This window comes from Pseudomonas parafulva, assembly GCF_000800255.1.
GTDB lineage: Bacteria > Pseudomonadota > Gammaproteobacteria > Pseudomonadales > Pseudomonadaceae > Aquipseudomonas > Aquipseudomonas boreofloridensis.
Map to the genome: position 1 here is coordinate 2,398,571 of NZ_CP009747.1, position 115,343 is coordinate 2,513,913.

Below are 115,343 nucleotides of genomic sequence, written 5' to 3' on the forward strand. Positions count from 1 at the left end.
TTGATGGTCCTTAGGTCTAGGTTTACAGGTCGTTGGCTTTTCACGGCTTTTTTCACACTGAAGAGCCCCTAGGGAACAGGGCAAAGTTGTTGGTAAGTGTACTGGTCAGGTACCCACCACCGGAGAGAACACGACACCCAGCAGGGCGGGCTGGAAAGCCCCTGGGAGTCGGCTGCCGAGTATAGACAGTTAGGCTGCTTATGACAACGTGAGGGGCTAGCCCGAATAGCGCATTGCCTTTAGTGAACAAAAGGCGTAAATGGCCGGCAATTTCGTGAAAATCATGGGCTTGGAGAGGGTTTCAACCAGCCTTTAGGCAAATTGACATCTGAATTTATCCCTCTATAGTGGTGCGGGCCCTGCGTGGGGGGTCTGACTGATGATTTCAAGCATTAATAGGAGGCCACATGGCTGACAAAAAAGCGCAGTTGGTCATCGAGGGCGCAGCCCCCGTAGAGCTGCCCATTTTAACCGGCACCGTTGGTCCCGATGTCATCGACGTCCGCGGGTTGGGGGCATCCGGTCACTTCACCTTCGATCCGGGCTTCATGGCCACCGCCTCGTGCGAATCCAAGATCACCTACATCGACGGCGACAAGGGCGTACTGCTGCACCGCGGCTACCCCATCGAACAGCTCGCCGAGCAGTCGGACTACCTGGAAACCTGTTACCTGCTGCTCAACGGCGAACTGCCGAACGCCGAGCAGAAGGCCAAGTTCGTCAGCAACGTCAAGAACCACACCATGGTTCACGAACAGCTGAAAACCTTCTTCAACGGCTTCCGCCGCGACGCGCACCCCATGGCCGTCATGTGCGGCGTGGTCGGCGCCCTCTCGGCCTTCTACCACGACTCGCTGGACATCAATAACCCCCAGCACCGCGAGATCTCGGCCGTGCGCCTGGTGGCGAAGATGCCGACCCTGGCCGCGATGGTCTACAAGTACTCCATGGGCCAACCCATGATGTACCCGCGCAACGACCTGTCGTACGCAGAGAACTTCCTGCACATGATGTTCAACACCCCGTGCGAGATCAAACCGATCAGCCCGGTGCTGGCCAAGGCGATGGACCGGATCTTCATCCTCCACGCGGACCACGAGCAGAATGCGTCCACCTCTACAGTACGCCTGGCAGGCTCCTCGGGCGCCAACCCGTTCGCCTGTATCGCCGCCGGCATCGCAGCGCTGTGGGGCCCTGCCCACGGTGGTGCGAACGAAGCCGTATTGACCATGCTCGATGAAATTGGCGATGTCTCGAACATCGATGCCTTCATCGCCAAGGCCAAGGACAAGAACGATCCGTTCAAGCTGATGGGCTTTGGTCACCGCGTCTACAAGAACCGCGACCCGCGCGCCACCGTAATGAAGCAGACCTGCGACGAAGTGCTGCGCGAACTGGGCATCAAAGACGATCCGCAACTCGAACTGGCCATGCGCCTGGAAGAGATTGCCCTGACCGATCCGTACTTCATCGAGCGCTCGCTGTACCCGAACGTCGACTTCTACTCGGGGATCATCCTCAAGGCGATCGGCATTCCAACCAGCATGTTCACCGTGATCTTCGCCCTGGCCCGTACCGTAGGCTGGATCTCGCACTGGAAAGAAATGCTGTCCGGCCCGTACAAGATCGGCCGTCCGCGCCAGCTGTACACCGGCGAACCGCAGCGTGACCTGACCGCACTGAAAGATCGCAAGTAAACGATCACTGCGCGTCGAACGAAAAGCCCCGGCAACTTGCCGGGGCTTTTCGTTTCTACTGACCGACCCAATCCAACGAAACCCTTCCTGCTGATGTGTCGCCAACGGACACGAGACGATCCGAGCGCACGTCAGAACGTGCGAACTCACACAGCCTCAGCAGGACAAACTAATGACTATCGAAAAAAGCCTGGCATTCATCGATCAGATTCCCGCCCCACGCGTGCGTCGTAACGCGGTCGATACCCCGGATGCCCCCACTCCAGAGAATACGGACGCCAAGGCCGGCGTAGTCCAATCGCAGTTGATTGCCTTCACCTCGAACCTGGATACCCCTTTCAAAGAGGCCGTCAAGTATTCGACACAGCTTGCGCAACGCGCGGCCGATCAAAAATTCAATCACATCGAACAGCGCATGCAATGGTATGAGGTGTACAACGAAGCACTCCAACATTTGGGCTGGATTGGCTCGGACAACAAGCTGACCCGCTACAAAGGCAGCAAACTCGAAGTCACCATGGAAAATGTGGCGATTGAACTGATCAAACTCGCGGCCGGCCCGAATGCTGCGCTCATTGCTGACCTCACCAGCGCCACCATCAATGCCCTCAAAGGCGACAGCGAAGTACTAAGCAAACTCCAGAAGTCTTCAAGTTCAGGCGCATCGGGTGCCTTCGACATATTGCCCGTCATGCAGAAGGATGACGACGTGGTGATGTACAGCCACGCCATGGTGTTCGAGCACAAGGAAGACAGTGGGGGCTTTTGGTTCTGGAGCTGGACCTCGAGCAATGTCAGCCTGGAACATTGCGCCAATGAGTGGACATTGAACTACTCGCACTACAAGAGCGTGGAAAGCCAAGTCAAGGAAAAGCTCGGTGAGAGCACGAGCAAATTCTTCGACTCACTGAATTTCTGACGGTTTAATAGGACGACCTCATGGACGACGAATCTAGCAATCTCTATCGAGTAGCCCAGGCGATCGTGTCCATCCCCTGCTCGATCAGCGCTATCGACCGACAGGACATACTGGACACCCTTTTGCTGGCACAACTCTCTGCCAGCCGCCAACATGACGCGTTCGATGCTCCAGACAAATGGGCGGTCACGTGCCTGGCCAGCCTGAATAACCTTCATTGGAGCATGACCTCGTTTCTGAACAGAACAGAGACACTCACCGATACCTTCAGCATCAAATCGTTGGCAGAAAATACTACCAGCGCAGACTTACTGGAGCGCTTGTCGGTAGAGGCGAGGCTGCGGATGTTTGCCTATACCAACCGAGAGCGCAGCGACCTCTCTCAGAAGAGAGTGGCAACCGTTCGGATCGTCGCGCCGGACCGTTTCGATTTGAAGAGCTTGCACTTCGATTGCGCGCAATCGCCTGAAGACAACTGGATAACTCAGCAGCACTACGCCACCACCCATCGTCCTGTCTCCGTCAAGGTGAGAGAAGCCACATTTACACGGACAGCAGACTACGACGATGTCCGAATGAGGGTCATAAAGGCCCTGGGTACGCAGCGCGTGAAGGAGATTGAACCGCTTTGATCAATGGAGCACCCGCCCCACGCGATGGGGCGGATTGCTCTTCGATCAGCGCGCTTGAGCCCGCTCGCGCAACGCCTTGAGCGTATTGAACGGCGCCTCGACCACGAACTTGTTGGCCAGCCATGACGGCACGCTGCCGCCCGGCTCCGTGTGCACCTGATAGGTCACCTCGGTACTGTCCCCCTTGGGCACCAGCTTCCAGAAGCCTTCCACTTGGGCCACTCGCACGAACCCCTTCTCTTCCGGCAGGTACTTGGGCTCACCTTCGAGTTTGCGCATCAGGCTGCCGTCCGCTTCCTGCACGGTGGTCACATGAAGGATCGAGTCACGCGGCGTCACCGGCCACGGCGTATTGAACTGCGTATAGGTCCAGCTCTGGTCGCCCTCATGCTTGAGCAGCTTTTGTGACTTGCATTCATGCACCCACGCGCAAGAGCTCGCCACATCCTCCTGCAGCGCCTTGATCTTGGCCAATGGCGCCTTGATGACGGTGACCCCACGATAGGCCTTGTACTTCGAGCCAGCCACTTCGCTGAGGGACACCTGAATGCCCTCCTCGTCCTTGGCCACTTGCCAGTTCTCCGCCCAGGCTACCGGCGCCAGGAGAACGCCCATGCCACACAGCAAAACAACGCGCTTGATCGATCTCATCATCTTGTTCCTTTTGTCGAAGAGCCCAATGTCACGCCGCCGTTATTCGCTCCAGCCAGCCGATGATCCTGATCGCCTCGTCGCGATCACTCCCACAGATGTCCACCTCAGCCTTGAATCCGGCACAGACTTTCGGCCGCTCGGGCTTGCCAAACAAAGCACAGAGGTTATCCAAGGACAAATGCAAGCAGCGCTCGCCTGCCGGCTTGCCATGCGGCATTCCGGGTATCGACGAGCTGATGGACGGGGCGATGCAACAGGCACCGCAGCCCTCACGGCATTTCATGACAACTGCACTCCCTGGAGCAGAACGGGACGGACATCCCTGGATACTAACCGCTCAAACATACGTTTGAAATTGCCGACTCGATGAAATCCGCCGTGACTCGACAGTCAGTTACGGAATTCGAATTCGATGGCAGCGCCCTCCACGTCACGACGGCTGTCGTTACGTAACTGAAGCTGCATCTCATTGCTGATCAGCCTGCCATTGAGCTGGAACGGGCTGTCATCACCGGCAGACTTGTCGGGGAACATGGCCGGCAACAGCGCCTTTCGGGGGGCAGGTGTAGACCTTACATCCGGCTTGAGATTTCTCACCATATCGCTCGGCAAACTGAGGTCGAGCTTAGGATTGGGCAGCGGCTGGGTGGCAGCCTTACCGACGGACTTGCTCTTGGCCGCCTTGCGCTTGGCCTTGGCTGCCGATTTGCTCGGCGTCTTCGCCGGCTTCTTCGCGACCGGCTTGGCAGCCTGCTTGACTGCAGGCTTGGCAGCGGCACCACCCGTCTTAGCCGACGCGGCCTCACTCGCAGCTGGCGCCTGCGCAGCATGCACCGCAGTGCCGGGCCACAAGGGGCACGCTAGACACAACAGCAGTGCAGAAAGACGGAAGGCAGTCATAGCGATCGAAGGCATGGCATCAAAATGCCTATGCTCCCCGTTAAACGCGCATATGACAAGCTAGAAAATGGCCATAGACGATTCTCGACACAACTGCTGGGCCAACAGCCCCAACGTCATGACTGCACGCTCGGCTTCCCTGTTCCAGGGAATCCCGCAGTTCAAGCGAATGCAGTGGTTGAACTGCTCGGTGTTGCTGAAGATGAGCCCGGGCGCGATGCTGATGCCCTGCTCCAGCGCCCGCACATGCAGCTCCTGGGTATTGACCCGCCCCGGAAGACTGACCCACAGAATGAATCCACCTGTGGGCCGAGTCATCTGTGTGCCCTCAGGGAAATGCTGCTGTACCGCCAACTGATAGGCGCTGAGGTTCTTGCGGTATTCCTGGCGGATGAAGCGTAGGTGGCGGTCGTAACCACCATTTTCCAGGTAGGCCGCCACGCCCATCTGCGTGACACTGCAGGCCGAATGGGTGGTGAAGGTCTGCAGTCGCTGGATCTCATCCTGATAGCGTCCCGGAATCATCCAGCCGACGCGCACACCGGGCGATAGCGTCTTGGAAAAGCTCGAGCAGTAGATCACCCGATCCAGTCGGTCAAAGGCCTTGAGGGCCTTGGTCCGGCCCTGTTCGAACATCAGCTCACCATAGATATCGTCTTCGACGATCTGAATATCGAAGTCCGAAGCCAGGCGCAACAACTGCTTTTGACGCTCCTCGGGCATGGTGCCGCCCAGCGGGTTGCTCAGGCGTGGCGTGAGCACCAGCGCCTTGATCGACCACTGGTTGGCGGCCAGTTGCAAGGCCTCCAGACTGATGCCGGTGGACGGGTCACTGGGGATCTCGATGACCTTCAGACCCAGCAGGTCAGCCAATTGCAGCAGGCCGTAATAGGTCGGCGATTCGGCAGCGATCAGGTCGCCGGGACGGGTCAACACGCGCAGCGACATCTGCAGCGCGTCCACGCAGCCATGGGTGACGATGACCTCGCGCGGGTCGACCAGCACCCCGGCATCGCGCATACGGATGGCGATCTGCCGACGCAGCGGCTCGAACCCTGGGCTGAACATATAGCTGAAGGCGCGCGGGCTGTGGAAGCGAGTGACCTTGGCGATCTGCTGATGCAGTGCGCGCACGGGCAGGTAGTCCACGTGAGGGACCGCTGCGCCGAAGGGAAACACGCCGTCGCGGCGCGCTTCGGTCAACACCTGCTGGATGATACTGGCCCGCGTGACCAGCCCTGGACGCTCGACCCGCGCGATGTCGGGGGTCGGCGCAGTCAAGGCGGGCGTCTGGTGGACATAATAGCCGGACTGCGGCCGAGCGCGAATCAGCCCTTGGTCCTCGAGATTGGCATAGGCCTGCAACACCGTGGCGTGACTGACGTTGAGCTGTGCGCTCATCTTGCGCACCGACGGCACCCGCTCACCTGGCTGGTAGACACCGCGGCGGATGTCCTCGGCCAGTTGCTGGGCGATACGCTGGTACAACAGCAGATTGGTCATGGTGATTCTCGAGACGCGGACAGATTCGTTGTTTTTGTGCCACTCACAGTCCAGACAGAATACCGGAACAGTTGCAAAGTGTACTGGGACAGATCAGAGGATAGTCGCCGTTACAGTTGCGTGATAGCCAAAACAACCCGTTGCCGCGTCAACCGCCTCAGCGTGGCGGCGCAAGTCTGCCCTTGTCGTCGGAAAAGACGATCTCGACCCGGCGATTCTGCGCCCTGCCCCGCTCCGACGCGTTGACCTCTACCGGATACTGATCGCCGTAGCCCTGGACCTCGATGCGCTTCTCATCGATGCCCAGGTCGACCAGCATGTCCGCTACCGACTGGGCGCGATCGCGCGACAGCTTCAGGTTGTCTTCCGGCGTTCCGGTGCTGTCGGTATAACCCTCGATGCGCACCACGCGTCGCGGGTTGAGCTGGAGGAACTGCACCAGCTTGAGCACGGTGCGGCTGGCCGAACTCTTCAACTGCGCTTCGCCGGTGTCGAACAGCACGTCCGACAGGGTCATGACCAGACCGCGCTCGCCCTGCTCGGAGGCCAGTGCGGCGATCTGCGATTCGACCCATTTACCCTGCTGCTGGACACTGTCCAGTTTCGCCTCGCGCAACGCCAGTTGCAGACGCTGACGCTCCAAATCGAGTTTGGCCAGACGCTCCTGATTCAGCGCCAGGTTGGCATGCTCGCGGGCGATTTCGCTGTAGCGCTGGCTGAGATAAGCATAATGGCGTACGTCACTGCCGGTGCCCACATAACCTGCCAGACGCTCGGCCCGCGCCAGCGATTCACCGGCGCGAATCACATCGCGCGGCGCACTGCGCAATACATCGGAGTCATCCTTGACCTTCTGCAAGGCGGTGGACGCATCGACCAACGCGGACTCACTGCGCTGGCTCGCGCAGCCCTGGAGGCCGACAAACGCCAGTAATACCAAGGTGGCAAAAGGCTTGAGGGTGCGATTCATGGCTGCACCTCCAGTTGTTTGCGCAGGCGCTTGACGCGCGCGTCAACCACCTTCAATTGCTCGGCGCTCTTTTCCGTCAGCACCTGGGCTTCGGCCAGGCGCGCATCCAACTCGGCCTGTTCGGCGCGCATGCGGGCGTCGCGAAAGTCCTGGCTGGTCATGTTGGATCTGGCCCGCGCCAGCTTGTCTTCCGCCAGCTTGAAGGTGTCGACCTGGTCGGTAGCGCCAACCGCCCTGGCCTGCTCAAGGGCTTGTTCGGACAGGCGCATCTGCTCATTGGGGGCCGGGTCGTTGGCACAACCGGCGAGGCCGACGACGGCCAGGGCCAGGATCAGGGGTTGGGTTCTCACGCAATCTTCCTACTGTTTGGGGGCGTCAGCGGTCATCTGCATCTGCGCCTTCCAGCGCTCCACGTTCTGTTGCAGCACCGCCTCGGAGGCACCAGAGACCGGCAATTCTGTCAGCTTTTTCGCCAATTGCCCACGCAACCAGGCGTCATTGCAGGCCGAGTTGTGGGACACGGCCAAGTACAGCCCAGGTCGGTCCACCACCAGGTCCCGAGCGATGAGGTCACTACCCAACCCCAGACTCTGGATCATGGCCATGCCCGAATAGCGCCCGGCCAGCACGTAATCCACTTGGCCCAACACCAGCTTCTGCAAGGCTTGAGTCAGGTTCTGCGAGGGCACCAGCTTGAGCTGAGCCTTGGCGAAGGCCTCGAAGGCCGGGGTCAGCCGAGCCTTCTCCGACACGCTGCCCTGGTAGCGGGCAAGGTCAGCTGGGCCGTCCAGCGTCACGGTTGCGTCATGACGGGTCCAGACCAGGTATTCGTTGAGTTGCAGTGGCGGATGAATGTAGTCCAGTGCGGTCAGCTGAGCGACCTGCATGGGCGTATCCAGCAGCACGTCCATGCGCCCGCTGCGAACCTCTTCGAGCGCCTGATCCCGGCGTCCGGCGCTCAGTACTTCGACCTTCACGCCAAGCTCGCCTGCCACCTGGCGCAACAGGTCGACGTTGGCGCCGATCAAATGCCTGGGGTCTTTCGGGTCTTGCCAGGAGTAAGGCGGCGCGTCCGGGCTACCGGTCGCCACCAGCTTCTCGCATTTGCCAGCCGCCATCGCCTGCGAAGCCGTCACGGCCATGATGCACATCAGCCAGCGGCCGGATTTGCCCAACTTCATTGCCCTCTCCTTGACCACACCGCACGGACCCACCATGAAAAAAGCCCGACCCTCAAAGCGAGGGCCGGGCTTCTTTATAAGTGAAGCGTCTGGATCAGACCAGCTTTTCCAGCTCCGGCACCGCCTCGAAGAGATCGGCGACCAGACCGTAGTCGGCCACTTGGAAGATCGGTGCTTCCTCGTCCTTGTTGATGGCGACGATCACCTTGGAGTCTTTCATCCCCGCCAGGTGCTGGATCGCGCCGGAGATACCGACGGCGATGTACAACTGCGGTGCGACGATCTTGCCGGTCTGACCGACCTGCATGTCGTTGGGCACAAAGCCCGCATCCACTGCAGCGCGCGAGGCGCCGACCGCGGCACCGAGCTTGTCGGCCAGGGTATACAGGTGCTTGAAGTTGTCACCATTGCCCATGCCACGACCGCCGGAGACGACGATCTTGGCTGCAGTCAGCTCCGGACGGTCGGATTTGGCCAACTCCTCGCCCACGAACGACGACTTGCCTGCGTCGTGAGCGGCCGCGACCGACTCCACAGCCGCCGAACCACCTTCTGCGGCCACGGCATCGAAGCCGGTGGTGCGCACGGTGATGACCTTGACCGCAGCGCTCGATTGCACGGTGGCGATGGCGTTACCCGCGTAGATCGGGCGCTTGAAGGTATCGGCGGACTCGACCGCGATGATCTCGGAGATCTGGTCGACGTCCAGCAGTGCAGCGACGCGCGGCAGGATGTTCTTGCCATTGGTGGTGGCCGGGGCCAGCACGTGGGTGTAGCCGCTGGCCAGTTCCTGGATCAGGGGCGCGACGTTTTCTGGCAAGGCGTGGGCGTAGGCGGCATTGTCGGCCACCAGGACCTTGGCCACGCCAGCGATCTTGGCAGCAGCTTCGGCAATGCCGGCCACATTCTGACCTGCGACCAGCACGTGCACATCGCCACCGATCTTGGCCGCAGCAGCGACCGTGTTCAGGGTGGCAGGCGCCAGTGCGGCGTTTTCGTGTTCAGCGACAACCAGGATAGTCATTTCAGATTACCTTCGCTTCGTTCTTCAGCTTCTCGACCAGTTCGGCCACCGACTTGACCTTGACGCCTGCACTGCGGGCAGCCGGGGCTTCGACCTTGATGGTCTTGGTGGTGGAGGCAGTGGATACGCCCAGCGCGTCCGGCGTGACGGTCTCCAGCGGCTTCTTCTTGGCCTTCATGATATTGGGCAGCGACGCGTAGCGTGGCTCATTCAGACGCAGGTCGGTGGTGACGATCGCCGGCAGCGCCAGCGCGACGGCCTGCAGGCCGCCATCAATCTCGCGGGTGACGTTGAGCTTGTCGCCAGCCACTTCGACCTTGGAGGCGAAGGTGCCCTGGGCGTAGCCCGTCAGCGCAGCGAGCATCTGGCCGGTCTGATTGTTGTCGCTGTCGATTGCCTGTTTGCCAAGGATGACCAGTTGCGGCTGTTCCTTGTCGACGATGGCCTTGAGCGCCTTGGCCACGGCCAGAGAGTTGAGCTCTTCGCCGGTCTCGACCAGGATGGCGCGATCAGCGCCCAGGGCCAGGGCCGTACGCAGTTGCTCCTGGGCGGCGGTCGGGCCGACGGCGACGGCGACGATCTCGGTCGCTACGCCCTTCTCTTTCAGACGCACGGCTTCTTCAACGGCGATTTCGCAGAAGGGGTTCATGGACATCTTGACGTTTGCAAGGTCGACGCCGGAGTTGTCCGCCTTGACGCGAACCTTGACGTTGTAGTCGACCACTCGTTTGACAGCTACAAGAACCTTCATGGATTCCTCGTTACTCTCCGGTGAAAAGAATGTCGCCTGGGGCGTGCCCGGCGAATGCGCGTGGGTACAAGGACACCTCTGAAAACGTTCCGAGGGCGAGGAAATTTGCCGTGACTGCTGAGTCTCGTGGCGACCCGGAAGGCAAAACCCTCGGGTCATTTCCTGTCGTGCCGTGTAGACTTCACTACACGACGGGTTTTGGCCGGAAAACCCTGCTCCACGCCTGGCTTTTAGAGGTGCACCTGCGCCCGACGATCAGCCTACGGCGAGCGTAAAACCGCTCGTATCTTGACCGTAACACCCAATCGGGTCAATACGGCAAATCGGCCAGCCTCCAGCCGCACACCTGTGATTTTACTGGGCTGCGGCATATTCAAACAAACGTTTGTATTGGACCCGCCAAGTGGTGTAGATATAATGCGCGGCCAAGACAATACGGTGTAGTCCGCCTCTGGCACGGCTACCGCTGCCCCCACCGTGAGCGGGCATTCGAGACACCCATAAGACAAAGCAAACGCGACGAGCCTTGAGTAGGAGAAAACCTGTGGAACGCGAATACATGGAATTCGACGTGGTCATCGTCGGCGCAGGTCCCGCGGGCCTGTCCGCCGCCTGCCGCCTCAAGCAGAAGGCCGCCGAAGCCGGTAACGAGATCAGCGTCTGCGTGGTCGAGAAAGGCTCGGAAGTGGGCGCCCACATCCTCTCTGGCGCGGTGTTCGAGCCCCGTGCGCTGAATGAGTTGTTCCCCGACTGGAAAGCCCTCGGCGCGCCGCTGAACACCGAAGTCAAACGCGACGACATCTATGTGCTCAAAGACGCGGGCAGCTCGGTCAAGGTGCCCGACCTGTTCGTGCCCAAGACCATGCACAACCAGGGCAACTACATCATCTCGCTGGGCAACCTGTGCCGCTGGCTGGCGCAACAGGCCGAAAACCTCGGCGTGGAAATCTATCCAGGCTTCGCCGCCCAGGAAGCGCTGTTCGACGACGCCGGTGTGGTGCGCGGCATCGTCACGGGCGATCTGGGCGTGGACCGTGAGGGCAACCCCAAGGAAGGCCTGTACACGCCGGGCATGGAACTGCGCGCCAAGTACACCCTGTTCGCCGAGGGCTGCCGCGGACACATCGGCAAGCAACTGATCAAGCGTTTCAACCTGGACAGCGAAGCCGATGTGCAGCACTACGGCATCGGCATCAAGGAAATCTGGGAGATCGACCCGAGCAAGCACGAGCAGGGTCTGGTGGTGCACACCGCCGGCTGGCCGCTGGACGTGGTCAGCGCGGAAAACACCGGCGGCTCTTTCCTCTATCACCTGGAGAACAACCAGGTGGTGGTCGGCCTGATCGTCGACCTCTCCTACGCCAACCCCTACCTGTCGCCGTTCGACGAATTCCAGCGCCTGAAACACCATCCGGTGATCAGCCAATACCTCGAAGGCGGCAAGCGCATCAGCTACGGCGCGCGCGCCATCTGCAAAGGCGGCCTGAACTCGCTGCCCAAGATGGTGTTCAACGGCGGCGCACTGATCGGCTGCGACCTGGGCACGCTGAACTTCGCCAAGATCAAAGGCAGCCACACCGCGATGAAGTCCGGCATGCTCGCCGCCGACGCGGTGGCCGAAGCCCTGCTGGCCGGTCGCGAAGGCGGCGACACCCTCGATCGCTATGTCGAGACGTTCAAGGCCAGCTGGCTGTATGAGGAACTGTACGCCAGCCGTAACTTCGGCCCGGCCATGCACAAGTTCGGCCCGCTGTTCGGCGCCGCGTTCAACTACATCGATCAGAACTGGTTCGCGGGCAAGCTGCCTTTCACCTTGCGCGATACCAAGCCGGACTACGCTTGCATGAAACTTGCGGCCGACTCCACCCGCATCGACTATCCGAAACCTGACGGCAAACTCAGCTTCGACAAACTCAGCTCGGTCTTCCTCTCCAGCACCAACCATGAAGAGGAACAGCCCTGCCACCTGAAACTGACCGATCCAAATGTGCCGATCGCCACCAACCTGCCACTGTACGACGAGCCCGCCCAGCGCTATTGCCCGGCAGGCGTGTACGAGGTGGTCACCCAGGAAGACGGCAGCAAGCGCTTCCAGATCAACGCGCAGAACTGCGTGCACTGCAAGACTTGCGACATCAAGGATCCGTCACAGAACATCACCTGGGTCACCCCCGAAGGTGCTGGCGGGCCGAACTACCCCAACATGTAAATTCGCCTCCAAGCAAAAGCCCCCAGACAGCGATGTCTGGGGGCTTTTGCTTGGAGCGCTGAAAAGTCCTGCGCAACAGACCGACATTCAGGACAGTACGACCGCTTCCTGCTCGACCATCGCCCAACCACCCCGCCCATCCAGCTCCAGACGGTGGCTGTGAAAGCTCGCCAAGGTACTGCGGTGACCGACGCTGACCAGCAGTGTTTCCGGCATTTCGCGACGCAGCATCGAGTACAGGGCATGTTCGAGCCCCTCGTCCATCGCCGAGGTGGACTCATCGAGAAACACCACGTGCGGCTGATTGAACAACACCCGCGCGAAGGCCAGACGTTGCTGCTCACCGATCGACAGAATGCGCGACCACTCTCGGCTTTCCTCCAGCCGCTCGGCCAGATGCGCCAGGCTCACATGACGCAGCACCTGCTGCATTTTCGCGTCCTGCTCCGGGCTCGAGGGCGCTGGATAGGCGATGGCAGCGCGCAGATCGCCGAGCGGCAGATACGGTCGCTGCGATAAGAATAGCGCCAAGTGCCCAAGCGGCCGTCCGACCTGACCTTCGGCATAGGGCCAGAGGCCAGCCAGCGCTCGCAGCAGCGTGGTCTTGCCGCTGCCCGATGGGCCCTTGATCAGCAGCGCCTGTCCAGCCTGCAGGTGCAGGTCAAGGTCGGCAATCAAGCGCTGACCGTCAGGGCGACACACCTGCAACCCTTCGATGGCCAACGCACGCGATAACTCGCGAGTCGTGAGTTGCGGCAACGCCACGGCCTGGCAGTTGGCATCGACGAAGCCGGTGAGTCGGTCCAGGGTGGCACGGTAGCTGGCGAAGGTATCGTAGGACTCACGGAAGAACGACAGCGAATCCTGTACCTGTCCGAACGCCTGCGCGGTCTGCATCACATCACCGAGCTTGATGGCCCCACTGAAGAAACGTGGGGCCTGGAGGATGAACGGAAACACCACCGCCACTTGCCCGACGCCGAGGTTGAAACCATTGAACTTCAGCGTCCGCCAGACCAAGGCCCAGACATTGCCGATGAGTGCGAAGAAGCGACCCAGCAGGGTTCCGCGCTCGACCTGGGCACCTTGATAAAAGGCCACGTTCTCGGCGTTTTCACGCAGGCGCATCAGTGCATAACGAAAGTTCGCCGTGAGTTTCTCGTTGAGAAAGTTCAGCCGGATCAATGGCTGGCCAAGACGGAAGGCGATCCAGGTGGCAATCAGCACATAGAGGTAGACCGCGAACACCATCGCCCGCGGCACCTCGACACCCGCGACCGCAAGCGGTGCCGACAGCCCCCAGAGAATACTGGTGAACGCCACCAGTGATACCAGCGCGCCGACCGCCCCCAGCGCCAGCGACACCGAGCCAGATACGAAGGCACTGATGTCCAGCTCGATACGCTGGTCCGGGTTATCCACGGATTGCTCGAGGAACTGCCCACGATAGTAGGCATCCCCCTGCATCCAGTCGGCCGTCAGGCGTTCGGTCAGCCAGACGCGCCAGTGGATGTTGAACGATTGCGTGACGTAGTAGCTGAACAGCGCGCGTGCCACATGAATGCTCGCCAGCACGGCGAATACGCCCAGCAAATACCAGAAGGCGCTCTGATCCAGGCTCTGCAAAGCGTCGTAGAAGCCGTTGTACCAGAACGAGAACAGCACGTTCATGCGCACCGCAAACAGCGTCAGCAACAGCAACAGCGCGAACATCGACAATGGCCGCCAACTGCGCCTGAAATTGAAATAAGCACCCGCCAATTGCCAGAACTGCTGGCCCCAGCGGGTAAAACGCACCGCCAGCACGGCGGCGCCGATGAACGCGACGACAGTGATCGAAAAGGCGATTGCCAGCCAGCTCAGGCTCTGTTGCAGGGCCTGGTGCCAGTTCATGTCCATAGGAAAAGTCCGCGGCGAGAATTTACCCGAGCCTAGCACCGGGCGCGCCGAGGGAAGATGACGGAGGTTTCATGTTCGAGGGGAGCCGCCCTGTCAGCGATCAGGGCGGCTCTGTACCGACTAGCTCAACGCTTCGCGCACTTTCGAATCCAGCCCCTCCCCCGCATGGGCCTCGATCCACTCACTCAACTGGCGACGCATCGCCGGGGTCCAGAAGCTCTGCAGGTGCTGCCTCACCCCCTGCACGGCCAAGGTGCGATCCGGCTCACTGTCGAAGTAATGGGCGATTTGGTTGGCCATCTTGACCAGGCTGTCATTGCTCATCGACGCACCTCGGCTTTCTCCTGCCCCTCGGCCTGACGCCGCTCCTTGAGCAGGCGCTGTTGTTCGTCACTGAAATGCTGGTAGCGCTTCTGCCACTCCGACGGCTGGAACACGCGCACCACCTCGACCGCAGTGACCTTGTACTCCGGACAGTTGGTCGCCCAGTCGGAGTTGTCGGTGGTGATCACGTTGGCGCCGGACTCGGGGAAGTGGAAGGTGGTGTAGACCACCCCCGGTGCGACCCGCGCACTCACCCGAGCGCGCAGGACACTCTGGCCGGCACGGCTGCCCACGCCCACCCAGTCGCCGTCACTGATGCCACGGCTTTCCGCATCGCTGGCGTGGATTTCCAGGCGGTCCTCGTCATGCCAGGCGACGTTGTGGGTACGCCGAGTCTGCGCCCCGACGTTGTACTGGCTGAGAATACGGCCGGTGGTCAGCAACAGCGGATAGCGCGCGTTGACCTTTTCGTCGGTCGGTACGTAGCCGGTGAGCATGAAACGGCCCTTGCCACGCACGAACTGATCGATGTGCATGGTCGCCGTGCCCTCGGGCGCCGCGTCGTTGCAGGGCCACTGCAGGCTGCCGCGGCTTTCGATCTCGGCGTAGCTGACGCCATGGAAGCTGGGCGTCAGACGGGCGATTTCATCCATGATCTCGGAAGGATGACGGTAGTCCATGCGATAACCCAAGGCGTTGGCCAGGGCCACAGTGGCTTCCCAGTCGGCCTTGCCGGCCATCGGCTCCATCACTTTGCGCACCCGTGAGATGCGGCGCTCGGCGTTGGTGAAGGTGCCGTCCTTTTCCAGGAACGAACTGCCCGGCAGGAATACATGGGCGAACTTGGCGGTTTCGTTGAGGAAGATGTCCTGCACCACCACGCACTCCATGGCCATCAGGGCGGCAGTGACGTGCTGGGTGTTCGGGTCGCTCTGGGCGATGTCCTCGCCCTGGCAGTACAGTGCCTTGAAGCTGCCATCGAGCGCGGCTTCGAACATGTTGGGGATGCGCAGGCCCGGATCGGGCTGCAGGGTCACGCCCCAGGCCTGCTCGAACTCGGCGCGCACGGTCTCGTTGGAAATGTGCCGATAACCTGGCAACTCGTGGGGGAACGAGCCCATGTCGCAGGAGCCTTGCACGTTGTTCTGGCCGCGCAGCGGGTTGACCCCGACGCCTTCGCGGCCGATGTTGCCGGTGGCCATCGCCAGATTGGCGATGCCCATCACGGCGGTGCTGCCCTGGCTGTGCTCGGTGACCCCAAGGCCGTAGTAGATCGCCGCGTTACCGGCTTCGGCGTACAACCGGGCCGCCGCACGGATCTGCTCGGCGGGCACACCGCAGACCGGGCCCAGCACTTCGGGCGCGTTCTCCGGCAAGCCGACGAATTCGCGCCAGCGAGCGAAGTCCGCGCCTTCGCAGCGCGCCTCGATGAACGCCTGATCGAGCAGGCCTTCGCTGACCAAGGTGTGGGCCAGGGCGTTGAGCATGGCCACGTTGGTGCCTGGACGCAGTTGCAGGTGCAACTCGGCGCGGGCATGGGGCGAATCGACCAGGTCGATGCGGCGTGGATCGACGACGATCAACTTGGCGCCCTGGCGCAGCCGACGCTTGAGCTGGGAGCCGAACACCGGGTGGGCATCGGTAGGATTGGCACCGATCACCAGGATCACGTCCGCTTGCATCACCGAATCGAAGCTTTGGGTACCGGCCGACTCGCCCAGGGTCTGCTTCAGGCCATAGCCGGTCGGCGAATGGCAGACCCGAGCGCAGGTGTCGACGTTGTTATTGCCGAAGGCAGCACGCACCAGTTTCTGCACCAGATACGCTTCCTCGTTGGTGCAACGGCTGGAGGTGATGCCGCCAATCGAATCGCGCCCATACTTGAGCTGGATGCGCCGGAACTCGCTGGCCGCGTAGCTCAGCGCTTCCTCCCAGCTGACTTCCTGCCAGGGATCTTCCAGGCGCTTGCGAATCATTGGCTGGGTGATGCGGTCCGGATGGGTGGCGTAGCCCCAGGCGAAACGACCCTTGACGCAGGCGTGGCCATGGTTGGCGCCGCCATTCTTGTCCGGCACCATGCGCACCAACTGATTGCCCTTCATTTCCGCCCGGAATGAGCAGCCGACGCCGCAATACGCGCAGGTGGTGATCACCGCGCGCTCCGGCTGACCGATCTGCACCAGGCTCTTTTCGGTCAGCGTCGCGGTCGGGCAGGCCTGGACGCAGGCACCGCACGACACGCACTCCGAAGACAGGAAGTTGTCGCCACCGGCCGCCGCCACCCGCGATTCGAAGCCACGGCCGCTGATGGTCAGCGCGAAGGTGCCTTGAATGTCTTCACAGGCGCGCACGCAGCGGCTGCAGACGATGCACTTGCTCGGCTCGTAGTCGAAGTACGGGTTGGAAACGTCCTTCGCCTCGGTCAGGTGATTGGCGCCCTCGTAGCCATAACGCACCTCGCGCAGGCCTACCTGGCCGGCGACGGTCTGCAGCTCGCAGTTGCCGTTGGCCGAGCAGGTCAGGCAGTCCAGCGGGTGATCGGAGATGTACAGCTCCATGACATTGCGCCGCAGGTCGGCCAGGCGCGGGGTCTGGGTGCGCACCACCATGCCGTCGCTGACCGGCGTGGTGCACGAAGCCGGGTAGCCGCGCATGCCGTCGATCTCGACCATGCACATGCGGCACGAGCCGAAGGCTTCCAGGGTATCGGTGGCGCACAGTTTGGGAATGCTGGTGCCCAACAGCGCCGCCGCGCGCATCACCGACGTACCGGCCGGCACGCTGATGGCACGGCCGTCGATGTTCAGGCTGACCTGCACCTCGCTGTCACGGGCAGGCGTGCCCAGGTCCATGTCGCTGTTGGCGGGGTCGAAGTAGTTGATCATTGCGCGGCCTCCGGGCTGGCCAGACCGAAATCGGCAGGAAAATGCTTGAGGGCGCTGGCGACGGGATAGGCGGTCATGCCGCCCATGGCGCACAGCGAGCCGTATTGCAGGGTGTCGCACAGGTCACGCAGCAGGTGCGCCTGGTCTTCACGGGCAGCCGAATCGCTGCTGGCGATCAACCGGTCGACCACTTCCATGCCGCGGGTCGAACCAATCCGGCACGGGGTGCACTTGCCGCAGGATTCTTCGGCGCAGAACTGCAGGGCGAAGCGCGCCATGCTGGCCATGTTCAGGGTGTCGTCGGCTACCACCACGCCGCCGTGGCCGATCATCGCTCCCATGGCAGCAAAGGCCTCGTAGTCCAGCGGCGTATCGAACTGCGACGGCGGCACCCAGGCGCCCAGCGGCCCACCGATCTGCGCGGCTTTCAACGGTCGGCCGCTGGCGGTGCCGCCGCCGTAGCCCTCGACCAGCTCGCGCAGGGTCAGGCCGAAGGCGCGCTCCACCAAACCGCCATGACGGACGTTGCCCGCCAGCTGGAAGGGCAAGGTACCCAGCGAACGGCCCATGCCAAAGTCGCGGTAGAACGCCGCGCCCTTGGCCAGGATGATCGGCACCGAAGCCAGGGTGAGCACGTTGTGCACCAGCGTTGGCTGGCCGAACAAGCCCTCCAGTGCCGGCAACGGCGGCTTGGCGCGAACGATGCCACGCTTGCCCTCGATCGACTCCAGCAGTGCGGTCTCCTCACCGCAGATATAGGCACCGGCACCGACCCGTACCTCTAGCTCGAAGGCCACGCCGCTGCCGTTGACGTCCAGGTACCCCGCCTCGCGGGCCAGGATCACGGCCTCATTGAGCGCAGCGATGGCATCCGGGTACTCCGAGCGCACGTAGATATAGCCCTTGCTGGCACCGACGGCCAGGCCCGCGATGATCATGCCTTCGATCAGCAGGAAGGGGTCGCCTTCCATCAGCATGCGGTCGGCGAAGGTGCCCGAGTCGCCCTCGTCGGCGTTGCAGACGATGTATTTCTGCGCCGCCGGCGCCTGGCGCACGGTGCGCCACTTGATGCCGGCCGGAAACGCCGCCCCGCCCCGCCCCCGTAGCCCCGAGTCGAGCACGGCGGCGACCACCGCGTCACCGTCCAGCAACGCCGCTTGGCGCAGGCCCTCGAAACCGCCATGGGCCGTGTAGTCGTCCAGCGACAACGGCCGGGTGATGCCGGCGCGAGCGAACAGCAGGCGTTGCTGGGTCTTCAGGTAAGGGATCTGCTCGACCGGGCCGAGCGCCAGCGCATGGGTGGCGTCGCCGGTCAACGCGTCCAGCAGGCCTGGCACGTCCTCGGCACCTACCGGTCCGAAGCCCAGGCGGCCTTGCGGGCTGTCCACCTCCAGCAGCGGCTCCAGCCAGTACAAGCCACGCGAACTGGTGCGGCGGATCTGCAGCGGCAGTTGCCGGCGTGCCGCTTCGCTCTCCAGGGCCTCGGCCACCTGGTCGGCGCCCACGGCGCGGGCCAGCGAATCACAGGGAAGGTGCAAGGTGATCATGCGCCTGCCTCCGTCATGCAGCCCTGGACCAGCGCGCGCAGGCGCTCAGGGGTGAGTCGGGCGTGCACCTGACCGTCCAGCTCCAGCGCCGGTGAACAGGCGCAGGCACCCAGGCAGTACACCGGGCGCAGGCTAAGCGCGCCATCGGCGCTGGTGCCGTGGTCGTCCAGACCGAGCTGCTCGCGCAACTGTGCGGCCAGGGCCTCGGCGCCCCGGCTCTGGCACGACTCGGCGCGGCACAGGCGCAAGGTGTGGCGCGCCGGCGGCGAGGTGCGGAAATCGTGGTAGAAGCTGATCACCCCACGCACCTCGGCCAGACTGAGGTTCAAGGCGTGGGCGATCTCGGGAACGGCGGCGTCGGGCACGTAGCCCAAACCGTGCTGGATGGCATGGAGGATCGGCAGCAACGCGCCCGGCACCTCCTTGTGGCTGTCCAGTACGCGGTGAATCAAGGGCAGGTCAAGCGTCTCATCAGGCATGCAGCGGACCTCGGCAACCCGGCGTCGTCGCTCCATGCAGACAGACGTCCGGCGGTGTTCTGCTGTGGCGTGCCGGGCCTGTCACGGTCACAAGATCACGGCCGCCCTCCTCGTCCGTGCCGGTGCGTCTGTGCACACCTGGTCTGCGGACATCCTGATAAGCATGGCACCGATAAGGCGAACAGGTTGCGCGCAAACGACGGAGCACGTCTTGAAAGCGACATGCGGGTTCCGACATGCGGGTATCCGACATGCGGGTATCAGATAGTCAAGTTGTCGAGCTAGCGCTCAGTCCAGCACCACGTGGGGCACGAAACGCGAACTGTCCTTGGTGATCAAGGTATCGTCCTCGCGGATGCCGATGCCGGACGCCCGGTCACCGATGACCCATGAGCCGATCAGCGTGTAGCTGTCGCCGAATCTGGGCAGCGGCGCAAAGCGCTGGAGAATGTAGGGCGCGTCATCGTAAGGACCGTCCTCGAACACCCGCTGATCGTCATCGGTGCGGATATCGACGTTCGCCCCTTCGCGGGAGAAGTACGGCTTGCGCACCCAGCCCTTGGGTACTGGTTGCAGAGGGTCTGGGTCCAGATAGGCTGGCAGCAGGTTCGGGTGCCCCGGATGCCACTCCCACAACAGCGGCAGCAGGCCCTTGTTGGACAGCAGCGACTTCCACGCCGGCTCCACGAACTGCGTGCCACTGGCCTGGATCGCCGGACCGAAAGGCTCATGGAAGATGTGCTCCCAGGCATGCAGCTTGAACAGGCGCGCGATCGGCTCGCCACGCAGATCGACGAAACGCCCACGCGCGTCCAGGCCGATGTCTTGCAGATCGATGTGCCGCGTGGCGATGCCCGCGTGTTCGGCCATGCGCCGCAGAAAATCGGTGGTGCCCCGGTCTTCCACGGATCCGGCGATGGTCGAGAAATGGAAGATGCCCTGGCGGTCGAAGGTCGAGAACGCCTGCACCAAGTCTTCGGCGATGCGGTTGAACTGGGTGGCGTGCGGCGCCAGCACCCCGCGCTGGATCTGCTCTTCCAGCCAGATCAACTGAAACGCGGCCGCCTCGTACAGCGAGGTGGGTGTGTCGTAGTTGGCTTCGATCAACTTGGCCGGCGCACGGCCGTCGTAACTGAAATCGAAGCGGCCGTACAGGTGCGGATCACGCGAACGCCATGACTGGCGCACCAGATCGAAGTACGCCGGCGGGATCGCCAGGCGCGTCAGCAGCGCTTCGCTGTCGACGATCCGCGCCACGGCGTCCAGGCACAACGCGTGCAATGCGTGAGTCGGCGCCTGCAGGTCGCGCACAACCTGCGCTTCGCTGAACTGATAGTAGGCGCGCTCGTCCCAGTAGCGCTCACCGTCGAAGGTATGAAAGGCGAACCCCTCGCGCTCGGCGGTGGCGCGCCAGTCTGGACGTTCGGCCAGGGCGATGCGGCGCATGCTCAGCCGCCGAAGAAGCTGAACGACTTGCCGCCCCAACCACCGCGGGCCAGCGCCGCGCTGCCGAAGCCGCTGCGGGTGATCACCGAAGATGCCACCTGGCGACGGCTGGAGGACGTGTAGTCATCGTTTCTGGCGGTAGAGCCACCGCCACCGCTGTAGCCACCGCCGCCCGAATATCCGCTGCTGGCTGCCTGCGCCTCGTCCTTGCGTTGCCGCACCACGTCGCGACGAAAATCGTCAGGCCCGGTGCCATAGCGATACAGGGGCTGTGCGCTGTAACGGCGGCTGTCCGGCGCGACGACCTTGCTCAGCAGCATCCCGGCGATCACCCCCGTGGCCGCGCGCCCCAGGCCGCTGGTCTGGGCGTGCAAGCTCGGGTCGTTGTTGGCGGCATCGAGCTGCGCCTGGCTGACTTCGCCGGTGGTCTGCAAGGCGAAACCGTCCAACTGCGGCTGGTAATGGGTCAGGTCGTATGTTTCGCAGCCGCCGGGGCTGTACACGGCCTCGCACTCGGCTTTGCTGGCATACCTCGGGCCATTTTTCTGCTGTTCGAGCCGGGCCTGTTGAGAGGCCTGTTCGCAGTCGCGACGCGGTACGTTGTCGGCGACGCACGCCTCGACGTCCGCGTAGTCGACACGCTGACTGACCTCGTAGGTGTCCTCGCCCCATCCGCACGCGGTCAGGGTCAGCGGCAACGAGCCGGCCAGCACCAGCTTGAGAGAACTGCGTTTCATGTCCGGTTCCTCCTGGCTCAGACCGACGGGGTCATGCACGCCGAGTTGAGCAGGCCGACGCTGATGGCCACGGCGGCGGCGTAGATCGCGGCAGCCATTTCGCCTTTGGCGATGCGCGCGGCCAGGCCCTTGAGCACCCAACTGGCGATGGAGAAGGCCAGCAGTTGCACCACGGCGCCGATCACCACCCAGATCACCACATCGAGCAGGCCGATGCTGTAGGTGATGATGTTGCTGGCCGGTAGCGAAAAGCCGATCAGCGCGCCGCCCAGGGCGACGGCGGCGGCGCTGTTGTTGTCGCGGATCAGGGCGAACTCGCGGTGCGGAGTCAGGCGCGTGTAGATGAACTGGAACAGCCAGAACAGCACCAGGGCCAGGCCGATGTACAGGGTGAAGGCAATGAACGCCTGGGCGTTGATTGAGTGGCGCAGGGCTTCGAGCATGCGAGTTCCTTGTCAGGTGACGTTAAAGTCCGTGGGGTACAGGGTAATGCCCAGTGAAGTGCTGAGGCAGACGCTGCCCGCCGCATCCTCCTCCACTGAAAACAGCAGAAATTCCCGGCGCTCGGGCAGGCCCGTATCGCGCGCGTAGAGCATCGACAGGTGACGCACCAGGTAGCGGGCCTCCGGGTTGCTGACCCGTTCGGTCAAGGGCACCAGTCGGGCCTGGCCGGGATCGGTGCCCCATTGGCGAGCGAAGATCTCGCCGTCATGCACCACGTGTGCAAGGCCGACGGTCGATGAGGCACCCGCCAGGCGCTTGAACGCCTCATCGTCGGCGATCGGCTGCACGCTGTGGTAACCGAACAGCACGATGTCGCCGGCCTGCGACGCACGCGGGCCGTTCATCACCACTTGCAGCCAGTAGTCCTCGTCGTCCAGGTAGACGCGCGCCAGACGCATCGACGCGTCGAGCGGCACTTCGCCCACCGCCCACACCGGCTGTGGCCCTGGGGGCAGCAACAGATGGGCGTGACCGGACAGCCGTGGGCCCAGGGCAGGATCGAGGGTCAGCGTGGCGCCGCTGGCCAGGCCGAACGGCAGCTGCGCGAGCGCAACGCTCCCGGTCTCCCGGCGTGGCGCCTGGAAACCGAGCACACGTTTCAGCCAACCCATGGCAGGATTCGGCGAACAGTGGAGGGACAAAGCAGCATCGAGACTCCCTGGCGCTGCGGTGATCTCTGGGGCGCGCCACGATACTGCTTTTCCCTCGACACGCCAATGCCACAACGCCTCAGAAAGTGTAGGCGACGCCCGCCTGCACTGTACGCGGTGCACCAGGATAGACGTAGTTGTTCCACGCGGCTTCGTCATAGCCTTTGTTGAACAGGTTCTTCACGTCCAGGTTCAGGCGCACGTGCTCGTTGACCTTGTAGTAGCTGAGCAGGTCGACCACGCTGTAGCGGTCCATGGTGTACGTGACGTTCTCGGTCTGGCCCTTGCGATCGTCCACGTATTTCACCCCGAAGCCCAACCCCAGCCCCTTGGCGAAGCCGTCCTGGAACTCATAGGTGTTGATCAGGCTGAAGCTGTTGCGCGGAATGTTGGCCAGACGCGTGCCGGTGGCCAGACGGTTGTCCTTGGTGACCTCGGCATCGACATAGGCGTAGCCACCGATGACTTTCCATGCCGGGGTGATGTTGCCGGTCACGTTCAGGTCCAGGCCACGGCTGCGGACTTCGCCGGCGGCCAGGTTGTTGGCGGGGTTGGCCGGGTCCAGGGTCAGCACGTTTTCCTTGACGATGTGATACAGCGCCGCGTCCACGCTCAGTTGGCGCTCCAGCGCCTCCCATTTGACGCCCACTTCATAGGACTTGCCCTTCTCTGGATCGAAGCCACCGCCACCGGCCGGTGTGCCGGTGTTGGGCTTGAACGAGCGCGCGGTGTTGGCGTACACCGCTACGGTGTCGGTCAGGTCGTACATCAGGCCGAAGCGTGGGGTGACGCTGTTTTCGGCCTTGGTGAAGTCGCCGGCGTTGTTCAGCTTGTTGTCGTAGTCGTGCTCGAAGCGCTCGAAACGCACAGCGGCCAGGGCCTTGAGGCGCTCGGTCAGGGTCACTTGATCCTGGATGAAGGCGGCCCAGGTCTGCAGGTTCTCTTTATCCCAGGTGGTGACGCGAGTCAGCGCGGGGCGCGGCTGGCCGAGGACGGGATTGTAGAGATCGATCGGATAGGTGCCGCGGGCCGCCGACGAGCGCTGAATGATCGAGTTGTAGTCGTAGTTCTCGTACTCGATGCCAGTCAGCAAGGTGTGACTGAAGCTACCCGTGTCGAAGTGACCGGTGAGGTTGAGCTGCCAGTCGCGATCGGTCCACTCCAGCTTGCGGTAGTTGAAGTTGCGCTGCAGCGTGTGGCCGTCGGCTGGGGCGCCGTTGGCCTCCACGGCGTTGCCCTCGAGCGAGCCGTCGAGGAACTGGAAACCGCCGCCCAGGGTCCAGCTATCGTTGAGCTGATGCTCGAAGCGCACCTGGGCCATATTGTTGTCGTTGTGCAGCAGGTTGTCGCTGCCCTTCTCCCACAGGTAGGTGTCGCGCGACAGGCTGCCGGTCTGGGTCGGGTAGCGCGGCAGGCCACGGTCCAGCGGATGATTGTTGCGCATGAAATCACCTTCGAAGGTGATCTTGGTGCTGTCGTTGACCTGCCAGTTGAGCACCGGCGCCACGTCATAGCGTTCGCCACGCACATCGTCGCGGAAACTGTCGCCGCCCTCGCCCAGCAGGTTCAGGCGGTAGGCCAGCGACCCGTCCTGGTTCAGCGGGCCGCTGGCATCCAGCGTGGCACGGTGCATGCCCTGGTCATCGAACTGGCTGCCGAGGGTGATCTTGCGCTCGGCCAGCGGCTGCTTGCTGACCACATTGAAGGTGCCGCCTGGGTCACCGCGGCCGTACAGCGCGGTGTTCGGCCCGCGAATCACCTCCAGGCGCTCGATGGTGTTGGCGTCGGGGGCGTTGGGGTAGCCGCGGTTGATCGGGAAGCCGTTGCGATAGAACTCGCCGGTGGTGAAGCCACGCACGGTGAACGTCGTCAGGCCCTGGCCACCGAAGTTGTTGGCCCGGCCTACGCCGCCCGCGTAGTCCAGCGCATCCTGCAGGCGCGTGGCGCCAATATCGTCCAGCACATCCTTGGGCACCACGCTGATCGACTGCGGCGTTTCGTGCAGCGAGGTGTCGGTCCGCGTGGCCGAGGCCGAGCGGCTGGCTCGATAGCCCTGTACCGGACCGTCGGCGCGCTCGTAGTCGCCAGCGTCGGCGTTGATGTTGACGGCGTCGAGTTCGACGTTACCAGTGGCAGACGGGAGTTCGGCAGCCAGCGCCAGGGGCGCAGCGGCGTTGAGCAGGCACAGCGAGACGATCATGCGACGCATCGATGGGGGTTCCAGACGAGACGATAAATGACAGGTGGGTGCAAAAGCGGCGAGATGCTATATGCAAATACTTCTTAGTTGCAAATATTTACATACACGCTTCGCCATGATCGTTTCTCAAGCCACCTTCGATGCTCGTCTCAGCGCGCATAGACCTTCCACAGCTGATCCAGACGTGTTGTATACGACGGGCTCATCAAGTCTCTGCGCATCGCCCACTCGGGCGCCAGGGGCACGCTGGCCGTCCTCAGGGTGCCTCGGCCGAATCGTCCATTGATCGCATCCACCACGCCCATCAGACGGCCATCTGCCTCAGGCTGCGCCAGCGTGAACAGATCGTCGGTGACCTCACCCGGCCGACACAAGTCCAGCAGCAGGACTTCGGCCTTGCTGTAGCGGTAGCCCTCGCGGTAGATCCGTTGCAACGCCTCGGTCGCCGAGCGCGTGAGCAGCAAGGTGTCGTTAGTGGCATAGGGCAACTGCACCAGTGCCCCTTGAGCATGGTGCCGTTCGCCCGTATTGAACATGCCGGTACGAATGCTGACCCGCAGTTGCCGGCACAACGATCCCTGGCGTCGCAGCTTTTCCGCTGCCCGGCCGGTGTAGGTGGCCACCGCCTGGCGAATGGGTTCGAGTTCGGTCTGGCGGGTACCGAACATACGGCTGCAGCAGATTTCCTGCTTGGGCGGTTCGGCGTCCTCCAGCGCCAGGCACGAAATACCACGCAACTCCCGAGCGGTCTTCTCGATCATCACGCTGAACGTGTCGCGCAAAGTCGGCGCGTCGGCCCGGGCCAGGTCCATCGCGGTGTGGATGCCCATGCCTTGCAGGTGCAAGGCCATGCGTTTGCCAATACCCCAGACCTCTCTGACATCGGTGTTGCGCAGCACCCAGTCGCGCTTGAAGTCCTCGGTGATGTCGACCACCCCGCCCGTCTGCCCCAGCAGACGCTTGGCCGTATGATTGGCCAGCTTGGCCAGGGTCTTGGTCCGGGCGATACCGACGCCCACCGGGATCGCCGTGCCCTTCATCACCTTCGAACGCACGGCCCGGCCGAAGGTGGTCAGATCACCCGGGACACCGCTCAGGTCGGCAAAGCATTCGTCGATCGAGTAGACCTCCACCGCCGGCACCTGTGACTCGATCAACGACATGACCCGCTCACTCATGTCGCCATACAGCGCGTAGTTCGAGGAAAACGCCACGACCCCGTGGCGGCGCAGCTTTTCCCGTGCCTGGAAATACGGCTCGCCCATCCTCACGAAGGGCTTGGCATCGTAAGACCGGGCGATCACGCAACCGTCGTTGTTGCTCAGCACCACGATCGGCACCCGCGCAAGGTCAGGCCGGAACACACGTTCGCAACTGGCATAGAAGCAGTTGCAGTCGATCAACGCGAACACCTGATCACTGCGCATGATCACGCACGCTGTAACGCACCACACCCCAGACCACCAACTCGTCGCTTTCCAGCACGTGCCGAGGCGGGTAAGCCGGATTTTCCGATTGCAGTATCACCATGCCTTCACGACGGAACAGGCGCTTGCACACCGGCTCGGTATTGAACGCGGCAATGACGATGTCGCCATGCTCGGCCTCTCGGCCACGGTCGACGATGACGATATCGCCGGAAAAAATCCCCGCGCCGCGCATGCTGTCGCCCTCCACTTGCACCAGATAGACATGCGGTGCGCGCAGGTCGAACAACTGATCCAGCGAGATGTGCCGCTCCAAGTGATCGTCTGCCGGCGATGGGAAACCAGCGGGCACCCGAAAGGCGTAGCGTGGATGCAGGTCGGGTCCGCCGGTCGGCGTACCCAGGAAGGTGATGGTCATGGTGTCGAACTCAGGGCAGACTGTATGCATATACAGTTAACTAGCCAGCAGCATGTCGGTCAATCGCAGGCCGACAAACGTAGAGGTCACCCATGTGCGGACGTTATTCGATCTATGAATCCATGGATCACTACCTCAAGCAGTTGTCATTGGACCTGGTGGTGATCAATGGCTACGACGACGAGCGAATCCATCGCTACAACGTCGCCCCGCGCAGCCGTGCGCCGATCATCCGTCCGGTGGACGACGGCGTGCAGGTGGACGACCTGCCCTGGGGCTGGGTGCCACGTTGGGCTCGCGACAGAGGCCCCGTGCCGATCAACGCCCGCGCCGAAACCCTCGGCAATGGCCGATTTTTCAGCAGGCTGTGGCCAGGCGGACGGGCCTTGGCGCCGGCCAGCGGCTGGTATGAATGGTCGGTGGCCGTACACGATGCCCGCAGCAAGCAGCCCTGGTACGTAAAGGCCGCCGAGGGTGAGCCGTTGTTCTTCGCCGCACTGGCCGAAGCCCCAGGCCATGACCTGGCCGATGTGCGTGAAGGCTTCGTCATTGTCACTGCGCCGGCCGATGGGCGGCTTGCGGATATTCATGGGCGTAAACCTGTGGTGCTGACGGCAGCGCTGGCACGTGAATGGATCGATCCAGCCACGTCGCTGCAACGGGCGCTGGAGATCGTGCATAGCGGCGGCAAGCCCGATACCGCGTTTCGCTGGCATGCCGTCGGTCATGCAGTGGGCAACGTACGCAATGAAGGGGCTCACCTCATCGAACCTCTCCAAACGCGTGGCAAAACACAGCAACAATGAATATTTACTTGTACAGCGAACTTTCCTTGTACAAGTCTCGTCGGAGCACTGATGCCGTTTGAGTATCAAACAGCCACTACCCGCATTGCGCGGGGCGAGGCGATCCGTCCGTGCTTTCGGGAGCCCTCCTTCGATGTTTGCCAACCTCAGTCTTCGCAAAAAGCTCTACGCCAGCTTCGCGCTGATCTTGCTGATCATCCTGGTGCTGGTACTGGCCGCGCTGCGTGGCTTCGATCAGGTCAGCAGCAGCGTCAAGCGCAACATCCACAGCTATGAGGTACTGAACCAATCGGGCGCGGTACTGCGCAGCCTGATCGACATCGAGACCGGCATGCGCGGCTATGCCCTGACCGGCCAGGACAGCTTCCTGACGCCCATGCATGCAGGCGAAAAAGGCTTCACCGATTATCACGATCAAATCAAGGCGGCGACCGCCGACAATCCCGAGCAGCAGGCGCGCCTGGAGCGTCTGCAGGCGCTGTATGGGCAATGGCTACAGGACGATATCCAATCCAGCCTGACCCTGCGCGAGCAGGTCAACCAAGGGGCTCAACCCTTCTCCGCACTGGCCGAGCAGATCGCCGCGGGCCGTGGTCGGGCGAAGATGGACGCCATGCGCGAAGTGATCGGCGAGTTGCGCGCCAGCGAGAAAGCCCTGCAAGACCAGCGCACCGCGTCGATGAACGACGCCAAGCGCGATGCGCTCGCGATCCTGATTGGCGGCGGCCTGGCCGCCGTGGTGCTGGCCATGCTCATCGCCTGGTCGCTGTCGGGCAACCTCAGTCGCCGCCTGGGTCAGGCGCTTGACGCTGCCCAGCGCATCGCCGAAGGACGTCTGGACAACGCCATCGACGGCAGCGGACGTGACGAGATCGGCACCCTGCTGCAGGCACTGTCCGCGATGCAGGCCCGCTTGCGCAGCATGATCGGTGAGATCCGTCAGGGTGCGGAGCAGTTGGTCAGCGCCTCGCAGAGCATCTCCAGCGCCTCGCTGCAGTTGTCGGCTTCGGCCCAGGAGCAGTCGCATTCGGCGTCGTCCATGGCAGCCACGGTGGAGCAGCTCACCGTCAGCATCAATCACGTCGCCGACAACGCTGGCGATGCCCACGCGCTGTCCAGCGAGTCGGGACGGCAATCCACCGAAGGCGGCAGCGTGATTCAGGAGACCCTGCAGAGCATGCGCCTGATCGCCGACACGGTGCAGGCCTCGGCCGGCCAGATCGGCGAACTGGACCAGCACGCCGAACAGATCTCCAGCATCGTCGGGGTGATCAAGAGCATCGCCGAGCAGACCAATCTACTGGCACTGAATGCGGCCATCGAAGCGGCACGGGCCGGTGAGCAGGGCCGCGGCTTCGCGGTGGTCGCCGATGAAGTGCGCTTGCTGGCGCAGCGCACCGCCAACTCCACCCAGGAAATCACCGACATGGTGAAGAAGATCCAGCTCGGCACCCGCGATGCGGTGAGCAGCATGGATGTGGGGGTGGAGCAGGTCAAAGGCGGCGTGGCCCTGGCGCAACAGGCCGGCGAAGCGATCGTCACCATACGCCAGTCCTCCGCCGACGTGGTCCGTGTGGTCGACCAGATCTCCCTGGCCCTGCGCGAACAGACCGCCGCCAGCCAGGATGTGGCGCGTAACGTCGAGCGCATCGCCCAGATGTCGCAACACAATAGCCAGGCGGTGGAGCAGACCAGCGAAACGGCGGGCGCGCTGCAGCGTCTGGCCCAGGGGCTGGAGCGGCAGGTGAATGTGTTCGTGCTGTGAGTTCGACGGCGCTGCGGTCCGAGCACAGCGTTGCAGCTCGTTCGGACCGCTGCTAGCCTCGGCCCTGCGCTGCGCACCCACCCGGCGCTGTCGAGTTCATCAAGGTTACCCATGAGTCATCGCGATCGCCTGGAAGCGACCTGCCCCCATTGCCAGGGGCAGGCCCTGTTCATCGAACCCTTCGAATTCACCACCGTTCTGCCAACCGATCAACCGGCACGTCGCTGGGGCGGCTGGTACGTGGTGGAGCGCTACCCGCAGTTGCTGCCATGGCAGGCGCCTGCCGGCAGTTCCAGCCAGCACCTGCTGCACGGTTCGAGCCACGGGCAGGGTTACGTGCCCCTTACCCGCGGCGTGGTCGAATGCCAGACGTGCCAGGCGCCTTTCGTTCACTTGCTGAACTGGCCCCAGGACGCCTGGTGGCAATGGTCGGTTCGCGGCAGGCTGCTCTGGGCCTGGGACCGAGACCATGCCCGGCGAATCGTCGAGTACGTGCGTGCCACCGATCGACCTCGGCGCGGTGTCTACGGCGACATCGCCAACCTGCCCGCCTACTTTCTCGCCGCCAAGCAGCGCGACACGGTGATCAAACTCATCGAGCGCACGCTGAACGCCACCCACTAGTGCGCCGCCCACAGGCTTCAGTGACAGGCGGCACTGGCGCTTGTGATTGCTGAACAATCTGTTGTGCGCCCTGGCCAGTGCCGTTGCCAGGCGAGCCGTGGTTTCGTTCAATGGCGCAGCCGGTTCCTTACCGGCACGGATTCAGACAGAACCATGAACACCCCGCGGAGCAGGCGCAATGATCATTCAGTTTCTTGGCAACGACAGCGCCCACAACCCGTCTTCGCGCACGTGCGATGCCTACCGCCTCGACGGCCTGACGCGCATGGACGAACTGTCGGCAGCAGGCCGCGAGATCGCTGCCCGTCACTCAGGCTGCACAGTGCTGTTTTCGCTGGATGACTTGCCCCAAGCGCTCTACACCAGCGGCCATGCACGGCTGTCTTCGAATCTCGACGCCGTGAGCGAGGCGGATCTGGGGCAATTGCCGCCCGAGTGCTTCGAGAACGGCCAGTACCTGGGTTACACCACCACCAAGGCAGAGTTCGCCCCTTGCCTGCGCATTCTTCTGCGCCAGGCGGATGCCCTCTCGTTCGAGGCCCTTTGTGCCCATGGCCTGACCCTGGATGACGCCGCGCTGGAGCATTGGCTGGCCTATCAAGCCAAACCGCTGATGCTGATCGATCAGCCCATGCTCGCGCTGGCGGCGCCAGTCGAGCAGCCTTGGCAGGCCCTGGCCGCGTTCCCCAATGGCTACTTCGAAAGCGACCTGGACCCTGCGCAGAACTGCGCGCTGGCCCGGCACCTGCAACAGACCCACGGTTATACCCTGATGGGGGTCGGTGCCTCGTACTTGGGCTTCACACGGGCCGAAGCGCCTGATGCAGCGCAAGCAGCGCGCGTTGCGGCAGACCTGTGCGCGCTGTACAACGTTCCGGCTGAACAGCACGAGGTACGACTGGACGCGCTGCGCGCCGGTATCGAGGGACGTTCGCACCTGTGGGTGCGCTATGTGGAGTGATCACTGCCGATGAATGCGGATACCCAGGCACTGGTGCATGTACTCGAACGCTTGGCCCTGTTGCTCGAAGGCGATGGCGACCAGCACTGGAGTCAATGGATGCGCCGGGCACGGACCCGTCTGCTCGCCGGTGACGGCGGCGGCGCGGACTTTCTGCTATCAGCCTACGGCGGCATGGGTTCGTTCAATGATGTGGTCCTCGGGCAGCATTACGACAGCAACGGCTTTTCCTGGAAGCCAGGGCATGTCGAGTTGAATGATCGATTCGACGAACTGCGTGGGGCGGCCTACACCTTGGCCCAGCAGATACGCCGCTCGCGCGCAGACACGCCCTGACCTCTCTCGCAATGCCGTCAGGGCGCTGTGGCAGACAGCTGCCGGATCATCGAGACGGTCAGGTACAGTCTCGGGGCGATACTCGACAGCTCGATGTATTCATCCTCGGCATGCAGGCCGGCCCCCACTACACCCAACGTCTCCAACACCGCCGGCTTGGCGCTGCCCGGCACATAGGCATAGCCGGCGTCGGTACCAAAACGCATGGCGATGGGTTCGATGCGCTTGTCGATCTGTCCGTAGAGCTTCTCGGCAGTCTTGGCCAGTTGCTCGGAACCGGCGTTTCTCGCCAGTGGCGGTCGCCCCTTGTCCAGACGCAGGCTGACTTCGGTGCCCTCGATCAATTGCGTGCGCACGATGCGTTGGGCATCGGCCAGCACCCGCTCGCTTTCACTCGCGTCCGAGTAGCGCATGTCAGCCTCGGCCGAGGCGCTGTCGGGAATGATGTTGCGCTTGTCTCCAGCCCTGAGCATGGTCCAGTTGACGGTGGTGCCCTTGGCGGGATCGCCGAGGTCCTTGAGTTGCAGCAACTGGTGCGCCAGTTCCATGGCGGCATTGCGCCCGGCTTCGGGTGCGGAGCCTGCGTGGGACGACGTACCCTTGACCTGCAGCAGCAAGCCGTTGATGCCGTTGGTGGCGACCGTCACGGCATCTTTGTCCGGCGGCTCGTACGAGAATACGTAGTCATGCTGGCGAGCGAGTTCAGCGATGAGCGCTTTCGAACCGGCCGAACCGGTTTCCTCGTCCGGGTTGAACAGCACGGTCAGCGTGCCGAAGCCTTTGAACTGCTCGTCCTGCAGCAGCTTCAGCGCATGCAGGATCATCGCCACCCCGCCTTTGGCATCGGCCACGCCAGGCCCATAGGCACGATCGCCCGCCACCTTGAACGGCCGCTTGGCTGCCGTGCCTGGCAGGAACACCGTGTCGTAGTGAACCATCAGCAGAAACGACTGGCTGCCCGTGCCCTTGAGCGTGCCGACAATGTTGTCGCCCGCAGAAGGATGGGCTGAGCGAGTCTGCACGTCGGCACCCAGCGCCTTGAGGCGTTCGACCAGCAGGTCACTGACGGTCTTCAGGCCTGAGGCCTGTCCGGTACCGGTGTCGACATCGACCAATTGCTGCACGGTGGCCAGATAGGCTTGCTGCTCGGCCTGGGCATGCTCGAGGCGTTGTGCGGGCGTGAAATCGGCGGCAAGTGCATAGAACGGCAGGCACGCAAGGCTAATGATGGCGCCACCTATTGAGCGTGGAGTGAGCATTTTCGATCCTTAATAAAAGTTACGAACATGCAGTTTTGACCATAGCCTGTTTTGACGCCAGTTTATTGGCTCAACTAACTGAATACATAAATCGTTACAGCATCTGCTTCATTAAACAGGTTGCACAAAAGATCAAGATGAGAGTGATAATCACGCGGTTAAAAAAATAAAAAAGAATGGAACGATTACTGAAGTGCCATTATCGAACCCTGCTGCTGATCATCCCACCAGCGAAGCGTTCGGCCCTCCAGGGTCGACGCAGCGCGGTCATGTACCCTTTCAAAAGCCGGGTACGTGGCGGATGGCGATTGACTGAATAATGACTGCCCACTCCGTTCAAGTATTGAGCTGACACTTAACTGCACCTAACTCGCCATGGAAAAAGGTGGGACGAATGTGCAAACTTAAAAGTATTCATGAGATGAATGTCCCTTCCGCCTATCATCGCCGATCGGATTTGCTAAGTGCCGAGATGGCCGAGATAGACAAGAACGAATCCATTACCGCCGTATTGCAACTCGCTGCTCAATTGACTGGCGTGCGCTACCTGGCGCTGCGCAAATCGAACCCCTCGCTCTGGCTCGGCTTCATGGAGAACCGCCAGATCGAACTGAGCTTCCATGGTCAGACCACTACCGTGTCGCAACTCGAGGCACTCGACAAGCTGCTGGGCAGCGGCGACCCGTCGCTGACCTCGGCGCCTGCCAAGTGGACGCCGCAGCCCCTGGCTGCGTTTGGCGCATCCACCATCGAAGGGTTGTTCACCACGCCTATTCATACGATCGACGGCACCAAGCTGGGCCTGTTGGTGGCCGCCAGCGATCTACCGCTGGGCCGACTGGAGGCAGAAGCCATTCAGAAAAACCTGAAACTGGTTGCCCGATTGACGGCCAGCATGAGGTCGGTGTTTTGAATACGACACCGCCGACTCAGCGCTAGGCAGCAAAACGGCGCGCGCATACGCTCATCCCCTCCATCATGAGGCGTGAGCAGGTTGCCACTTGCTGGAGAACTTATTGCACGGTTGTGCCACTCCCATAGACGCAATCGATTTACCAGGACAAACGATTCATCCGATAATGGCCAGACGCTATCGCCGCGTTCACGGCGATTTTTCCTACGTCTCGGTATCCTATGCTTCCCAGCAGCCACAACCTCGTCCTGGTAGCGTTCTCTCTGATTGTCGCCATTCTCGCCTCCTACACGGCGCTCAGAATGGCAGGACGTGTTGCCAGCTCGACGGGCAAGGCCGCAGGGCTTTGGCTGGCCGGTGGCTCCTTTGCCATGGGCTTCGGTGTCTGGGCGATGCACTTCATCGGCATGCTTGCCTTCGATCTGCCGATTCCTCTGGGCTACGACATTCCGCTGACCCTGCTGTCATTGCTCATCGCGGTGTTTTCCTCGGCCTTCGCGCTGTGGCTGGTGTGCCAGAACAACCTGCCGTGGATTCGCCTGGTGCTCGGCGGCCTGCTCATGGGCGCCGGCATTGCGGCCATGCACTACACCGGCATGGCTGCCCTGCTGATGCGACCAAGCGTGATCTACATCCCGTGGATCTTCATGTTGTCGATCCTGATCGCGGTGCTGGCCTCAGGCGCGGCGTTGTGGATCGTGTTTCGCCTGCGCAGGGGAGCCCGCGGCGAAGCCTGGGCCCGTATCGGCGCCTCGCTGCTCATGGGCTGCGCCATCGTCGGTATGCACTACACCGGCATGGCCGCGGCGCAGTTTCCACTGGGCAGCTACTGCGAAGCGTCCAACAGCGGTATCGACGTCAAATGGCTTGCCGTCGTCGTGATCGTCGTCAGCCTGGCCGTGCTGGCAATCGCGCTGATCGTGTCCGTGCTCGATGTGCGCAGCAACTTGCTGTCCCTCTCCCTGGATCAGGCCAACAGCGAGCTGCTGCAACTGGCGCTGCACGACAACCTGACCCGCCTGCCCAATCGACTGCTGCTCAACGACCGCCTCAACCAGGCCATTCACAAGGCTACGCCGCAGCAAGACCTGTTTTCGGTGTTGCTGATGGACCTGGATGGCTTCAAGGCCGTGAACGATGCTTATGGGCACCATGTGGGCGATCTTCTGCTGGTGCAGGTGTCCGAGCGCATCCTGGCCAGCAAGCGGCCGGAGGACACGGCTGCGCGCCTGGGTGGCGACGAGTTCGTATTCCTGATTCACCACCGCGAACCCGAAGACGCCGCGTTGTTCGCCCAGCAACTGGTCGAGTCGATTGGCCGCCCCTACAGCCTCGAAGGCCATGTCCTGCATATCTCGGCGAGCATCGGGATTGCGTTATTTCCCGACAACGGCCTGACGGCCCACGAACTGATGGTCAATGCCGACGCAGCGATGTACCACGCCAAGGAACTGGGACGTGCGGGGTACTGCTTCTTCGAACGCACCATGAACAAGAACGCCCATGAACAGATGCAGCTTCAGCACGACCTGCGCCTGGCACTGGAACGTGGTGAGTTCGTTCTGCACTACCAGCCCAAGTTCATCGCCGCTGACGGCCATATGGTCGGCGTCGAAGCCTTGGTGCGCTGGCACCGTCCAGGCTCGGGGTTAGTACCGCCGGACCGCTTCTTGCCGCATGCCGAACGAACCGGGCTGATCATACCGATCGGCAACTGGGTGATCGATGAAGCCTGTCGGCAGATGCGCCAATGGCACGATCAAGGCCATGACGGTTGGAGCGTGGCGGTGAACCTGTCGACGATTCAGCTGGCCCAGGCCGACCTGCTGGGGGTGGTGCGCACCGCACTGGAAAAGTACGCGCTGGCGCCGCAGCACCTGGTGTTGGAGGTGACCGAGTCCACCGCCATGCGCAACGCCGAAGCCAGCCTGGAGATCCTCGACAAGCTGGCCGAGCTCGGCGTGAACATCTCCATCGACGACTTCGGCACCGGCTACTCCAGCCTGCTTTACCTCAAGCGCTTTCCGGCCAACGAGTTGAAGATCGATCGCGGTTTCGTCAAGGAACTGGTCCAAGGCAATGAAGACGAGGCAATCGTCTCGGCCATCATCGCCCTGGGCCAGACGCTAAGCATGAAGATCGTCGCCGAAGGCGTGGAAACCCAGGAGCAGCAAGCGTTGCTCACGCGGCTGGGTTGCCATGCACTGCAGGGCTATCTGTTGGGCAAACCGCTGCCGGCGGCGCAACTGCTCGAGGCGCTCGCCGCCCAAGGGCGACGCCCCCTGGCAGCAGGCCCTGGTGACGACAGCGCGTCGATCACAGTTTCATGTTGAGCGAGACGAACGCCGAACGACCCGGCGCCGGTGAGAACATCGCCTGGTCGTCGCCGCCCCAGAAGAAGTTGTCGTACCAGACGTATTCGTATTGACGGTCCAGCAGGTTCTTGACCTGCAGATCGACGCTGGTGGAGGGGCTGAGGCGATAGCTGACGCTGGCGTCCACCACCACGAAACCGCCGTACTTGCCCTCCTCGTTCAACTCGTCGATGTAGTAGCTACCCTGCGCCCGGCCTTGTACGCCGAACTTCCAGTCGTCGTTGTAGCGATAGTCGGCGCCTAGGTTGCTGATGTAGCGCGGGGTGGAGAACACCTGTTTACCCGACAGCGATTGGCCGGAGGCCGAGAATGCCTTGACCACCTTGGCTTCCTGGATGGCGTGTGAGGCCCACACCGTCCATTGTTCGTCCAACTGCGCGCTGATCTGCATGTCCACACCGCGCCGACGGGTCTCGCCCAGCCCAACCGTGGTGCCGGTGCTGGGCATGTTCGCCACTTCGTCGGTGGCATCCTGTTGCCACAGCGCAACGCGTGCCTGCGCGCCCGGGAACGGTTGGAACTTGATGCCGACCTCCTTGCCCGTATTGATCGATGGATCGTAGGACGTCTGCCCCGGGGTCATGTAGGCCGGTGCGGTGGAGCCGGTGAGAATCTGGAAGGTGCGCCCCCAGTTGGCGTACACGTCGATCTCGGGGGTGAGGCTGTAGATCACGCTCAGCTTGGGCTGACGAATCCAGCCGTAGTCCTGCAGCGAGGCCTTGGCGCCACCGAGCAGCTCGGTGTTGCCGGAGAATTTGTCGACACGCATCGCCGGGATGATCTTCAGCGCATCGGTGGGCTGGATCACAGCCTGCAGGTAACCGCCGATGTTGCGCAGGGTGTAGCTGTCATCGTTCTGCACGCGGGCGGGCCTGACATCGAAGTCGGTCGGCACGCCATAGCTGTAGCGCAGGCGACGGTACGCATTGTCCTGTTCTTCGTAGTTGATGCCGCCATCGAGCGTCAGGTGCTCGTTGGCGCGCCAGGTCAGGTTGCTGAGCATGCCGCGCTGCTGTTCGTCCCACTGCCGACGTTGGCGCGGGGCATTGCCTGGACGGTAGTCGGTGAAAGTAATGGTGCGGTCGTCGTTGTAGCTGTTGTAGTACAGCTTGCTGCTCAGGCTCAGGTCGTCGTTGAGCTGCCAGTCGGTGTGCAGGCTCAACTGCTTCATGTCGCGGTCATCGCCATCGTTGCCGTTCTTGTCCGGTGACTGGGTGCGGCTGGCGTGCATCTGTTCGCGGGTGAGAAAGCCGGGCTCCTGGGCCTGATGGTGGTACAGGCGGGCGATGAGGCCGACGCGGAAATTCTGTTCGTCGTTGCTGAGGAACCACTTGCCGCCCAGCGCGTACTTGTTGGAGTTGCTGTGGTCGCGGTAGCCGTCACTGTCCTGCTTGGCGAGGATGTAGTTCTGGGCGAAATTGCCCTCCTCGCGGCCGATTGCCAGTTGCACCTCACGGGTATCGAAGCTGCCGTAGGTGAGGCGACTGTCGGTGTAGTTACCGCCCTGGCGGGTGGCGAAGTTGATGTTGCCACCGATGTTGTGCAGCCCATAGCGCGGGTCGTTGGTGCCGCGCACCACTTCGATGTACTCGATGTCCAGCGGGAAGACCATGTCGATGAAACGTTGGTTGCCGCTGTTGACGTTGCTTGGCACCCCATCGATGAGGGTCTTGATCCCATTGATGTAGCCCTCGCCGTTGAACGCGCGGAACGTGACCTTGCCCGACTCTGCGCCCTGCCCGGTTTCGGTGAGTTGAATCCCCGGCATCTGTCCCAGCAGTTGCCAACTGTTCATCACGTTCTTGTCCTGGACCTGATCGCCACCCAGCACATCGACCGATGTCAGCACATTTTCGGTGCTCAAGGCGCTACCAACGCCGGCCGCAGCCGTATGGGTAATGTTCACATCGCCGAGGACGATGGTGGAATTGCCGGTCGGCTCGGCGAACAAGTCAGGGGAGACCATTGCCGTGAAGATGGCAAGGGAGGCCGGGGTGAATCGCATGGAAGCTCCTGGTGTGCGGGGTGCAGGCGCGGGTTGAGCGCACGTTATAGAGGGACAGGTCTAAGCCTGCCTTTCGAAAATACGTTATATCATAACGGCATCAAATCGATACGATTTAGCTCAGTCGGAAACGCTTGGATGTTTTGAGTGACTAAGCCAATGGCAGATGGCTAGTGCCCGCCAAACGATGGGTGTAGATTGCGCCATGTTTTGCCATTCACTGACGATGCCGGACACCTGGGTGCCAAGTGCCGCCATGATGATTCCCCGCCCGTTCGCTCGACTCATCAATCCAACGCCGGATGCTCTCTATGCCCCACCTGTCGCCTGACGAAATCGTACGTGCCGCTCTGCAGATTTCGCATACCCGGCTGCGCAGACAGCATGAGTTGGTCGTTGGCTTTGCAGTGCAAGCGCTGACCCTGACCTCGCTCGATGACTTGCTGACACAAGCCTGTGAAACGGCGGCGCTGGGGATGGACACGCCTTTTGCCAAAGTCCTGCAACCCAACGACGACCACTCGGCCTTTCGCCTGACCCACGGAGTCGGCTGGAAGCCCGCCGATATCGGCAACGCGGCGGTCGGGTCCGACGAAGCCAGCCCAGCGGGCTATGCGTACACCACGAGCCGGCCGGTCATTTCCAACCACCTGGGTCAGGAGTTGAGGTTCAGAACCCCTGCCCTGCTCAACGAGTACGGTATCGAGCGGGCCATCAACGTTCCAGTGCGGGGCACAGCGGGCATCTTCGGCGTACTGGAGGCAGACAGCCGTGACGGCGATGACTTCATCGAGAGCGACGTGGTGTTTCTCGAGGGGCTGGCCAACATCATCTCGATGGCCGTCGAGCGTCTGGCGACGAAAGAAGAGGCCAACTCACCGCATGCCTATTCGGAAAGTGTGCTCAATGCCAGTCCCGACTGCGTGAAGATTCTCTCGCGCACCGGTGAAGTGGAGTTCTTCAACGAGGCGGGGTTGTGCCGGATGCAGATCCGCGACCTCGCCGACATCGCCGGCAAGCCGTGGATCGAACTGTGGCCTGAGTGCTCGAAACAGGTGATCGAGGACGCGCTGGTGCGCGTCGGTAATGGCGAATCGGTGCGCTTCGAATCGTTCTGCCCGACGGCCAGAGGCGAGCCACGATGGTGGGATGTCACGGCTGCTCCGGTGCTTGATCCGCACGGTGAGATCGACAAGATCATCGCGGTCTCAAGGGACATCACCGAGCGCCATGAGCAGGAAGTGCGGTTCGCCGCTTTGATCGAGGCGCAAAACACCAAACTCACCGAAAGCGGCCTGCATGTGGCCGAAACCCATCACCGTGTGAGAAACAGTCTTCATCTGGTGAACAGTCTGTTGCTGCTGCAAGCCAATCTGTCGATGGAGGAAGCCGTCCAGACCCAACTGCAGATCGCGGCCAATCGGGTGATGACCATCGCCAATGTGCATGAACATCTGTATCAGGATGCTCACTGCGCCGCCCTGAGTGCGCCGGCGTACTTGCGCTCATTGTTGTCCGATATCCGAACGGCCTTTGGCGAACCGCACATCGAGTGGTCGGTCGACGACTTCCAGTTGCCCCCGGAGCGCATGGCGCCGCTCGGACTGGTGGTCTCGGAACTGGTCACCAACGCGTTGAAGTATGGTCAAGGCAAGATCACCGTCACCATCGAGCGCGATGCCGAAGATGCGCGCATCAAGGTCACGGACGAAGGCACCGGCTTTCCAGAGTCTTATCCGAAACCGAGCGGAACCGGGCTCGGCATGCGGTTGGTCAAGAGCTACTCCGGGTACGGGGAAGAGGCCATTACCTTGGATCGCTCAAGTGGCTTGAGCAGTATCGAAGTGCGCTTCAAAGTGTGAGGCGACTGCTGTCTCAAGCCTGTTTAACTGAACTTTAGGCACCGGCCAAACTTGGCATCGCACCGGGTGCTCAATGTAAAGAACTGTGCGCAGTTTATGGCACGGCACTGTGCTGCGCCGATAACTTCATGCGCCTCTCCAACGTGGCGCCCAACACAAAAATATTTGCCGAGCACTAAAACGCGGAGTCCTCCCGTTCGTGACCTTGAAAAAAACGTGCGTCGACGGCTTAAACTTTTCTTCATCCTCACCTTAAGCGTTCCTTAAGCAACGCCCACCTAGCATGGCGCCGGTCATCACACCCACCTAGAACGGGACACGTCCATGTTGAATGAAGCCTCAGAAATCCGCCCGAGCTCTGCACTTGGAAAGCAACTGGTCATCGAACTTTACGACTGCAACGACGCACGTTTCGACGATATCAAATGGATCGAAGACAGCATGTTGCAGGCGGCCCGCGAAGCCAACGCGACGATCGTCACCTCCACCTTCCACAAGTTCAGCCCTATCGGTATTTCCGGCGTGGTGGTCATCGCCGAATCGCACCTGGCCATCCACACCTGGCCTGAATACAAGTACGCCGCCATCGACGTCTTCACCTGCGGCGATGTACTCGACGGCGCCCAGGCCGTGCGCGTGCTGAGCGAGCGGCTGGGTAGCCAGCGTCACATCATCTCCAGCATGGACCGCGGGCTGGAAGGGCACCGTGTGGGCATGGTCAACCGTACCCTGAGCGGGGCAGGCGCGATCAACGACGACAGCCCGACGCTGCGCTGGGCCATCGGCTCGGAGCAAGGGGGCGCACGATGAGTTCGCTCAACGATCAGCCTGCCCGCGCGCAACAGATCGACCCGGACCGCTATGACGTCGACCTGAAGTACCTGGTCCCAGAGGATGTCGCCGGCACCCTGCCCGCGCTGCCACCGAACCACTTCTACTTCTACCCGCCGGACCCTGCGCGCGAAGGCGACAGCGCGATCACGGCCCTGGAAAACAGCGATCTGTTCGACAGCTATCTCTATGGCGTGCGCCGGGTGCTTTACCAGGGCCGTACGGCCTGGCAGAACATCCTGATCGCCGACACCTACAACTACGGCCGCGTGTTGATGATCGATGGTGCGATCCAGAGCGCTGCCAGCGACGAGTCGCTGTACCACGAGCTGCTGGTGCAGCCGGCGATGCTGGCCCACGATGAGCCGCGCGATGTCCTGATCATCGGCGGCGGCGAAGGCGCCACGTTGCGTGAAGTGCTGTCGCACGCCAGTGTCCGCCGCGCGGTGATGGTCGATCTGGACCAAGAGCTGGTGGAGCTGTGCCGAGCCCATATGTTCCAGTGGCACCAGGGCGCGTTCGACGACCCGCGCTGTGAGTTGGTGACGGCCGATGGCAGGGCTTACCTGGAAAATGACGCGTCGCTGTACGACGTGGTCATCATCGATGTCGTCGACATGCTCGACAACGGTCCGGCGCAGGCGCTGTACACACGCCAGTTCTACGAACTGCTGCATTCGCGTCTGCGCCCAGGCGGCGTGGTCGCGGTGCAAGGCCTGGAGTTCTCCCACAGCGACGACAAACCCCATGCGGCACTGGCGCGCACGCTGCGCAGCGTCTTCAGTCAGGTCCACAGCTACCGCGCTGCGGTACCCTCGTTCCTGGCGTCGTGGGGCTTCCTGCTGGCGTCGGACTGGGTGGACCCTGCTCACTGGCAGGCCGCCGATCTGGACCGTCGCATCGAACGCAAGCTCGGCCTGACCTGGCTGGACCACCTTGAAGGGGACTACCTCAAGGCGTGCTTCGTGATGGACAAGGAAACACGCTTCCTGATGGCTCAGCCCGGGCCGTTGCTGGAAGACGGCGTCACCTTCGTCGCCCCGCCCGACATCGAGGAAATCGAGTTCGGACCGACTCAGTTCCCAGCCCTCAAGGCCTATTGAAATGACCGCGCCACACGCCCTGCCGGCCACGGACCTGTCCACGCCCAGCGCTTGCGTGCTGCATCGGGTGAAGTTCATGCCAGGCGTTGCCGTGCAGGCATCGGCGTCGCAGTGCCTGGCACAGTTCGACGATCCGTACCCGACGCACGCCGCCCTGCTGCAACGTACCCCCATGACCGCCCTGCAGGCCTTGCCTGAAGACAGTGCAGCGGATGAACTGCTGGTGGTGTTTGCGGCGGCCGGCCTGCAGACCAGTCACGCCTGGCGCCAGCACCTGGAAGCCTGGATGAGGACCGACGAGGACGTCGATCAGCCAACGCTGGAGACGATGTCCTTTGGCGAGCGCATACTCTGGCGGCCTGGGCGGGCGCTGATTATCGGCAACCCAGAGCGCTGCACGGAACTGCTCGCCGGGATCGTCGCCTTCAGTTGGTACGAAGGTGGCTTGCGGCGTTTGGAAACGGAGATCGCGGCCTCCTGGAGCACCGCCGATGACGACATCGAACTGACACAATTGCCGCAGAAACGGCACCAGGCCCGCGCACACCACGTCGATGCGTGCGTGACACGGACCACGCGTTGGCGTATCGCCTACACGCGTCTGGAAACCCGCCTGGAAAAAGCGCCCACGGGCCTGAGCAGTGCGGTGCGCAGGCTCTACAATGAGCTGGCCATGCAAACTGAAGTGCACGATCGTCTGGTCAGCGTCGACGATCGCATCGAAGTGCTGCAGGACCTGTACGAACTGGCCACCGATCGACTCAGCGAGCATCGCCATGTGCTTGAGGAGCTGCGGGTGGAGTGGTTGATCGTGGCGCTGTTGCTGGCAGAGGCGGCGCTGAGTATCTGGGGATTGCTGACGTAGCGAAGAAGGCTAGAGCATGCGCGTACTACTCGTTGAAGATGACTTGCTGTTGGGCGATGGCATTCAGTTAGGTCTGCGCCAGGAAGGCGACCGGGTCGAATGGTTGACCGACGGCTTGCTGGCCAAACAGGCGCTGGCGACCGATGAGTTCGACCTGGTGATTCTCGACATCGGTTTGCCACGATGCAGTGGCCTGGAGGTGCTGCATGAACTGCGCAACCGCGGCTCCAAAGTGCCGGTCTTGCTGCTCACGGCCAGGGATGAAGTGGCCGACCGCGTGAAGGGGCTCGATTACGGCGCCGACGACTACCTGACCAAGCCCTTCGACTTCGAAGAATTGCTGGCCCGCATCCGCGCCCTGGCACGTCGCGCGCTGGGCCGTGCAGTGCCGCAACTGATCCACGGCAACCTGTGCCTGGACCCCTCGACGCATACCGTGACGGTGGACGACGACCCGATCAACCTCGCACCGCGCGAATATGCACTGTTGCGTCTGCTGCTGGAGAACAAAGGCAAGGTGCTGTCGCGCGCTCAACTGGAGAGCAAGCTGTATGGCTGGAGCGGGGATGTCGAAAGTAACGCCATCGAAGTTCACGTGCACCACGTACGACGCAAAACTCACAACAGCTTGATCCGGACCGTGCGCGGAATGGGATATACCATCGCCGAAGAGAAAATGGGCTAGCGTCGATGCACGTCGGATCGTTCAAGTCATTCAGTCGCACAACGACGCACAAGCCGTCGGTGCGCAGGCTCTTGCTGGCGTGGTTGCTAGGCAGCTTCGTCGTGACCTGGTTGATGGTGATCGCCTTCACCTACTACTTATCCACGAACAAGATCGAGCGCTTCTTCGATGAGGACATGCTCGACTTTGGTCAGGCTGCGCTCAACATCCTGTCGGTTGCCACCCGCGATGAGCGACTTGGCCGCAGCGCAGACGTCACGCAACAGACCATCGAAGCCAGCCGCGAAGCGATCAAAGGCCTGCCCCTGCTGCATCGAGGCGGGGTACTGGCCTATACGCTGTGGCAAAACGGCGAGGCGGTGCTATCGAGCGCCAACATGCCCGAAGGTTTCACCCACGCCCCGGACGGCTTCAGCTCGCTCAAGACAGCGAATGCCCAGTGGCGTGTGCTGAACATGCAGCAAGGCGAGATGAACGTGTGGGTCGGTGAGAACATCAGCTATCGCCGCCATACCATCAACACACTGCTGATCTATGCGCTGTTTCCTCTACTGCCGGCCTTTCCCCTACTGGCGTTGATGATCTGGTTCAGCGTCTCCCGTGGCTTGTCGCCGCTGCAGGCGATGCAGGAAGAAGTGCACAAGCGCTCCGATCGGAACCTCGAGCCGATTGCCCTGACCCGTGTGCCCGTCGAGGTCCACGGGCTGGTCGGCGAACTCAACCTGCTGCTCGAGCGTCTACGCAACGCGCTGGAGGCCGAGCGCCGCCTGACGGGTGATGCCGCCCACGAAATTCGCACTCCACTCGCCGCCTTACGCACCCATGTACAAGTGGTGCTGCGCTCCACCGATCCTCAGTTCCAGGCGCACGGCCTGCAGCAAATCAACCGCAGCGTGACCCGTATCACCACACTGATGGAGCAGATTCTGCTGCTGGCGCGCTTGGACAGCGATGCCTTGATCGAAGAATTCTATCCGGTGGACTTGTCGACCGTGGCCGAGGCGGTGGAGGCCGATCTTGCGGTTCAGGCCTTCGACAAACGCATCAGCCTGTCGCTCGATCAAACGCCCGTCAGGATCATCGGTATCGAAGTGTGGCTGAAGATTTTGCTGAGGAACCTGGTGAGTAATGCGATTCGCTATACGCCTGCCGGTGGCCATGTCAGCGTGCGGGTCGAGCACCATGACCCGCATGCCGTGGTGTCGGTCATGGACGATGGTCCGGGGATCACGGCCGAAGAGGAAAAGGTGATCTTCAAACGGTTTTATCGGGGCTCTGCGGCCTCAGGGGATGGGCAAGGCAGTGGGCTGGGCTTGCCCATCGTCAAGCGGATTATCGAAGTGCACAAGGGTACGATCGTGCTGTCGCAGGGCTTGCACGGACGGGGACTGGGCGTGACGGTAACGCTGCCGAAAAGAATCTAGAACGCTTCACTCTAATGCTTAGGAAACTTCACCGTGATCCACATTGATGACAACACCCACGTTGCCTTGGCCGATACGCTGTTCGTGTTTGCGCTCGAAGCGGAAGCCGCCGATGCATTCAGCCACGTCGATGCGGTATTCACCGGTATCGGCAAGGTCAATGCCGCCATTGCACTGACCAAGGCCCTGCAGACACGCAAACCCAAGCTGATCGTCAACCTCGGCTCCGCTGGCAGTCCGCGTTACGGCAAAGGTGAGCTGGTATGTTGTACGCGTTTCGTGCAACGGGACATGGACGTCACGCCCTTGGGCTTCGCCCGCTACCAGACACCCTTGACCAACGTGCCGGTGATTCTGGAGCAGGGATTGTCACTGCCCGGGATCCCATTGGGCACCTGCGGTACAGGTGATAGCTTCGAGACCAATCACGGCGATGCGCCCTATGACGTTGTGGACATGGAAGGTTATGTCCTGGCGCTGATCGCTCGCGAAGAAGGCATTCCGTTCCTGTGCCTGAAATACATTTCCGATGACGCGGGCAGCGAGGCGGCAGACGATTGGTCGGTGCAGGTGCACCTGGCGGCGCAGGCGTTTGGCAAGGTGTTGTTTGCCCAGGCGTGAATCGAAAGACGTTGGACTTGCGAACGCGACCCCACTTCTCAGGCAGGTATGAATAGATCCGCGCGGACGGCAATTGCAATTCGTTCGCTTACGTGGGAACAGTCAGGCCCATGATCACACCCGCGTGATATTGGAGACTCAGGATAACCTGCTCCCCTGAACGTCTATCCAATCTAGTCACTATCGCAGTCGCCCCCGCGACGCCGAGCCGAGAGGCGCCACCGCCGCGGGAACGACAGTGCAGTTAAGCCGTACCGGTGCCGCCGCGGTTGGCATTGCCGGGCGTCTGCATTTCATGAGTCTCGGCCTGGGTATCGGCGTTGCTCACCTGAGACTCCAGATCGTCCGTGGGTCGATGGCTACGGATCCTTCGAGTGAGAGTGCTGGCACTGGCAGCTAGCTCATCGGTCATTCTGCCGGTAGCCGCCAAGGCGCGTTGCCCTGTTTCCACAACACTACGACTCACTTGCGTTCCGGTCTCCAAACCGCGACGGGCGACTTGCGCACCCAGATGCCCTCCCGCACGCCCCACGTCATATCCGAATTGCGCGCCAGTCCACGCGGCGTTACCCAGGGCGCGGGGAGCAGAACGCAGCGCTTCTTTTGGCTTGGCGTGATTGTCATCGTTAAGCCAAGCCTTGCCCTTGTCAGATAGTGTGCTCGTCATCGATGCAACGAAGGCCCAGATACCGAACGCAACGCCGGTTCCAAGCGTATTGATGGAGGTCCCCACAATGGTCTGAGCAGCAGGACCGGAAACCGCGTTGGTGCCCACGCGCTCGGCCGCAGCGCGAGCTGCGAACGTCGCGCCCAAGCCAAAGTACCCGCCGCCAAAGCTATTGGCGCTGATGAGCGCTTTGCCCGCAGCGTCAAGCGCATTGGCGGGCACGCCAAGGAGCATGTTGCCCAGTCGCTGCCCTCCGTGCCCAATGGCCGACAACACACTGCCTTGCTTTGCAGCCTTGTAGACAGAGAACCAGTCTTGTTCACCCTCCAGCGTGCGACGCACACTGGCCTGATCGGTCGTGTCGAGTGAAGTTCCCGCATCACGCAAGCCGAACAACAATGCCTCACCCCGCTCTTGCCGAGCGGTCTGAGCGTTATGCTTGAGGTTGGCCGTGGCGAGTCCAGATGCATAGTTACGCAGCGGTACCGCGATTTTATTGAACAGATCTGCAGCCTCGGGCCGACCGGATAACCTCAACGACGCCGATACGGTCCCGGTAATGACCGCACCGACCAGGTAGGTTTGAATCTGCTTGGCATCCTCAAGCGCTTCGCGAAGAGCCCCCTGCTGTTTGGCTTCCAGTCCCCTGGCCACGTCAGGGTGAAGTTTGTCTGCTGGTGCTTTGAGAAAGAAGGCGTCCGCTTTCGCTTCCGCGAACAGGCGCTGGAAGAACTCATCCGGGTAATGGGCCTCCATGCCCCCTACCCCGCCCTCGGCCGCGGCTTTGAGCAGTCCATTGTCGATTTCGCCGAACACGAACTTGGTTACATCGCTGACAATCTCGGGCTTGGCAAACTGGGCGGCCACGACGCCGGTAAAGGGAAGACCGCCCACCAGGGCGGTTCCGTGAGTCGCATAACGATCGAGCCGGCCAGCATTTTCCATGGTGCTGCGGATTGCCGCGAGGTTCTCGCCTTCTTGCAAAAGCCGCTCGCTTCGGCTGTCCGCGATCGAATCCAGCATCTCGTGCTGTGCTCGCGCCAAATCAGCCTCAGCGGGGGTCGCCTGGGGTGACACGGGCAGACGATACTGCGCAAAGCGATCTCGCATGTAGTCGCGTACAGCGGTGCGCTCTACAGGGTCGGTTATGGCGCCGACGCCTTGGGCCTGCACAGCATGCTGGGCGGTTTCTGCCTGTGCCCTATCAGGGGTGTGAAGATGTGCGACGTGAGATCCGTTGATATCCATCAGATAGGCCTCATTGTTGAATAGCCATTGCCAGGGGTGTCAGAGCGCGTACGAGTTATGCCAACGACTCTTCCTTTGTGCTGCCCTAGCACTGAATTGAGCGTGAATCGGACAGGAGAATGATCCGCGTGAATCACGCAGTGGGCTGAGTGTGAGTGGTTGGCGAACTCAGCCGGTTCCATGGATAAGGCGTCGTGCTGGCAGGTGAGGAACGAGCCCTGCTGGGGTCGCTGATCGCCCCCTCTGGCATAGGCTAAGGTCGCGGGGGACATTGCTAGCGAAGGAGACTTTTTGGAGCGCTCAAATGCATCCGGCTAGCGGTGTGCTGTCTCCCGCCATCAGGTTCAGACATCCAAGGTATTCTTGCGGGCGAAGGTTTACGTCTGCGTGTAAACTTGCGCCCTTTTTTCGATTCATCCTGGGCCGATGTCACTCCATGTGCCGTCAGTACGTCTGTGCCCTTTGATCATTGCCAAGGCGACATAGCTTTTGTCGCGGGGGGATGAGCCCGTTGGCAAGCGGTAGGCCGTGCCGCCTGCGCTTAGAACCCCTGCAAACCCGCTAAAACGCACTGGAAACACGCACCTCCGGAGACCGCATGATAGAGCCATCCAAGCCAGTAATTACGCGCGCTGAGCCATCTAGAAGGTTCTCCGTGGCCCCCATGATGGATTGGACCGACCGCCATTGCCGGTATTTCCTGCGCCTACTCTCGCGCCACGCCCTGCTCTACACCGAAATGGTCACCACCGGCGCCCTGCTGCACAACGACGCCGCCCGTTTCCTGCGCCACGACGCCTCGGAGCACCCGCTGGCCCTGCAACTGGGCGGCAGCAACCCTGCCGAACTGGCAGCCTGTGCGCGCCTGGCGCAAGAGGCCGGGTACGACGAGGTCAACCTCAACGTCGGCTGCCCCAGTGATCGGGTGCAGAACAACATGATCGGCGCGTGCTTGATGGGCCACCCCGCGCTGGTGGCCGAGTGCGTGAAGGCGATGATCGACACAGTGCAGATTCCGGTGACGGTCAAGCACCGCATCGGCATTAACGGCCGCGACAGCTACGCCGAGCTTTGCGACTTCGTCGGCCAGGTCCGCGATGCCGGCTGCAGGAGCTTCACCGTGCATGCCCGGATCGCCATCCTCGAGGGCCTCTCGCCCAAGGAAAACCGTGAGGTTCCACCGCTGCGCTACGACGTGGCCGCGCAGCTCAAGCGGGACTTTCCCGACCTTGAGCTGATACTCAACGGCGGAATCAAAACCCTGGAGGAATGCCGCGAGCACCTTCAGACCTTCGATGGCGTGATGCTAGGACGCGAGGCGTATCACAATCCTTACCTGCTGGCCGAGGTGGATCAGCAGTTGTTCGGCAGCCAGGAACCCGTGGTGAGCCGCAGCGAGGTGATGGAGCGGTTGATGCCGTACCTGGTAGCGCACGTCGAGTCCGGTGGGGCCGTCCATCACATCACTCGACACATCCTCGGCCTCAGCCAAGGCTTCCCAGGGGCGCGGCGCTTCCGTCAGTTGTTGTCGGCGGACATCCACAAGGCCGCAGCGCCCTTGCAAGTCGTGGAACAGGCGGCTCAGTTACTGCAGGGCCGGTAAGGGGAACCCTGGGCACGGAGCGCACTCGAACAGGGATTCGCCCTGCGCCCCTCGCGCCTCGGACAACCCTCGTGTTCGGCCTTGAGCGGCTGTCAGGGCTGGGGTAATGTCGAGACACTCACAGGACAGAGCACGCCCATGACTTCCAAGCTGGAACAACTCAAGCAGTTCACCACCGTCGTCGCCGACACCGGAGACCTGGAGGCCATCACTCGCCTCAAGCCGGTCGATGCCACCACCAATCCGTCGCTGCTGCTCAAGGCCGCCGCCATCGAAGGTTATGCCGACCTGCTCAAGCAGGTGCGCAGCGATGCCAAGGGTGATGTGCAACTGGCGTGCGACAAGTTTTCGGTCGCGGTCGGTGCGGGCATTCTCAAGGTCATTCCGGGTCGCATTTCCACCGAGGTCGACGCGCGCCTGTCGTTCGACGAGCCGGCGCTGCTGAATAAGGCGCGTCAACTGATCGCGCTGTACGAAGCGGCTGGCATCAAGCGCGATCGCGTGCTGATCAAGCTGGCGTCTACCTGGGAAGGCATCCGCGCTGCCGAGAAGCTGGAAAAAGAAGGCATCCAGACCAACCTCACCCTGCTGTTCTCCTTCGCCCAGGCTCAGGCCTGCGCCGATGCCGGAGTGTTCCTGATCTCGCCGTTCGTAGGTCGTATCTACGACTGGTACAAGAAGAGCACCGGCAAGGAATACACCGGTGCCGAGGATCCAGGCGTGCAATCGGTCACGCGCATCTACGACTACTACAAGACCAACGATTACGACACCGTGGTCATGGGCGCCAGCTTCCGCAACGTTGGGCAGATCGAGCAACTGGCTGGTTGCGACCGACTCACCATCAGTCCGGAACTGCTGCAGCAACTGAGCGACGACCAGGGCGAACTGCCGCGCATCCTCAAGCCGGGCTCAGCCGGCGAAGCCAAGCAGGTGCTGGACGAAGGCCAGTTCCGCTGGGCGATGAACGAAGATGCCATGGCTACCGAAAAACTGGCCGAAGGCATCCGTCAGTTCGCGCGCGATCAGGAGAAGCTGGAAAAGGTCATGGCGGAAAAAGCCTGATACATCTGGTGATTGTGCAACGGGCGGGAAATACTCAGTATTTTCCGCCCGTTTTGATTTGATGGTCTCGATGAATCCCTCACTGCCCGCAGTCCTCGCCGGCCCTGTGCTTCGACGCCTGGAGTCGCAACGCCTGGCTATCTGGTTGGTCGGCTCACGCCCATTGAGTCCGCAATTCGTACTGCCAGGCCTACCAATCGAACCCCTACAGCGGTGCCAACGGGTTGCGATGGGGCGCCATGCATTCGTTCACCTGCTTGAGGTGCAATTCGACGCGCCTCTGCCCGAAGACGTCGAACTGGAGTACGACCTGCGTCTGGACAACGGCCTGGGTATCGCCGACTGGGCGCCTCACCTGATTTATCCTGGCAGGCATCTGCCCAATTTCGTGCTGCGCAGACGCGTGGACAACCTGCTCCACGGCTCCTGTCGCAAGCCCCATCATTCTGCGCCCGACGGCCTGCTGTGCGCCGATCGCTTGCTATTGGAGAGCCTGGCACCGCAGCAGCGCCCCGCCCTGCTGCTGATGACGGGCGATCAAGTCTATGCCGACGACGTAGCCGGCCCTACCCTCAAGGCCATCCACGGGCTGGTCGAGTGCTTGGGCCTGTTCGACGAAGCCCTCGACGGCGCGCTGGTCGACAGCGGCGAGGCCCTGTATCGCCACCCGGCAGGCTACTACCACCGCGCCGACCTGCTGCCGTCACACGAGGGCAACGAGCCGCTGCGGCGCCGCTTTTTCCGTGGCAAGCGCAAGCCGATCTTTTCCTCGAGCAATGCCGACAACCACTTGGTGACTTTGGCCGAAGTCATGGCCATGTATCTCTTGGTGTGGTCGCCGACGCCTTGGACACTGATCTCGCTCGTGATGCCAGAAGGCCTGTCGGCTGAAGATCAGCAGCGCTATCAGGCTGAACAACCCTTGATCGAAGACTTCCGCGACGGACTTGACCACGTGGCGCGGGTGATGGCGCATCTGCCGTGCCTGATGATCTTCGATGACCATGACATCACCGATGACTGGAACCTGTCGGCGCAATGGGAGCAGACCGCCTATGGCCATCCTTTCTCCCGGCGGATCATCGGCAATGCCCTGATCGGATACCTTGTGTGTCAAGGTTGGGGTAACGACCCAACGGCCTGCTCACCCCTGATCCAGACCTTGCAGCGATTGACCGAGGACACTGGGCAGCGACAGCTCATCGCCTCGCTGCAAGACAGTTTGATAGAAGCTCTGCTGCGCTTTCAGTCCTGGCATTACGACTTGCCCTGCGACCCACCTCTGCGCGTTCTGGACACCCGTACCCGACGCTGGCGCAGCGAGCGCGACCTGAAGAAACCCTCGGGCCTGCTCGACTGGGAAGCCCTGTGCGAATTGCAGCAAACCCTGCTCGATCATCCGTCGGCAATCATCGTGTCACCCGCGCCGATCTTCGGCGTCAAGCTGATCGAGACGGTACAGCGGGTATTCAGCACGCTGGGCTATCCGCTGCTGGTCGACGCCGAGAACTGGATGGCGCACCGCGGTGCCGCGCAGGTGATCCTGAACATCTTCAGGCACTCGCGCACACCCGGCCATTACGTGATTCTCTCCGGCGATGTGCATTATTCCTTCGTGTACGAAGTACTGATCCGACATCGCCAGCGCAGCCCGCACCTCTGGCAAGTGACCAGCAGCGGTATCAAGAACACCTTTCCACGCAGGCTTCTGGACGTGATGGATCGGCTCAATCGCTGGCTGTATGCCCCGCGCTCACCGCTCAACGGTTTCACCCAGCGCCGCGCGATGGAAGTGGTGCCACGCCTGCCGAGCCGCAGCAAGGCGGGAGAGCGCTTGTGGAACGGTTCGGGGTTAGGGCAGGTGTTCTTCGATGATGAAGGCCGCCCGGTACGGGTGCTTCAATTGAACGCCGATGCAAGCGAGGCCACCGAGTTCGTCAGAACGCACAGACCCGAGCACTGACGCGGTCAGATCAGGACCGCTCCAGCGCACTCACCAAGTCACGAAACGCTTCGCGGTTGGAGTCGTTCAGGCCCATCAGGATCTTGTGCGCCTCCAGGACCTTGGCACGCACGACTTCCTCGTTCTCGTCCTGGGAAGGCAGATCGCTCAGGCAGTCTGGGCACGGCAGGGGCCGATCGACGATATTGAACACCTGATCGAAGCCCATCGACTGCAGCAGCCGGGAAATATCCGGGTTTGTGGTGACCACAGTGGGCAGTAGGCCGACCTTCTGACGCGAAAGAATCGACAGCTTGGCCAACAGACCCAAGGTGGTGCTGTCGATGCTCTCGGTCTCGGTCAGGTCGATGACGATGGCCGAGAAATTCAGCGCCGTGAAGATCTTTTCGATCGTCGCATCCAGGGCTGAACACAAGGTCAGGCGCACTTCACCGACGAATTTCAGTACGAAGGTACCGTTCTGCTCGGCGAACTGGATTCTACCGGTACTCATGGAAGGTTCCTGCTCAACACCAATAGGGCGATATCATCCGGCATCTCCCCAAGCGTAGCTAATCCGAATCGACTGCGCAGTCCGTCCAGACTGCCCTGCGCGTCTTTGACAATCTCCGGCAAGTTTGCCTCTTTGTCTTTGAGTGTGGCCCCAGGCAAAAGGTCCAGGATGCCATCGGACATCAGCGTAAGGCTGAAGCGCGGCGGCAATTCCAGCACATGGTCCTGATAGGTGGCTTCGTCGAACAGCCCTACCGGCAAGCCACGCCCCTCGAGGTAGCGTGCCTGGCCTGGGGTATACAACACGGGCAACGGCAGATGGCCGCCCACGCTGTAGGTCATCAGTCCGGTGTCCTCGTCGATCACTCCGCCGACCATGGTCACATGCTTGCCCAGCTTGCAGTTGATCAGCCCACGGTTGATGTGCGCCAGCACCTCGGACGGCTTGAAGTCGCGCATCTTGCCGTTGCGTTTGAATTCGAACAGCAAACGGGTGGTCATGAACTTGAGCAGCACGGTGACGAACGCCGACGAAGCGCCATGGCCGGACACGTCCGCCAGGTAGAACGCTACTCGACGTTCATCGACACGGAAGTAGTCGGTGAAGTCGCCCGACAGGTACAACGAGGGAATGATCTGGTGATCGAACGACAGGTCGCCCGCCGTCCAAGGCTTTTCCGGCAGCATGTTCATCTGCACCTGACGCCCGGCGGTCTGGTCTTCCTGCAACAGATGCAGACTGGCTTCCAACTCACGATTGGCCGCTTCGAGCTTCTCGCGGTAGCGCTCGTTTTCCAGCATCAACCGCGAGCGATCCAGCGCGCGGCGTACCGAGTGCTCGAGTACGGCGAGGTCTTCCAGCGGCTTGATCAGATAGTCGGCCGCGCCCAGGCGCAGGGCTTCGACTGCATCGCTCATCACCCCGGCACCGGACACCACGATCACCGGCATTTGCGGAGCCTGCTCGGTGATGCGACGGATCAACTCGAGCCCGCCCATCTGAGGCATGCGCAGATCGCAGATAACGAGTTCAGGCTGGTGTTCTTCGAAGACCTGAAGCCCCTGTTGGCCATTGATGGCCTGAAGGACGCTGAAGCCACTGTCTTCCAGATACGCGGCGAGGCTTGCACGGACCACGTCGTCGTCATCGATTATCAGCAGCGTTGCACGGGTTTTCTGCATGTGGGCGAACGGCGCCGATTGGTTGGCGTAGCGGACATCGGCAAGGACGACGGTCGACTACTTGGAATACTGATGACCGCTGCGCGCGAGGTGGACAGCAAGGCTATCCGGCGACGCGCAAAGGTGCCTGTAAGGCGCAGACGGTACTCCCATCCGCTGGGCGTTTCAAGCATGCGAGGATGGAGTGCGCAGGCCTAATCACCTGAGGTTATTGGAGACCAGGTTTTGGCTCACTAATGGATATAGCCAAGCCGTTTGAACTCGGCGTTATCAGCTCGTGACGTGCGCGTCGTGCCCACGTTCGCAGACGAAAAAGGCGATCCGTGGATCGCCTTTCCTGTTGACGGCTCAGAAGTCGTCCTCGACCTCGCCATCCTTGACCTTGAACTCCCTGTTCTGCAGGTAAGCGTTGCGGATGAAGATGTACTTGTCGCCTTGTATCAGCTTCTCTGCCGGGAGCAGGCTGGCGCGGGTATCGACCACATCGAGCGCGAAGATCGAGTTGCGCGTCGGCACATGGTCGATGTAGCGATAGGGTTCGGTGAAGGAATCCGGGTACTTGGACAAGCCATCGCGCACGGTGCTCGGCCCCAGCAGCGGGATGACGACATAGGGCCCGCTGGGCACGCCCCAGTAGCCGAGGGTCTGGCCGAAGTCTTCATCGCTGCGCTGCAGACCCATGCGGGTGCCGACATCGAAGAAACCGCCCAGGCCGAAGGTGGTGTTGACGATCAGCCGCGCCGTGTCGACACCCGCAGCATGAGGCTTGAGCTGGAACACATTGTTGACCAGGTTGCCGACATCGCCCAGGTTGCGGAAGACGTTGTGGATGCCATCTTCGAGGAACTGCGGGGTCACGGCCTCGTAGCCTTTGGCCAACGGTCTCAGGGCGTAAGTATCGATCACGTCGTTGAAGCGGAAGATCGGTCGGTTGACCGCTTCCCATGGGTCGTCCTCGGTGGCCGCCTGGGTGGCGGCCATCGGCGCCAGCAGCAGGCTGGCACAGACACAGGCCTGGGTGATTCGCTCGATCACACCGGCACCGATCCTCTGCATAGCTGTTTCTCCATCGGGTTTCACGGCGGCAAGCACCGGATGGCGCTGCGCGATAGGGCGCCAGTATACGGGCAATCTGGCTGGCGGCGAGCATGGCATATCTTGCCTGATCGCGTAGTGTTCATCTCGCTCTTCATGTGACTGTCACACCACCGTCACATAGAGACTCTAGCGTGGGCGATATTTCAGGGATGTTGCCATGCACGAAGCCCCCGCCCCCACTGCCGTGCTATTCGGCCTGCGCGGCTGCCTGGTCCAGGCTGCGAAGGGTAGCCCCCTGCCCGCCCCCGGCGCTCTCGACACCCTGGCGTCGCTGCACGCGCAACAGGTGCCCTGCATCTGGCTCGATGAACTGGACAGCGAGCACAGCACTGCGCTGACCGCTGTGCTGCCGAGTTGGTTACCCGGCCACGCCGCCAATGGCTCGCCTTGGCCTTCCCCGAACGCCTGCTGGCAAGCGTTGATGTCACTGAGCAGTGCCCGCCTGGACGGATGCGTCCTGGTGAGCGGCGAACCGCGCCTGCTGCAGGCAGGCCTGAATGCAGGACTATGGACCGTGGGCCTGGCCACCTGCAGCCCATCGTGTGATCACACCTCGAACCGGTGGCAGGCCATGAGCGTGCAGGAGCAGGAACTGGCGCGCGGCAAGTCCACCCTTGAACTGTTCGGATTGGGCGTGCACTCGGTGATCGACCATCTCGAAGCGCTCGACACCTGCCTGGCAGACATTGCCCACCGTCGACGCAAGGGTGAAAAACCCTGACAGCGCGGCTTGATGCCGATCATGCAAAGCGTCAGCAAGTGGATTACGCTTGCAGTCAGGTCAGAACCTTTGCGCCTGCGCCGAGGTCCATGGCTTGCCAAGTCATTGATGGAGAACAGCCAATGCCCGCCCGCGAATTGCAAGAACGCCTGAACAGCCTGCGCGAGCAACTGGATCGAAACGTACCGCTGTCGGAAGAGGAACTCACCGGCCTGCGCGAGGAAGCACGACAGATCGAGGCGCAAATCAAGCTCGAAGAAGTCTCGCCAGACAACAATCTGGTTGATGGCGTGAATCTCGCCGTCGAGCGCTTCGAAGTCGATCACCCCGACCTCACTGCCACGCTGCGCGACATCATCACTCGCCTGCACAGCATGGGTATCTGATACGCCGCTTGGGGCTGCAGGTGCAGCCCCGAAGATGAACTTACTGGCGCACCAGCCTGCCGTTGCGCGGGCTGATCGGCGCGGTGCTGCGATAAGGATTGATATCAAGCCCGCCCCGGCGCACGTAGCGTGCATACACCGTCAAGTGCTCTGGCTGCAGCAGGCGCAGCAGATCCAGATAGATCCGTTCCACGCACTGCTCGTGGAAATCGGCATGCTGGCGGAAGCTCACCAAGTAGGTCAGCAGGCTGGCAGGATCCAGCGCCCTGCCCTTGTACTCAACCATCACGCTCCCCCAGTCCGGCTGACCCGTCACAGGGCAATTGGATTTGAGCAGATGGCTGTGCAAGGTTTCTTCGACCACGCGGTCAGGATCGCAGCGCAGCAGCTCGGGCTGTGGTTCGCCATAGTGGCTGATGGTCACATCCCGCGAATCGATGCACTGCCCTGGCAGGGCCATGACCCCCTCGTTTTGCACGTCGTCCAAGCTCCGCACCCGCACACGCACCGGTTTACCGGCGGCGGCAGAGAGGTCTTGCTCAAGACACGCCACCAGTTCCTCGGCAGAGGCGAACACAGTCTGGTTCAACGAGTTGAGGTAGAGCTTGAACGACTTGGATTCGATGATGTTGGGCGAGTCGGCCGGGATGGCGAACTCGCCGATGGCCACCACTGGCTTGCCTGAAGGCAGCAGCCAGGACAGCTCGAAGCAGTTCCAGTAGTCCACGCCCTGCCACGGCAGCGTTTGCGCAGTGACGCCCAGTTCGGCCCACTTGGCCGCTCGGGGGATCGGGAACAGCAGCGAGGGCGTGTAGATGGCGATGTATTCGCTGGACTTGCCCAGCGGGGAGTGTTCGGCGGCGGGATGCATGTCTCTGACCTGAAAACGCGGAAATGCGCCCATTCTACCGGTTTTGCCGCCCGCCTTGGGCGCCGCTGTCACTCGATGGTCAACTGACCGACCATGCCCGCCTGGTAATGGCCTGGCACGTTGCAGGCAAACTCGATGGGCGCCGACTGGCGGAAGGTCCAGGTCAGCTCGGCACGCTGTCCTGGCTGGACCAGCACGGTATTGGCCGCGTCATGGCCGTGCGCAGCGTGGCCCATCTGTCCATGATCCATACCGGCCATGGCGGCCATTTCCTTCTGATGCTCGGCGTGCATGGCCGCATCGCCCAGGTTGAACTCGTGAACCAGCTTGCCTTCGTTGATCAACACGAAGCGCACCGTCTCCCCCGCCTTGACCTGCAACTTGCCTGGTTCAAAGGCGATATCTTTGAGCACTACCTGCACGGTACGGGTGGCTGTGCTGGCTGGAGCAGGCTCGCCGAAGGCGAACGACTTGGCGCCGTCCGCAAGCGCCGGCAGGCTGGCAAAGGCGAAGGCAGCACTGAGGATCACAGATTTCATGGAGACTCCTGGCGTAGGTGGACAATGGCGCCACTCTACGGTCAGCGCGCTGGCGGCGGGCTGACCGGCAGATTACAACGCTGTCAGCTTGGGCACGCTGACGTTGGCTCACGTATCATCGTCGTCAATTCCCTTGGCAGCCGAGCGCGCCCACGGCGCGAGCAGGCCAACGCTCTTGTGTGTGGACACCCCATGAAACTGTTGATCGTCGAAGACCAGGCCCGCACCGGCCAATACCTGCGCCAGGGCCTGAGCGAAGCGGGCTTTGCCACGGAATTGGCCGACGATGGCGAAACCGGAGAATTTCTTGCCCTCACCGGCGATCACGACCTGCTGATCCTCGACGTGATGCTACCCGGCCGCGACGGCTGGCAGATCCTCCAGGCCGTGCGCCAGGCTGGACTGGACACGCCAGTGCTGTTCCTTACCGCGCGCGATGCCGTGGCCGACCGTGTCCATGGCTTGGAACTGGGCGCCGACGACTACCTGGTCAAACCCTTCGCCTTCTCCGAACTGCTCGCTCGGGTTCGCAGCCTGCTACGACGCGGCTCAAGCCCGAGCCAGGACAACGTCCTGATCCTCGCCGACCTGCGCCTGGACCTGCTGCGCCGCCGCGCCGAGCGTGCCGGTAGTCGCATCGACCTTACCGCCAAGGAGTTCGCCCTGCTCGAACTGCTGCTGCGCCGCCAGGGCGAGGTGCTGCCCAAATCGCTGATCGCCTCGCAGGTGTGGGATATGAATTTCGACAGCGACACCAATGTCATCGAAGTCGCGATCCGGCGTCTGCGCCTGAAAATCGACGAAGGCCATCCCGGCAAGCTCATCCATACCGTACGCGGCATGGGCTACGTGCTCGAAGAGCGTGCCGACTGATGCCGCGCCTGTCACTGGGAGGACGCCTGGCCCTGCTGTTCGCCGCCTGCACTGCAGCCGTTTCCCTGACCGCAGGACTGCTGTTCAGCCAGGCCAGCGAAAGGCACTTCGTCGAGCTCGATCAGCAGTTGCTCAGCGCCCGCCTTTCGCAACTGCGTACCGCCCTTGCCCATGTCGACTCCCCAAGTGCACTGGAGGCCAAAGTGCCAGTGCTGCGCAGCGAACTGAGCCACCAGGCAGACCTGGCCCTGCGCATCCGCGGCAACGATGACACGCTGTGGTTCGACAGTCGCACCGGCTTGCCCGAGGAACCTCGCCAGCCGGGCTTGGCCACCCTGCACAGGGGCAGCATCGCCTACCGCAGCCTTTCCGAGCGCGTAACAGGCGGGCAGGTCACGCTGTTTCTGGACATCACCCATCACCAGCATTTCCTGGAGCGCATGCAGCAATTGATCTGGCTGACAGTGGGCCTGTCCGCGCTGGTCACCGCCCTGCTCGGCGCCTGGGCGGTCAGGCGGGGACTACGCCCCTTGCGCCAGATGGGAGCGGTGGCGGCCAGTGTCAACGCCCGCTCGCTGACCACTCGCCTGCCGGTGGCGCAACTGCCGGAGGAACTGGCCGAGCTTGGCCAGACCGTCAACGCCATGCTGCAGCGCCTGGAAGATGCCTTCGTGCGCCTCTCGGCCTTCTCCGCCGACATTGCCCATGAGCTGCGCACGCCGCTGTCGAATCTGCTCACGCACACCCAGGTCACGCTCACCCGGCCGCGCAGCCTGGACGAGTACCGTGAGGCCTTGCACGACAATCTCGAAGAGCTGCAGCACATGGCGCAAATGGTCAACGACATGCTGTATCTGGCCAAGGCTGACCATGGCTTGCTCATGCCTAACCGAGAGCGGCTGGACCTGGCAGCGGAGGTCGATGCCCTGCTCGACTACTACGCCGCACTGGCCGAGGACGCCGCCATCACCCTGCGCCGCCAAGGCCAGGCGCACCTGCAAGGCGATCGCCACATGCTGCGCCGGGCGCTGTCGAACCTGCTGGAAAATGCCCTGCGCTTCACGCCGCCAGGCGGAACGGTCGAGGTGAGCGTGTCACCCGACCTGCGCGTGGACGTGGCCAACACCGGACCGGCCATCGCCGAGCACGCCCTGGCGCGCGTGTTCGACCGCTTTTATCGAGAGGATCCGGCACGCCATGAAGGCAGCACCGAGCATGCGGGGCTGGGGCTGGCGATCACCCGCTCGATCGTCCAGGCCCATGGCGGCTCGATAAGCGCGCACTGCAGCCAAGGCTGGACACATTTCGTGATCGAACTGCCCCAGCCATGCTGAGGTAGCGCCAGGGCAGGCCTCACTCGTAACGCAGGGCCATCGCCGGCTCGATCTGCGACGCCCGGTACGCGGGGTACAGGGTGGCAAGGAAGCTCATCACCAGCCCGGCGCTACAGATGATCGCCACATCGCCCCACTGCAGTTGCGACGGCAGGCTGCTGATGAAGTACAGGTCGGAGGTGAAGATGTGCTGCCCGCTGGTACGCTCCAGCCAGCCGACGATAGCGCTGACGTTGAGCGCACCGATCACGCCCAGCACACCGCCGATCAAGGTGCCGACGATGCCGATCAGGCTGCCCTGAACCATGAAGGTGCCCATGATCTGCGCCGGCGTAGCGCCTAGGGTGCGCAGGATGGCGATGTCCGCGCCTTTATCGTTCACCACCATCACCAGCGTGGCGATGATGTTGAAGGCCGCCACCGCGATGATCATCAGCAGCAACAGGCCGATCATGGTCTTCTCCATCTTCATCGCACTGAACAGGCTGCCCTGGGTGTGCGACCAGTCGTCGGCTCGATAGGCCGTGCCGAGGCGGGTGGCGATCGCCTTGGACACCTGCGGCGCCGCGTACAAGTCACGCAATTTCAGGCGTACGCCCTGCACCTGGTCGGGCGCCCAGCGTTGCATCTGACCGGCATCGGCAATGTGGATATAGGCCTGCGAGCCGTCCAGCTCGGCACCGACCTTGAAGATGCCGACCACGGTCAGGCGCTGCATGCGCGGGGTGATGCCGCCCGGCGCACTGCTCACCTCCGGAACGATCAGCGTGACCTTGTCGCCGGTGTTCAAGCGAAAGCGACGCGCCGTAAGCTCACCGAGCACTACCCCATAATCGCCCGGCTGCAACGCCTGCAGCGAGCCCTGGACGATATGCTCGCCGACGATGGACACCTGGCCCTCCTCGGCCGGGTCGATGCCACTGACCTGGATCGGCTGCATGACGCCCTTGTACGAAAGCATGCCCTCCATTTCGGTCAAGGGCGCGGCGGCGACCACGGCCGGATTCTTCAGCGCGGCCGTGGCCACGCTGCGCCAGTCATCCAGCGGCTGAACGCCGAGAATACTGGCGTGCGGCACCAGGCCCAGCACGCGCGAACTCATCTCGCGCTGGAAGCCGTTCATGACCGACAGCACCACGATCATCGCCAGCACACCCAGTGACAGGCCGATCATCGAAGTCATGGAAATGAACGAGATGAAGTGGTTGCGGCGCTTGGCACGGGTGTAGCGGGCACCGATGAACAAGGGCAAGGGTCTGAACATGTACGCGAACATCCAGTTGAACAGAGGATGGGGCCGCGCAGGCAGCCCCGTGCAGTCAGATCGAGACCAGGCGACCGTCTTCCAGGCTCAGCACACGGTCCATCTTGCGTGCCAGGCTGAGGTCGTGGGTCACCACCAGGAACGCCGTGCGCGACGCTGTCGACAGCTCTTGCATCAGTTCCTGAATGCCCATGGCCGTGTGGTGATCGAGATTGCCGGTGGGCTCGTCGAGCATCACCAGACCCGGCTGGTTGACCAGCGCACGGGCAATCGCCACACGCTGGCGCTCGCCACCGGACAGCTCGGCAGGCTTGTGATTCAGGCGATGCCCCAGGCCCACGCGCTCGAGCAATGCGGTGGCGCGCTGGCGGGCCTCGGGAATCGGCGTGCGGCCGATCAGCAGCGGCATGCAGACGTTTTCCAGGGCGGTGAATTCGGCCAGCAGGTGATGAAACTGGTACACGAAGCCCAACGCGCGATTGCGCAGCAGGCCGCGATCGCGCTCGCCCAACGCCGACAGCTCTTCGCCGGCCAGCCAGACGCTGCCCTGGGACGGTGTGTCGAGCCCGCCGAGCAGGTTGAGCAGCGTGCTCTTGCCCGAGCCGGAGCTGCCGACGATGGCCACCCGCTCGCCTGGAAGCAGCTCCAGGCTCAACCCGGACAGCACCTGCACCGACTCCGGGCCCTCGTCATAGGACTTGCCCAGGTTGCGGCAACTCAGTACGGCTTTATCACTCATGCGCGACTCACTCATAACGTAGCGCCTCTGCAGGCTGGGTGCGCGCAGCACGCCAGGCCGGATACAGGGTGGCGAGGAAACTCAGGGCCAGCGCCGCACCACAGACCATCCACACATCCTGGGCGATGATCTGCGACGGCAGGTAATCGATGAAATACACGTCGGCGTTGAGGAATTTGTGCCCGATCAGCGTCTCGATGCCGGCGATGGCGGCGCTGACGTTGAGCGCGGCGAGGATGCCGACCACGGCGCCGATCAAGGTGCCGACCACGCCGATGACCGTGCCCTGGACCATGAAGATCGCCATGATCTGTCGTGGCGTGGCACCGAGGGTACGCAAAATGGCGATGTCGCCGCGCTTGTCGTTGACCACCATCACCAGGGTGGAAATGATGTTGAACGCCGCCACCGCGACGATCAGCAGCAGCAACAGGCCGATGATCGACTTCTCCATGCGGATCGCCTGGTACAGGTTGCCCTGGGTGCGGGTCCAGTCGCGGGCATAGTACTGCTGCTCGCCCAACTGCTTGACGATGTTCCAGGCCTCGCGAGGCGCCTGGAACAGGTCGTCGAATTTAAGCCGCAGCCCTTGCACCTGATCGGCTTTCCAGCGGTGCAGGCGCGACAGGTCGGACAAGTTGGTCAGCCCCAGGTACCCATCGATTTCGCCAGCACCCACGTGGAAGGTGCCGACCACGGTAAAGCGCTTCATGCGCGGGAACATGCCGGCCGGGGTGATGCTCACCTCCGGCGCGACGAACGTGACCTTGTCGCCGACCTTGACGCCCAGTTTGTCGGCCGCCTTGTCACCGATCAGGATGCCCCACTCACCCGGCGCCAGGCGGTCGAGACTGCCCTGCTTGATGAAGTTGTCGATGATCGACACCTCACGTTCACGCTCGGGCAGGATGCCGTTGAGCAGCATCTTCTGCACCTTGCCGTCATGGGTCAACAGACCCTGCATCTGGGTGAAAGGCGCGACCGCCTGGACATGCGGATTCTGCTTTACTTGTTGAGCGAGGGCCTGCCAATCGGCGATGGGCTGATCGCCTTCCACAGTGGCATGCGGAACCATGCCCAGCACGCGGGTGCGCATCTCGTGGTCGAAGCCGTTCATCACCGACAGCACCACGATCATGACCACCACGCCCAGGGCGAGGCCGATCATCGAGGTCAGGGAAATGAACGAGACGAAATGGTTGCGGCGCTTGGCACGGGTGTAGCGGGTGCCGATGAATACGAAGAGAGGTCTGAACATGTCGGGGCTTGTTCGCAGGAAAGGGAACGTCCTTGTGGCGAGGCGCCTGTGGCGGCTTTACACTCGGACCACTGCCGCAACCATGGGTTCGCCATGACGACACTAGACGAAGAAGATCGGCGCGAATACTACCGCATCGAAGATCGGATCGCACTGCAAATCAGCCCGTTGAGCGCGGCGCAAGCCCTTGATACAGAACTGTTGCTGGATGATTCGCCGCTGTTCAACCTGCTCAGCGAACTGCACTTGTCCGACTTCGAAGCCCAGCACCTGTTGCGCCAGCTCAGCGACAAGGACCGCACCCTGGCCGCCTTTCTGCGCGCGCAGAACAAGCGCCTCGATCTGCTCAGCGCAGTGGTGGCACAGACCCTGCTCGGCGAAATCGGCGAGCCGCAACGGGTGATCATCTCCGAGGGCGGCATCGAGTGCGTTCAGGCGCAGAAGATTGCCCCGGGCACCCGGGTGAAAGTGAAGATGGTGCTCATGCCACGCGCCCATGGCCTGCTCTTGCGCGGACGCATCACCCACTGCGACCCACAGGCTGACGGCCAATTCGAGGTCGGCACCGAATTCACCGACATGAGCGATGCCGAACGCCAGTTGCTGGCCCGCTACATCCTGCAGCGCCAGCAACAGCAGCGCCGCCAGCAACTGGAACGGCAAGACCCGCAACCCTGAACTTTTCCCTCTCCCGACTTGAAGGAATGAACGTGACCCTGATCTACGGCCATCGCGGCGCCAAGGGCGAAGCACCCGAGAACACCCTGACCAGCTTCCGCCAGTGCCTGTCGCACGGCGTGCACCGCTGCGAACTGGACCTGCACCTGTCGGCCGACAACCAGTTGATGGTGATCCACGACCCGACCCTCAAGCGCACCACGGGCCGCCGCGGCAAGGTGGTCGAACACAGCGCCGCCAACCTTGTCACTTACGACGCCCGCCAAGGCGGTCCGGGCCATGTGCAGCCCTGCCCTATTCCTCGGTTGGAAGAACTGTTCGAAAAATGTGCCTTCGAGCACTGGCAGCTTGAGGTCAAAAGTGCGTCTCGTACGCGCGCCGCTACCACGGTGCTGGCCATTCGCGAACTGGCCCAGCAGTACGATTTGCTCGACAAGGTGACCATCACCTCGAGTTCACGGGAAGTGTTGAGTGCGGCCCAAGAGCTGGTGCCGGACATCGCGCGCGGACTGGTCGCCGAGTACGCCTGGCTCGACCCATTGAAGGTCGCGCAGAACTACGGATGCAATTTGCTGGCGCTGAACTGGACGCTGTGCACACCCGAGCGCCTGATCAAGGCCCAGCGCCAGGGTCTGCACGTGTCGGTATGGACGGTCAACGAGCCGGCACTGATGCGCCGACTCGCTGACTTTGGCGTGGACAGCCTGATCACAGACTTTCCCGGTTTGGCCAAGACCACCCTCGGGTAGGGCTGAAATCGGTCTCCCCGACCGGCTCAGGCCACCGGCCGGAGCCGCTCAAAAAAGCCGGTTCAGCCCGTCGTATGCCGCTACCCGATAGGCCTCGGCCATGGTCGGGTAGTTGAAGGTGGTGTTGACGAAGTACTTCAGATTGTTCAGTTCGCCCGGCTGGCTCATGATCGCCTGACCGATGTGCACAATTTCCGAAGCCTGATAGCCGAAGCAGTGCACGCCGAGAATTTCCAGGGTCTCGCGGTGGAACAGAATCTTCAGCATGCCCTGCGGCTCGCCCGCGATCTGCGCACGGGCCATGCTCTTGAAGAAGGCCTTGCCCACTTCGTATGGCACCTTGGCCTGAGTCAGCTCCTGTTCGTTCTTGCCGATCGAACTGATCTCGGGAATGGTGTAAATGCCGGTCGGCACGTCGTTGACGAAGCGCCAGCTACCATTGTCGACAATGCTGCCGGCCGCCGAACGGCCCTGGTCATGGGCGGCACTGGCCAGGCTCGGCCAGCCGATCACATCGCCGGCACCGTAGATGTTCGTCACGCCGGTGCGGTAGTTTTCGTCCACCTCGATCTGCCCGCGGCTATTGACCTTGATGCCGATGTTTTCCAGACCCAGCTTGTCGGTGTTGCCGGTGCGACCGTTGCACCAGAGCAAGGCATCGGCCTTGATCTTCTTACCCGACTTCAGGTGCAGGATCACGCCGTTGTCCAGCCCTTCGACCCGCTCGTAGTCTTCGTTATGACGCACGGTGATGTTGTTGTTGCTGAAGTGGTAGCTCAGCGCCTGGGAGATTTCCGAGTCCAGGAAGTTCAACAGCTGGCCACGGTTGTCCACCAGTTCGACCAGTACGCCCAGACCGCTGAAGATCGAGGCGTATTCGCAACCGATCACCCCAGCGCCGTAGATGATGAGCTTGCGCGGGGTGTGGCTGAGGCTGAGGATGGTGTCGCTGTCGTACACCCGTGGGTGATGGAAGTCGATGTCGGCCGGACGATACGGACGCGAACCGGTCGCGATGATGATGTGCTTGGCGTTGAGCTTTTCCACCACGCCATTGGGGCAGACCACTTCGACCGTCTGCTCGTCGGCGAAGCTGCCGGTGCCGACGAACACATCGACGCGGTTACGCGCATAGTAGCCGGTGCGCGAGGCGACCTGCTTGGCGATCACCTTCTCGGCACTCTTGAGCACGTCCGGGAAGGAGAACCAGCGCGGTTCGCCGATGGCCCGGAACATCGGGTTGGTATTGAACTGCATGATCTGCCGCACCGAATGACGCAGTGCCTTGGACGGAATGGTACCCAGGTGGGTGCAGTTGCCGCCGACCTGGCGACGACTGTCGACCATCGCCACCTTGCGACCTGCCTTGGCGGCATTCATTGCCGCGCCTTCACCGGCTGGGCCGGAACCCAGCACCACCACGTCGTAGTTGTAGACAGCCATGCGTACTCCTTCAGAACTGGCCCGTCAGCCGGTTGGCCACGGGGCTCGCCATGACGCCGCAGCGCCATGAAAAAAATTCGGGTGCAGTCTAATCAAGCCTGAACGCTGCGCACATTAACCCTTGGTCGCGTCGTAGGCCAACACTGCCTGCACTACATGTACAGCACCTGTCACTCAGCCGAGCGCGCAACCGGCACCGCACGAAAAACGGGAACCCGCAGGTTCCCGTTCGTTCAAGACTTCACACGCGTATCAGCGTGGGAACGCTGGCGGGTTGACGCCAGCCATGTCTTCCATCACGCGGACCACCTGGCAGCTGTAGCCGAACTCGTTGTCGTACCAGACGTACAGGACAACGCGGTTGTCGTTGCAGATGGTGGCTTCGGCATCCACCACACCGGCATGGCGCGAGCCGACGAAGTCGGTGGAGACCACTTCCTGGGAGCTGACGTAGTCGATCTGCTTGTGCAGTTCCGAGTGCATGGCGGTCTGACGCAGGTACTCGTTCAACGCTTCACGGGTTGTGGCTTTCTCGAGGTTCAGGTTGAGAATGGCCATGGACACGTTTGGCGTCGGTACGCGAATGGCGTTACCGGTCAGCTTGCCTTTGAGCACCGGCAGCGCCTTGGCGGCGGCGGTGGCGGCACCGGTTTCGGTGATGACCATGTTCAGCGGCGCGGCGCGACCACGACGGCTGCCCTTGTGGAAGTTGTCGATCAGGTTCTGGTCGTTGGTGAACGAGTGAACGGTTTCGACGTGACCGTTGACGATGCCGTACTCATCGTTGATCGCCTTGAGCACCGGCACGATGGCGTTGGTGGTGCAGGAAGCGGCCGAGATGATCTTGTCGTCAGCGGTGATTTCACCGTGGTTGATGCCGTGCACGATGTTCTTCAGCGCGCCCTTGCCCGGTGCGGTGAGGATCACGCGACCGGCGCCCGGGCAGGCCAGGTGTTGGCCCAGGCCGTCGGCGTCACGCCAAACGCCGGTGTTGTCGACGATCAATGCGTTATCGATGCCGTACTGGGTGTAGTCGACTTCGCTCGGATTCTTGGCGTAGATCACCTGAATCAGGTTGCCGTTGGCGGTGATGGTGTTGTTGGCTTCATCGATGGTAATGGTGCCATCGAACGGGCCGTGCACCGAGTCGCGACGCAGCAGGCTGGCGCGTTTGACCAAGTCGTTCTCGGCCCCCTTGCGCACGACGATGGCGCGCAGGCGCAGGCCGTCGCCGCCACCGGTCTTCTCGATGAGGATGCGCGCCAGCAGGCGGCCAATGCGACCGAAGCCATAGAGCACGACGTCGGTGCCCTTGCGTGCCGAAACATTTTGCTGACCGACCACATCGGCCAGTTCGTCGCGCACGAACTGCTCGGCGCTGCGGTCGTTGCCCTGCTGCTTGAACTTGTTGGCCAGCTTGCCCAGGTCGACCGAAGCGGCGCCCAGTTTCAGCTCGCTCATGGCCTTGAGCAGCGGGAATGTCTCGTGTACGGACAGTTCGGTCTCGTCGGTCTGACGGTGACGCGCAAAGCGGTGGGCCTTGAGGATCGAGATAACCGAACGGTTGATCAGGCTACGGCCATAGATCGAGCTCACCACATTGTTATTGCGGTAGAGCTGACCGATAAGCGGGATCATCGCTTCAGCCAGGGCTTCACGATCGATCCACTCACCAAGACACTGGTCGGGCTTCTGAGTCACGGGAACCTTCCACATGTAGGGACAGAAAAAAGGGGCTACATTATGCCGCCCCGTCGCGTAACCGGCAATGAGTGCCTGTCGGCGCCGCACACAGGCGCCTTCGCGGCCTTTGGAACCTGACAGCAGACGGTGGCGTCAGTACAATCAATCCCTTTGCCGCACGCTTGGAGTCAGATCTTCCGTGTCAGTTCTGCGCCTACCGCCACTGTCGGCCACGGCCGGCAAACAAACCTGGGGCAACCTGCCCGGAGCCGCCCTCAGCCTGGCCATCGCCGAAGCCGCCAGCAGCGCTGGCCGCTTCACCCTGCTGCTGACCGCCGACAGCCAGGCCGCCGACCGCCTCGAGCAGGAGCTGCGCTTCTTCGCCCCGCAGCTGCCGGTGCTGCCGTTCCCCGATTGGGAAACGCTGCCCTACGATCTGTTCTCCCCGCACCAGGACATCATCTCCCAGCGCATCGCCAGCCTGTACCGCCTGCCGGAACTGGACCACGGCATTCTGGTGGTGCCGATCAGCACTGCCCTGCACCGCCTGGCCCCCACCCGCTTCCTGCTCGGGGGCAGCCTGGTCCTGGACGTGGGGCAGAAGATCGACGTCGAGCAGATGCGCACGCGCCTTGAAGCCAGCGGCTACCGCTGCGTCGACACGGTCTACGAGCACGGTGAATTCGCCGTGCGCGGCGCGCTGATCGACCTCTTCCCCATGGGCAGCAAGGCCCCCTACCGCATCGACCTGTTCGACGACGAAATCGAGACGCTGCGCACCTTCGATCCGGAAACCCAACGTTCGATCGACAAGGTCGACTCAGTGCGGCTGCTACCGGCCCGCGAATTTCCCATGCAGAAAGACGAAGTGACGCGCTTCAAGGCGCGCTTTCGTGAACGCTTCGACGTGGACTTCCGCCGCAGCGCGATCTTCCAGGACCTGACCAGCGGCATCATCCCCGCGGGCATCGAGTACTACCTGCCGTTGTTCTTCGAAGAAACCGCCACCCTGTTCGATTATCTGCCGAGCGACACCCAGGTATTTTCCCTACCCGGCGTGGAACAGGCCGCCGAAGTCTTCTGGAACGACGTGCGCGCCCGCTACGAGGAGCGCCGTGGTGACTTGAGCCGCCCGCTGCTGCCACCGGCCGAGCTGTTCATGCCGGTCGAGGACTGCTTCGCCCGACTCAAGCAGTGGCCGCGGGTAGTGGTCAGCCGCGACGAGCTGGAGGCCGGCGCTGGCCGCGCGCGCTTTCCTGCACGCGCCCTGCCCAGCCTGGCCATCGAGGCCAAGGCCAGCCAGCCACTGGCCGAACTGGCGAATTTCCTCGACCAATTCCCGGGTCGCGTGCTGTTCACGGCTGAATCGGCCGGGCGTCGCGAGGTGCTGCTGGAATTGCTCGAACGCCTGAAACTGCGTCCGCACACCGTCGAAGGCTGGACCGACTTCATCACCGGCAGTGAGCGCCTGGCGATCACCATCGCCCCGCTGGACGAAGGCTTGCTGCTGGACGATCCTGCCATCGCCCTGATCGCCGAGAGCCCGTTGTTCGGCCAGCGGGTGATGCAGCGCCGGCGCCGCGACAAGCGTGGCGAAGCGGCTAACGACGCGGTCATCAAGAACCTTACCGAACTGCGCGAAGGCGCGCCGGTGGTGCACATCGACCACGGCGTGGGCCGCTACCTGGGTCTGGCTACCTTGGAGATCGACGGCCAGGCTGCCGAATTCCTCACCCTGGAGTACGCCGAGGGCGCCAAGCTCTACGTCCCGGTGGCCAACCTGCACCTGATCGCACGCTACACCGGCAGCGACGACGCCTTGGCGCCGCTGCACCGGCTTGGCTCCGAAGCCTGGCAGAAAGCCAAGCGCAAAGCCGCAGAGCAGGTGCGCGACGTGGCCGCCGAGCTGCTCGACATTTACGCCCGCCGCGCCGCGCGCAAAGGCTATGCCTTCGCCGACCCGTCAGCCGACTATGCCACGTTCAGCGCCGGCTTCCCGTTCGAGGAAACGCCGGACCAGCAAGCGGCGATCGAAGCTGTGCGCCAGGACATGCTCGCTGCCAAGCCCATGGACCGCCTGGTGTGTGGCGATGTCGGCTTCGGCAAGACCGAAGTGGCCATGCGCGCCGCTTTCATTGCGGTGCACAGCGGCCGCCAGGTGGCAGTGCTGGTGCCCACCACCCTGCTCGCCCAGCAGCACTACAACAGCTTCCGCGACCGCTTCGCCGACTGGCCGGTAAAGGTCGAAGTGATGAGCCGTTTCAAGTCGGCCAAGGAAGTCGCCAGCGCTGCAGCCGACCTCGCCGAAGGCAAGATCGACATTCTCATCGGCACCCACAAGCTGCTGCAGGACGATGTGCGCTTCAAGGACCTGGGCCTGGCGATCATCGACGAAGAGCACCGCTTTGGCGTGCGTCAGAAAGAGCAGCTCAAGGCGCTGCGCAGCGAGGTGGACATCCTCACCCTGACCGCCACGCCGATCCCGCGCACCCTGAACATGGCCGTGGCCGGCATGCGCGACCTGTCGATCATCGCCACGCCGCCGGCGCGACGCCTGTCGGTGCGCACGTTCGTCATGGAGCAGAACAAAAGCACGGTCAAGGAGGCGTTGCTGCGCGAACTGCTGCGTGGCGGCCAGGTGTACTACCTGCACAACGACGTCAAGACCATCGAGAAATGCGCCGCCGACCTGGCCGAGTTGGTGCCCGAGGCCCGTATCGGCATCGGCCATGGGCAAATGCGCGAGCGCGAACTCGAACAGGTGATGAGCGACTTCTACCACAAGCGTTTCAACGTGTTGATCGCCTCGACCATCATTGAAACCGGCATCGACGTGCCCAGTGCCAACACCATCGTCATCGAACGCGCCGACAAGTTCGGCCTGGCGCAGTTGCACCAATTGCGCGGCCGCGTCGGGCGCAGCCACCACCAGGCCTACGCCTACTTGCTGACCCCGCCGCGTCAGCAGATCAGCACCGACGCCGAAAAGCGCCTCGAGGCGATCGCCAACACCCAGGACCTGGGCGCAGGCTTCGTCCTGGCCACCAACGACCTGGAGATCCGCGGTGCCGGAGAGCTGCTGGGCGAAGGCCAGAGCGGCCAGATCCAGGCCGTGGGCTTCACGCTTTACATGGAGATGCTCGAACGGGCGGTCAAAGCGATCCGCAAGGGCACCCAGCCTAACCTCGAACAACCCCTGGGCGGAGGCCCGGAGATCAACCTGCGCCTGCCCGCGCTGATCCCCGAAGACTATCTGCCCGACGTGCACGCGCGGCTGATCCTGTACAAACGCATCGCCTCGGCCACCGACGAAGAAGGCTTGAAGGATCTGCAAGTGGAAATGATCGACCGCTTCGGCCTGCTGCCCGAGCCGACAAAACACCTGATGCGCCTGACACTGCTCAAGCTGCAGGCTGAAAAGCTCGGCATCAAGAAGGTCGACGCCGGCCCCAACGGCGGCAAGCTGGAGTTCGAGGCCGAAACGCCGGTCGATCCGCTGACCCTGATCAAGCTGATCCAGAGCCAGCCCAAGCGCTACAAGTTCGAGGGCGCGACGCAGTTCCGCTTCCTGGTGCCGATGGAGCGTCCGGAAGAACGTTTCAATACTTTGGAGGCGCTGTTCGAGCGCCTGGCCCCACAATCGAATTAAGGAAGCTCCATGCGCGCCATTGGTTACCTGACCCTGCTGCTGACGCTGACCGCGCCGGCGGCGGCCTTCGCCGAAGGCCCGTATCAGGTGGAAATGCTGCTGTTGCGGCAAAATACGGTTGCAGCCGTCACCAGCCCCTTCGCGCCCGAGAATTGGAGCGCGGGCGCTGCGCGCCTGACCCCGGATGCCGAACGCCCGCTGGCACTGGCCGACGAAGCCACGCGCCTGGAGGCGACTGCCGACTACACCGTGCTGGTGCACAAGGCCTGGCAACAGCAGGTCGGCAGCGAGCCGAGCCGTATCGCGCTTGGCACAGGCGAAGAGCAGTTCGGCCACTTTCCCATCGAAGGCAATCTCAGCATTGCCGAAGGTCGTTTCACCCGGATCGACGCCAATTTCTGGGTCAACGAACTGGACGGTAACGGCAGCGTGCTGCGCAGCGAGCAGTTCAAGCAGAGCAACAGCAACGTGAAGAATGGCCAACTCACCTTCCTCGACGGCGGTCACCTGGCATTGCTTATCAAGGTCGCACCGGTGGGCATGCGCAAACCACCGATGCCCGACCCGGAAATGATGGAGCAGTGACGCCGTGAAAGAACTGGAGCATCTGTTCGCACAGAACCTGAGCTGGCACCGCAACTTCAGCGAAAATACGCTGCAACGCGGCAAGCGCTATGCCGAGCAGGGACGTGCCGAGATCCTCTCCCATGAGCAGTTGCGCATCGAAGGCGTGTGTATTGGCAGTGGTACCAGCCGCTACAAACAACGCGTCGATTTCTCCGTCGCGCCTAACCGCCAGGTGCTGATCGACGGTCGCTGCAGCTGTCCTGTGGCGCTGAATTGCAAGCACTGCGCAGCGCTACTCTTCACACTCGCCCAACGTTACGCCGAGGACGTCGCCAAGAACGACACCCTCCCCCTGCACCTCGAGCATTGGTTACAGGTCCTGGGGCAGCCGCCGGCGGCTGCACGCCAGAGCGAAGATCGACGCGGCAGAATGGTGTGCTACGAAATCCTCGACCGTGAGGATCAAGGCTGTGCAGTGCGCGTGCGAAAAGGCACGCGGGAGGGCGAGGTCATTCGCTACAGCCGGCTCCACTCATTGAGTGAACTGCTTTATGACACCCCAACGTACGTCAAGGATGAGGACTTGCGCATATTGCGCCAGCTGGGCGCGCAGAACATGCCGTACGGCCAAGAGCGCGGTTTTCCGCTCAAAGGCAGAGAAGGCGGCGAGCTGCTGCAACAGATCGCCCAGACCGGACGACTGCTGTACACCGAAGGCGGCCCACTGCTGAACCTGGGCGAGGAACGTGAGGCCGAGTTCCGCTGGGTTCGCCTGGACAATGGCGAATATCGAGGGCGGTGGCACAGCGCGGACGCCCCCTTGCATGTACTGCCACTGATCCCCCTGTTCTACGTGGACACTGCCACCGCCCAAGTCGGCACCCTTCGACACACGCTGGACCCGCACACCGCTCAACAACTCTCCATCGCTCCCGACGTACCGGAGCACCTGATCGTGCCCCTGAGCCATAAACTCAAGGCCCTGAACCACCAACTGCCGACACCGAGCACCGTCAAGCAGGAGCGGGTGGACGACATACAGCCCACTGCGCATCTGACCCTCGGCAGCGTCGAATTCAGTGCCTACACGCCCAAGACCGGCCGTATGCAGCGTCAGATGCAGCATCGCGCCGCCCTTTCGTTCGACTACGATGGCATCCGTGCGACGGGCAACGACGATAAACCCCTCAGCCGCCTGGTCGGCAGCGTCAGTCAGCGCATCGCCCGGCAGCCCAAGCAGGAAAAGTACCTGCGCGAAACCCTGCGCAAGCTGGGTTTCAAGGCCGCCACCCGACAAAGCAAAGCGCTGCCCGACAGCGCGGGCGACATGCTTCAGTTACCCGACGACGAAGCCTGGCTGCACTTCGCCCGTGAGGACCTGCCAGCGCTGCGCGAAGCCGGCTGGACAGTGGACATGCACCGCGACTTCGCCTTCAACCTCAACGAGGTGCAGGACTGGTACGCCACGGTCGAGGAAGCGCCCGCCCACGAGTGGTTCGAGCTGGAGTTGGGTATCGTCGTCGACGGTCAGCGCCACAGCCTGCTGCCGATCATCCTGCAATTGCTGCGCAGTAACCCGGAACTGTTGCGCCCCAGCGAACTGGCGCGGCGCAGCGACGAGGAACACCTGCTACTGGATCTCAACCGCGGTGGCCTGGACGGCCCGGCTATGCGCGTCGCCCTGCCCTACGGCCGAATCAAAGCGGTGATGGGCACGCTGGGTGAGCTCTACTTGCACGAAGGCCCTGTGGGTTCCGCCCTGCGCCTGGAGCGCGCCGATGTCGCGCGCCTGAACGATATCGAGCACCTGCCCCTGCATTGGGAAGGTGGCGAGCACTTGCGCGACCTTGGCCGGCGCCTGCGCGATGCACGCGACCTCGACGTGTTGCCGCCCAAGGGCTTGAAAGCTGCGCTGCGACCTTATCAACAGCAAGGCCTGAACTGGCTCCAGGCGCTGCGCGAAATGGGCACCGGCGGCATCCTTGGCGATGACATGGGCTTGGGCAAGACCCTGCAGACCCTTGCCCACCTGCTACTGGAGAAAGAGTCCGGGCGTCTGGACCAGCCTGCACTGGCGGTCATGCCCACCAGCCTGATCCCCAACTGGCTCGACGAAGCCCAGCGTTTCGCCCCGGACCTGCGGGTTCTCGCCCTGCATGGCCCCAGCCGATCACGCGCGTTCGCCACGCTTGGCGACTACGATTTGGTGCTGACCACCTACGCCCTGTTGCCACGTGACCTTCAGCATCTGCAAGCACAAAACTGGCACTTGCTGGTGCTGGACGAAGCGCAGAACATCAAGAGCAGTACCAGCAAGGCCGCCCAGGCTGCTCGCGAATTGCACGCCGACCAGCGTCTGTGCCTGACCGGTACGCCAGTGGAAAACAATCTGGGCGAGTTGTGGTCGATCTTCCATTTCCTGATGCCCGGCTGGCTGGGCGACCAGAAGCGCTTCAACCAAGACTACCGCACGCCCATCGAGCGCCAGGGTGACACCGAGCGCCTGAACCACCTCGCCACCCGGGTGCGGCCCTTCCTGCTGCGTCGCACCAAGGAACAGGTGGCGCGCGAGTTGCCACCCAAGACCGAGATGGTGCACTGGGTCGACCTCAGCGATGCCCAGCGCGACACCTACGAGACCGTGCGGGTGGCACTGGACAAGAAGGTTCGCGACGAAATCGCCCTCAACGGCGCTTCTCGCAGCCAGATCGTGATCCTCGACGCCCTCCTTAAGCTGCGCCAGGTCTGCTGTGACTTGCGCCTGGTCAAAGGCGTAAACGCCCAGGGCAACCAGGCGGACAAAGGCAAGCTGGGCAGCCTGCTGCAGATGCTCGAAGAACTGATCAGCGAAGGCCGCCGGATACTGCTGTTCTCGCAGTTCACCTCGATGCTCGCACTGGTTCAGGCCGAACTGGACAAGCGTGCCATCCGCTACAGCCTGCTGACAGGGGAAACGCGCGATCGGCGGGCACCGGTCCAGCAATTCCAGGACGGGGACAGCGACGTGTTCCTGATCAGCCTCAAGGCAGGCGGCACCGGCCTCAACCTGACCGCAGCCGATACGGTGATCCACTACGATCCGTGGTGGAACCCGGCCAGCGAGAACCAGGCTACGGACCGGGCCTATCGGATCGGTCAGGACAAGCCGGTGTTCGTCTACAAGCTGATCACCCGTGGCACGGTGGAGGAGAAGATCCAGCAACTGCAACTGCAAAAAGCGACGCTGGCGGCCGGGCTGCTCGATGGCGGTCAAGCCGGACAGTGGCGCCTGGGTGACGAAGAAATCGAGGCGCTGTTCGCGCCGCTGCCGGGCAAGCGCGGACGTTGAGCGGACCCAGGCCGTATTGCGGGTAAAACCGCAATCGGCTTACTCGATCAATTGCGCCTCCTTCAAAGCGGCCAGCGCCTCCAGCCACCGCGGTTGCTGTTTGTAGTCGGTGGACGCGAAACCCTTCCCGCGCATGCCAACGATGCGCGGCGATGGTCTCACCTTCAAGCGCTGCGCCGCTGTCAGCGCCAGCTCCGCCGCAGCCCGATCGTTGCACACCAGCCCCATGTCACAACCGGCGCTCAACGCGGCCTCGATGCGATTGGCCGCATCGCCGACCACGTGCGCGCCGGCCATGGACAAGTCATCGCTGAATATCACGCCCTCAAAGCCCAGCTCACCGCGCAGGATGTCCTGCAGCCAGCGCCGCGAGAATCCGGCGGGCTGGTTGTCGATCTGTGGGTAGATCACATGGGCGGGCATGACCGCTGCCAGCTGACCGCTCAGACGCGTGAAGGGCACCAGATCGGCCTGACGCAACTGCTCAAGGCTGCGCTCATCGGTCGGAATGGCTACGTGCGAGTCGGCCTCTGCCCAACCGTGACCCGGGAAATGCTTGCCACAGGCGGCCATGCCTGCGGCATTCATGCCACGTATGAAGGCACCGGCCAGTCGCGTGGCACGCTGCGGATCGCCTTCAAAGGCCCGGCTGCCCACCACTGCACTGCGTTGATGATCCAGGTCCAGCACCGGCGCGAAGCTCAGGTCCAAGCCGACGGCCAACACCTCGGTCGCCATCAGCCAGCCGCATTGCTCGGCCAAATACTCGGCATTGGCGTTATCGGCCAACGCGCGCATCGCCGGCAGCCGCACGAACCCCTGACGCAGACGCTGGACCCGCCCCCCTTCCTGATCGACCGCCAGGATCAGGTCAGGTCGGATGGCGCGTATCGACGCGCAGAGCTCGCGCACCTGCCGAGGGCTGTCGATGTTGCGGGCGAAAATGATCAGGCCCGCCACTTCAGGTTGACGCAGAAGCTGGCGGTCCTCGGCGGTCAGCCAGTGACCGGCGATATCCACCATCAGGGAGCCTTGGAGGCTGGCAGTCATACGGAGTCCTTCATTGAAGATTCAGACCGAAGTGATACAGGACGGCAGCGCAGGCGCTCGCCATCCCCGGCTCTGGAACGGCTGATAAACGAATGGGTGGGGGGCGGGCAAGCATGGGCGCTAGCTTAGCGGATGCGCCCTGCCCCGCCCAGCCTTCACGCTTTGGCCGGTGTGCCAGTGGCCGGGCTCTTGCTGCGCGGACGCAGTTGCGCGGCCGCCATGGCCTGATCGGTCACGCCAGTGTCGGCGCGCATACCGGCTGCGAGAAAGGGGACCATCAAACGCATGACTTGCTCGATCGACGTGTTGATGCCGAAGTCGGTTTCAGCGATAGCCCGCAACGCCTTGATACCGGACATGCTGAACGCGGCAGCACCCAGCATGAAGTGCACGCGCCAGAACAGCTCTAGAGGCGGAATGCGCGGGGCGGCCTCGTTGACCAATAGCATGTAGCGTCGAAACACTTTTCCATACATGTCTTCCAGGTAGCGCCGCAGGTGCCCCTGACTCTGACTGAAGGCCAGGCCCAACAGACGCATGAAGATCGACAGGTCATTGTTGCTGCGCGGCTGCACGACCAAAGCTTGCTCCACGAGCATCTCGAGCAGTTCTTCCAGGCTTGGCTTGGCTTCTGGCTGCGCCTGGCGCCGCTCGAGCTCACGCTCCAGGCTGGCGCAAAACGGCCCGAGGAAACGCGAGAACACCGCTTGGATCAGCGCTTTCTTGGAACCGAAGTGATAGTTTACCGCCGCCAGGTTGACACCTGCTTTGCTGGTGATCAGACGCAGCGAGGTCTCCGCGAAACCTCGCTCGGCGAACAGCTGCTCGGCAGCATCGAGAATGCGTTCAACGGTTTCCGATTGGGCCATGACTTATCCGCCTGACAAACAGTTGTTTGAAACATACGTTTCAGGCGTGACGCTGTCAAGATTCAGTGACCCATCGGTCGAGTAATTTCCACTACCCGAGAAAGAGCTGCAAGCCACGGACGACAAGGGGTTGGCGCAACATCACAGGCGCGCATGGATTTTTCTTGGCGCTTGCAGCTTGCAGCTTGCCATCTACTGTATATAATCCCAGTCACTGTATAAAAAGACAGAGCCACTCGCCATGCTGAAACTCACGCCACGCCAAGCCGAGATCCTGGCTTTCATCAAACGTTGCCTCGAAGACAATGGATTCCCCCCCACCCGCGCGGAAATCGCTCAGGAACTGGGTTTCAAGTCCCCCAATGCCGCCGAGGAGCATCTCAAGGCGCTGGCGCGCAAAGGTGCAATCGAAATGACCCCGGGGGCTTCCCGCGGCATTCGCATCCCAGGCGTTGAAAGCAAGCCGCAAGACAGTGCCTTGCCGATCATCGGCCGCGTCGCCGCCGGCGCACCGATCCTGGCTGAGCAGCACATCGAAGAATCTTGCAACATCAACCCGGCCTTTTTCCATCCCCGCGCCGACTACCTGCTGCGCGTCCACGGCATGAGCATGAAGGACATCGGCATCATCGACGGTGACCTGCTCGCGGTGCATACCTGCCGCGAAGCACGCAACGGCCAGATCGTCGTTGCCCGCATCGGAGACGAAGTCACCGTGAAGCGCTTCAAGCGCGAAGGCAGCAAGGTCTGGCTCATCGCCGAAAACCCTGAATTTGCCCCGATCGAAGTGAACCTGAACGATCAGGAACTGGTGATCGAGGGCTTGAGCGTCGGCGTCATACGCCGCTGATCCTGGAGGCGTCATGCAGCAGTCCGCCCACTCAACGCAGCCCGCACAATTGCCCTTGTTCGAAGCCTTCCTCGCACAGCCCGTGCTGCCTGGCCTGAAGAGCCGCGAACTGCCGCACATGGCGAACCGGCCCGAGCTGTTCAGCGAACTGTCACTGCGCGGCGCCCCAGGGCATTGTCACAGCCTGCTGGCTCCTATCCTTCGCGAACTGAGCGATGTGGATGATGCGCGTTGGCTCACACTGATCGCGCCGCCCTCCAGCTTGACTCAGGCCTGGCTACGCCATGCTGGGCTAAACCGGGAGCGGATCCTGCTGCTGCAACCTGGCAACAGCCAAAGCGCACTGCAATTAGCCTGTGAGGCCTTGCGCCTGGGTCACAGCCATACCGTGGTCAGTTGGCTTGGCAACATCAATGCCGGCAACCGCCAGCAGCTCATTCACGCAGCCACCTGTGGAAACGCACAAAGCCTGAACATCCGCCTCGGCTAATGTTCAGGCTTTGACTGTGTGAGATTTTGATGACGCCTGAGTCAAGGTTCAGTGGAGAACGCGCGGCCCTTCATCGCGTTCGAACTCACCCTCAATCAATTTACCAGCCATCTGCACGCCCACGCTGAGCATCGCCTTGGCCACTTCAACGTGCTGCCCCTGCAAGAACACCTTGGCATCCTCGGAAAAATCCAGAGTGACCAACGAACCTTCGTCCTCGGCACGACGCAGCTCAATGCGACCATCAGGCAATTCGACAATTTCTAGAAAGGACGTTGACATAAGGGGCCTGCTGTTCACGAAAGGCGAGTAGTGTACCAGCCACGCAGTCTGTCAGCACTCACTCAACGCGTCGCGGAAACGTCTTGCAAGCCCTTTCAACGCCTGACGCCATCGTTCCAACTCAACGCGCGAAACCGCGACTTCCTCACAATCGTCGAGATTGACCGCCTGAATCAAAGGCTGAGTCACGTCGGTCTTGGCGATTTTCCTCTCGACCGGTGGTTGGAACAAATCGGCATAAGCTCTAAGCAATTGGGCTAACCACGTCTGTGGCTGGCGTGCCAGTTCCAGCATCTCGGCCATTTCCGGGATGGCCACAGCGCTCAGCGTTTCATCGGTCAGCAACAGTTCGGCACGCGGTGCTGCGGCCTGAGGCAGGCGGTAGAATCCGGCGATTTCGTGGCACAGCCCTAAAAGCGCGCCATACAAATGAAAGAGCGCAGACTCACGCTCTGCCTGGATCAGCCCCTGAGCGTTCATCGCGCCGCTCTGCTCAGCCTTGGCCATGGATTCCAGGGCAAGCCCCGCGAAGAACAGCTTTTGATTGGTGCGCGTGTAGAGTTCCTGGGCCATGTTCAATGACCTCCCTGACTGCAAGGCAATGGGCTTGCATCATAAATGATCGGGGCCGCGAGCGCGCTCATCACGTCATCCGTGACAGGCACACAAGCGGCCCCTCCCTGTCATCGAAGCGTCAGCGCTTGTCTTCGACCTTCCACGCCTTGCCGTCGTAGAACGCTTTCCAACCGGTCGGCTTGCCGTCGACTTCGGATTGAACGTACTGCTCCTTGGTCTTGCGGCTGTAGCGGATCACTGCCGGGCGGCCGTCCGGGTCTTTTTGCGGCGCTTCGCACAAGAAATGATACTTGGGGTCGATCTCATGCTTGTGCGGCACGATTTCCAGGACCAAGGGCGCGCGGGTTTCGCGGTTCTTCGGGAACTGGCTAGCAGCCAGGAACAACCCGGAGGCGCCGTCGCGCAACACATAGGTGTCATCGACCTTCTCGCAGCGCAACTCAGGCATGTCCACCTTGTCCATCTTCGGTGGCGCGGCCTCGCCATTCTTGAGCAGCTTACGGGTGTTCTTGCAGGCCGGATTGGTACAGCCGAAGAACTTGCCGAAGCGGCCGGTCTTGAGCTGCATCTCGCTGCCGCACTTGTCGCATTCCAGGCTTGGGCCTTCGTAGCCCTTGATCCGGTAGCTGCCCTCTTCGATTTCGTAGCCCGGGCAGTCTGGGTTGTTGCCGCAGATATGCAGTTTGTGCTTCTCGTCCAGCAAGTAAGCATCCATCGCCGTCGAACAGATCGGGCAGCGATGCTTGCCGCGCAGCACCAAGGATTCGGATTCACCCTCGTCGTCTGCGGCAATCTCATCACCTGGAACCAGGTTGACGGTCGCCTTGCAGCGCTCTTTCGGCGGCAGGCTGTAGCCCGAGCAGCCCAGGAAAACGCCAGTGGAGGCGGTGCGAATCATCATCGGCCGCCCGCATTCCTTGCACGGAATGTTGGTGAGGGTCGGCTGATTGGCCCGCATGCCATTCTCGCTGGATTCGGCCGTCAGCAGTTTCGTGCTGAAGTCGCCATAGAACTCATCAAGCACGTTCTTCCAGTCACGCTCGCCGTGGGCGACGTCATCGAGGTTCTCCTCCATGCCGGCGGTGAAGCCATAGTCCATCAGATTGGAGAAGCTCTCGGACAGGCGCTCGGTGACGATGTCGCCCATCTTCTCGGAGTAGAAGCGGCGGTTGTGCAACGTCACGTAGCCGCGATCCTGAATGGTGGAAATGATGGCTGCATAGGTCGAAGGGCGACCGATACCGCGCTTTTCCATTTCCTTGACCAGGCTCGCTTCGGTGAAGCGCGCAGGCGGCTTGGTGAAATGCTGGCTGGGATCGAGCTGAAGCAACGCCAGCGACTCGCCCTGGGCCATGTCCGGCAACACATCGTCTTCGCCCGGCTTGGTCTGCTGGGGCTGCACACGGGTGTAACCATCGAACTTGAGGATGCGACCCTTGGCGCGCAGCTCGAACTCACCGGCAGCAACGGTGACGCTGGTGGACAGGTACTGCGCAGGCGGCATCTGGCAAGCCAGGAACTGGCGCCAGATCAGCTCGTACAGGCGCTCGGCATCGCGCTCCATGCCACTGAGCTTGGTGGGATGGGTCGTGACGTCGGAAGGCCGGATGGCTTCGTGCGCCTCCTGGGCACCTTCCTTGCTGCCATACACGATCGGCGCCGCTGGCAGGTACTGCTTGCCGAACTCGCTCTCGATGTAGCTGCGCGCCATCTCCACCGCATCGGTGGAGAGGTTGGTGGAGTCGGTTCGCATGTAAGTGATGTAGCCCGCTTCGTAAAGACGCTGGGCCATCATCATGGTCTTCTTCACCCCAAAGCCGAGGCGGTTGCTGGCAGCCTGCTGCAGCGTGGAGGTGATGAACGGCGCCGAGGGCTTGCTGCTGGTCGGACGGTCTTCACGCTTGATCACGCTGTAGCTGGAAGCCTTGAGCTTCTCCAGCGCGGCCATGGCCTGGGCTTGATTCAGCGGCTTGAAGGCCTCGCCGCGTTCACGGGCGACCTCGAAGCGCACCTTGGCGTTTTTCGCGGTACCGAGATCGGCGTGGATTTCCCAGTATTCCTCGGGATTGAAGGCCCGAATCTCGCGTTCACGCTCGACCACCAGCTTCACGGCCACCGACTGCACACGACCGGCAGAAAGGCCGCGGGCGATTTTCGACCACAGCAACGGCGACACCATGTAGCCGACCACGCGATCGAGGAAGCGACGCGCCTGCTGGGCATTGACACGGTCGATGTCGAGTTCGCCCGGTTGTGAGAACGCTTCCTGGATGGCCTTCTTGGTGATTTCGTTGAACACCACGCGCTTGTAGCGGCTGTCATCACCACCGATGGCTTCGCGCAGGTGCCAGGCAATGGCCTCCCCTTCGCGGTCCAAGTCGGTTGCGAGATAGATGGTGTCGGCATCCTTGGCCAGGCGGCGCAGTTCGTCGATCACCTTTTCCTTGCCGGGAAGGATCTCGTACTGGGCTTTCCAGCCCGCCTCCGGATCGACACCCATGCGCGCCACCAGTTGCCGGCGAGCCTTCTCCTTCGGCGTCAGGGTCGACGCCTGAGCAGCGGTCTTGCCGCGCTTGGCAGCCGGCTCCTTGGCCGTACTGGCCGAACCGCTGGTGGGAAGGTCTCGGATATGGCCGATACTCGACTTCACCACGTACTGGTTGCCCAGGTACTTGTTGATGGTCTTGGCCTTGGCCGGGGATTCCACAATGACCAGCGATTTGCCCATGGATCGGAGTATTCCTGAATCTGAAGATGAAAAACGCGTCAGGTGCCGCACGCGGCACCGCTATATATAGTGGCGTAGGAGTGAGGTCAAGCGCGGTCGATCACTCGACGGCCTTTGCACCCCGTGCCAAGAGCCCGTCTTCAGCCCTGAGCAGAGCAAAGCGCGGCACCTGCTCGCCGTCAACCTCGACCGACTCCTGAAACATCGAGAGAGGCCGCACCCAAAAGCTGTAATCACCATACAGGCATTGGTAGAAGACCATCCACTCTTCGCTCTCGGAATGCCGCGCGACACTGAAGACACGGTACTCAGGCCCTTTGTAATGCCGGTACACACCTGGCTGTATCTGCATGTCACGTCCTCTCGCGCACAAACTCTGTAAAAAACAAAACCGGGGCACAGGGCCCCGGCTGCTGTCCTGCGACGCGATCAGACGCGTTCGAAGACAGTGGTGATGCCCTGACCCAGGCCGACGCACATGGTGGCCACGCCCAGCGTGCCGCCATTCTGCTTCATGACGTTGAGCAGGGTGCCGGAAATCCGTGCACCGGAGCAACCGAACGGATGGCCCAAGGCAATGGCGCCGCCGTGCAGGTTAACCTTCTCATCCATCTTGTCGAGCACTTTCAGATCCTTGAGCACTGGCAGTGCCTGTGCGGCGAAGGCTTCGTTGAGCTCGAAGAAGTCGATGTCGCCGATGCTCAGGCCCGCGCGCTTGAGGGCTTTCTGGGTCGATGGCACCGGACCGTAACCCATGATCGCAGGGTCGACACCGGCCACGGCCATCGAGCGGATGACCGCCAACGGCTGGATGCCAAGGTCCATGGCGCGCTGGCCGGACATGACGATCATGCACGAAGCACCATCGGTGATCTGCGACGACGTGCCAGCGGTCACTGTACCGCCTTTGGGGTTGAACGCAGGCTTGAGCGCCGCCAGACCTTCGAGGGTGGTTTCCGGACGAATGGTCTCGTCGTAATCGAAGACTTTGAGGAAACCGTTCTCGTCGTACCCCTGCATCGGGATGATTTCGTCCTTGAACTTGCCCTCGACCGTAGCCTTGTGAGCCAACTGATGCGAGCGCAGCGCGAACAGGTCTTGCTGCTCGCGAGTAATGCCGTGCATCTTGCCGAGCATTTCGGCAGTCAGGCCCATCATGCCGGAGGCCTTGGCCGCATGCAGTGACAGATGCGGGTTAGGATCGACCCCGTGCATCATGCTGACGTGCCCCATGTGCTCGACACCGCCGACCACGAATACATCACCGTTCCCGGTCATGATCGCCTGGGCGGCAGTGTGCAACGCGCTCATCGACGAACCGCACAGTCGGCTGACGGTCTGCGCAGCGCTGGTATGCGGAATCGGGGTCATCAGCGAGGCCATGCGCGCGATGTTCCAGCCTTGCTCCAGGGTCTGGTTGACGCATCCCCAGATCACATCCTCGACTTCCTTCGGATCGACCTTGTCGTTGCGCTCCAGCAGCTTGCTGATCAAGTGCGCCGACATGTCTTCGGCGCGAGTGTTGCGGTGCATGCCACCCTTGGAACGACCCATGGGCGTGCGACCGAAGTCGACAATCACCACGTCTCTTGGATTGAGGCTCATATCAATATTCTCGCTCTAGCTCAGTGGCCGTTCAGTTGAAGAAACGCTGACCGTTCTTGGCCATTTCACGCAGCTTCGCAGTCGGGTGGTACAGCGGACCCAGATCGGCATACTGGTCGGCCAAGGCAACGAACTCGGCCACACCGATCGAGTCGATGTAGCGCAGCGCGCCGCCACGGAAGGGAGGGAAGCCAATGCCGTAGACCAGGCCCATGTCCGCTTCGGCAGCCGTCTCGACGATGCCGTCTTCCAGGCAGCGCACGGTCTCCAGGCACAGCGGCACCATCATCCAGTTGATGATGTCTTCGTCGCTGACTTCACGCTGCTCGTAGATCACGGGCTTGAGCACTTCCAGGACCGACGCATCGGCGACCTTCTTCGGTTTGCCGCGCTTGTCGGTTTCGTAGGCGTAGAAGCCCTTGCCGTTCTTCTGGCCCAGACGATTGGCCTCGTACAGGGCATCGACGGCGGAGCGACGCTCGTCTTTCATGCGGTCGGGGAAGCCCTCGGCCATCACATCGCGGCCGTGGTGGCCGGTGTCGATGCCGACCACATCCATCAAGTAGGCCGGGCCCATGGGCCAGCCGAACTTCTCCATGACCTTGTCGATGCGCACGAAGTCCACGCCTGCGCTGACCAGCTTGGCGAAGCCGCCGAAGTAAGGGAACAACACGCGGTTGACCAGGAAGCCCGGGCAGTCGTTGACCACGATCGGGTTCTTGCCCATCTTCTTGGCGTAGGCCACGGTGGTGGCGACCGCCACGTCACTGGACTTTTCGCCGCGGATGACTTCGACCAGCGGCATCATGTGCACCGGGTTGAAGAAGTGCATGCCGACGAAGTTTTCCGGGCGTTTGAGCGCCTTGGCCAGCAGGTTGATGGAAATGGTCGAGGTATTGGAGGCCAGAATGGCATCGTCTTTGACCTGCCCTTCCACCTCGGCCAGTACCGCCTGCTTGACCTTCGGGTTTTCGACCACGGCCTCGACGACGATGTCGACGTTGGCGAAGTCGCCGTAGGACAGGGTCGGGCGGATGGCGTTGAGCGCCTCGGCCATCTTCGCCGAGGTCAGACGACCTTTCTCGACGCGGTTGCCGAGCAGCTTGGAGGCTTCGCTCAAGCCCAACTGGATCGCTTCCTCGCGGATATCCTTCATCAGGATCGGCGTACCTTTGACCGCCGACTGGTAGGCGATGCCGCCACCCATGATGCCGGCGCCGAGCACGGCCGCCTGCTTCACATCGTGGGCGATCTCGTCGTGGGCCTTGGCCTTGCGCTTGAGTTCCTGATCGTTGAGGAACAGCCCGATCAGACTCTCGGCCACCGAGGTCTTGGCCAACTTGGCAAAACCGGCGGCTTCAACCTCCAGGGCCTTGTCACGGCCGAAGTTGGCAGCTTTCTGGATACTCTTGATGGCCTCGACCGGCGCTGGATAGTTCGGCCCAGCCTGGCCGGCGACAAAGCCTTTGGCCGTCTCGAAGGCCATCATCTGCTCGATGGCGTTGAGCTTGAGCTTCTCAAGCTTTGGCTGGCGCTTGGCCTTGTAGTCCAGCTCGCCACTGATGGCGCGCTTGATCAGGTCCAGGGCACCGGCCTGCAACAGTTCAGGCGCGACCACGGCATCGACGGCGCCCACTTTCAGGGCGTCTTCGGCGCCGTTTTCCTTACCCGAGGCGATCCACTCGATGGCGTTGTCCGAGCCGATCAGCCGTGGCAGACGCACGGTGCCGCCAAAGCCTGGGTAGATGCCCAGCTTGACTTCCGGCAGGCCGATCTTGGCGCTGCTGGCCATCACGCGGTAGTCGGCGGCCAGGCACATCTCCAGACCGCCGCCCAGGGCGATGCCGTTGATCGCGGCCACGGTGGGCACCTGCAGGTCTTCGAAGTCGCTGAAGATGCGGTTGGCTTCCAGATTACCGGCGACCAGTTCGGCCTCGGGCAGCTTGAAGTTATCGACGAATTCGGTGATGTCGGCACCGACGATGAACACGTCCTTGCCGCTGCTGACGATGACGCCCTTGATGGACGCATCGGCTTTGATCGTATCGACTGCCTGGCGCAGCTCGTTCAGGGTCAGGCGATTGAATTTGTTGACGGACTCACCCTTGAGGTCGAAGCGCAGTTCGACGATGCCGCTTTCAAGAGCCTTAACCGTGATGGCTTTACCTTCGTAAATCATCAACTGATCTCCACGATATGGAAGCTGAACTGTACACGCCGAACGCTGGCAGCCGGGTCGTTTGCAAGACCTTCTGCCAGGCACACCCGTCAGCGCGCTGGTCGGGATTCTGGACGAGCGATGTGAACATACAAACGCTCAATTCATACGCCCGTTTGATTTGGGTCCGCACACATTCTCCGAAAAGGCCGAAGTTGTCAAATACCCACAAGTCCCCGAAAAAAGCGACTTTCCAGTCATTTTGTTACAGATTTGAAAAAACAGGATAAGCCTGATTGCTCACCATTCATCACAGCGATTCAGGCGTGATGCGGTGAAAATGGCGTCGGAAAAGAAGTCAGCTCAGACGAAAGCATGAACGCGCCGATGAAGTTGCAGGCGCTTTCGCTGTTGACGGGGCGCAAGCCTGGCCTTTTTGCCCTGAGGATCAGCGGGATCGACGTGGCTGCCAGGGCTGGGGAAAGGTTCAGGCGAGTGTTTCCAGGGTATGCGCGATGTCCTGAAGAACAGCCGTGTCGCCACGCTCACTCCAGCACAGCGCGATCATGCGGCTATCAGCCTCCACCTTATAGACAGTGGCAGGCAAGCGCGCGAAGCATTGTGCCAAGCGCGGTTCCTCGCAGGGCTCACGCCAGGTGTTCAGCCACACGCCGGGGCTCACCTGCCAGTAGCACCAAGTATCCTCATGCCCTCTGCGCCGCGCACGGTGGTATTGGGGGCATGGACTGGGCGGCTCGTTTTCCAGCCAATGCGGCCATTTCTGCGGGCTGAGCTGCATGGCCAGACCCATGCGCCGGCCCTCCAGCCGCAGGTTCATTTGCTCGCTCTGCTTACGCGAGGGACGCAGCCAGGCCAGCGGGCTGAGAATCAGCGCAAGGATTGACACCACCAGCCATACCGTCATATCTGTATCCCCCATAATGCGTTGCACAGGCGCGGCTTGGTCATTTCATCTCGCCGGGCCAGAAAGCGACCATACTTTTACTATCGCGATTTTCAGGAGTCCCGCTCATGTCCTACGAACATCTTCTGGTCGCCGTCGACCTGACCGAGGAATGCGACCCGGTGATCAAGCGCGCCATGAAGCTCGCCGAACCGACCGGCGCCAAGGTGTCGCTGGTGCATATCGTAGAGCCCATGGCCATGGCATTCGGTGGCGACGTGCCGATGGACCTGTCGCAACTGCAACAGCAGCAGTTCGACCAGGCCAAGGAGCGCATGGACCGGTTGTACGCCAAGTATCCCGGCATCAATCGCGGTGATTCGCACCTTAAATATGGCCAGCCTCGCCAGGAGATCCACCAGTTGGCCACCGATGAAGCCTGCGACCTGATCGTGGTCGGCAGCCATGGCCGTCATGGCCTGGCGCTGCTGCTGGGCTCCACGGCCAATGACGTCCTGCACGGCGCACCGTGCGATGTGCTGGCCGTGCGACTGCTGAAAAAGGACTGATGCCCGTGCTGGCACTGCCCTCGTGACTCAGGTCGCGAATGCAGTGCCAGGGTCCGCTCAGCCCTCCAGTTCAGCCCAGCGCTCGACCAGCGCATCAAGCTCAGCCTGCAACTGTTCGAGCTTGGCCAGCACCTGCGAAGTTTCAGCAATCGGCCGCTGATAGAAGTCCGAAGCCCCCACCTGCGCCTGCAGCACAGCCATCTTCTGCTCCAGTGCATCGATCTGCCCAGGCAGCATCTCCAGTTCGCGCTGCAGCTTGTAGCTGAGTTTTTTCTTGCCGCTGTCGGCGGTTTGGGCGACAGCAAGTTCGGGCACGTCAGCCACCTCGACCTTCTCCACCACAGCGCTATTGAGCGCGGACTTGCCGCCCTTGCTCTCGGCCACCCCCAGCAACTTGGGCGAGCCGCCCTGACGAATCCAGTCCTCGTAGCCCCCGACATACTCCCGCACTTTGCCCTGCCCTTCGAACACCAGGGTGCTGGTCACCACATTGTCGAGGAAGGCCCGGTCGTGGCTGACCATGAGCACGGTGCCCTTGAAGTTGGCCAACACCTCTTCGAGCAGCTCCAGGGTTTCCACGTCCAGGTCGTTGGTCGGCTCGTCCAGCACCAGCAAGTTCGCCGGTTTGCTGAACAGCTTGGCCAGCAGCAGCCGTGCGCGTTCGCCGCCAGACAACGCCTTGACCGGCGTGCGCGCACGCTGCGGGCTGAACAGGAAGTCGCCGAGGTAGCTCAGCACATGCCGGTTCTGACCATCGATTTCGATGAAGTCGCGGCCCTCGGCCAGGTTATCGATCACCGTCTTCTCGAGGTCGAGTTGGTGACGCATCTGATCGAAGTAGGCGACCTCCAGCTTGGTGCCGCGCTCGACCTTGCCACTGGTGGGCTCCAGGTCGCCGAGCATGAGCTTGAGCAAGGTGGTCTTGCCAGTGCCGTTGGCGCCGAGCAGGCCAATGCGGTCCTGACGCTGCAGCACCATCGAGAAATCCTTGACCAGCTTGGGGCCTTCGGGATGGGCGAAGCTGACGTTGTCCAGCAGCATCACCTGCTTGCCAGACTTGTCCGCGACCTCGATCTGGATGTTCGCCCGGCCCTGGCGCTCACGACGCTCACCGCGCTCCACGCGCAGCGCCTTGAGGGCGCGCACCCGCCCTTCGTTGCGGGTACGCCGGGCCTTGATGCCCTGGCGGATCCAGACCTCTTCCTGGGCCAGACGCTTGTCGAACAGCGCGTTGGCGGTCTCCTCTGCGGCCAGCGCCGCCTCTTTGTGCACCAGGAAACTGGCGTAGTCGCCGTTCCAATCGATCAGACCGCCACGGTCCAGTTCGAGGATGCGGGTGGCCAGGTTCTGCAGGAAGGAACGGTCGTGGGTAATGAACAGCACGGCACCGTTGAAGCCATTCAGGGCCTCTTCCAGCCAGGCAATGGCGCCGATGTCCAGGTGGTTGGTCGGCTCATCGAGCAGCAGCAGATCGGGCTCGGACACCAGGGCCTGAGCCAGCAGGACACGTCGACGCCAGCCGCCGGACAACTCGGCGAGGGTCTTGTCCGCCGGCAGTTGCAGGCGACTCAGGGTGCTTTCCACGACCTGTTGCAGACGCCAGCCATCGCGGGCCTCGATCTCGTGCTGGACGTGCATCAGCTTGTCCAGGTCGTCGTCGCCCTGGATGTTCTGGCTCAGGTGATGGTATTCGGCGAGCAAGGCGCCAACGCCATCCAGACCCTCGGCCACCACGTCGAACACGCTGCGCTCGTCGGCCACCGGCAGTTCCTGCGGCAGCTCGCCAATTTTCAGCCCGGGGGCACGCCAGATGTCACCTTCGTCGGGTTTTTGCTCACCCTTGACCAGGCGCAGCATGCTGGACTTGCCAGTGCCATTGCGACCGATGATGCACACCCGCTCGCCACGGGCGATCTGCCAGGACACTTTGTCCAGCAGCGGCATGGCACCGAACGCGAGGGACACATCGCTGAATTTGAGCAGGGTCATGATCATCTCCAAAAACCGGGCGCGCATTCTACCTGACTTTTGCCCTGCCTTGGCCGGTGCATGCAGCGGTGTGCTGGCGCAGCGCAGGCTTTGCGACGCGTGGTCGAGGTTCACGATTCGATACAAGCACAGTGCTTTCATCCACGACCGGCAACCGGCTAAGCTAGGAACCAAACGACCTCACCAGTGTTGGCTTCGCCGTCACTTTCTCATGGTTCAACTGCCCGGACGTCTCATGCGCAGCCGCCTGTTCCACTTCGTTTCCTGCCTGGTGCTCAGCGCCGCCACCGCGAGCGCTGCCCACGCCACCGACATCACCCAGCAGCGCCAGTACTACGACGAGGCCAAACGCGCACTCGCCAAGGGCGACAAGGGGCCTTACCTGCGCTATGCCCAAGCCCTGAGCGACTACCCGCTGACCCCTTACCTGGCCTACGATGAACTCACCGCACGGCTGAAGACCGCCAGCAACGAGGAAATCGAGGGTTTTCTCGCAAAGCACGGCGACCTTCCCCAGGCCAACTGGATGAAATTGCGCTGGCTGCGCTGGCTGGCCGAACGCGGCGACTGGAAAACCTTCGCCCGTTATTACGACGCCAAACTCAATTTCACCGAACTGGACTGCCTCAATGGCCAGTACCAACTAGCCAGCGGCCAGCGCGCCGAAGGTTTCGCCACGGCCGAGAAGCTGTGGAATGTCGGCAAGTCGCAACCCGCGACCTGCGATACCTTGTTCGGTCTGTGGGCCGCCGAGGGCCAGCTCACCGAGGCGCGGCGCTGGCAACGGGCCAAATTGGCGGCCGAAGCACGCAACTACAGTCTGGCCAATAACCTGGTACAGACCCTGCCCACGCTCGGCACACAGGGAAAGTTGCTGATCGACGTGGCGCAGAAACCGGAACTGCTCAAGCAACCTTCCCGCTTCCAGCCGGCCAGTGACGCCATGTCCGATGTCGTCAGCCTGGGCCTGCGTCGCCTGGCACGCCAGGATCCGGACCAGGCCATGGCGCTGCTCGACGACTACGCCCAGCGCATGCACTTCTCACGCGATGAAAAAGTCGCCATCGCCCGCGAAATCGGTCTCACCCTCGCCCGCCGCTACGACCCGCGCGCACTCGACCTGATGACCCGCTACGACCCGGAGCTGCGCGACAACACCGTCAGCGAATGGCGCATGCGCCTGCTGCTGCGCTTGGGCCGCTGGGAGGACGCCTACGAACTGAGCCGACGTCTGCCCCAGGACCTGGCCGGTAGCAGCCGCTGGCGCTACTGGCAGGCGCGCAGCCTGGAACTGGCACAACCGAACAACCCGCAGATCCCGCTGCTGTACAAGAACGTGTCGCGTGAGCGCGACTTCTATGGCTTCCTGGCTGCCGATCGGGCACAGACGCCTTACCAGCTCAACAACAAACCGCTGGTGCTGAGCCAGGCCCTGCTGAACAAAGTGCGCAACACGCCCGGCGTGCGCCGCGCCCTGGAATTCCATGCGCGCGGGCAGATCGTCGAGGGGCGGCGCGAGTGGTACCACGTCAGCCGTCACTTCAACCGCGACGAGATGGTCGCCCAGGCGCGCCTGGCTTACGATCTGCGCTGGTACTTCCCGGCCATCCGCACCATCAGCCAGGCCCAGTACTGGGACGATCTGGACATTCGCTTCCCCATGGCCCACCGCGACACCCTGGTGCGCGAAGCCAAGGTCCGCGGCCTGCATTCGAGCTGGGTGTTCGCCATTACCCGCCAGGAAAGCGCGTTCATGGACGACGCCCGCTCGCCCGTGGGTGCCAGCGGCCTGATGCAGTTGATGCCAGGCACCGCCAAGGAGACCGCGCGCAAGTTCAGCATTCCGCTGGCCTCGCCAGCGCAGGTACTGGACCCGGACAAGAATATCCAGTTGGGCGCCGCCTACCTCAGCCAGGTACATGGGCAGTTCAACGGCAACCGGGTGCTGGCATCGGCTGCCTACAACGCCGGCCCGGGCCGCGTGCGGCAGTGGCTCAAAGGCGCCAAGCACTTGAGTTTCGATGTCTGGGTCGAGTCGATTCCATTCGATGAAACCCGTCAGTACGTGCAGAACGTCCTGTCGTACTCGGTCATCTACGGCCAGAAACTCAACGTACCGCAACCGTTGGTGGACTGGCACGAGCGCTACTTCGACGACATGTAAGCCTCACAGCCCTTTCGGAGCCTTCCCACGGCTTTGAAAGGGCCTCATGTCGGACTGGGTTAACCCACGGTTAATCAGCTCGCTCCAGCATGGTGCAATCACTGCACTGCCAAGGCGTCGACATGCGTGTTCTCCTACTGCTTCTGACATTCCTGCTCGCCGGCCCACTTCAGGCCAACCCCTTTGCCCTCAAGTCGGACTTCCTGCCGGTGGACCAGGCCTTCGTGCTCACCCACGACCGTCTACCCTCCGGTCAGACGCGCCTGTATTTCCAGATCAAGGACGGCTATTACCTCTACCAGAAGCGCCTGAAGTTCGACGGCATTACGCCTGAGCAACAGCCGCAATTGCCACAGGCACTCAATCATCACGACGAGTTCTTCGGTGACAGCGCGGTGTATCGCACCGAGCTGGAACTGCTGCTGCCTGCCGATGCCAGTGGCTCGCTGCGCCTGGGTTGGCAAGGCTGCGCCGATGCGGGGTTGTGCTACCCACCCCAGACCACGGTAATCGACCTCGGCAATCCGGCGGCTGCGTCGCCATCGACCGTCTCCCTCGACGACCAGGCCAGCGACCAGGCGTTGGCCAGCGGCCTGCAGGACGCCAGCCTGGCCTGGAGCCTGCTGGCCTTCTTCGGCCTGGGCTTGCTGCTGGCTTTTACGCCCTGCTCACTGCCGATGCTGCCGATCCTGGCCGGACTGGTCATGGGCAACGGCGCCAGCGCACGGCGCGGAGCAATGCTGGCTGCGGTCTACGTAATGAGCATGGCACTGGTGTACGCCGCGCTGGGCGTGATCGCCGCCCTGCTGGGGGCGAGTGTGCAGGCCTGGCTGCAACAACCCTGGCTGCTGGGTGGCCTGGCCGGGTTGTTCGTGATCCTCGCCCTGCCGATGTTCGGTGCCTTCGAGTTGCAGTTGCCGACCGCCCTGCGCGACCGTCTCGACCGCGCCGGGCGCGGGGCGCGGGGCGGTAATCTGTACGGAGCGGCGCTGCTCGGTGCGCTGTCGGGGCTACTGCTGGGGCCCTGCATGACGGCTCCGCTGGCCGGTGCGCTGCTGTACATCGCGCAGAGCGGCGATGTCGTGCACGGCGCACTGGTGCTGTTCAGCCTGGGGCTGGGCATGGGCGTGCCGCTGCTGTTGCTGGTAACGGTGGGCAACCGCTACCTGCCTCGCCCTGGCGCCTGGATGGATCGGGTCAAGGGGGTATTCGGCTTCGTATTCCTGGCCATGGCCCTGTATACCGTACGCACCTTGCTCCCCAGCCCGCTGCTGCTGGCGCTGGCCGGGGGCTGGTTGATCGCCCTGGCCTGGGCGGCCTGGCCTGGCTTGCAACGCCTGCCTGCACTGCGCGTCTTGCCATTACTGGGTGGACTGTGGGGAGGGTTGCTGCTGGTCGGCGCTGCGGCGGGCGGTGGCGACCTGTGGCAACCCTTGCAGCCCTTCGTCGGCACCCCAGCAGGCACCACGCCCGACACGCATCAGGAGCAAGCCCTCACGCTGGACAACCCTCAAGCGCTGCAGCGTGAACTCGACGCTGCCAAGGCCAATCAGCAATGGGTGTTGATCGATTACTACGCCGACTGGTGCGCTTCCTGCAAAGTGATGGACAAGCAAGTGTTCGCTCGCAATGACGTCCAAACCAGCCTGGACGATGTGCGCATCCTGCGCCTGGATGTCACCGCCGACACCCCGGCCAGCCGCGCATTGTTGCAGCGCTACCAGGTCCCGGGACCACCCACGCTGGTGTGGATCGGCCCGGAGGGCGAGGAACGGCGCCATCGGCGTATCACCGGCGAGGTCGATGCCACCACGTTCCTGCAAAACTGGGCCAGGATCAGGAGTGAAGGATGATGCTGACGATAACCCTGGGGCCGCTGACCATGGCCTTGAATCACCTGCTGCTGCTCATGGCGTTGGGTGTCGCCTGCCTGGTCGGCTGGGCGGTGGCGCGCCGGGGCGGGGAGAATCCGGAATCGGCGCTGTTCAATGTGTTCCTGATCGGCGTGCTGTGCGCCCGCCTTGGCTTCGTCCTCCAGTACTGGGCCATGTACCGCGACGATCCGCTGCAGATCATCGACATTCGCGATGGCGGCTTTCAGCTCTGGGGCGGGCTGCTCGGAATCGTCGCCGCCACGCTCTGGCAGGGCCTGCGCCGGCCTGCCCTACGCCGCCCACTCAGCTGGGCACTGTTCAGCGGCGCGCTGTTCTGGGGGTTGGCGAGTCTGGGCAGCCATCTGTACAGCAAAGGCACCGAGTTGCCGGATCTGGCCCTGCGTAACGCCAGCGGCGAGGCGGTGGCGCTGCACAGCTATCGCGGCAAGCCTCTGGTGATCAACCTCTGGGCCACGTGGTGCCCGCCCTGCCGCAGAGAAATGCCGGTGCTGCAACAGGCGCAGAGCGACCATCCCGAGGTGACCTTCCTGTTCGTCAACCAGGGCGAAACGGTCGAGAGCGTCAGCACCTTTCTCGCCACTACCGGGCTGAGCCTGCAACATGTGTTGTTCGATGGTGCCGGACAACTGGCCCAACAGGTGGGCTCGATGGCCCTGCCCACTACCCTGTTCTACGACGCGCACGGTCGCCTGGCTGGCAGCCATCTGGGCGAATTGTCGCGCGCCAGCCTGCTCAACGGCCTTACCACACTCGAACGGCCCGCCAAACCCGACGCTTCCCCTGCACGAGGACAATGACATGCGAATGACCGCTTTGCTGACTTTGATGGTGGCCCTGTTTGCCGCGCCGTTGACCCAGGCCGAATCCTGGCCCGAGCCCATCCGCCAGATGGAGGCCAAGGGTGCGGTGATCAAAGGCAGCTTCGATGCGCCCGACGGCCTGCGTGGCTACGCCGCCGAATACCACAACAACGGCATCGCCTTGTACCTGACGCCCGATGGCAAACACGTGCTGGTCGGCAGCCTGTTCGACGAGCAGGGCCAGGACCTGAGCGCCGAACCGCTGGAAAAGCTGGTCTACGCCCCGATGAGCAAGGCTATCTGGGCGAAGCTGGAGAACGCCGCCTGGATCGCCGATGGAAAGGCCGACGCACCCCGCACCGTCTACCTGTTCAGCGACCCGAACTGCCCCTACTGCAACATGTTCTGGGAACAGGCTCGGCCATGGGTCGCCTCGGGCAAGGTGCAACTGCGCCATATCATGGTCGGCATCATTCGGCCGGACAGCCCAGGCAAATCCGCCGCACTGCTGGCCGCCAAGGACCCGGCCAAGGCCCTGCAGGCGCATGAGAGCGCCGGTAAGGCGAGCACGCTGAAGCCGCTGGAAAGCATTCCTGAGTCGGTTCAAGCGCAGCTCACCGCCAATCAGGCGCTAATGGAGGACCTGGGACTGGGCGCAACACCCGCGATCTTCTACCGCGACGAGCAAGGGCAACTGCAGAGTCAACAAGGCGCTCCGCGCCCGGAAATGCTGGGCAAGATCCTCGGCAAGCGTTGACCTGATAGATTTGCCAGGTGCGCGGCCACAGGCATTTTCCTAGACTCGCTGCACTGCACGGTCGTGGCCACGCGACCGCTGGGCCTTGAGGCGTAAATAAAGGAAAAGCTGATGTCGGATCGCGAAACGGCGCGCCTGCATGCCGACACGCCGCAGCTCAGCGTCAGATCTTCGACAGGTGCGCAGGCGGCGAGTCTGCGCTTGTTGCGCCAGTCGCACGCTGACACGCCCAGGACCCTGCGCCATCGCACGCACACCGATGAAATCAGCCGCACGGTCCGTGAGTTCGGACCACGGCCCTTGCGCACCTCGGAGGGAGCGCCCACGCTGGCCGACGCCGCCGTCTACTTTGGCCTGGGCGGCCGACCGCTGGCCCTGCACAGTGTCGATGGCGATACGTCGCTAGCGCTCGTCGATGGTGCCGGGCGCCCGCTGTGGACCTGCAATGCCCAGGGCACACGTCACTGGCACGATTATGAGCGCCCCGAACAAGGCGCGCGACGCCACGCGCTGTTCGAGCAAGCGGCGGCGGGCTTGCCGCGCATGCGCGAACGCTTGATTTATGCACCGGTGACCGACGCTCAACGCGCACGCAACAGGGCCGGCGCCGTCATGGAGCATTTCGACGATGCCGGACTAACCCGTACTGTCGCGCTGGCGCTCACCGGACAGCCGCTGGAGCAGCGGCAGTGCCTGTTGCAGGTGCAACTGGATCAGCCTGACTGGACCGAGGGCCCTGAAGACGATCTCGAGACCGATGTGCATACCGCCCTCTGCGATTACGATGCCACCGGCGAACTGCTCAACCGCACCGACGCCGTCGGCCTGACACGCTCTATCGAGCGCGATATCAGCGGCGCTGTCTGTCGCACCTGCCTACGGCAAGGCGATCGGGAAGCTCTGGCACTGGCCGACGCTACGCGCAGGGCGGACGGCAAGGTGGTAAGGCACGAGTCAGGCAACGGCGTGGTCGATCACTATCGTTACTCGCCGTTGGACCACCGCCTGATCCAGCACCGTACTGCACGCCCGGCCGACCACCCGCTCGGCTATCTGCTGATCAGCGACTTGCATTACCGCTACGACCCGGTCGGTAATCTGCTCGAGCTGGACGATCAGGGCGCTGATCCGCAATGGCATGGCAATCAGCGCACAGACGGTCTGCGCGAGTATGCCTACGACACCTTGTACCGCCTGATCGATGCCAGCGGCCGCGAGCGCACCCCCGTGGCAGGTTACAGGTCACCGGCCTTCGGCGCCGCCGACCATCAAGGTGGCAGCGTCTGGACCCCCTACCGGGAGCACTACGTCTACGACGACGGCGACAACCTGACCACCCTCGATCACAACGGCGGCAGCGGCCAGCGCTCCCGCCAGTTGCGTGTCTCGACGCATAGCAACCGGGCGCTGCCCGAAGGGCACGGGCTCACCCCCGACACCGGCTTCTTCGCAGGCGGCTTGCAGAGGCAGATGGCTGATGGCAGGGCGCTGACCTGGCGCGCCGATAACCAGTTGGCCGAGGTCACGCTGGTGACCCGCGCCCGCGAAGCGATGGATGATCGCGAACAGTACCGCTACGCCGATGGAGGCACCCGACGGCGCAAGATCAACACCGTGCAAGTGGCCGGTGCCGCGCAGATCACTGTGACCACTTACCTCGACGGCTGCGAGTTGCGCATCAGAACACGCGATGGCCAGCCCGCGACGCAACGCCATGTGCTGATCAGCGAAACCGACGGGGTGCGCTGGATACAGGATCGGGTGCACGGCAAGACCTACCTGCGCTACGCCTTCACCGATCATCTGGGTAGCAGCATGGGCGAGACGGACGAGGCCGGCAACATCGTATCTCGCGAAGAATTCACGCCCTACGGTGAGAGTGCTGGCGTGGATGAGCCAGCAGCGGAAGTCGATGGACTGAGGCGGCGTACCCAGCGCCATGCAGGCAAGGAGCTCGACGCCAGTGGGCTTTACTACTACGGCTGGCGCTATTACCAACCGGGCTCGTGTCGATGGTTGAGCGCCGATCCGGGCGGCCTGGTGGACGGGGTGAATCTGTTCCGCATGGCGAGAAGCAATCCGCTGCGCTACTCGGATGTCACCGGCATGGCGCCCTTTGACGACTTTGGCAGCGCGATGGACTACGTCTTTGATCTAGCAAATCTGATTATCTTGTTTGGATTGTTAGGCGCTGATCTCTGGGAGCTATCTAGCCTCAATCGCAGAGAACGCCTGCTAGGGGGCGGGCCGGGGGCAGACGAGCCCCCTGAAAGACCGATCAGACAATACTTCAACGGATGGGTGGGCAAACTGCGCTTCGTGTTGCTCGTGATGAGGCCGATCATCATTGCCCTCAGCTTGTTCATCTTCGTCACCTCTTCGAGCAACGGATCACCCCCGGCTAATGTCTGGCTCACCAGGCTAAATACCTTTCTAGGTACCTCCAGAGGCGGGATAGCACTCGCTGAATCTATCGGCTCTACTCAGGAGAGTAACGCGTCGGCCGCCGCACTTGGTCCCCTCGGAAGCATTCACTCGACTTCGACCGAGTGGAACCTGCAACTTGAGCAGGACAGCAACGGGGGGATACCACTACAAGAGGTCTCCATGAGCGGATCAGGGTCACTAAGGCAGTCGATGGAAAGTCAGCCAGGCCACCTGCACGGCTCTGCGTCGCCGAGTAGCAGTCGTGTGGCCAGAACCGATGAACAGCCGTTTTACCACCCCCCTGGGGGTTCCGAGCAGTCGACCCTGAACGGGAGGACTTCATCGGACGTGACGAACTTTACGCGTCGTTACAGTGGGTCAGATTTCGTAGAAATCGATTTGAGCGATCCGCCCTCGCCAGACGGTGAAGCCAACGTCACGCCACAAAACTCCTGGTTGCATAGGCAGTTCGCACACAATCGATCAATTAATCGCCCCTTTCAAAAATACGGATCAGGCAACGCTCGGCGGTCATGATATCGAGCGCCAAGCGCGCACCACGAACGAGATCAACCTGCCCGAGCGCTACCTCACGCCCCCTCCAACATCGCCATCAAATCACTCAATCGATCCACCTTGGCCTCATCCAGCGCACTGTCGCGCACCCCTTCGACGTACTGCGCCAATGCCTCCACCGTGCTGCACTCGAACATCGCCCGCAGCGGCACGTTGAGTTGCAGACGCTTCTGCACCCGCGAGGCGATCTGCGTGGCCAGCAGCGAGTGCCCGCCCAGCTCGAAGAAATTGTCCTGTACCCCGACCCGCTCGACCTTGAGCACTTCGACCCAGATGTCGGCCAAGGTCTGCTCCAGCTCATTTCGCGGCGCCAGATAGTCTTGCTGGTGCTGACCACCGATCTCGATGGCCGGCAGCGCCTTGCGGTCGAGCTTGCCGTTGGCGTTGTGCGGCAGGCTGTCGAACCAGCCCCAGTGCAGCGGCACCATGTACTCGGGCAGTTCGGCGCGCAGGCGCTGCTTGAGCTGGTCGAGCAGCGCGGTATCGGTCGACACGCCCTGATGCGCCACCAGGTAGCCCACCAGATGCTTGCCGTTGACACCCTCCTGCACGCCGACCGCGACGTCGCGCAGTTCAGGTTGCTCGTGCAGACGTGCTTCGATCTCACCCAGTTCGATGCGGTAGCCGCGAATCTTCACTTGATGATCGATGCGTCCGACATATTCGAGCACGCCATCGGCGCGCCGCCGTGCCAGGTCGCCGGTGCGATACAGGCGTTCGCCCGGCGCGCCGTGTGGGTGCGGGATGAAGGCCAAGGCCGTGCGGGCCGGATCGCCGACATAGCCACGACCGACCCCCGTGCCGGCCACGCACAGCTCGCCCACCGCACCCAGCGCTACCAGGGTCTGCTCCTCACCATAGAGGTACAGGCGGTTGTTGTCGGTCGGCGTGCCGATGGGCAGGTAGCTGCCGCGGGTCGATTCGACATCGACGCGGAAGAACGCCACATCGTCCGAGCACTCTGCCGGACCGTAAGCGTTGACCAGACCGATCCCTGGATACCGCGCCAGCCACTGCGCTGCCAGCTCCGGCGGCATCGCTTCGCCCGTAGGCAGCATCCAGCGCAGGCCATCCAGCGCTTGATGATCGTTGGCCAGCATGCCCTGGATCAGCGACGGCACACTTTCCAACACGGTGATGCCGCGTGACTGCACGTGCGCCAGCAAACCTTGCGGGTCGTGGGCGATGGCATTGGGCACGATCTCGACGCAGGCGCCGAACAGCGGCGCGGCGAGGAACTGCCATACCGAGATGTCGAAGCTCTGCGACGCGGTCTGCGCGATCACGTCGTGCTCGTCCAGGGCCAGGCAAGGCACCTTGCTCAGTTGGTTGTTGAGCATGCCGCGCTGCTCGACCATCACCCCCTTGGGCATGCCGGTGGAGCCGGAGGTGTAAATGACGTAGGCGAGGTTGTCCGGTCCGCTGTAGAGACCTGGATCGTGACTGGCCACCTGACCGGCCTGGACCTCTTCCCACACCAGCAGCTGTGGTCGCGTCACGCTGCCCAGTTCATCGAGCAACTGGCGCGCCTGCTCGGCGCAGGCGGCGCTGCACACCAGCACCGGCGTGCGGCTCAGTTCGACGATGCGCTGCAAGCGGACCGACGGCAGGCCCGGATCCAGCGGCAGGTAACCGGCCCCGGCCTTGAAGCTGCCAACGATCATCCCCAGCAGCGGCAAGCCGCGTTCGGCCAGCAGCGCGACCGGCTGATCGATGCCCACGCCAATCGCCTGAAGCGCGTGCCCCAGGCGGTTGGCTGCCAGATTCAGCCCAGCATAGTCGTAGGACGCTTCCAGGCAGCGCGCGACCGTGCGCTGCGGATGCGCCGCCACCCGCGCCTCGAACAGCGCCACATAGCTCTGCTCCAGCGTGTAGGCATGCTCGGTACGGTTGCAGTCCTCGAGCAGGAAGCGCTGTTCTTCGGCGCCGAGCAGCGGCAAGGCCTCCATCTGACCATCGAAGCCCTCGACCAGCGCCAGCAGCAGCCGCTTGAACTCGGCCAGCAGGCGCTCGACGGTGGCGTGATCGAAGTAACGCTGGTCGAACGACAGGTGCAGCCCCAGGTCGTCGCCCGGATAGCACACCGCCGTCAGCGGGAAGTTGGTGTGGGTGCGACCGGAATCGGAACTGGCATTGAAGTGCTGGGCATGATCGAGTACGGCGGTCTCGACCGGCGCGTTCTCGAACACGAACAGGCTGTCGAACAGCGGCTGGCCCTTGGGCAGCGCACTGCACTCCTGGATGGCAACCAACGGCAAGTACTCGTATTCGCGCAGTTGCATGTTGCGTTCGAGCAGCCCTTGCAGCCACTGGCGCACGCTCAGGCGCTCGCCGGCAGCGGGCAACTGCACGCGCAAGGCGATGCTGTTGATGAACAGCCCGACCGTGCGCTGCATCTGCGGCAAGCTCACCGGACGACCGGCCACGGTCACCCCGAACAGCACGTCGCGCTCACCGCTGTAGCGCGCCAGCACCAGCGCCCAGGCGGCCTGAGCGAAGGTGTTGACGGTCAACTGGTGGGCCTGGGCCAGTTCGCGCAGACGCGCTCCTTCACTGGCCTGCAGGCGGGTGTAGCAATCACCGACGAGCATGCCGTCACCGGCGTGGTCATGGCGCAGCGGACGGTCGCTGGGGATGGCCGTGGCCCGCTCGAAACCGGCCAGGTTGGCCTGCCACCAGCGACGCGCCTCGTCCAGGTCCTGACGCTGCAGCCAGCCGATGTAGTCGCGGTAGCGCGGCGGCACCGGTAACTGCGCCGTACGGCCTTCACCAAGCGCCTGGTAGAGCTCGAAGAAGTCGTTCATCAGCAGCGAGCGGCACCAGGCATCGATGAGGATGTGGTGGTTGCTCATCATGAACCAATAGCGCGCGTCGGCAACCCGCACCAGGCGCAGATGGAACGGCGCCTCGCGCAGCAACTCGAAACCCGCTTCGCGTTCCTGCTGGTGCAGGGCTTGCAGGCGCGCTTCCTGGGCGGCGTCGTCCAGGTCGCGCCAGTCCTGGTAGTCCAGTGGCGTGTTGCCGGGTTTGTGGATGATCTGCAGCATCGCTTCACCGGCGTTCCAGCTGAACGACGCGCGCAGCGCCTCGTGCCGTGCGACCACGGCCTGCCAGGCCTGGGCGAAACGCGCCGGGTCCAGCTCGCTGTTGATGCGGTAGCGATCCTGCATGTAGTAAATGCCAGTGCCCGGTTCGAGCAAGGTGTGCAACAGCAGCCCCTCCTGCATGGGCGTCAGCGGATAGACATCTTCGATGTCCGCGGCAGGCACCGGCAGCGCGTCGATCTGTTCCTGGGTCAGGCGAGCCAATGGGAAGTCCGACGGCGTGAAGCTGCCATGGCCTTCGACCAGGCAATGCTCGACCAGCGCCAGCAGTTCCTCACGGTAGGCCTCGGCCAGCGCGGCGATGCTGGCCTCGTCGTAGCGTTCGCGGCTGAAGGTCCAGCGCAACTGCAAGGCGCCGCCATAGACCTGGCCGTCGACACTCAGCCAGTTCGGCAGTGGTGCCTCCAGGTCATGGGCCAAGCCGGCGGGCGCGTCCAGCGGCTGGAACAGTGCGGCGTCATCGAACTGCTGGTCGAACTGCCCCAGGTAGTTGAAGGTAATGCGCGCCTGCGGCAGTGCAGCCATGCGTTCGCGCAGCGGTGCATCGGCCAGGTAGCGCAGCACGCCGAAGCCCAGCCCCTTGTGCGGCACCTGGCGCAGTTGCTCCTTGATCGCCTTGATCGAGGCAGCGCGAGCGCTGTCGTCATCGCCGACCACCGGGCTCAGGCTCAGCGGATAGGCATTGGTGAACCAGCCGACACTGCGGGTCAGGTCGATGTCTTCGAACAGGCCCTCGCGGCCATGGCCTTCGAGTTGCACCAGCGCGTGCGCTTCGCCGCTCCAGCGGCACAGGGTGCGCGCCAGCGCGGTGAGCAGCAGGTCATTGACCTGCGTGCGGTAGGCCGCAGGCGCCTGTTGAAGCAGTTGGCGGGTCTGCTCGCGGTCCAGGGCGATCGCCAGGGTACGGGCATGTCGGTGCAGGTTGCCGCCCTGTGGGTGATCGCACGGCAGTTCGCGCACCACGCCGCTCAACTGGGCGTCCCACCAGTCCAGCTCGTCACGCAGCGAATCGCTGCCGGCGTAATGGCTCAGACGGGCAGCCCAGTCGCCCGGCGCATGGGTCTTGGCCGGCACACGGTGACCCCGGTACAGCGTCTGCAGGTCTTCGAGCAGCACACGCCAGGACACACCATCGACCACCAGGTGGTGGATCGCCAGCAGCAGCCGTTGCTGTCCGGCGTCATCGGTGAGCAGCAGACCGCGCAGCAGCGGCCCTGCGGTCAGGTCCAGGCTGCGCTGGGCGTCGTCGTACAGCGCCTGGCAATCGGCGAAATCGGCTACTGTTGCCGTCCACAGCAGCGGTTCAGTGCTGGCAGCGGCGTACTCGCCCTGCCATTGCCCCTGCGCTTGGGTGAAGCGCAGGCGCAGGCTGTCGTGGTGCTGCACCAGCGCGGCCAGCGCCGCTTCGAGACGCTCGGCCTGCAACGGCTGGCGCACTTCGAGCAGCAGCGCCTGGTTCCAGTGCTGCGGTTGCGGCACGTCGCTGTCGAAGAACCAGTGCTGGATCGGGGTCAGGCCAATACGGCCCTGGCGAGCGCCCTGCTCCACCTGGGTCGGCGCCGTGCCCTCGGTGACGACCTCGGCCAGGGCCAGGATGGTCTGGTGCTGGAACAGGTCGCGCGGAGTGAATTGCAAGCCCAATTGGCGGGCGCGGCTGACCACCTGGATCGACAGGATCGAATCGCCGCCCAGCTCGAAGAAGTTGTCCTGCACACCGACGCGGGAGACGTTCAACACCTCGCGCCAGACCTGTGCCAATTGCACTTGCCGCGCGGTGGTCGGCGCCAGGTAATGCTGCCCGGCCTGTTCCAGGTCAGGCGCCGGCAGCGCGCGACGGTCGAGCTTGCCGTTGCCCATCAGCGGCAGGCGCTCCAGCAGCACCAGGTGCGCGGGCACCATGTAGTCCGGCAGGTGCTGGCGAGCCTGCACCTTCACGGTTTCGCGCAGGTGCGCCTGGGCTTCACTGCCCGCCGTGGCCTGCGGGCAGACCAGGTAGCCGACCAACTGCTTGCCACCGGGCAGGTCGAGGGCCAGGACAACCGCCTGCTCGACGTCGGGATGACTTTGCAGGCAGCTTTCGATCTCGCCCAACTCGATGCGGAAACCGCGGATCTTCACCTGCTGGTCGGCGCGACCGATGTACTCCACCAGGCCGTCGGCGCCCAGGCGCACCAGATCGCCGGTGCGATACAGGCGTCCACCGTGATGGCTGAACGGGTCGGCCACGAAACGCTCGGCCGTGAGCCCCGCACGGTCGTGGTAGCCCTGGGCAAGCCCGGCGCCGCCGATGTACAACTCGCCGATACCGCCTTGGGGCAACAGCGCCAGGTCTTCGTCGAGGATATACCCGGTACGCGCACCGACCACACGACCGATCGGCACGCTGCCGGCATCGCTGGGCACTGTCTGCGGCGCCAGGCAAGCCAGCGGCATGACGACCGTCTCGGTGGGGCCATAGGCATTGAACACCTGCTGCGGCACGAAGGCCTGGCGAATACGCTGCAGGTGCTCGCCGGTCAGCGCCTCGCCACCGGTGATCACCAGCCGCACCGGTAGCGCCTCGCCACGGCTGGCGAGGAACTGCGCCAGTTGGCTGCCATAGCTCGGGGTGAAGCCCAGAATGCTCACCCGCTGCTCGCGCGCCAGTTCGCAGATCTCCTCGGCGCCCCACTGCCCTTGTGCACGCAGCACCACCCGGGCGCCGCACAACAGCGGCGTCAGCAGGCGCTCGGTGGCCGCGTCGAAGTTGATCGAATAGAAGTGCAACTCGCAGTCGTCGCTGCGCATGCCGAAGTCGGCGATCACCGCCTGGCAGTGCATGGCGATCTCGCCGTGGCTGACCACCACGCCCTTGGGCTGGCCGGTGGAGCCCGAGGTGTAGATCAGGTAGGCCGAGTGCTGCGCCAGGTTGAGGTTGTCCAGCGCAGCGTCGCTGTGGGCGGACAGCGACGCCGCATCGTCTTCCAGGCTCCAGGTGACCACGCCTTCGGGCAGCTTGCCGAGGGTAAGGAGCAAGTCGCGCGAGGCGATCAGCAGGCCCAGGCGACTGTCCTGGATCATGTAGTGCAAGCGCTCGAGGGGGTATTCCGGGTCCAGCGGCACATAGGCGCCACCGGCCTTGAGAATCGCCAGCAGCCCCACCACCATCTCCAGCGAGCGCTCCAGCGCCAGGCCGACGCGCACCTGCGGCCCCACCCCACGCTCACGCAAGGCCCGCGCCAGGCGGTTGGCCTGCTGGTCGAGCTCGGCATAGCTCAGGTGCCGACCGGCGAAGGTCAGCGCCAACGCCTGGGGCGCACGCGCGACCTGGGCGGCGAACAAGCCATGCAGCGTTTGGTCGAGGTCGAAGTCCTGCTCGCCTTGCAACTGACCGATCAGCACCTGCTGCTCGGCGTCCGTCAGCATCGGCAACTGACACAGGCGCTGCCGGTCATCGTCGAGCAGCCCGCTCAACAAGTGCTGCAAGTGCTCGGCCATGCGCGCGATGCGTGGTTGGTCGAACAGGTCATGGCTGTAGGTGAAGCAGCAGCCCAGACGACCGTCCAGGTCGGTGACTTCCAGGTACAGGTCGAACTTGGTGGCGCTGGCATCGTTGACCAGATAGTCCACCTGCATGCCGGCCAGGCTGCGGCTTTGCTGGAAGGCCCAGCGCTGGACGTTGCACATCACCTGGAACAGCGGGTTGTAGGCGCTGCTGCGCGGCGGCTGCAGGGCTTCGACCAACTGGTCGAACGGCAAGTCCTGGTGCGACTGGCCGTCGATGACAGTCTGGCGCACCTGGTCGAGCAGTTCGGCAGCGCTCATCTGCCCGTCCAGCTCGCAACGCAGCACCTGGGTGTTGAGGAAGGCGCCGATCAGCCCTTCGCTTTCCGGGCGGATACGGTTGGCCACCGGCGCGCCGATGCGCAGGTCGCGCTGACCGCTGTAGCGGTGCAGCAACACGGCCAGGGTCGCCGTCATGGTCATGAACATCGTCAGCCCGCGCTGGCTGTTGAAGGCATGCACCCGCTCGACCAGTGCCGGGTCGAGGTCGAAGCGGTACAGCCCGCCGCGATGACTTTGCACCGCCGGCCGCGGACGATCGGCGGGCAGCGCCAGCACGGGGTGCTCGTCGCCCAGACGGTCTTTCCAATAGGCCAACTGACGCGCGCCCTCACCGGCGTCCAGCCACTGCCGCTGCCACAGGCTGTAGTCCAGGTACTGCACCGGTAGCGGCGCCAGGGGCGATTCGCGCTCGTCGACGAAGGCTTCGTAGAGCTCACCCAGTTCGCGGGCGAAGATGTCCATCGCCCAGCCCTCGGTGACGATATGGTGCAGGGTCAGGACGAAGTAGTGCTCGCGCGCCTCGGTCTTGACCAGGCACGCTCGCAGCAGCGGGCCACGCTCCAGATCGAAGGGCTGGTGCGCCTGCTCGTCGGCCAGTCGCTGCAAGCGCGGTTGACGACTGTTCGCCGGCAGCGCGCTGAAGTCCTGCCACTGCAGGCGCAGGCCGGCGTCATCGGCCACGCACTGGTAAGGCTTGCCGTCGATGCTGGGGAAGGTGGTGCGCAGGGTTTCGTGACGCGCGACCAGCGCCTGCAAGGCCCGCTCGAAGGCGTCCACATGCAAGGCTCCGCGCAGGCGCGCCATGCCGCCGACGTTGTACGCGGGGCTGTCCGGCTCCATCTGCCAGAGGAACCACATGCGCTGCTGGGAGTACGACAGCGGCACGGCCTGGCGGCGATCGACACGGGCGATCGGCCCCTGCAGGTTGCGTCCGCCTGCGGCCTGGATGCGCGCGATCTCGGCGCAGAACGCACCCAGCTCGCTGGCCTCGAACAGGCTCTTGAGCGGCAGCTCGACATCGCAGGCTTGGCGGCAGCGCGAGACGATCTGGGTGGCCAGCAGCGAATGGCCGCCGAGGGCGAAAAAGTCGTCCTGCAGACCGACCTGCGGCAGGTTCAGCACTTCGCGCCAGACCGCCGCCACTTGCCGTTGCAGTGCGCTGTGCGGCTCGACGTGCGCGTGCTGCTGCCAGACCGGCGCCGGCAGGGCCCGCCGGTCGATCTTGCCGCTCGGCCCCAGCGGCATCTGCGCCAGGTGGATCAATTGGGCCGGCACCATGTACGCCGGCAGGTGCTGACTCAGGTGGGCCAGCAGCGCGTCACTGCATTCGACACCACTGTAGTAACCGATCAGTTGCGCGCCGACGGCATCCTGCTGAATCAACACCAGCGCCTGATCCACGCCGGTCTGGGCCAGCAACCGTGCCTGCACCTCCTCAGGCTCGACGCGGAACCCGCGTACCTTCACCTGCTGATCGAGGCGTCCGAGGTAGTCCAGCGCGCCACTGTCCAGCCGCCAGCGGGCGCGGTCGCCGCTGCGGTACAGGCGCTGGCCATCGCCATCGGGTTGGGGCACGAAGCGCTCGGCGGTCAGCCCTGGACGGCCCAGGTAGCCGCGGGCCAGGCCTGCGCCGCCCAGGCACAACTCGCCCGGCACGCCGAGGGCGGTCGGCTCGAACTGATCGTCCAGCACCCGGCACAGCACATTGCCCAACGGCCGACCGATGGGTGAGCGCTCGCCGTCTTCGCGCCGACTGTGCCAGTGAGTGACGTTGATGGCGGTCTCGGTCGGCCCATAGCGGTTATGCACCTGCACCTGTGGCAACAGCGCCAGGGCACGGTCACGCAGGCTGGCGGGCAATGCCTCGCCCCCGGAGAACAACCGGCGCAGAGAGGTGCAGCCGGCCGCCAGAGGTTCCTGAACGAACACCTGCAACAGCGGCGGCACGAAGTGCAGCGTGGTCACCCCATGCTGCTGCACCAGCTCGGCGATACGGCGAGGGTCGCGGTGCTCGCCGGGGCCGGCCAGCACCAGACGGCAGCCCGTGACCAGCGGCCAGAAGCATTCCCACACCGACACGTCGAAACTGATCGGCGCCTTCTGCATCAGCACATCGCTGGCATCGAGGGCGTAGGTGGCCTGCATCCAGCCCAGCCGTTCGGCCAGCGCTGCATGGGTATTGCCCACACCCTTGGGGCGACCGGTGGAACCGGAGGTATAGATGACGTAGGCCAGATGCTCGCCTTCCAGGTGCAGACCCGGCGCCTGGTTCGGCCAGTTGTCCAGGTGCAACTGGTCCAGGGCGATGGTGCTGACGCCGTCCACCTGCGGCAGGCGTTCGCGCAGATGACTCTGGCTCAGCAGCAGACTCGCGCCGCAATCGGCCAGCATGTAGGCCAGGCGTTCGGCCGGGTAATCGACGTCAAGCGGTACGTAGGCACCGCCAGCCTTGAGGATCGCCAGCAGACCGATCAGCAACTGCGGCGAGCGCTCCACAGCGATGGCCACGCAGGTGTCGGGGCCGACGCCTTTGTCGCGCAGGTAATGGGCCAGGCGGTTGGCCTGCTGGTGCAGGCTGGCGTAGTCCAGTTCACCGCCCTCCCAGACCAGGGCAATGCGCTCGGGGGTCAGGCGGGCCTGTTCGTTGAGTCGTTCGACCAACAGAGCAGCCGGCGCTTGGCACGGCGCCTGCCCCCAGGCGAGCAGTTGGGCGTTGGCGGCCTCGTCGAGCAGACGCACCTCGCCGATGGGCAGGCTTGGCTGGGCACACACCTGTTCCAGCAGCGCCAGCAGGTGCTGCGCCAGACGCTCGACGGTACTCGCGTCGAACAGCTCGGCAGCGTAGTCGAAGGCCAGCGACAGGCGGCCTTGGTGGTCCTGTTCGCTGTGCAACTGCAGGTCGAACTTGGCCTCGCGGCTGTGCCAGGGCAACTCATCGGCGAGCAGGCCAGGCAGACGACGCAGGGCCGACAGATCGCGCTGCTGGTGATTGAACATGACCTGGAACAGGCCCTGCTCGCGGGCCTGAGGCAATGCTTCGAGCAGTTGCTCGAACGGCAGATCCTGATTGGCCTGGGCATCGAGGGTGCGGGTGCGGACCTGCGCCAGCAACTGGTCGAATGCGGTGCGCCCATCGAGCTCGGCGCGCAGCACCTGGGTGTTGATGAAGAAGCCGACCAGGCCCTGGGTATCCAGGCGTGGACGGTTGGCATTGGGCACTCCGACGCGGATGTCGGTTTGCCCGGTGTAGCGCTGCAGCAGCGCCTGCCAGCCGGCCAGCAGCACCATGAACAGGCTCGCCTGATGATCGCGCCCCAGGCCTTCGAGCGCCTGGGCCAGCGCATTGGGCACCTTCACATTCAAGCGCGCGGCACGCTGTTCACGTTGCGCCGAGCGGGGATGGTCGGTGCACAGGTCGAGCACCGGCGGCTGTTCGCCCAACTGCTCGGTCCAGAACTGCAACTGACGTGCGCCCTCGCCTTGCGCCAGCCACTGGCGCTGCCAGGTGCCGTAGTCGGCATAACCCAGGGGCAAGGGCGCCAGGTGCACGGGTTGACCCTGGCAGTGACCCGCGTACAGGCGGGCGAACTCGTCGAGCAGGATATTCAACGACCAGCCATCGGCGACGATGTGGTGCAAGGTTACCCAGAGCTGATGCTCGTCGTCGGCCAGGCGCACCAGGGTCACCCGCAGCAGCGGGCCTCGACCCAGGTCGAAGGGCTGAACGGCCTCGTGCTCCCGACGGCTGGCCACTTCACTGGCCGGCAGCCCTTCACAGTCCAGATGCTGCAGGCTGAACTCGACCTGTGGCTGCACCTGCTGCAACGCCTGGCCATCGACTTCGCTGAAGCGCGTGCGCAGTGCTTCGTGACGGTTGACCAGCGCCTGGAAGCTCGCCTGCACGGCAGCCGGATCCAGCTCGCCACGCAGGCGCAGCCCGGCCGGGATGTTGTAGGCCGCCGACTCGGGCGCCAGTTGCCACAGCAACCACAAGCGGTTCTGCGCCAGCGACTGCGGCAGGGGCTGGGCGCGGTCGAGGGCGGCAATGGCGCCGCTGCCCTGCTCGCCGGACGCCAGCAGCGCCGCCACCGTTGCGCTGTAGTCAGCCAGCAACGGGGCTTCGAACAGGGTCCGCAGACTCAGCGTCACGCCCAGTTCCTCGGACAGCCGCGCCGTGACCTGGGTGGCCGCGATGGAGTTGCCGCCCAGCAGCAGGAAATGATCATCCGCCGCGACCGACTCGACGCCCAACTGTTCGCGCCACACCTCAGCGATGCGGGCGTGTAGGGTGTCGAGGGTCGCTGCTGGTGTGCTCGCAGTCGGCGTGTCCGGGAAGCGGGCGTAGCAATCCAGGCTGCCGTCGTGCAGGCGCTGACGGCACGCCGAACGCTGCAACTTGCCGCTGGAGGTCTTGGGCAGCGCGCCCGGGTTGAGCAGCAACACCACGGCCGGCGCCTGACGGCAGGCGTCGGCGACCACCTGGCGCAGGGTCTTGATCAACACCTCAGGCGCCAGGGCCTTCTGCACGTTGCGGCTGATCTCTACCGCTACGCCGATGGCTTCCTCGCCGTTGTCGTCCACCGCGAACACCGCCACCCGGCCTTTGCGCAGTCCCTCGACGGCTGTTTCGAGGGTTTTCTCCAGGTCCTGCGGATAGAGGTTCTGACCGCGCACGATCAGCATGTCCTTCAGGCGTCCGCTGACGAACAGCTCGCCGGCGCGCATGAAACCCAGGTCACCGGTGCGCAGCCAGGTCTGGCCATCCTGCTCGACGAAGGTGCGCGCGCTGGCCTCGGGGTTGCGCCAGTAGCCCTGGGCGATGCTCGGGCCCGTCGCCCAGATTTCGCCCACCTGGCCGTCGTCCAGGAGGGTCAGTTGCTGCGGCTCGACGATACGCACGGCATGACCTGGCTGCGGGTAACCGCAGCTCATCAGCACGCTGCCTGTGCCCGGTTCGGCGCGGTGGGCGGCGAAGGCGTCGGCATCCAGCTCCAATGCCGCGATGCCCTGACCGCGTCGGCTGCCACTGACGAACAGGGTCGCCTCGGCCAGCCCGTAGCTGGCGAAGAAACTGCTCGGCTGGAAACCGCAGGCGGCGAATTTATCGGCGAAGGTTTCGAGGCTGTCCTGGCGAATCGGCTCGGAACCGGAGTAGGCCACCCGCCAGCGACTGAGGTCGAGCCCGGCCAAGGCGGCTTCGCTGACCCGCTCGCAGCACAGGCGATAGGCGAAGTCGGGGCCGCCGCTGATGGTGCCGCCGTAGTCGCTGATCGCCTGCAACCAGCGCAGCGGCCGGGCCAGGAAGTAGCCGGGCGACATCAGCACACAGGGCACACCACTGAAGATCGGCTGCAGCAGACCGCCGATCAGGCCCATGTCGTGGTACAGCGGCAACCAACTGACGATCACGTCATCGGGGTTGAGGTCGATGCCGAAGCCGTGGCGGATCAGTTGTTCGTTGGCAACCAGGTTGCCATGGCTGACCTGCACGCCCTTGGGCAACGCGGTGGAGCCGGAGGTGTACTGGAGGAAGGCGATATCGTCGCTGGACAACGTCGGCGCCTGCCAGGTGGCGGCGAGGTCCGCCGCGAGCGTGTCGACCGCCAGCAGCGCCGGGGCATCCTGCGCGGACAATGCCTCGAGCCCGCGCAGGCTGTCGTACAGGCTCTGCACGGTCAGCAACAGGCGCGGCTGGGCGTCGTCGATGATCGACAGCAGGCGCTGCTGATGATGCTGGCGCGAGGACTCCGGCGGATAGGCCGGCACGGCGATCACCCCGGCGTACAGGCATCCGAAGAACGCCGCGACGTAGTCCGGGCCGCTGGGGAACAGCAGGATCGCCCGGTCGCCCAGGCTCGCGCGGGCCTGCAGCGCCGCCGCGATGGTGCGTGCCCGCAGGTCCAGCTCACGGTAGCTGAGCACCGCCTGGTCGCTCGGATCGTCGGCGAGAAAGCGCAGGGCGATCCGGTCCGGGGTGGCCGCAGCGCGTTGCGCCAGGGCCTGGACCAGCGTGAGCGGGAGTTCGAAGGCGTCCGTCATGGAATGTTCCTGCCAGTGTCTGGGTGGGGCGAGCCGGGCCGGGCCCGGTGCTGGGGGCACGACGGGCGGCGGCAGGCGGCGGCTGGATGTACACAGGGGAACGGATGGGCAGTGGAAATAATTAGAAACGTCGCAAGGTGTTCAAGCCACCTTCACAGAGCGGTCACGTGCGCAATTCAGCTTAGATCGAGAGCGAATAGAGACTCACTCACTTCTGTATTTGACAATCATTATCATTACGAATAGTTTGTCGCACGTTGCAGGGAGCACGCTTTCACGTTGTGCACCCTTTTCCTTTAGAGACAAGGTGATTTCCATGGCGGAACAACTATCCACAAGTAAGTGCGATTCACCACTGCTCCAGGCCTTCGTCGACAACCGCAGCATCCTCGTGAAGATCGCCGCCCGCATCACCGGGTGCCGCTCGCGCGCCGAGGATGTGGTGCAGGACGCCTTCTTCCGGCTCGGTTCCGCGCCGCAGATCACGTCGTCGTTCAAGGCCCAGCTCAGCTATCTGTTCCAGATCGTGCGCAACCTGGCCATCGACCACTATCGCAAGCAGGCCATGGAGCTCAGGTACTCGGGCAGCGAGGAAGAGGGTCTGAACGTGGTGATCCAGAATGCTTCGCCAGAGGCCACCCACATCAACCTGGCCACCCTGGAGCACATCGCCGAGTCGCTCAACGAACTGCCCAAGCGCACCCGCTACGCCTTCGAGATGTACCGCCTGCACGGCGTGCCGCAGAAGGACATCGCCAAGGAACTCGGGGTCTCGCCGACGCTGGTCAACTTCATGATCCGCGATGCCCTGATCCATTGCCGCAAGAACAGCCGCCAGGGCTGAGCGTCAAGGCCGCGGCGCCTGCACGGTGATGCGGTAGGGATCGAACAGTGCAGCCAAGGTGCCACGCTCGCGCAGGCGTTGCATCAGTTGTGCGAACGCCTCGGCACTGATCGGCGCACCGGGGCGCAGTAGCGCGTAGTGATGGTAGACCTGATCGACACGTTGCGAAGCCAGCAACTCGGTGGCCTTGGCCGGATTGCGCTTGAGGTAGTCGCTCAGGTAGGAGCGCGTCACCAGCGCAATGTCGACGCGACCGTGCTGGACCATCGACAGGTTACTGTCGTGGGAGTAGGTGAGATTGGCCTGATAAGCCTTCTTCAGGTAATTCGGGTCGGCATTGAAGTCGGCGAACGCATAGTGATAGCCGCTGAACAGCGCCAGCCGCTTGCCCGCCAGTTCGTCGAAATACGGCTGGTCGCGTCCCGGCTGGCGACGGGCAACGAACACCTCGGCATCCTCCAGCCCCATGTCCACGGCGCTGTGGGGGATCTGCTGCCAACCCCACTGCGGGTTTTCGAAGATCGCCATGTCGGTGCGGCCTTGCTGGAAGTCGCCGAAGCGCCGTGGGATCGAAGTCGGCACCAGGACGAAGCGGTAACCGGCCTGCAGTTGGTTGAGTGCCTCGGCCAGTTGCGGGAGCAGCCCGGTGTCGGCGCCCTGCTCCGGGCGTACCGTGTAAGGCGGGAAATGCGCTGCGCCGATGCGCACTTCGGTCACCTCGGCGGCATGGGCCGCCCCGCCCATGCACAGTGCAGCGAGCATCAGCAGCGATGGCAGGGCCTTGAGGCCGGGCAGAGGAATCACGGGAGACGCTCGATCACAGGGTGTTGACTTGGAAACGCCTAAGCTAGGCGTTTTCCCATCAGGGCACAACCGCTGCTTGCGCCAAAGTAGCGGCAATCTGCCAGGGGATGCCGTAAGGGTCGAGGATTGGCTACGCTCTAGGGGCCGCGACGCTGGAGCGCCCTGCAGACGTCGCGATCCCTAGGCGCTGAGCAAGGAAACCGGGTATGGGCCACTGGCTGGTCATCGATCTTGAAGCCACCACCGACGACGGTGGCTGGCCGGTCACCGACATGGAAATCATCGAGATCGGCGCGAGCCTGGTCACCCGCGAAGGGCGCGAGGTGGATCACTTCCAGCGCTTCGTCAAACCGCGTCGGCGCCCACAACTGACGCCCTTCTGCCGGCAGCTCACGCATATCGACCAGGCCAGCGTCGATGCAGCCGCGTCGTTCGCCGAGGTCTGGGCGCAGTTCGAGCGCTGGCTGGGTCATCACCGTCAGCAGTTGCAGGCCTGGGTTAGCTGGGGCGACTACGACCGTCTGCAATTGCTCCAGGAATGGCAGCACCATCAACTCGACAGCCTGCTCGCCCAAGTGCCGCACATCAACCTCAAGCAGCGCTTCGCCAAAGCCCGTCACTTGCAGCGACCCACCGGCCTGAACAGCGCCCTGCAACTGGCCGGACTGCAGTTCACCGGGCAGCAGCACCGGGCCCTGGAGGATGCACGCAACACCGCACGTTTGCTGCCCTTGAGCCTGCCGGCCAGCGGCGCCTGAAAGCAGATGACGGGCACGCGGGGCTTGGGCATACTGGCCAGCCTTTTTCCAGCCCCTGTTCAGGAGTGGCCCATGTTCCAGGTCAACGAGTACTTCAACGGCACCGTCAAGTCGATCGCCTTCAGCGGCGAAGAAGGTCCGGCCACCGTGGGCGTGATGGCCCCGGGCGAATACGAGTTCGGCACCGCCAAGCGCGAGATCATGCACGTGGTGTCCGGCGCGCTGACCGTCAAGCTGCCCGGCAGCGACACCTGGGAAACCTTCGCCGCCGGCACCCAGTTCAACGTGCCCGCCGACAGCAAGTTCCAGTTGCAGGTCAAGGTCGACACCGCCTACCTGTGCGAGTACCGCGACTGATCGCAGTGCAACCGCTGCACCTACCGGTGCAGCGTCGGCGGCCGGTGCCGTTCGCCCAGGAACTGCGCCACCCGCTCGGCAGCCGTCTGCAGATGCTGCTCATGACTGAACCCGGACGCTTTCAGCGGCTTGAGGTCATGGTCACCCGCCACCAGCCAGCTCAGCTCGATCGCCGCTGACAGCGCATAGCCCGCCACCGCCTCACGATTGCCCAACGCATCACGCTCGCCCTGAACGATCAGCGTCGGCGTGCGCAACGCCGCCAGGTGCTCGACCCTGGGTTTGTGCGGCTTGCCCACGGCGTAGAACGGATAACCCAGGCAGACCAGCGCATCGGCAGCCAATTCGTCGGCCAGCAGACTGGCCATGCGCCCGCCCATGGACTTGCCGCCAATCGCCAGCGGTCCTGTGACCAATGGTCGCACCTGCCTGTACACCTCACGCCAACCCTCGAGCAGCACCGGCTGCGGATTGGGTGGGCGCTTGCCGCCGTTTATCCGCCGCTCGGCCATGTAGGAAAATTCAAAGCGAATGACGCCTACGCCAAGCCCCGCCAGCCTTTGCGCCATCGACTCCATGAACGCGCTGTCCATGGGCGCGCCGGCGCCATGGGCCAGGATCAAGCCCCACGAACACGTCTGATCCCCCCGAATTTGCGGGGGATCGACGCGCAAGCCTGGGATATTTCCCACTTGGGCCCATTGATCCGAATCAATACAGGCAAATTGCCCATCTTTCATGCTTGCCTCGCTGTTTAGCCTGCCTATAACCGTGGATGGGAACCCATACATGAACACAACCAGCAGTACCGCCTATAACTACAAGGTGGTCCGCCAATTCGCCATCATGACGGTGGTGTGGGGCATCGTCGGGATGGGGCTCGGCGTCTTCATCGCCGCGCAACTCGTTTGGCCAAGCCTCAACTTCGACCTGCCGTGGACCAGCTTCGGCCGCCTGCGACCCTTGCACACCAACGCGGTGATCTTCGCCTTCGGGGGTTGTGCGCTGTTCGCCACCTCCTACTACTCGGTGCAACGCACCTGCCAGACCCTGCTGTTCGCGCCCAAGCTGGCGGCCTTCACCTTCTGGGGCTGGCAACTGGTGATCCTGCTGGCGGCGATCAGCCTGCCACTGGGCTACACCAGTTCCAAGGAATACGCCGAACTGGAATGGCCGATCGACGTGCTGATCACCATCGTCTGGGTCTGCTACGCCATCGTGTTCTTCGGCACGCTGATGAAGCGCACCACCAAGCACATCTACGTGGGCAACTGGTTCTTCGGCGCCTTCATCCTCACCGTGGCGATCCTGCACATCGTCAACAACCTGGAAGTGCCGGTCAGCCTGACCAAGTCCTACTCGGTCTACGCCGGTGCCACCGACGCCATGGTCCAGTGGTGGTACGGCCACAACGCCGTCGGCTTCTTCCTCACCGCCGGCTTCCTGGGGATGATGTACTACTACGTGCCCAAGCAGGCCGAGCGTCCGGTGTATTCCTATCGCCTGTCGATCGTCCACTTCTGGGCGCTGATCACCCTGTACATCTGGGCCGGCCCGCACCACCTGCACTACACCGCCCTGCCCGACTGGGCCCAGTCGCTGGGCATGATCATGTCCCTGGTACTGCTGGCACCGAGCTGGGGCGGCATGATCAACGGCATGATGACCCTCTCCGGGGCCTGGCACAAACTGCGCAGCGACCCGATCCTGCGCTTCCTGGTGGTGTCGCTGGCGTTCTACGGCATGTCCACCTTCGAAGGCCCGATGATGGCGATCAAGACCGTCAACGCCCTCTCCCACTACACCGACTGGACCATTGGTCACGTTCACGCCGGCGCACTGGGCTGGGTGGCGATGATCTCCATCGGCGCGTTGTACCACACCATCCCCAAGGTGTTCGGCAAGCAGCAGATGTACAGCCTGGGCCTGATCAACGCGCACTTCTGGCTGGCCACCATCGGCACCGTGCTGTACATCGCCTCGATGTGGGTCAACGGCATCGCCCAAGGCCTGATGTGGCGCGCAGTGAACAGCGACGGCACGCTGACCTACTCGTTCGTCGAGACCCTGGTCGCCAGCCACCCCGGCTTCATCGTGCGCTTCGTCGGCGGTGCGATCTTCCTCAGCGGCAT

At 63.0% G+C, this 115,343-nt stretch carries 89 protein-coding genes and 2 pseudogenes (2 of these 91 running past the window's edge); 43 read left to right on the forward strand and 48 right to left on the reverse strand.

The annotated features are described in order from the left end of the window. Positions 1-56, reverse strand: partial view of a succinate dehydrogenase, cytochrome b556 subunit gene (sdhC, locus tag NJ69_RS10160; protein ID WP_116888551.1) — the start only. The gene continues 331 nt to the left of window position 1, outside the view; the window shows 56 of its 387 coding nt (coding positions 1-56); its start codon is at positions 54-56; the stop codon falls past the left edge of the window. Between the two features lie 351 nt (positions 57-407). On the opposite strand from sdhC, the gene gltA reads away from it, so the two are divergent. The 3 genes from gltA to NJ69_RS10175 all read left to right on the forward strand — a co-directional run bounded on the left by gltA (position 408) and on the right by NJ69_RS10175 (position 3,248). Next, positions 408-1,697 carry a citrate synthase gene (gene gltA / locus NJ69_RS10165; protein WP_029612062.1) on the forward strand — a complete coding sequence of 430 codons (1,290 nt, stop codon included), beginning with the start codon at positions 408-410 and terminating at the stop codon, positions 1,695-1,697. 172 nt (positions 1,698-1,869) lie between these two features. Further along, positions 1,870-2,616 carry a hypothetical protein gene (locus NJ69_RS10170; RefSeq protein WP_039578668.1) on the forward strand — a complete coding sequence of 249 codons (747 nt, stop codon included), beginning with the start codon at positions 1,870-1,872 and terminating at the stop codon, positions 2,614-2,616. 20 nt (positions 2,617-2,636) lie between these two features. Next, positions 2,637-3,248 carry a hypothetical protein gene (locus NJ69_RS10175; protein ID WP_039578671.1) on the forward strand — a complete coding sequence of 204 codons (612 nt, stop codon included), beginning with the start codon at positions 2,637-2,639 and terminating at the stop codon, positions 3,246-3,248. 45 nt (positions 3,249-3,293) lie between these two features. On the opposite strand, the gene NJ69_RS10180 is transcribed toward NJ69_RS10175, so the two are convergent. The 9 genes from NJ69_RS10180 to NJ69_RS10220 all read right to left on the reverse strand — a co-directional run bounded on the left by NJ69_RS10180 (position 3,294) and on the right by NJ69_RS10220 (position 10,231). Further along, on the reverse strand, positions 3,294-3,902 hold the full coding sequence (locus NJ69_RS10180) for an START domain-containing protein (RefSeq protein WP_432416633.1): 609 nt from the start codon (positions 3,900-3,902) through the stop codon (positions 3,294-3,296). 28 nt (positions 3,903-3,930) lie between these two features. Next, entirely contained in the window at positions 3,931-4,185 is a 255-nt protein-coding gene (locus tag NJ69_RS10185) for a YkgJ family cysteine cluster protein (protein ID WP_039578675.1), read from the reverse strand. A gap of 107 nt (positions 4,186-4,292) precedes the next feature. Next, positions 4,293-4,817: a hypothetical protein gene (locus NJ69_RS10190; protein WP_240326851.1), complete on the reverse strand. Its 525-nt coding sequence runs from the start codon at positions 4,815-4,817 to the stop codon at positions 4,293-4,295. Positions 4,818-4,862: 45 nt separating this feature from the next. Further along, the gene (locus NJ69_RS10195; RefSeq protein ID WP_039578677.1) at positions 4,863-6,305 is read right to left on the reverse strand and encodes a PLP-dependent aminotransferase family protein; all 1,443 of its coding nucleotides are present in this window, start codon (positions 6,303-6,305) and stop codon (positions 4,863-4,865) included. A gap of 157 nt (positions 6,306-6,462) precedes the next feature. Next, the gene (locus NJ69_RS10200; RefSeq protein ID WP_039578680.1) at positions 6,463-7,275 is read right to left on the reverse strand and encodes an OmpA family protein; all 813 of its coding nucleotides are present in this window, start codon (positions 7,273-7,275) and stop codon (positions 6,463-6,465) included. Then, positions 7,272-7,625: a DUF4398 domain-containing protein gene (locus NJ69_RS10205; RefSeq protein WP_029612056.1), complete on the reverse strand. Its 354-nt coding sequence runs from the start codon at positions 7,623-7,625 to the stop codon at positions 7,272-7,274. Before NJ69_RS10205 ends, NJ69_RS10200 begins: the two co-directional genes overlap by 4 nt. Positions 7,626-7,634: 9 nt before the next feature. Further along, the gene (locus tag NJ69_RS10210; RefSeq protein ID WP_039578682.1) at positions 7,635-8,456 is read right to left on the reverse strand and encodes a substrate-binding periplasmic protein; all 822 of its coding nucleotides are present in this window, start codon (positions 8,454-8,456) and stop codon (positions 7,635-7,637) included. 94 nt (positions 8,457-8,550) lie between these two features. Continuing rightward, complete coding sequence (locus tag NJ69_RS10215; protein ID WP_029612054.1) at positions 8,551-9,480, reverse strand: electron transfer flavoprotein subunit alpha/FixB family protein; 930 nt, start codon at positions 9,478-9,480, stop codon at positions 8,551-8,553. A gap of 1 nt (position 9,481) precedes the next feature. Further along, on the reverse strand, positions 9,482-10,231 hold the full coding sequence (locus NJ69_RS10220; RefSeq protein ID WP_039578687.1) for an electron transfer flavoprotein subunit beta/FixA family protein: 750 nt from the start codon (positions 10,229-10,231) through the stop codon (positions 9,482-9,484). Between the two features lie 544 nt (positions 10,232-10,775). On the opposite strand from NJ69_RS10220, the gene NJ69_RS10225 reads away from it, so the two are divergent. Continuing rightward, positions 10,776-12,440: an electron transfer flavoprotein-ubiquinone oxidoreductase gene (locus NJ69_RS10225; RefSeq protein WP_039578690.1), complete on the forward strand. Its 1,665-nt coding sequence runs from the start codon at positions 10,776-10,778 to the stop codon at positions 12,438-12,440. 87 nt (positions 12,441-12,527) lie between these two features. On the opposite strand, the gene NJ69_RS10230 is transcribed toward NJ69_RS10225, so the two are convergent. The 12 genes from NJ69_RS10230 to NJ69_RS10285 all read right to left on the reverse strand — a co-directional run bounded on the left by NJ69_RS10230 (position 12,528) and on the right by NJ69_RS10285 (position 26,956). Further along, entirely contained in the window at positions 12,528-14,339 is a 1,812-nt protein-coding gene (locus tag NJ69_RS10230; RefSeq protein WP_039578693.1) for an ABC transporter ATP-binding protein/permease, read from the reverse strand. A 120-nt stretch (positions 14,340-14,459) separates the two neighbouring features. Beyond that, positions 14,460-14,663 carry a formate dehydrogenase subunit delta gene (locus tag NJ69_RS10235; protein ID WP_029612051.1) on the reverse strand — a complete coding sequence of 68 codons (204 nt, stop codon included), beginning with the start codon at positions 14,661-14,663 and terminating at the stop codon, positions 14,460-14,462. Next, positions 14,660-17,548 (reverse strand): formate dehydrogenase subunit alpha, encoded by a 2,889-nt coding sequence (gene fdhF, locus NJ69_RS10240; protein ID WP_039578696.1) that lies wholly within the window; start codon positions 17,546-17,548, stop codon positions 14,660-14,662. Before fdhF ends, NJ69_RS10235 begins: the two co-directional genes overlap by 4 nt. Next, positions 17,545-19,095, reverse strand: a complete 1,551-nt coding sequence (locus tag NJ69_RS10245; protein ID WP_039578699.1) for a formate dehydrogenase beta subunit — start codon at positions 19,093-19,095, stop codon at positions 17,545-17,547. Before NJ69_RS10245 ends, fdhF begins: the two co-directional genes overlap by 4 nt. Further along, positions 19,092-19,574 carry a formate dehydrogenase subunit gamma gene (locus tag NJ69_RS10250; protein ID WP_039578702.1) on the reverse strand — a complete coding sequence of 161 codons (483 nt, stop codon included), beginning with the start codon at positions 19,572-19,574 and terminating at the stop codon, positions 19,092-19,094. The genes NJ69_RS10245 and NJ69_RS10250 overlap by 4 nt, the downstream gene beginning before the upstream one ends. A gap of 288 nt (positions 19,575-19,862) precedes the next feature. Continuing rightward, positions 19,863-21,020 (reverse strand): glutathionylspermidine synthase family protein, encoded by a 1,158-nt coding sequence (locus NJ69_RS10255; protein ID WP_039578704.1) that lies wholly within the window; start codon positions 21,018-21,020, stop codon positions 19,863-19,865. Positions 21,021-21,022: 2 nt separating this feature from the next. Further along, positions 21,023-21,757 carry a DUF1190 domain-containing protein gene (locus NJ69_RS10260; protein ID WP_039578707.1) on the reverse strand — a complete coding sequence of 245 codons (735 nt, stop codon included), beginning with the start codon at positions 21,755-21,757 and terminating at the stop codon, positions 21,023-21,025. Positions 21,758-21,774: 17 nt separating this feature from the next. Continuing rightward, the gene (locus tag NJ69_RS10265) at positions 21,775-22,200 is read right to left on the reverse strand and encodes a DUF350 domain-containing protein (RefSeq protein ID WP_029612047.1); all 426 of its coding nucleotides are present in this window, start codon (positions 22,198-22,200) and stop codon (positions 21,775-21,777) included. Between the two features lie 12 nt (positions 22,201-22,212). Further along, positions 22,213-22,872, reverse strand: coding sequence for a DUF2491 family protein (locus NJ69_RS10270; RefSeq protein WP_039578710.1), 660 nt, complete (start codon positions 22,870-22,872; stop codon positions 22,213-22,215). Between the two features lie 118 nt (positions 22,873-22,990). Beyond that, on the reverse strand, positions 22,991-25,120 hold the full coding sequence (locus NJ69_RS10275; protein WP_039578711.1) for a TonB-dependent siderophore receptor: 2,130 nt from the start codon (positions 25,118-25,120) through the stop codon (positions 22,991-22,993). Positions 25,121-25,260: 140 nt separating this feature from the next. Continuing rightward, positions 25,261-26,538 (reverse strand): Y-family DNA polymerase, encoded by a 1,278-nt coding sequence (locus tag NJ69_RS10280; protein ID WP_039583227.1) that lies wholly within the window; start codon positions 26,536-26,538, stop codon positions 25,261-25,263. Then, entirely contained in the window at positions 26,528-26,956 is a 429-nt protein-coding gene (locus NJ69_RS10285) for a LexA family protein (RefSeq protein ID WP_029612044.1), read from the reverse strand. The genes NJ69_RS10280 and NJ69_RS10285 overlap by 11 nt, the downstream gene beginning before the upstream one ends. A gap of 92 nt (positions 26,957-27,048) precedes the next feature. Between NJ69_RS10285 and NJ69_RS10290 the strand changes: the two genes are divergently transcribed. The 6 genes and pseudogenes from NJ69_RS10290 (at position 27,049) to NJ69_RS10310 (ending at position 31,448) form a co-directional block, all read left to right on the forward strand. Then, positions 27,049-27,762, forward strand: coding sequence for an SOS response-associated peptidase (locus tag NJ69_RS10290; protein WP_039578714.1), 714 nt, complete (start codon positions 27,049-27,051; stop codon positions 27,760-27,762). Between the two features lie 133 nt (positions 27,763-27,895). Next, positions 27,896-28,669: pseudogene (locus NJ69_RS23170) on the forward strand (CHASE3 domain-containing protein); the annotation flags it as partial. A 267-nt stretch (positions 28,670-28,936) separates the two neighbouring features. Next, positions 28,937-29,527 (forward strand): annotated as a pseudogene (locus tag NJ69_RS23175) (methyl-accepting chemotaxis protein); the annotation flags it as partial. 111 nt (positions 29,528-29,638) lie between these two features. Then, positions 29,639-30,151 carry a hypothetical protein gene (locus tag NJ69_RS10300; RefSeq protein WP_039578720.1) on the forward strand — a complete coding sequence of 171 codons (513 nt, stop codon included), beginning with the start codon at positions 29,639-29,641 and terminating at the stop codon, positions 30,149-30,151. A 178-nt stretch (positions 30,152-30,329) separates the two neighbouring features. Then, entirely contained in the window at positions 30,330-31,112 is a 783-nt protein-coding gene (locus tag NJ69_RS10305; protein WP_039578721.1) for a DUF4253 domain-containing protein, read from the forward strand. Positions 31,113-31,121: 9 nt separating this feature from the next. Next, positions 31,122-31,448: a DUF6966 domain-containing protein gene (locus NJ69_RS10310; RefSeq protein ID WP_029612039.1), complete on the forward strand. Its 327-nt coding sequence runs from the start codon at positions 31,122-31,124 to the stop codon at positions 31,446-31,448. A gap of 17 nt (positions 31,449-31,465) precedes the next feature. On the opposite strand, the gene NJ69_RS10315 is transcribed toward NJ69_RS10310, so the two are convergent. After that, entirely contained in the window at positions 31,466-32,707 is a 1,242-nt protein-coding gene (locus NJ69_RS10315; protein ID WP_039578724.1) for a M20/M25/M40 family metallo-hydrolase, read from the reverse strand. 394 nt (positions 32,708-33,101) lie between these two features. Here NJ69_RS10315 and NJ69_RS10320 point away from each other — a divergent pair, with 394 nt between their 5' ends. Both NJ69_RS10320 and NJ69_RS10325 read left to right on the forward strand, forming a co-directional pair. After that, positions 33,102-33,620 carry a hypothetical protein gene (locus tag NJ69_RS10320; RefSeq protein ID WP_155290532.1) on the forward strand — a complete coding sequence of 173 codons (519 nt, stop codon included), beginning with the start codon at positions 33,102-33,104 and terminating at the stop codon, positions 33,618-33,620. A gap of 221 nt (positions 33,621-33,841) precedes the next feature. Next, the gene (locus tag NJ69_RS10325; protein WP_052192092.1) at positions 33,842-35,953 is read left to right on the forward strand and encodes a putative bifunctional diguanylate cyclase/phosphodiesterase; all 2,112 of its coding nucleotides are present in this window, start codon (positions 33,842-33,844) and stop codon (positions 35,951-35,953) included. On the opposite strand, the gene NJ69_RS10330 is transcribed toward NJ69_RS10325, so the two are convergent. Next, complete coding sequence (locus NJ69_RS10330; protein WP_039578729.1) at positions 35,937-38,000, reverse strand: TonB-dependent receptor; 2,064 nt, start codon at positions 37,998-38,000, stop codon at positions 35,937-35,939. The two genes, NJ69_RS10325 and NJ69_RS10330, sit on opposite strands and share 17 nt — an antisense overlap. A 311-nt stretch (positions 38,001-38,311) precedes the next feature. On the opposite strand from NJ69_RS10330, the gene NJ69_RS10335 reads away from it, so the two are divergent. The 7 genes from NJ69_RS10335 (at position 38,312) to NJ69_RS10365 (ending at position 45,391) form a co-directional block, all read left to right on the forward strand. Continuing rightward, entirely contained in the window at positions 38,312-39,862 is a 1,551-nt protein-coding gene (locus NJ69_RS10335; RefSeq protein ID WP_039578731.1) for a sensor histidine kinase, read from the forward strand. 324 nt (positions 39,863-40,186) lie between these two features. Further along, positions 40,187-40,672, forward strand: a complete 486-nt coding sequence (gene speD / locus NJ69_RS10340) for an adenosylmethionine decarboxylase (RefSeq protein WP_029613004.1) — start codon at positions 40,187-40,189, stop codon at positions 40,670-40,672. Then, positions 40,669-41,796 (forward strand): fused MFS/spermidine synthase, encoded by a 1,128-nt coding sequence (locus tag NJ69_RS10345; RefSeq protein WP_052192094.1) that lies wholly within the window; start codon positions 40,669-40,671, stop codon positions 41,794-41,796. The genes speD and NJ69_RS10345 overlap by 4 nt, the downstream gene beginning before the upstream one ends. A 1-nt stretch (position 41,797) precedes the next feature. Then, complete coding sequence (locus tag NJ69_RS10350; RefSeq protein ID WP_039578734.1) at positions 41,798-42,661, forward strand: hypothetical protein; 864 nt, start codon at positions 41,798-41,800, stop codon at positions 42,659-42,661. Between the two features lie 16 nt (positions 42,662-42,677). Next, positions 42,678-43,346, forward strand: a complete 669-nt coding sequence (locus NJ69_RS10355) for a response regulator (RefSeq protein WP_039578736.1) — start codon at positions 42,678-42,680, stop codon at positions 43,344-43,346. 59 nt (positions 43,347-43,405) lie between these two features. Beyond that, positions 43,406-44,770: a sensor histidine kinase gene (locus NJ69_RS10360; protein ID WP_039583230.1), complete on the forward strand. Its 1,365-nt coding sequence runs from the start codon at positions 43,406-43,408 to the stop codon at positions 44,768-44,770. Positions 44,771-44,803: 33 nt separating this feature from the next. Next, positions 44,804-45,391 carry a nucleosidase gene (locus NJ69_RS10365; RefSeq protein WP_039578738.1) on the forward strand — a complete coding sequence of 196 codons (588 nt, stop codon included), beginning with the start codon at positions 44,804-44,806 and terminating at the stop codon, positions 45,389-45,391. A gap of 244 nt (positions 45,392-45,635) precedes the next feature. Here NJ69_RS10365 and NJ69_RS10370 read toward each other — a convergent pair whose 3' ends face one another. Continuing rightward, positions 45,636-47,306, reverse strand: coding sequence for a hypothetical protein (locus NJ69_RS10370; protein WP_039578741.1), 1,671 nt, complete (start codon positions 47,304-47,306; stop codon positions 45,636-45,638). Positions 47,307-47,904: 598 nt separating this feature from the next. Between NJ69_RS10370 and dusA the strand changes: the two genes are divergently transcribed. From dusA to NJ69_RS10385, 3 genes are all read left to right on the forward strand, one after another. Next, a complete protein-coding gene (gene dusA / locus NJ69_RS10375; RefSeq protein ID WP_039578743.1) occupies positions 47,905-48,909 on the forward strand; it encodes a tRNA dihydrouridine(20/20a) synthase DusA in 1,005 nt (334 codons plus the stop codon). Between the two features lie 138 nt (positions 48,910-49,047). Continuing rightward, complete coding sequence (gene tal, locus NJ69_RS10380; protein ID WP_039578746.1) at positions 49,048-49,974, forward strand: transaldolase; 927 nt, start codon at positions 49,048-49,050, stop codon at positions 49,972-49,974. A gap of 61 nt (positions 49,975-50,035) precedes the next feature. Beyond that, the gene (locus NJ69_RS10385) at positions 50,036-51,937 is read left to right on the forward strand and encodes an alkaline phosphatase D family protein (protein WP_039578747.1); all 1,902 of its coding nucleotides are present in this window, start codon (positions 50,036-50,038) and stop codon (positions 51,935-51,937) included. Between the two features lie 10 nt (positions 51,938-51,947). On the opposite strand, the gene rssC is transcribed toward NJ69_RS10385, so the two are convergent. From rssC to NJ69_RS10400, 3 genes are all read right to left on the reverse strand, one after another. Continuing rightward, on the reverse strand, positions 51,948-52,430 hold the full coding sequence (gene rssC, locus NJ69_RS10390) for an anti-sigma factor antagonist RssC (protein ID WP_029613011.1): 483 nt from the start codon (positions 52,428-52,430) through the stop codon (positions 51,948-51,950). Continuing rightward, a complete protein-coding gene (rssB, locus tag NJ69_RS10395) occupies positions 52,427-53,611 on the reverse strand; it encodes a two-component system response regulator RssB (RefSeq protein ID WP_039578750.1) in 1,185 nt (394 codons plus the stop codon). Before rssB ends, rssC begins: the two co-directional genes overlap by 4 nt. 348 nt (positions 53,612-53,959) lie before the next feature. After that, entirely contained in the window at positions 53,960-54,667 is a 708-nt protein-coding gene (locus NJ69_RS10400; protein WP_039578752.1) for an MlaA family lipoprotein, read from the reverse strand. A gap of 199 nt (positions 54,668-54,866) precedes the next feature. On the opposite strand from NJ69_RS10400, the gene NJ69_RS10405 reads away from it, so the two are divergent. Beyond that, the gene (locus NJ69_RS10405; protein ID WP_039578754.1) at positions 54,867-55,430 is read left to right on the forward strand and encodes a phosphonoacetaldehyde phosphohydrolase-related protein; all 564 of its coding nucleotides are present in this window, start codon (positions 54,867-54,869) and stop codon (positions 55,428-55,430) included. A gap of 122 nt (positions 55,431-55,552) precedes the next feature. Next, complete coding sequence (locus tag NJ69_RS10410; RefSeq protein ID WP_029613015.1) at positions 55,553-55,816, forward strand: DUF4404 family protein; 264 nt, start codon at positions 55,553-55,555, stop codon at positions 55,814-55,816. 40 nt (positions 55,817-55,856) lie between these two features. Here NJ69_RS10410 and queF read toward each other — a convergent pair whose 3' ends face one another. Then, positions 55,857-56,687, reverse strand: coding sequence for an NADPH-dependent 7-cyano-7-deazaguanine reductase QueF (gene queF / locus NJ69_RS10415; RefSeq protein WP_039578758.1), 831 nt, complete (start codon positions 56,685-56,687; stop codon positions 55,857-55,859). Positions 56,688-56,755: 68 nt separating this feature from the next. Then, positions 56,756-57,226, reverse strand: a complete 471-nt coding sequence (locus tag NJ69_RS10420) for a cupredoxin domain-containing protein (RefSeq protein WP_039578760.1) — start codon at positions 57,224-57,226, stop codon at positions 56,756-56,758. Between the two features lie 192 nt (positions 57,227-57,418). On the opposite strand from NJ69_RS10420, the gene NJ69_RS10425 reads away from it, so the two are divergent. Both NJ69_RS10425 and NJ69_RS10430 read left to right on the forward strand, forming a co-directional pair. Then, positions 57,419-58,099, forward strand: coding sequence for a heavy metal response regulator transcription factor (locus tag NJ69_RS10425; protein ID WP_029613018.1), 681 nt, complete (start codon positions 57,419-57,421; stop codon positions 58,097-58,099). Then, on the forward strand, positions 58,096-59,433 hold the full coding sequence (locus NJ69_RS10430; RefSeq protein ID WP_039583231.1) for a heavy metal sensor histidine kinase: 1,338 nt from the start codon (positions 58,096-58,098) through the stop codon (positions 59,431-59,433). The genes NJ69_RS10425 and NJ69_RS10430 overlap by 4 nt, the downstream gene beginning before the upstream one ends. A gap of 19 nt (positions 59,434-59,452) precedes the next feature. Here the strand turns inward: NJ69_RS10430 and NJ69_RS10435 are convergent, their stop codons facing one another. The 3 genes from NJ69_RS10435 to NJ69_RS10445 are packed head-to-tail and all read right to left on the reverse strand — an operon-like array spanning position 59,453 to position 62,694. Then, positions 59,453-60,697, reverse strand: a complete 1,245-nt coding sequence (locus NJ69_RS10435; RefSeq protein WP_039578762.1) for a lipoprotein-releasing ABC transporter permease subunit — start codon at positions 60,695-60,697, stop codon at positions 59,453-59,455. A gap of 55 nt (positions 60,698-60,752) precedes the next feature. Continuing rightward, positions 60,753-61,436 carry a lipoprotein-releasing ABC transporter ATP-binding protein LolD gene (gene lolD, locus NJ69_RS10440; protein ID WP_209435528.1) on the reverse strand — a complete coding sequence of 228 codons (684 nt, stop codon included), beginning with the start codon at positions 61,434-61,436 and terminating at the stop codon, positions 60,753-60,755. Between the two features lie 7 nt (positions 61,437-61,443). Next, entirely contained in the window at positions 61,444-62,694 is a 1,251-nt protein-coding gene (locus NJ69_RS10445; protein WP_039578767.1) for a lipoprotein-releasing ABC transporter permease subunit, read from the reverse strand. Between the two features lie 93 nt (positions 62,695-62,787). Between NJ69_RS10445 and NJ69_RS10450 the strand changes: the two genes are divergently transcribed. After that, positions 62,788-63,372: a PilZ domain-containing protein gene (locus NJ69_RS10450; RefSeq protein ID WP_029613022.1), complete on the forward strand. Its 585-nt coding sequence runs from the start codon at positions 62,788-62,790 to the stop codon at positions 63,370-63,372. A gap of 32 nt (positions 63,373-63,404) precedes the next feature. After that, positions 63,405-64,121 carry a glycerophosphodiester phosphodiesterase gene (locus NJ69_RS10455; protein WP_039578770.1) on the forward strand — a complete coding sequence of 239 codons (717 nt, stop codon included), beginning with the start codon at positions 63,405-63,407 and terminating at the stop codon, positions 64,119-64,121. Positions 64,122-64,169: 48 nt separating this feature from the next. Here NJ69_RS10455 and sthA read toward each other — a convergent pair whose 3' ends face one another. Both sthA and NJ69_RS10465 read right to left on the reverse strand, forming a co-directional pair. Beyond that, positions 64,170-65,564 carry a Si-specific NAD(P)(+) transhydrogenase gene (gene sthA / locus NJ69_RS10460; RefSeq protein WP_029613024.1) on the reverse strand — a complete coding sequence of 465 codons (1,395 nt, stop codon included), beginning with the start codon at positions 65,562-65,564 and terminating at the stop codon, positions 64,170-64,172. A gap of 252 nt (positions 65,565-65,816) precedes the next feature. Beyond that, a complete protein-coding gene (locus NJ69_RS10465) occupies positions 65,817-67,280 on the reverse strand; it encodes a glyceraldehyde-3-phosphate dehydrogenase (protein ID WP_039578773.1) in 1,464 nt (487 codons plus the stop codon). Between the two features lie 166 nt (positions 67,281-67,446). Between NJ69_RS10465 and mfd the strand changes: the two genes are divergently transcribed. Genes mfd through NJ69_RS22405 form a run of 3 tightly spaced genes read left to right on the forward strand, consistent with a single transcriptional unit; the run spans position 67,447 to position 74,791 of the window. Continuing rightward, positions 67,447-70,896, forward strand: a complete 3,450-nt coding sequence (gene mfd / locus NJ69_RS10470; protein WP_039578775.1) for a transcription-repair coupling factor — start codon at positions 67,447-67,449, stop codon at positions 70,894-70,896. Between the two features lie 9 nt (positions 70,897-70,905). Continuing rightward, on the forward strand, positions 70,906-71,481 hold the full coding sequence (locus tag NJ69_RS10475) for a CsiV family protein (protein ID WP_029613026.1): 576 nt from the start codon (positions 70,906-70,908) through the stop codon (positions 71,479-71,481). Positions 71,482-71,485: 4 nt separating this feature from the next. Further along, positions 71,486-74,791: a DEAD/DEAH box helicase gene (locus tag NJ69_RS22405; RefSeq protein ID WP_080754745.1), complete on the forward strand. Its 3,306-nt coding sequence runs from the start codon at positions 71,486-71,488 to the stop codon at positions 74,789-74,791. Positions 74,792-74,830: 39 nt separating this feature from the next. Here NJ69_RS22405 and nagZ read toward each other — a convergent pair whose 3' ends face one another. Both nagZ and NJ69_RS10490 read right to left on the reverse strand, forming a co-directional pair. Further along, positions 74,831-75,841, reverse strand: coding sequence for a beta-N-acetylhexosaminidase (nagZ, locus tag NJ69_RS10485; RefSeq protein WP_039578778.1), 1,011 nt, complete (start codon positions 75,839-75,841; stop codon positions 74,831-74,833). Positions 75,842-75,996: 155 nt separating this feature from the next. Beyond that, positions 75,997-76,710: a TetR/AcrR family transcriptional regulator gene (locus NJ69_RS10490; RefSeq protein WP_039578781.1), complete on the reverse strand. Its 714-nt coding sequence runs from the start codon at positions 76,708-76,710 to the stop codon at positions 75,997-75,999. A gap of 241 nt (positions 76,711-76,951) precedes the next feature. Between NJ69_RS10490 and lexA the strand changes: the two genes are divergently transcribed. Both lexA and sulA read left to right on the forward strand, forming a co-directional pair. Continuing rightward, positions 76,952-77,560: a transcriptional repressor LexA gene (lexA, locus tag NJ69_RS10495; RefSeq protein ID WP_039578783.1), complete on the forward strand. Its 609-nt coding sequence runs from the start codon at positions 76,952-76,954 to the stop codon at positions 77,558-77,560. A gap of 13 nt (positions 77,561-77,573) precedes the next feature. After that, entirely contained in the window at positions 77,574-78,050 is a 477-nt protein-coding gene (sulA, locus tag NJ69_RS10500; RefSeq protein WP_039578785.1) for an SOS-induced cell division inhibitor SulA, read from the forward strand. Between the two features lie 48 nt (positions 78,051-78,098). On the opposite strand, the gene NJ69_RS10505 is transcribed toward sulA, so the two are convergent. The 7 genes from NJ69_RS10505 to NJ69_RS10535 form a co-directional block, all read right to left on the reverse strand. After that, positions 78,099-78,332 (reverse strand): hypothetical protein, encoded by a 234-nt coding sequence (locus NJ69_RS10505; RefSeq protein WP_029613032.1) that lies wholly within the window; start codon positions 78,330-78,332, stop codon positions 78,099-78,101. A gap of 51 nt (positions 78,333-78,383) precedes the next feature. Next, a complete protein-coding gene (locus NJ69_RS10510) occupies positions 78,384-78,905 on the reverse strand; it encodes a DUF6586 family protein (protein ID WP_039578788.1) in 522 nt (173 codons plus the stop codon). A 121-nt stretch (positions 78,906-79,026) separates the two neighbouring features. Continuing rightward, on the reverse strand, positions 79,027-81,636 hold the full coding sequence (gene topA / locus NJ69_RS10515; RefSeq protein ID WP_039578790.1) for a type I DNA topoisomerase: 2,610 nt from the start codon (positions 81,634-81,636) through the stop codon (positions 79,027-79,029). Between the two features lie 100 nt (positions 81,637-81,736). Further along, positions 81,737-81,988, reverse strand: coding sequence for a DUF1653 domain-containing protein (locus NJ69_RS10520; RefSeq protein WP_029613035.1), 252 nt, complete (start codon positions 81,986-81,988; stop codon positions 81,737-81,739). A gap of 77 nt (positions 81,989-82,065) precedes the next feature. Beyond that, entirely contained in the window at positions 82,066-83,241 is a 1,176-nt protein-coding gene (gene fadA, locus NJ69_RS10525) for an acetyl-CoA C-acyltransferase FadA (RefSeq protein WP_039578792.1), read from the reverse strand. A 31-nt stretch (positions 83,242-83,272) separates the two neighbouring features. Further along, positions 83,273-85,420, reverse strand: a complete 2,148-nt coding sequence (fadB, locus tag NJ69_RS10530; RefSeq protein WP_039578794.1) for a fatty acid oxidation complex subunit alpha FadB — start codon at positions 85,418-85,420, stop codon at positions 83,273-83,275. A gap of 466 nt (positions 85,421-85,886) precedes the next feature. Then, entirely contained in the window at positions 85,887-86,324 is a 438-nt protein-coding gene (locus NJ69_RS10535) for a hypothetical protein (protein WP_039578796.1), read from the reverse strand. A 107-nt stretch (positions 86,325-86,431) separates the two neighbouring features. Here NJ69_RS10535 and NJ69_RS10540 point away from each other — a divergent pair, with 107 nt between their 5' ends. Next, on the forward strand, positions 86,432-86,872 hold the full coding sequence (locus NJ69_RS10540; RefSeq protein WP_029613037.1) for a universal stress protein: 441 nt from the start codon (positions 86,432-86,434) through the stop codon (positions 86,870-86,872). A 57-nt stretch (positions 86,873-86,929) separates the two neighbouring features. Here NJ69_RS10540 and NJ69_RS10545 read toward each other — a convergent pair whose 3' ends face one another. Further along, complete coding sequence (locus tag NJ69_RS10545; RefSeq protein ID WP_039578798.1) at positions 86,930-88,861, reverse strand: ATP-binding cassette domain-containing protein; 1,932 nt, start codon at positions 88,859-88,861, stop codon at positions 86,930-86,932. Positions 88,862-89,096: 235 nt separating this feature from the next. Between NJ69_RS10545 and NJ69_RS10550 the strand changes: the two genes are divergently transcribed. The 5 genes from NJ69_RS10550 (at position 89,097) to NJ69_RS10570 (ending at position 97,441) form a co-directional block, all read left to right on the forward strand. Then, the gene (locus NJ69_RS10550; RefSeq protein ID WP_039578800.1) at positions 89,097-91,025 is read left to right on the forward strand and encodes a transglycosylase SLT domain-containing protein; all 1,929 of its coding nucleotides are present in this window, start codon (positions 89,097-89,099) and stop codon (positions 91,023-91,025) included. Positions 91,026-91,147: 122 nt separating this feature from the next. Continuing rightward, a complete protein-coding gene (gene dsbD / locus NJ69_RS10555) occupies positions 91,148-92,878 on the forward strand; it encodes a protein-disulfide reductase DsbD (protein WP_039578802.1) in 1,731 nt (576 codons plus the stop codon). Further along, a complete protein-coding gene (locus NJ69_RS10560) occupies positions 92,878-93,717 on the forward strand; it encodes a TlpA family protein disulfide reductase (protein ID WP_039583233.1) in 840 nt (279 codons plus the stop codon). The genes dsbD and NJ69_RS10560 overlap by 1 nt, the downstream gene beginning before the upstream one ends. A gap of 1 nt (position 93,718) precedes the next feature. Continuing rightward, entirely contained in the window at positions 93,719-94,477 is a 759-nt protein-coding gene (gene dsbG / locus NJ69_RS10565; protein WP_029613041.1) for a thiol:disulfide interchange protein DsbG, read from the forward strand. A gap of 111 nt (positions 94,478-94,588) precedes the next feature. Beyond that, on the forward strand, positions 94,589-97,441 hold the full coding sequence (locus tag NJ69_RS10570) for an RHS repeat domain-containing protein (protein ID WP_039578804.1): 2,853 nt from the start codon (positions 94,589-94,591) through the stop codon (positions 97,439-97,441). Between the two features lie 53 nt (positions 97,442-97,494). Here the strand turns inward: NJ69_RS10570 and NJ69_RS10575 are convergent, their stop codons facing one another. Beyond that, positions 97,495-110,448, reverse strand: coding sequence for a non-ribosomal peptide synthetase (locus NJ69_RS10575; RefSeq protein WP_039578807.1), 12,954 nt, complete (start codon positions 110,446-110,448; stop codon positions 97,495-97,497). A 316-nt stretch (positions 110,449-110,764) separates the two neighbouring features. Here NJ69_RS10575 and NJ69_RS10580 point away from each other — a divergent pair, with 316 nt between their 5' ends. After that, positions 110,765-111,292, forward strand: coding sequence for an RNA polymerase factor sigma-70 (locus tag NJ69_RS10580; RefSeq protein ID WP_029615047.1), 528 nt, complete (start codon positions 110,765-110,767; stop codon positions 111,290-111,292). A 3-nt stretch (positions 111,293-111,295) separates the two neighbouring features. Here the strand turns inward: NJ69_RS10580 and NJ69_RS10585 are convergent, their stop codons facing one another. Continuing rightward, a complete protein-coding gene (locus NJ69_RS10585; RefSeq protein ID WP_039578811.1) occupies positions 111,296-112,096 on the reverse strand; it encodes a substrate-binding periplasmic protein in 801 nt (266 codons plus the stop codon). 206 nt (positions 112,097-112,302) lie between these two features. On the opposite strand from NJ69_RS10585, the gene NJ69_RS10590 reads away from it, so the two are divergent. Then, positions 112,303-112,854, forward strand: coding sequence for an exonuclease domain-containing protein (locus NJ69_RS10590; protein WP_039578814.1), 552 nt, complete (start codon positions 112,303-112,305; stop codon positions 112,852-112,854). A 72-nt stretch (positions 112,855-112,926) separates the two neighbouring features. Further along, positions 112,927-113,211 (forward strand): pyrimidine/purine nucleoside phosphorylase, encoded by a 285-nt coding sequence (locus NJ69_RS10595; RefSeq protein WP_029615045.1) that lies wholly within the window; start codon positions 112,927-112,929, stop codon positions 113,209-113,211. Between the two features lie 20 nt (positions 113,212-113,231). Here the strand turns inward: NJ69_RS10595 and NJ69_RS10600 are convergent, their stop codons facing one another. Then, positions 113,232-113,951 (reverse strand): alpha/beta family hydrolase, encoded by a 720-nt coding sequence (locus tag NJ69_RS10600; RefSeq protein WP_039578817.1) that lies wholly within the window; start codon positions 113,949-113,951, stop codon positions 113,232-113,234. A 49-nt stretch (positions 113,952-114,000) separates the two neighbouring features. On the opposite strand from NJ69_RS10600, the gene ccoN reads away from it, so the two are divergent. Then, positions 114,001-115,343: the 5' portion of a cytochrome-c oxidase, cbb3-type subunit I gene (ccoN, locus tag NJ69_RS10605; RefSeq protein ID WP_039578819.1), read on the forward strand. Its footprint extends 82 nt past the window's final position; 1,343 of the gene's 1,425 nt are visible here — the first part of the coding sequence; it begins with the start codon at positions 114,001-114,003; its stop codon lies off the right edge, out of view.

Bases quoted from the DNA above. Each gene is read 5' to 3' on its own strand.
- NJ69_RS10195 (WP_039578677.1), bottom strand. From the start codon at position 6,305: ATGACCAATCTGCTGTTGTACCAGCGTATCGCCCAGCAACTGGCCGAG.
- NJ69_RS10275 (WP_039578711.1), bottom strand. From the start codon at position 25,120: ATGCGTCGCATGATCGTCTCGCTGTGCCTGCTCAACGCCGCTGCGCCC.
- NJ69_RS10170 (WP_039578668.1), top strand. From the start codon at position 1,870: ATGACTATCGAAAAAAGCCTGGCATTCATCGATCAGATTCCCGCCCCA.
- NJ69_RS10595 (WP_029615045.1), top strand. From the start codon at position 112,927: ATGTTCCAGGTCAACGAGTACTTCAACGGCACCGTCAAGTCGATCGCC.
- NJ69_RS10350 (WP_039578734.1), top strand. From the start codon at position 41,798: ATGACCGCGCCACACGCCCTGCCGGCCACGGACCTGTCCACGCCCAGC.
- NJ69_RS10510 (WP_039578788.1), bottom strand. From the start codon at position 78,905: ATGGCCCAGGAACTCTACACGCGCACCAATCAAAAGCTGTTCTTCGCG.
- NJ69_RS10190 (WP_240326851.1), bottom strand. From the start codon at position 4,817: ATGCCTTCGATCGCTATGACTGCCTTCCGTCTTTCTGCACTGCTGTTG.
- NJ69_RS10315 (WP_039578724.1), bottom strand. From the start codon at position 32,707: ATGCTCACTCCACGCTCAATAGGTGGCGCCATCATTAGCCTTGCGTGC.
- NJ69_RS10220 (WP_039578687.1), bottom strand. From the start codon at position 10,231: ATGAAGGTTCTTGTAGCTGTCAAACGAGTGGTCGACTACAACGTCAAG.
- NJ69_RS10425 (WP_029613018.1), top strand. From the start codon at position 57,419: ATGAAACTGTTGATCGTCGAAGACCAGGCCCGCACCGGCCAATACCTG.
- topA (WP_039578790.1), bottom strand. From the start codon at position 81,636: ATGGGCAAATCGCTGGTCATTGTGGAATCCCCGGCCAAGGCCAAGACC.
- NJ69_RS10280 (WP_039583227.1), bottom strand. From the start codon at position 26,538: ATGCGCAGTGATCAGGTGTTCGCGTTGATCGACTGCAACTGCTTCTAT.
- NJ69_RS10185 (WP_039578675.1), bottom strand. From the start codon at position 4,185: ATGAAATGCCGTGAGGGCTGCGGTGCCTGTTGCATCGCCCCGTCCATC.
- lexA (WP_039578783.1), top strand. From the start codon at position 76,952: ATGCTGAAACTCACGCCACGCCAAGCCGAGATCCTGGCTTTCATCAAA.
- dsbD (WP_039578802.1), top strand. From the start codon at position 91,148: ATGCGTGTTCTCCTACTGCTTCTGACATTCCTGCTCGCCGGCCCACTT.
- NJ69_RS10540 (WP_029613037.1), top strand. From the start codon at position 86,432: ATGTCCTACGAACATCTTCTGGTCGCCGTCGACCTGACCGAGGAATGC.
- NJ69_RS10180 (WP_432416633.1), bottom strand. From the start codon at position 3,902: ATGATGAGATCGATCAAGCGCGTTGTTTTGCTGTGTGGCATGGGCGTT.
- NJ69_RS10475 (WP_029613026.1), top strand. From the start codon at position 70,906: ATGCGCGCCATTGGTTACCTGACCCTGCTGCTGACGCTGACCGCGCCG.
- NJ69_RS10445 (WP_039578767.1), bottom strand. From the start codon at position 62,694: ATGTTCAGACCTCTCTTCGTATTCATCGGCACCCGCTACACCCGTGCC.
- rssC (WP_029613011.1), bottom strand. From the start codon at position 52,430: ATGAGTACCGGTAGAATCCAGTTCGCCGAGCAGAACGGTACCTTCGTA.
- NJ69_RS10520 (WP_029613035.1), bottom strand. From the start codon at position 81,988: ATGCAGATACAGCCAGGTGTGTACCGGCATTACAAAGGGCCTGAGTAC.
- dsbG (WP_029613041.1), top strand. From the start codon at position 93,719: ATGCGAATGACCGCTTTGCTGACTTTGATGGTGGCCCTGTTTGCCGCG.
- NJ69_RS10210 (WP_039578682.1), bottom strand. From the start codon at position 8,456: ATGAAGTTGGGCAAATCCGGCCGCTGGCTGATGTGCATCATGGCCGTG.
- NJ69_RS10310 (WP_029612039.1), top strand. From the start codon at position 31,122: ATGAATGCGGATACCCAGGCACTGGTGCATGTACTCGAACGCTTGGCC.
- NJ69_RS10330 (WP_039578729.1), bottom strand. From the start codon at position 38,000: ATGCGATTCACCCCGGCCTCCCTTGCCATCTTCACGGCAATGGTCTCC.
- sthA (WP_029613024.1), bottom strand. From the start codon at position 65,564: ATGGCTGTCTACAACTACGACGTGGTGGTGCTGGGTTCCGGCCCAGCC.
- NJ69_RS10450 (WP_029613022.1), top strand. From the start codon at position 62,788: ATGACGACACTAGACGAAGAAGATCGGCGCGAATACTACCGCATCGAA.
- fadA (WP_039578792.1), bottom strand. From the start codon at position 83,241: ATGAGCCTCAATCCAAGAGACGTGGTGATTGTCGACTTCGGTCGCACG.
- NJ69_RS10545 (WP_039578798.1), bottom strand. From the start codon at position 88,861: ATGACCCTGCTCAAATTCAGCGATGTGTCCCTCGCGTTCGGTGCCATG.
- NJ69_RS10465 (WP_039578773.1), bottom strand. From the start codon at position 67,280: ATGTGGAAGGTTCCCGTGACTCAGAAGCCCGACCAGTGTCTTGGTGAG.
- NJ69_RS10600 (WP_039578817.1), bottom strand. From the start codon at position 113,951: ATGAAAGATGGGCAATTTGCCTGTATTGATTCGGATCAATGGGCCCAA.
- NJ69_RS10255 (WP_039578704.1), bottom strand. From the start codon at position 21,020: ATGCGCCGCATCGCCCTGGCCGAACGTCCAGACTGGCGCGCCACCGCC.
- NJ69_RS10215 (WP_029612054.1), bottom strand. From the start codon at position 9,480: ATGACTATCCTGGTTGTCGCTGAACACGAAAACGCCGCACTGGCGCCT.
- dusA (WP_039578743.1), top strand. From the start codon at position 47,905: ATGATAGAGCCATCCAAGCCAGTAATTACGCGCGCTGAGCCATCTAGA.
- NJ69_RS10260 (WP_039578707.1), bottom strand. From the start codon at position 21,757: ATGAAACGCAGTTCTCTCAAGCTGGTGCTGGCCGGCTCGTTGCCGCTG.
- NJ69_RS10590 (WP_039578814.1), top strand. From the start codon at position 112,303: ATGGGCCACTGGCTGGTCATCGATCTTGAAGCCACCACCGACGACGGT.
- NJ69_RS10245 (WP_039578699.1), bottom strand. From the start codon at position 19,095: ATGATCACCTTGCACCTTCCCTGTGATTCGCTGGCCCGCGCCGTGGGC.
- NJ69_RS10265 (WP_029612047.1), bottom strand. From the start codon at position 22,200: ATGCTCGAAGCCCTGCGCCACTCAATCAACGCCCAGGCGTTCATTGCC.
- NJ69_RS10420 (WP_039578760.1), bottom strand. From the start codon at position 57,226: ATGAAATCTGTGATCCTCAGTGCTGCCTTCGCCTTTGCCAGCCTGCCG.
- fdhF (WP_039578696.1), bottom strand. From the start codon at position 17,548: ATGATCAACTACTTCGACCCCGCCAACAGCGACATGGACCTGGGCACG.
- queF (WP_039578758.1), bottom strand. From the start codon at position 56,687: ATGCATCCCGCCGCCGAACACTCCCCGCTGGGCAAGTCCAGCGAATAC.
- NJ69_RS10300 (WP_039578720.1), top strand. From the start codon at position 29,639: ATGAGTCATCGCGATCGCCTGGAAGCGACCTGCCCCCATTGCCAGGGG.
- NJ69_RS10550 (WP_039578800.1), top strand. From the start codon at position 89,097: ATGCGCAGCCGCCTGTTCCACTTCGTTTCCTGCCTGGTGCTCAGCGCC.
- NJ69_RS10175 (WP_039578671.1), top strand. From the start codon at position 2,637: ATGGACGACGAATCTAGCAATCTCTATCGAGTAGCCCAGGCGATCGTG.
- sulA (WP_039578785.1), top strand. From the start codon at position 77,574: ATGCAGCAGTCCGCCCACTCAACGCAGCCCGCACAATTGCCCTTGTTC.
- NJ69_RS10410 (WP_029613015.1), top strand. From the start codon at position 55,553: ATGCCCGCCCGCGAATTGCAAGAACGCCTGAACAGCCTGCGCGAGCAA.
- NJ69_RS10385 (WP_039578747.1), top strand. From the start codon at position 50,036: ATGGTCTCGATGAATCCCTCACTGCCCGCAGTCCTCGCCGGCCCTGTG.
- NJ69_RS10575 (WP_039578807.1), bottom strand. From the start codon at position 110,448: ATGACGGACGCCTTCGAACTCCCGCTCACGCTGGTCCAGGCCCTGGCG.
- NJ69_RS10580 (WP_029615047.1), top strand. From the start codon at position 110,765: ATGGCGGAACAACTATCCACAAGTAAGTGCGATTCACCACTGCTCCAG.
- NJ69_RS10345 (WP_052192094.1), top strand. From the start codon at position 40,669: ATGAGTTCGCTCAACGATCAGCCTGCCCGCGCGCAACAGATCGACCCG.
- NJ69_RS10335 (WP_039578731.1), top strand. From the start codon at position 38,312: ATGCCCCACCTGTCGCCTGACGAAATCGTACGTGCCGCTCTGCAGATT.
- NJ69_RS10560 (WP_039583233.1), top strand. From the start codon at position 92,878: ATGCTGACGATAACCCTGGGGCCGCTGACCATGGCCTTGAATCACCTG.
- NJ69_RS10285 (WP_029612044.1), bottom strand. From the start codon at position 26,956: ATGACCATCACCTTCCTGGGTACGCCGACCGGCGGACCCGACCTGCAT.
- NJ69_RS10570 (WP_039578804.1), top strand. From the start codon at position 94,589: ATGTCGGATCGCGAAACGGCGCGCCTGCATGCCGACACGCCGCAGCTC.
- gltA (WP_029612062.1), top strand. From the start codon at position 408: ATGGCTGACAAAAAAGCGCAGTTGGTCATCGAGGGCGCAGCCCCCGTA.
- NJ69_RS10320 (WP_155290532.1), top strand. From the start codon at position 33,102: ATGTGCAAACTTAAAAGTATTCATGAGATGAATGTCCCTTCCGCCTAT.
- NJ69_RS10305 (WP_039578721.1), top strand. From the start codon at position 30,330: ATGATCATTCAGTTTCTTGGCAACGACAGCGCCCACAACCCGTCTTCG.
- NJ69_RS10405 (WP_039578754.1), top strand. From the start codon at position 54,867: ATGCACGAAGCCCCCGCCCCCACTGCCGTGCTATTCGGCCTGCGCGGC.
- NJ69_RS10505 (WP_029613032.1), bottom strand. From the start codon at position 78,332: ATGTCAACGTCCTTTCTAGAAATTGTCGAATTGCCTGATGGTCGCATT.
- NJ69_RS10370 (WP_039578741.1), bottom strand. From the start codon at position 47,306: ATGGATATCAACGGATCTCACGTCGCACATCTTCACACCCCTGATAGG.
- lolD (WP_209435528.1), bottom strand. From the start codon at position 61,436: ATGAGTGATAAAGCCGTACTGAGTTGCCGCAACCTGGGCAAGTCCTAT.
- NJ69_RS10290 (WP_039578714.1), top strand. From the start codon at position 27,049: ATGTGCGGACGTTATTCGATCTATGAATCCATGGATCACTACCTCAAG.
- NJ69_RS10230 (WP_039578693.1), bottom strand. From the start codon at position 14,339: ATGGACATGAACTGGCACCAGGCCCTGCAACAGAGCCTGAGCTGGCTG.
- tal (WP_039578746.1), top strand. From the start codon at position 49,048: ATGACTTCCAAGCTGGAACAACTCAAGCAGTTCACCACCGTCGTCGCC.
- NJ69_RS10355 (WP_039578736.1), top strand. From the start codon at position 42,678: ATGCGCGTACTACTCGTTGAAGATGACTTGCTGTTGGGCGATGGCATT.
- NJ69_RS10490 (WP_039578781.1), bottom strand. From the start codon at position 76,710: ATGGCCCAATCGGAAACCGTTGAACGCATTCTCGATGCTGCCGAGCAG.
- NJ69_RS10325 (WP_052192092.1), top strand. From the start codon at position 33,842: ATGCTTCCCAGCAGCCACAACCTCGTCCTGGTAGCGTTCTCTCTGATT.
- NJ69_RS10235 (WP_029612051.1), bottom strand. From the start codon at position 14,663: ATGAGCAATGACAGCCTGGTCAAGATGGCCAACCAAATCGCCCATTAC.
- NJ69_RS10535 (WP_039578796.1), bottom strand. From the start codon at position 86,324: ATGACGGTATGGCTGGTGGTGTCAATCCTTGCGCTGATTCTCAGCCCG.
- NJ69_RS10270 (WP_039578710.1), bottom strand. From the start codon at position 22,872: ATGGGTTGGCTGAAACGTGTGCTCGGTTTCCAGGCGCCACGCCGGGAG.
- NJ69_RS10435 (WP_039578762.1), bottom strand. From the start codon at position 60,697: ATGTTCAGACCCTTGCCCTTGTTCATCGGTGCCCGCTACACCCGTGCC.
- fadB (WP_039578794.1), bottom strand. From the start codon at position 85,420: ATGATTTACGAAGGTAAAGCCATCACGGTTAAGGCTCTTGAAAGCGGC.
- speD (WP_029613004.1), top strand. From the start codon at position 40,187: ATGTTGAATGAAGCCTCAGAAATCCGCCCGAGCTCTGCACTTGGAAAG.
- nagZ (WP_039578778.1), bottom strand. From the start codon at position 75,841: ATGACTGCCAGCCTCCAAGGCTCCCTGATGGTGGATATCGCCGGTCAC.
- NJ69_RS10250 (WP_039578702.1), bottom strand. From the start codon at position 19,574: ATGCCTGATGAGACGCTTGACCTGCCCTTGATTCACCGCGTACTGGAC.
- rssB (WP_039578750.1), bottom strand. From the start codon at position 53,611: ATGCAGAAAACCCGTGCAACGCTGCTGATAATCGATGACGACGACGTG.
- NJ69_RS10200 (WP_039578680.1), bottom strand. From the start codon at position 7,275: ATGAATCGCACCCTCAAGCCTTTTGCCACCTTGGTATTACTGGCGTTT.
- NJ69_RS10400 (WP_039578752.1), bottom strand. From the start codon at position 54,667: ATGCAGAGGATCGGTGCCGGTGTGATCGAGCGAATCACCCAGGCCTGT.